The sequence below is a fragment of the Streptomyces sp. NPDC005803 genome (genome assembly GCF_040630435.1).
Lineage (GTDB): Bacteria > Actinomycetota > Actinomycetes > Streptomycetales > Streptomycetaceae > Streptomyces.
The window spans coordinates 112,682-198,230 of the sequence record NZ_JBEXXO010000019.1; the positions used below are offsets into that span (position 1 = coordinate 112,682).

Genomic DNA, 85,549 nt, shown 5'->3' on the forward strand with positions numbered 1-85,549 from the left:
GTCGAGGACGACCAGTTCGTACGTTCCGCCCTCATCCGGCACCTGACCGAGGCGTCCCACACGGTGCGCAGCGTCGGCACCGCGCTCGAAGCGCTGCGCGAGGTCGCCCACTTCCGCTTCGACGTGGTCATCCTCGACCTCGGGCTGCCCGACCTCGACGGGGCGGAGGCGCTGAAGATGCTGCGCGGCATCACCGACGTGCCGGTCATCATCGCGACCGCCCGCGACGACGAGAGCGAGATCGTCCGGCTGCTCAACGACGGCGCCGACGACTACCTGACCAAGCCGTTCTCCGTGGAGCACCTCTCGGCCCGCATGGCCGCCGTGCTGCGCCGCTCGCGGGCCGCCGGCGGCGAGGCCACGCCGCCGCGTGTCATCCAGGTCGGCGGGCTCTCCATCGACCCGCTGCGGCGCCAGGCCGAACTCGACGGCACCGCGCTCGACCTCACCCGGCGCGAGTTCGACCTGCTGACCTTCCTGGCCGGCCGGCCGGGCGTCGTCGTAGCGCGCAGGGAACTCCTCGCCGAGGTCTGGCAGCAGTCCTACGGGGACGACCAGACCATCGACGTCCATCTCTCCTGGCTGCGCCGGAAACTGGGCGAGACCGCGGCCCGGCCCCGCTACCTGCACACCCTGCGCGGCGTCGGCGTGAAGCTCCAGCCGCCCGCCGCGCCCCCGGAGCAGCCCGCATGAGATGGGCCCTGGTCAAGGTCTGCCTGGCCGTCACCGCCATGGTCGTGATCGCCTTCGCCGTTCCCCTCGGCCTCGTCGTCAAGGAGATGGCGCGCGACCGCGCCTTCTCCGACGCCGAGCGGCAGGCCGCGATGATCGGCCCCACGCTCTCCATCACCACCGACCGCGCCGAGTTGGAAACGGCCGTCCTCACCACCGAACCGGGAGCCGCCGGCCGGATGGCCGTCCACGTCCCCGCGTCCGACGAGGCCGACAGCGTGGCGGTGGAGATCGGCAGCCGGCGCGCCACCCGCAAGGACCTGGAGACCGTACGGGAATCGGGGCGCGCCTCCATCACCGAGGTGACGGGCGGCTCCGCCCTGCTCCAGCCGACCGCGCTGGGCTCCGGGGGCATCGCCGTCGTCGAGGTGTTCGTGCCCGAGGACGAGGTCTCCAACGGGGTCGCCACGGCCTGGCTGATGCTGGCCGGCGTCGGCATCGCGCTCATCGTCGGTTCGGTCGCGGTGGCCGACCGGCTGGGCGTACGGATGGTGCAGCCGGCCCGGCGTCTGGCGGGCGCCGCGCAGGACCTGGGGGAGGGGCGGCTGGGGACCCGGGTGCCGGAGGAGGGGCCGAGCGAACTGCGGTCCGCCGCCGCGGCGTTCAACTCCATGGCCGACCAGGTCGTCCAACTCCTCGCCAACGAGCGCGAACTGGCCGCCGACCTCTCGCACCGGCTGCGCACCCCGCTCACCGTGCTCCGGCTCAACGCCGCCTCGCTCGGCGAGGGCCCGGCGGCCGAGCAGACCCGGGCGGCCGTCCAGCAACTGGAGCGCGAGGTCGACACGATCATCAGGACCGCCCGCGAACAGCGCCCGCAGGCCCCGGGGCCGAACGGCGGACCCGGGGCCGGCTGCGACGTCTCCGAGGTGATCCGCGAGCGGATGGCCTTCTGGTCCGCGCTTGCGGAGGACGAAGGCCGCGAGGTCCGCCTCGCTGGAGTGGACCGTACGGTACGCATCCCGGTGGCCCGCCCCGAACTGGCCGCCGCCCTGGACGCGTTGCTCGGCAACGTCTTCCGGCACACCGCGGAGGGCACCGCCTTCGCCGTCGACGTCCACCACAGCGGGGACGCGGTGATCGTGCTCGTCTCGGACGCGGGCGGCGGCATCGCGGACCCGGAGGCCGCACTGGCACGCGGCGGCAGCGGGCGCGGCGGAGCAGGGGGGAGGGTGGGTTCGACCGGGCTGGGCCTCGACATCGCCCGCCGGGTCGCCGAGTCCACCGGCGGCGACGTGCGGATCGGGCGCTCGATGCTCGGCGGCACGGAGGTGCGCGTCTGGATCGGGCTCGACGGACAGCCGCCGCAGCGACGCGGGCGCGGCCACCGGGTGGGGCGGCGGCGACGTGGAGTGATCGGCCGCGGTGGCAAGCTCCGATTCCGCTCCGACGCGGGCCCCAACCTTTAGCGCGGCCGATGGGCTCCTTAAGCCAACCCTAAGAACATCAACTCCGGTCCGGTTCATGCCGTTTGTCGGTTCCGGTGCGGCTAGCGTGCTCCCGCATCCCCACTTCCGTACGACGAGGCAGGAACGCGATGGGCACCAGCACGCACCGGCGCACGGCGAGCACCAGGACCAAGGCGATCGGCGCGGTCGTCGCCGCGGCCGTGATCGGCGGGACGGTCTTCGCCCTCACCGGCACGGCCCAGGCGGCGGCGGTCGGCGCCGCGTACACGAGGACCAGCGGCTGGACCGGTGGATACACCGGGCAGTACGTCGTCACCAACGACACCGGCCAGGTGAAGTCCGGCTGGACGCTCGAATTCGACCTGCCCGCGGGCACGAGGATCAGCTCGCTGTGGAACGGCGAGCACACCGTCAGCGGCAGCCACGTCACCGTCAAGCCGGCGAGCTGGAACAAGGAACTCGCGCCCGGGAAGTCCGTCACCGTCGGCTTCGTCACCAGCTCCGACGGCACGGCCGCCGACCCCACCGGCTGCCTCATCGACGACACCGCGTGCTCCGTCGACACCGGCGCGACACCGGAGCCGAGCGGCCGCCCCACCGAGACCGCGGCCCCCACCCCGACCGCTTCGGCCAGCCCCACCGAACAGCCCACCGAGACCGCGAAGCCGACCCCCACGCCGACGCCCACCGAGACCGACGGCGGCGGAACGGCGAGCGGTGCGGGCTTCGCCCCGTACGTGGACACCTCCCTCTACCCGGCGTTCGACCTGACCGGCACCGCCGCCAAGACCGGCGTGAAGCAGTACAACCTCGCCTTCATCACCTCCGGCGGCGGCTGCGCCCCGCTCTGGGGCGGGGTCACCGGCCTCGGCGACGACCACGTCGCCTCCCAGATCGGCGCCCTGCGCGCGGCGGGCGGCGACGTCCGGGTCTCCTTCGGCGGCGCCTCCGGCTCCGAACTGGCGCTGAACTGCGCCTCGGCCGCCGACCTGGCCACGGCCTACGGCAAGGTCGTCGACACGTACAAGCTGACCAAGGTCGACTTCGACATCGAGGGCGGGGCGCTGCCCGACACCGCGGCCAACTCCCGCCGCTCCCAGGCCATCGCCCAGCTCCAGAAGTCCCACCCCGGCCTGGACGTCTCCTTCACCCTGCCGGTGATGCCCGAGGGCCTGACCCAGCCCGGCGTGGACCTGATCGCCGACGCGAAGAAGAACGGCGTGGACGTCGGGGCCGTCAACGTCATGGCGATGGACTACGGCGCCTCGTACAGCGGCGACATGGGCACGTACGCGATCCAGGCGGCGACGGCCACCCAGGCCCAGATCAAGGGCGTGCTGGGCCTCTCCGACGCGGACGCGTGGAAGACCGTCGCCGTCACCCCGATGATCGGCGTGAACGACGTCGCCACGGAGATCTTCACGGTGGAGGACGCCACCCAGCTGGTCGCCTTCGCCCAGCAGAAGGGCCTCGCCTGGCTCGCGATGTGGTCGGGCACGCGGGACAAGGAGTGCGCGGGCGGCCCCAAGCCGTCGGCGGACGCCTCGTGCAGCTCGATCGCGCAGGCGCCGCTCGCCTTCACGAAGGCGTTCGGCGCCTACAAGTAGCCCCCCCGCGCCACTCCTCCAAGCCACCTCCCCCCGCGCATCCCGGCCGGCCCCCACGACCCCCCACGCCCGGCCGGGGTGCGCCCCCTCTCGTCGGACCGTTCCGAGGCGCTACGCCCGCGCCCGGTTCACCGCCGACAGCACCGCCGCCACCGCTGCCCCGAGGCCGGACGCGTCCTGGCCCGCACCCCAGCACACCGTCCCGCCGACCCGGCACTGCGCGTACGCGGTCACCGTCTCCCCGGCCGCCCCGTGCTCCGCGAAGTCGAGGACGGCCACCTCCACCCCGGCCGCCGCCAGCGCGTGCGTGAACGCCGGCACCGCGCCGCCGCCCGTGCCCTCGTAGTCGCCCTCGCGCCCGTCCACCCGCAGCGTGCAGACGAAACGGTGCTCACCGGCCGGGCCGCGGTCCGTCGACCAGGAGGTCAGGGCGACCGAGCCGTCCCGCCCGGGCGCCAGGTACGTCGCGTCGAACAGGTCCCACAGGTCCTTCGGCGTGGCCTCCAGGCCGCTGTCGTCCGTCGCGTCCTGCACCGTGCGGGAGAAGTCCGCCCGCATCCCCGCCGGCAGGTCCACCCCGTGGCCGCTCCGCAGCAGGTGGGCGATCCCGCCCTTGCCGGACTGGCTGTTGACCCGGATGACCGCCTCGTACGTACGTCCCACGTCCGCCGGGTCGATCGGCAGGTACGGCACCGACCACAGCGGGGAGCCGCTGCTCGCCCGGTGCGCGAACCCCTTGCTGATCGCGTCCTGGTGGGTGCCCGAGAACGCGGTGTACACCAGGTCGCCGCCGTACGGGTGGCGCGGCGGCACCGGCAGCCGGTTGCAGTGCTCGACCGTGCGGCGGATCTCGTCGATGTCCGAGAAGTCGATCATCGGGTCGACGCCCTGGGCGTGCAGATTGAGGGCCAGGGTGACCAGGTCGACGTTGCCCGTGCGCTCCCCGTTGCCGAACAGGCAGCCCTCCACCCGCTGCGCCCCCGCCAGCACGGCGAGCTCCGCGCAGGCCACGCCCGTCCCGCGGTCGTTGTGCGGGTGGACGGACAGAATCACGGCATCACGCCGGCCCAGGTGGCGGTGCATGTACTCGATCTGGTCCGCGTACACGTTGGGTGTCGCGATCTCCACCGTGGCCGGGAGGTTGTGGATGACCGGCCGGTCCGGCGAGGCGTCCCACAGCTCGGTGAGGCTGTCGCAGATCTCCAGCACGTAGTCCGGTTCGGTCAGGACGAAGACCTCGGGCGAGAACTCGAACCGGATGTCCGCCCCGGGCCTGGCCCGCGCCAGCCGGTCCATCTGCCGCGCGGCGTCCAGGACCACGCCGTGCACCTCGGCCCGGCTGCGGCCGAGGACGACGTCCCGCCAGACGGGCGCGGTCGGGATGTAGAGGTGGACGACCACCCGGTCCATCCCCGCGACGGACTCGAAGGTCCGCTCGATCAGTTCGGGCATGGCCGGGGTGAAGACGACCACGGTCACGTCGTCGGGCATGGCCCCGCTCTTGGCCAGATGCCGTACGAAGCCGAAGTCGGTGCGGCTCGCGGACGGGTAGCCGATCTCGATCTCCTTGTAGCCCATCGCGACGAGCAGATCGAACATCCGGCGCTTGCGCGCGCTGTCCATCGGCTCGGCCAGGGCCTGGTTGCCGTCGCGCAGGTCGACGGGGACCCAGAGCGGGGCCCGTTCGACACGGGCCTCGGGCCAGCTCCGCCCGCCGGTCGGCGGGATGTCGACCCGGTCGAACGCCGGACGGTAGCGGTGCGACGGCATCGAGCTGGAGCGTTGGGGATTCCAGCGGGGCGCGGCCTCGGGCACGGGCCCGCGGGGCGTGCAGATCGTGGGGAAGCCGTGCATCGGTGACAGGACGTCGGAGCTGAACTCGGACATGAACGCGGTCTCTTCTCGCATCGCCGGATGCGACCGGCACAGCACGGCACCCCGCGGCGGGGTGCCGATCGCTTCAGGCCCCGCCGCGGCAGCCGAGAAGAAGGAGACCGCGGTACGTCATGATCGGTACAGTAGCCAGAAACCAAGTCCTCAGACAACCTGATAGGTGAAGCCCGTGTCCTCGCTCGGCCCGCTCCGCCCCAGCCCTCTGGTCGAACAGGCCACGAGCCGTCTGCGCACGCAGATCACGGAGGGGCACTGGCCGGTCGGCACGAAGATCCCCGGGGAGACCACGCTCGCCAAGACGCTGGGCGTGGGCCGCTCCACCGTCCGCGAGGCGGTCCGTACGCTCGCCACGCTCGGCCTGCTCCAGTCCCGCCAGGGCGCCGGCGTCTTCGTCATCGCCGACCACCAGGCGGAGGACTGGCCGGTCCGGCTGCGCCGGGCCGCGGTCGCCGACGTCTACGAGGTCCGCATGCTGATCGAGGTCCAGGCCGCCCGCCTCGCCGCCCGGCGCCGCACCGACGAGGACCTGATCGCCCTGGAGGCGGCGTTCGAGGCCCGCCGGGCGGCGGGCGACGGGCCGGACGACGCCCGTTTCGTGGACGCCGACATCGCCCTGCACCGGACGGTCGTGGCGGCCGCCCGCAACCCCGTACTGACCGACCTCTTCGCGGAGTTCGCCCCCGCGCTCCGGCAGGCCCTGATCGACCTGGTGGAACTGCTCGGGCTGCGCCGCGACGACCCCCATCACGGCGAGGCGCGGCACCGGGCGCTGGTCACCGCTGTCGTGGCGGGTGACGAGGAGTCGGCGGGCCGTGCCGCCCAGGCGGAGTTGGAGCACACGCTGGACCGCCTGCGCGCCGCCTGACCGGGGCCGGGGAAGCCGGGCCGGCCCGGGCGCCCGCGCGGTCAGGGCTGTCCATGTGGTCCGCATCGTCCGGCTTTTCGGCCTTTGGCCCGGGCCTCGTTCCGGTCATGTGACGGGCCGCCGTTTCGGCCACCGTCCGGCGCTCGGGTTCGGGGAAAGAACGCGGGGGTGCCCCTGGGCGCCCCCTGGGTGCGACATCCCGTTCACCTTCCGGCGGGCGCGGCCGCCGGAATCGGGGGTGCCGGGGAGTGTTTCGGGGCGTCGGCGGAATCTCGGCCCGATCGGGCGGACTTCCTCGCGCCGCCCACAAGATCGACTGTCAACAGGGCCGTCACCTGCGGGAATTCAGCAACCGTCCGAACCGCTCGGCATACTTCCCCGCTTTGGCAAGCCTTCGGCCGGACACGGTCTCGTGACTTGCAGGACACGCTCGCGCAACGGAAGCGTCTTCAACTCTTGACACCCACCCCCCTCAGGCAGCAACCTTCCGACATCGACGCATGGGAGCGCTCCCACATCGCAAGAGGATTTCTCGCGCGAACGGCACTGCCCGTGTCCTCCCCCCTGAACCATCCGGCACCCGCACTCACCAGCGCGTATGCCACGCAGTGAGCCAGTCCCACCCTGGAACAAGGAGTAGTGGAATGCGTATCACCCGCACCGTCGCCGGTCGCAGCCGCAGAGTCGCGGTTCTGACCACCACGGGCCTGACGGCAGCCGCCCTGCTGCTGACCGGTTGTGGCAGCGACTCGGACGACTCGGACAGTTCCGGCGGCGAAGCGAACGGGAAGATCACGCTGACCGTCGCCGACTTCGGACAGTTCGGCTACAAGGAAGCCGGCCTGTTCGCGAAGTACCACGAGCTGCACCCGAACATCACGGTGAAGGAAGACACCACCGCCGATGAGAAGGTCTACTACCCCAAGCTGCTCCAGCAGCTGAACTCGGGCAGCGGTCTGGCCGACGTCCAGGGCCTCGAGGTCGGGCGCATCAAGGAGCTCGTCGACACCAAGGCGGACCAGTTCGCCGACCTGAGCAAGGTCATCGACGCCAGCCAGTGGGTGTCCTGGAAGGAGAAGCAGGCCACCACGAAGGACGGAAAGGTGATCGGCGCGGGGACCGACATCGGCCCGATGTCGCTCTGCTACAACACCGAGCTCTTCAAGAAGGCCGGCCTGCCGACCGACCGCAAGGAAGTCGCCGCGAAGATCGCCGGGGGCTGGGAGGACTACCTCAAGCTCGGTGAGGAGTACAAGAAGAAGGCGCCCGCGGGCACGTACTTCATGGACTCCGCCAGCGCCATGTACAACGCCGTCGTCAGCTCGAACGCGAAGCAGTACTACGACGAGAGCGGCAAGGCGATCTACAAGGACAGCCCCAGCGTCAAGACGGGCTGGAACCTGGCGGCCGAGGCCGCGGACAAGAAGCTGACCCAGGGTCTCGCCCAGTTCAGCGACCCGTGGAAGGCCGCGCTGCGCAAGAGCACCATGGCGACCGTGGTCTGCCCCGCCTGGATGGCCGGTCAGATCTCCGTCTCCGCCGGTGACGCCAACAAGGGCAAGTGGGACATCACCACCGCCCCGGGTGCGACCGCCGCCAACTGGGGTGGCTCCTTCCTCGGCGTCCCGAAGGCCGGCAAGCACGTCAAGGAGGCCGGCGAGCTCGTCAAGTGGCTGACCGCCCCCGAGCAGCAGGCCGCCGTCTTCAAGGCGATCGGCAGCTTCCCCTCCAACAAGGGCGCGTACGACCTGGCCGACGTGAAGACCGCCAAGCTCCCGTACTTCAACGACGCGCCGATCGGTGAGCTGTACGCCGACGAGGCCAAGTCCATCCCCGAGACGATCCTCGGCCCGAAGGACGCGGCCATCAAGGACACCATCTCCACCCAGATCAACAACATGGAGCAGCGCGGCACCAAGCCTGACAAGGCCTGGGACGCGGCGACCGAGGCGATCGACAAGGTGATCGGCTGACGCTCGCAGCAGCGGGCGGCCCCCGGGCCGCCCGCGCCTGCGTGTCCCCACCCCATGGGGCGCCGGGTCCGGGGAGCGGCCGGCCTCGCGGAGGGCTTGCACGGGGCGACCGGGTACCTCCCGGCCGCCCCGTGGAAGCCCACCGCACGCGCTTGTCGCCACCGCCCCGGCCCATCCGGCCCGGCCCCGTACCCGGGTAACCAAGCAATCCAGGGAAGGACTCCCGCCCGTGGCCACCTCGACTCCCACCCGGGACGCACACACCCCGCCACCCGGCGGCTCCCAGCAGAAACCGGCGAACATCCGCCGGCAGACGTGGCGGAGCCGGCTCTGGCGGTTCGACGACAAGGCGTCGCCGTACGCCTACATAGCCCCGTTCTTCCTCGTCTTCGGCGCCTTCGGGCTGTATCCGCTGATCTACACCGGCTGGATCGCCCTGCACCGGGTCGAGATGACCGGCCTCGACCAGATGGAATGGGTCGGCTGGGAGAACTTCGACAAGATCCTGCACGACTCGGAGTTCTGGACGGCCGTCACCAACACCTTCCTGATCGGTGTCATGTCGACGGTCCCGCAGCTGCTCGTCGCGCTCGGCCTGGCCCACCTGCTGAACTACAAGCTCCGCGCCAGCACCTTCTGGCGGACGGTGATCCTCACCCCGTACGCCACCTCGGTGGCCTCCGCGGCCCTCGTCTTCGCCCTGGTCTTCCGGGCCGACGGCGGTCTGCTGAACTGGGCGCTGGACTTCATCGGCCTCGGTGACACCAACTGGGCCAACGGGCACTGGACGTCCAAGATCGCCATCTCGGTCATCGTGATCTGGCGCTGGACCGGCTACAACACCCTGATCTACCTCGCCGCGATGCAGGCCGTTCCGTCGGACCTGTACGAGGCCGCCTCGCTCGACGGCGCCTCGCGCTGGCAGCAGTTCCTCAAGGTGACCATCCCCTCGCTGCGGCCCACGATCCTGTTCACGATCGTCATCTCGACCATCGGTTCCATGCAGCTGTTCGGCGAGCCCCTGCTGCTGGAGGGCGGCACCCTCGGCGCGACCGGCGGCAACGAGAACCAGTACGAGACCCTCAGCATCTACCTCTACAACTACGGCTGGAACCTGGGGCACCTCGGTCCGGCCGCCGCAGTGGCCTGGGCGATGCTCGCCCTCCTGCTGCTCATCGCCGCGGTCAACTGGCTCATCGGCCGCTTCGTACGCAAATCCGCGGTCTGACCGGGAGCGATATCCATGACCATCACCAGCCCCACCAAAGTCCCGGGGTCCGTCCTCCCGGCGCACACCGCGCACCGCGCGCCGAAGCGCCCGAGCCGCTTCAAGCCCGGCGCCGGCCAGCAGTTGAAGGGCGGTCCGTTCGCCTACATCGCGCTGACCGTCGTCGGCATCGGCTCGCTGCTGCCGCTGTACTGGACCCTGGTGGCCGCGTCCCACACCCAGGACGAAGTACTGGCCTCCACCCCGCCGTTCCTGCCCGGCGGACGGCTGTTCCACAACCTCGAAGCCGCCTGGGACCAGGCCCACCTGGGCAAGGCGATCCTCAACAGCTTCATCGTCTCCAGCTGCATCACGGTCGCGACGCTCTTCTTCTGCACCCTGGCCGGCTACGCCTTCGCCAAGATGCGCTTCCGCGGCCGCGGCGCGCTGATGACCGGCGTGATCGCGACCCTGACCATCCCGCCGCAGCTCAGCGTCGTCCCGCTGTTCATGATGATGGCCGACCTCGGCTGGGGCGGAAACCTGGAGTCGGTGATCTTCCCGACCCTGGTCAGCGCGTTCGGCGTGTTCTTCATGCGGCAGTACCTGATCGAGGCGCTGCCCTACGAGTTGATCGAAGCCGCCAAGATCGACGGTGCGAACAACTTCCGCATCGTGCTGAGCGTCGTGCTCCCGGTGGCGCGCCCCGCGATGATGGTGCTCGGCATGCTCACCTTCGTCCAGGCGTGGAACGACTTCTTCTGGCCCTACCTCGCGCTGAACCAGCAGAACCCCACCCTCCAGGTGGCCCTCGGCCAGCTGAAGGCCTCCTACACCCCCGACGAGAGCATCGTGATGGCCGGCGCGCTGATCAGCACGCTGCCGCTGCTCGCGGTGTTCGTGGTCTTCGGCAAGCAGATCGTCGGCGGGATCATGTCCGGTGCCGTCAAGGGCTGACGACTCGTCGGCCACTTCCCCCCGGAGTTCCCGTACGGCCCGTGCCTGACCACGGGCCGTACGGGCTCCGGAGTTCCCCTTCCCGCCCCTGTCCGTTCACCCTTGGGAGCGCTCCCGCATGACTGCCGTACGACCCGACATCGCCCCGAAGCAGGCCCCCGAGGCAACGAAGTTCCCGACGGGCTTCGTCTGGGGGGCGGCGACCGCCGCCTACCAGGTCGAGGGCGCCGCCGCCGAGGACGGCCGCACCCCCTCCATCTGGGACACCTTCAGCCGTACGCCGGGCAAGGTCCGCAACGGCGACACCGGTGACATCGCCGCCGACCACTACCACCTCTACCGCGACGACGTCGCGCTGATGAAGCAGCTGGGGCTGAAGGCGTACCGCTTCTCCATCTCCTGGTCCCGGGTGCAGCCCACCGGCCGCGGCCCCGCCGTCGAACGCGGCCTGGACTTCTACCGCAAGCTCGTCGACGAGCTGCTCGAAGCCGGCATCGCCCCCGTCGCCACCCTGTACCACTGGGACCTGCCCCAGGAGCTGGAGGACGCCGGCGGCTGGCCCCAGCGGGTCACCACCGACCGGTTCGCCGACTACGCCGCGATCATGGCCGGCGCGCTCGGCGACCGGGTCGCGACCTGGACCACCTTCAACGAGCCGTGGTGCTCGGCCTTCCTCGGATACGGCTCCGGTGTGCACGCGCCCGGCCGCACCGAGCCCGCCTCCGCCCTGCGGGCGGCCCATCACCTCAACCTCGCCCATGGCCGGGCGATCGAGGTCCTGCGCGATCAACTCCCCGCTGGAGCGCAGACCTCGGTCACCCTCAACCTCCACCAGGTCCGCCCGCTGACCGCGAGCGCGGCCGACGCGGACGCCGCCCGCCGGATCGAGGCGGTCGGCAACCGGATCTTCACCGGTCCGATGCTGCGCGGCGAGTACCCCGAGGACCTGCTCGCCGACACCGCGCACCTGGTGGACTGGTCGAAGCTCGTCCAGGACGGCGACCTGGCCGCCATCTCCCGTCCGGTCGACATCCTGGGCATCAACTACTACACGCCGACGCTGGTCTCCACCCCCGAGAAGGGCGTGGCGGGCAGTGGCAACGATGTCCACGGCTCCAGCGCGTTCTCCCCGTGGCCCGGCTCCGAGCACGTCGCGTTCCACCTCGCCGAGGGGAAGGAACGCACCGCCATGGACTGGCCGATCGACCCGAACGGCCTCTACAACCTGCTCATGGACGTCACCCGCGACCACCCCGGACTGCCGCTGATGGTCACGGAGAACGGCGCCGCCTTCGACGACTACGTCTCGCCCGAGGGCCGGGTGGAGGACCCCGAGCGGATCGCCTACCTGCACGGTCATCTCGCCGCCGTGCAGCGGGCGGTGGCCGACGGCGCGGACGTCCGCGGCTACTTCCTGTGGTCGCTGATGGACAACTTCGAGTGGGCGTACGGCTATTCGAAGCGCTTCGGCACGGTGTACGTCGACTACGCCTCCCAGCGCCGCATTCCCAAGGCGAGCGCCCACTGGTACTCGGACGTGATCCGCCGTCACGCCCTGCCGGAGGCAGGCCTTTCCTGACCGTTCCACCTCCCGGCGGACCCCGCCGGTCGTGCGGCCGCACCACCCCTGAGACCCGGCCCCGTGCCGGGTCTCAGTCGTGTGCCCGGCCGTACGGCGGCCCCGGCCCGGGGCCCCACGTGGGCCGCTTGACCACGCGCGTAGAGTGGGAGCGCTCCCACGGCGCGGGCCCGGGAGTGCCCGACCGGTCCCGTTGAGTGTCAAGGGATCCCACACCAGGACTTGGTTTGGTTATCCGACTGTGAGAAATTGACCGCGAACGGGAGGCAGCCATGACGGCAGCGCGAGTACGGAGCGGGGGCCGGCCCACGCTCGAAGAGGTCGCGGCACGGGCGGGGGTGGGGCGCGGCACCGCCTCGCGTGTCATCAACGGCTCCCCGCGGGTCAGCGCGCACACCCGGGAGGCGGTGGAGGCGGCCGTCGCCGAACTCGGGTACGTGCCCAACCGGGCGGCCCGGGCCCTGGCCGGGAACCGGACGGACGCCATCGCGCTCGTCGTCCCGGAGTCGGAGAGCCGCTTCTTCGCGGAGCCCTACTTCTCCGACATCGTCCGCGGGGTGGGCGCCGCCCTCGCCGACACCGAGATGCAGCTGCTGCTCACCCTCGTCGGCAGCGACCGGGAACGCCGAAGACTGGCCCAGTACCTCACCGCGCACCGCGTGGACGGTGTCCTGCTGGTCTCCGTGCACGCCGACGACCCACTGCCCGATCTGCTCGAACAGCTCGGCATGCCCGCCGTGATGAACGGCCGCAGGTCCGCCAGCGAGCCGCTGCCCTCGGTCGACTCGGACAACTTCGAGGGCGCCCGCGGCGCCGTCGAGCACCTGGTCTCGCGGGGCCGCCGCTCCATCGCGACCATCACCGGCCGCCTCGACGTCTACGCCTCGCAGCGACGCCTCGACGGTTACCGCAGGGCCCTCGCCGACGCGGGCCACGAACCCGACGAGCGGCTGATCGCCCCCGCCGACTTCTCAGAGGAGGGCGGCGTCCGGGCCATGCGCGAACTGCTCGCCCGCCGCCCGGACGTGGACGCGGTCTTCGCCGCCTCCGACCTGATGGCCGCGGGCGCCCGCCAGGTGCTGCGCGAGGCCGGCCGGCGCATCCCGGACGACGTGGCCCTCATCGGCTTCGACGACTCGGCCGTGGCCCGTCACATGGACCCCGCGCTGACGAGCGTGCGCCAGCCGATCGAGGAGATGGGCCGCACGATGACCCGGGTGCTCCTCGACCAGATCGCGGGCGAGAACACCGACCGCCCGCAGATCGTGCTGCCGACCGAACTGGTGGTCCGCGACTCGTCGTGAGCCCCGCCGGGCCCGCAGGGGCCGCCCCGGGCCCGGCAGTTCCCGCGCGGTGGCGGGGGTGTCCGCGGGTTGAGTGACCGAGCGACCATCGCTGAGTACGCGTACTCAGTGTCCGGCGACGACCTGAGGCGATAGTTGAGGCAGTAACCAACGACTGGAGCCAGGAGACACTCATGCGCGTCGCCCGCAGGACCAGCCCCTCTGCCACGATCCGCCCCGCCCGCCTCGTCGCGGCCGCTCTCGCGAGCGCGGCCGCGGTCGTGGCACTCACCGGATGTTCCGGGTACGTGGAGGACATCTGCAGCGGCGGTGAGTACCCGGTGTCGGCCGTGGGCAGCACGGGTTCCGCGTGCGTCAAGAACGACGAGGAGCCCCCGAAGGGGTACACGCGATACCCGGAGGGCAAGGTGCCGCAGCACGTCGACGACAAGTGGGACGTGTACTGGCGCACCCACATGCTCGACAAGGACGGCAACATCGTCGACGCCCCCGAGGCCGGCTGAGCGGCCCCTCCACGGTGTGGCATGTCCCACCGAGGCCGCGTTCACCGGCGAGCTCCCGCCGAAAGCAGTGGGTAAGCCCAGCTCAGTGGTCCGCGCGCCCCCTTCCCTTCCGGCCCCCCACGACGTACCCGGGGTTGCTGTCAGGGGGAGGTCGAACGACCCCTTGCGCGTGCGCGTGACGTCCGCGAGCGCGCCGAGCGGGAGGTGGTCGTGGGGCACGTGGGTGTGCGTCCGCCCGGAGCGTTCTCCCGGGCTGTGGCGGACCTCCGGCGGCCGGTGCGGCCGGCCGGTGCGGGCGCGACCCCGGGCGTCGCCGACGGGCCTGTCCACGGCACTGACGGGCTGTCCGCCGCCGAGGTCGTCGAACAGTGCTCCCCGTCCTGGGGACGGGCACCGGAAACAGATCAGCCCCCGACCCGTTGTCCCGGGTCGGGGGCTGAATCACTGAGGGTGAGTAACGGGACTCGAACCCGCGACATCCTGGACCACAACCAGGTGCTCTACCATCTGAGCTATACCCACCATGTCCGGGCGTTTCCGACCGGCCGAGAAAAAGTGTACAGGGTCCGGGAGGGTGCTCGCGCCCCCGTTGTTCAGCCGCCGGTCCCGGCCCCCGGAAGGACCGTGACCAGCGGCTTTCGCAAGGCCCTAGGCCGAGGGCCGCGACAGGCGCGCGGCGATCGACTTGGCGCGCTCGGAGTCCGGCCCCGGCTGCGGGACGAACACCGCCTCGCGGTAGTACCGCAGCTCCGTGATCGAGTCGCGGATGTCGGCGAGCGCCCGGTGGTTGCCGTTCTTGTCCGGGCTGTTGAAGTACGCCCTCGGGAACCAGCGGCGGGCCAGCTCCTTCACCGAGGAGACATCGACGATCCGGTAGTGGAGGTAGCCCTCCAGCGACGGCATGTCCCGGGACAGGAAGCCGCGGTCCGTACCGACCGAGTTTCCGCAGAGCGGGGCCTTGCCGGGCTCCTTCACGTGCTCGCGGACGTAGGCCAGCACCTTCTCCTCGGCGTCGGCCAGCGTGGTGCCCCCGGCCAGCTCGTCGAGGAGGCCCGAGGCGGTGTGCATCTGCCGCACCACCTCGGGCATGGTCTCCAGCGCCGCGTCCGGCGGGCGGATCACGATGTCCACCCCTTCGCCGAGCACGTTCAACTCCGAGTCGGTGACCAGTGCGGCCACCTCGATGAGTGCGTCTTCCGTCAACGAGAGCCCGGTCATCTCGCAGTCGATCCACACCATGCGGTCGTTCATACGCCCCACCCTACGGGGCGCTCCGCTGTCCCGGCAGGGCCGGGCGGCCCGCGGCGTACACCTCGGGTCCCGGCCTCCCGTGCTCCGCTCGGGCCGCCTCCCCGGCGGCCGCGGACGGCCCCGCGGGGCCCGCGGAACCGGCCGGAGCCGGCACCGGGGTGCGACGGCTCGCCGACGCGCCCTGGGCGGGCACCACCGGCTCGCTCGCCGTGACGGCCTGCTCAGGCCCGCCCCCCTGCGGACGGCGGGCCCGGTAGGCGGCCCGGTACGCGGCGGGGGAGGAGCCCAGCTGGCGCCGGAAGTGCCCGCGCAGCGCGACCGGCGAGCGGAAGCCGCAGCGGCCCGCGACCTCGTCGACCGAGTAGTCGGACGTCTCCAGCAGCCGCTGCGCCTGCAGCACCCGCTGGGTGATCAGCCACTGGAGCGGGGCGCTGCCGGTGAGCGAGCGGAACCTGCGGTCGAAGGTCCGCCTGCTCATGTAGGCGCGCGCGGCCAGCGTCTCCACGTCGAACTGCTCGTGCAGATGCTCCAGCGCCCAGGCCACGACCTCGGCGAGCGGGTCCGAGCCGATCTCTTCAGGTAAAGACCTGTCGAGGTAGCGCTCCTGACCGCCACTGCGCCGCGGCGGCACGACGAGCCGGCGGGCGAGTGCCCCGGCGGCCTCCGTGCCGTGGTCCGAGCGGACTATGTGCAGACAGAGGTCGATCCCGGCCGCCGTCCCGGCGGAGGTGAGCACGTCGCCGTCGTCGACGAAGAGCTCGCGCGGATCGACGTGCACCGACGGGTAGCGCTTGGCCAGCGTCGGCGCGTACATCCAGTGGGTGGTGGCCGGGCGGCCGTCCAGCAGCCCGGCGGCGGCGAGCACGAAGGCCCCCGTGCACAGCCCCACGATGCGCGCGCCCTCCTCGTGGGCGCGGCGCAGCGCGTCGAGCGCCTCCACGGGTGGCGGTGAGGTGATCGACCGCCAGGCGGGCACCACGACGGTGCCGGCCCTGCTGATCGCCTCCAGCCCGTAGGGCGCGGTCAGTTCGAGTCCCCCCGTGGTGCGCAGCGGTCCCTCTTCGCCGCTGCACACGAGCAACCGGTAACGCGGAACTCCCGCGTCCTGGCGGTCGATCCCGAACACCGAGAGCGGAATGGAGCTCTCGAAGATGGGGCCACCGCTGAACAGCAGCACGGCGACGACCTCACGGCGTCGGCGGCCGCTCAGCTTCCGTACAGCCTCCGTTGCGGTGGCGGAGTCCTGGCTCATGACGCTAAGCCCCCCTCGGTGTTCGCGTCTTCCTGGTCCTTACGGGCCTGTCGCACCTGCACATGTCCCCTCGGTCGTGCACGAGTCCCCAGCCTTCGACACCCAAGATCGAATCTACTGCGTCCCGTGGTGCCGTCGTGACAAGTTCACCAACCGGCTTTATGTCGACAAGGCAACCTGGCGGGAAGCATTCGATCACGAAGCGTTTCACTCGTGAGTCGTGCAGGGAAGTGCGCCTGGCGTTCATGGCCCGTCCCCATGGGGTGGAAGCGTACCGCGCGGTCTCTTCCTGCCTGCTGGCAAGGGGGTTGATCGGCCAATTCGACAAGGATTCGACTCAGTCTTGAAGTTGGCTGAAAACATACGGTCGCGTGTGCGGTAATCAGCCGTTCTACCGGCGCACGACCCGAGCGGTGCGCGCACTCCTGTGCGCCCCCTGGGTCGAGGGAGCGGCGCCCGGCAGGCCACTGTGACGGCGGCGAGGACGAGCGTGACGGCCCGGTGCCGCCGGGGGAAGGGGCCGTGGGCGGGGGAGCGCGACCGGTGCCGGCGAGCGGTCGGACACCGCCCGGCGGACCGCACCGGCCGCCGGCTGCCCGCGGGTGCCGGACGGGCGGGCGGAGCGGGTGCGGCACAGGGCGCTCCCCCGGCGGCCCGGGCGTCGTCCGGTCGGTACGGAACGGCCGGCCGGACCGGCGGCGGGCGTCGTGGAGGACGCCGCCCGACCCGACGGACCGGGCCCCGGCCGGTCACCGCTCGTGGCCGCGCGGCACCGCGACGTCGGTGTACACCGCACCCGGCATTGCCATACGGGGCGGTCTCGGGCATGCTCCGTGAAACGTCGCACGCGCTTTGCGCGGTCTGGGCAGTCGTGGAGTGACGCCGTACCCTTAGGGGTATGGGGTGGGGAAGATGTTTCCCGGACACCGCAACGCCGCCCGCTGACGCAGTTCCCCCACGTCGCTCTCCTCACGAGGACTCTCTTCGCCGAGACACCGATGGCCGGTCACGAAATCCCCGAACCCGCGGACCGCAAGCAGGTAGCCGACCCTCTGTCGGACCAGCAGGCGGCCGAAGACGCGCGCCACTCCTGCGATCCCGCCTTCCGGCACGGTGTCGTCGTCGGTTTCGACGGCTCGACCTCCAGTGAGCGGGCCCTCGCCTACGCCATCGGCATGGCCCGGCGGACGGGCTCCGGCCTGATCATCGTCCACGTCGCCAACCGGCTGCCGACCACGGTCTGGGCGGGCTGCGAGCCGCCCGTCTTCGTGGACGTCCCCGATCACCGCACCGAGGTCCTCGGCCTGGAGCTCGCGTGCGCGGACTACCTCTCCGAGGTGCCGTGGGTGCTCGTCGAGCGCGGCGGGGACATCTGCCACGAGCTGGAGGAGGTCGGCCGGGAGTACTCGGCCGACGCGATCGTCGTGGGTTCCACGCACGGGATCGTGGGCCGGATCTTCGGCTCGGTGGCGGGCCGGCTGGCCCGCCGGGCGCAGCGCCCGGTCGTCGTCATCCCGTAGCCGGTTCCCGGCTCCCGGTTCCGCCGTTCCCCCGTCGGCCCGGTGGCCGTCCGGTACCGACCAGTCGGTCGTTCCCTCTCCGCCAGGCGCCCGCGCACCCGTAACCGCCCTGCCCCGCGCGCCCGTGCGCCGGTTCCGGGCGTTCGCCGCGTCCGCCGGGGGCGGCCGGTCCGGTCCGGGTCGGCCCTCCGGCCGGTGGCGATCAGCTTCGGTCCTGCGGCCGGTCTCTTTCTGTCGGGATCGAGCGGGCGTGGCGTCAACTCGCCTACGGAAACAGCGGAAATGGCGAAGCTACCGGTCCGTAGATGTGGATTGTGCGTTTGTGAAGGGTACATAAAAGTCACGGGAAACAGCACGATCGCATGCGAAGGGAGCCCGCCGTGGACAACGACGTCTCTGCGGGAAACACCAGCACCTCCACCCTCGGCCATCTCGCCCTGGGACTCACGCTGTTGGCTTTCGGGATCGGTCATACCGGTGCCGTGGACGGGGTGACGGCGGCCGACGCCGTCTCACTGGCGCTGTATGTCGGCGGGATCGCCCTGTTCGTCGCCGGACTCCTGGAGTTCCGCGCGGGCAACGGCTTCACCGGCACCGCCTTCGCCGGACTGGGCGCCTTCTGGTTCACCTGGGGCACCGGCGCCGACGCCCGGGTCTCGGACCATGCGGCGGGGCTGTTCCTGCTGCTGTGGGCCCTGTTCGCGCTCACGCTGACGCTCGGGGCGTCCGGGCGCGGGCTGCTCGCCCAGGGGACGTACGGACTGCTGTTCGTGGGGCTCCTGCTGCTCGGCATCGGGCAGTTCGCGGACAGCGGCTCCCTGGGCAAGGCGGGCGGCTGGTTCGCCGCGGTGGCCGGTCTCGCCGCCTGGTACGGGGCGACCGCGGCGCTGGCCCACTGGCCGACGGAGGTGCCGAGGCGTGCTGCCGGCCGGGGAGTGACGGCCACCGGCTGAGGCAGCGGCCGTGCGGGCCGCGCCGGCCGCGCACGAGGCCGGCCCGCACGCGAGCGGCCCGCCCCCACGGGAAGTGGGGGCGGGCCGCTCTCGGTTCTCGTGGGGCGCGCCTACTCGACGGTGACGGACTTCGCCAGGTTGCGCGGCTTGTCGATGTCCCGGCCCATGGCCAGCGCCGTGTGGTAGGCCAGCAGTTGCAGCGGGATGCCCATCAGGATCGGGTCCAGCTCGTTCTCGTTCTTCGGGACGAGGATCGTGTGGTCGGCCTTCTCCTGCTCGCGGTGGGCCACGGCGAGGATGCGGCCGCTGCGGGCCTTGATCTCCTCCAGGGCCGCGCGGTTCTTCTCCAGCAGGTCGTCGTCCGGGACGATCGCGACCGTGGGCAGCGCCGGCTCGATGAGCGCCAGCGGGCCGTGCTTCAGCTCCGAGGCGGGATAGGCCTCGGCGTGGATGTACGAGATCTCCTTGAGCTTCAGGGAGGCCTCCAGCGCCACGGGGTAGCCCCGCACACGGCCGATGAACATCATCGACTGCGCACCCGCGTACTCCTCGGCCAGCTTCTTGATCTCGTCCTCCGACTCGAGGATCTGACCGATCTGCTCGGGGAGCTTGCGCAGCCCCTCGATGATCCGCTTGCCGTCGGAGACCGACAGGTCGCGGATGCGGCCCAGGTGCAGGGCCAGCAGCGCGAAGGCGACCACGGTGTTGGTGAAGCACTTGGTGGAGACGACGCAGACCTCGGGGCCCGCGTGGACGTACATGCCGCCGTCGGCCTCACGGGCGATGGCCGAGCCGACGACGTTCACGACGCCGAGGACGCGGGCGCCCTTGCGCTTGAGCTCCTGGACGGCGGCCAGCACGTCGTAGGTCTCACCGGACTGCGAGACGGCGACGTACAGGGTGTCGGGGTCCACGACCGGGTTGCGGTAGCGGAACTCGGACGCGGGCTCGGCGTCCGCCGGGATGCGGGCCAGCTCCTCGATGAGGCCGGCGCCGATCATGCCCGCGTGGTACGAGGTGCCGCAGCCCAGGATCTTGATGCGACGGACCCCGCGGGCCTCGCGGGCGTCCAGGTTCAGGCCGCCCAGGTGCACGGTGGAGAAGCGGTCGTCGATGCGGCCGCGCAGCACGCGGTCCACGGCTTCGGCCTGCTCGGAGATCTCCTTGTGCATGTACGTGTCGTGGCCGCCCATGTCGTACGACTCGGCCTCCCACTCCACCGTGGTGGGCGTGGCCGTCGTGGTCGAGCCCTCCGTGGTGTACGTACGGAAGTCGTCGGCCTTGAGGGTGGCCATCTCGCCGTCGTCCAGGGTGACGATCTGGCGGGTGTGCGCGACCAGGGCGGCGACGTCCGAGGCGACGAACATCTCCTTCTCGCCGATGCCGAGCACGACCGGGGAGCCGTTGCGGGCGACGACGATGCGGTCGTTGAAGTCGGCGTGCATGACGGCGACGCCGTACGTGCCCTCGACGGACTTCAGCGCCTCGCGGACCTTCTCCTCCAGGGTGACGGCCTGGGAGCGGGCGATCAGGTGGACCAGCACCTCGGTGTCGGTCTCGGAGAGGAAGACGACGCCGTCGGCGACGAGCTTCGCGCGGAGCTCGGAGGCGTTGTCGATGATGCCGTTGTGGACGACGGCGACCTTGTTGTCGGCGTCCATGTGGGGGTGGGCGTTCTCGTCGCTCGGGGCGCCGTGGGTGGCCCAGCGGGTGTGGGCGATGCCCGTGGTGCCGGTGAAGCGCTTGGGGACGCGGGACTCCAGCTCGCGGACGCGGCCCTTGGCCTTGACCATCTTCAGCGCGGCGGGCTTGCCGGCCGCCGGCTTCCCGGTGATGACGATGCCCGCGGAGTCGTAACCCCGGTACTCCAGCCGCTGCAGACCCTCCAGCAGCAGCGGGGCCACATCACGCTTTCCGATATAACCGACGATTCCGCACATAGAGTCTCTGCCCCTCCATCGACGTACAGGTACAAGCAAGCAAGTGGGTGCCCGGCCGCGGGCCGCTCTCAGCCGTAGACGATGCGGCGCAGCTGGCGGAGCGAGAGCTCCGGCGGCGCGACCGCCCGGTGCGGCAGCTCGGCCGCGATCCGTTCGAAGATCTCCGTGTTGACCAGGCCGCCGGACTGCAGTTCGCGGTGGCGGCGGCGGACGAAGGCGTCGGTCGTCTCGTCGAAGTAGGCCAGCACGTCGAGGATCACCCGGGAGGCCTCACCGCGCGGGAGCGCGGTGCTGCGCACCAGGTGGTCAATGAGGTCGTCATGCGACGAGCGGCGTTCGAGCACCCGTCGATATTGCGGCGGAAGGAGCTTCAGCGCAACAATCCTGCCCGATATCGGGCAGGGATGCGGTCGAGTGGCGCTCATTTTTCCGTTCTGGGTGATTCTGGGACGCCTGCGCCGACGCGTCCGGCCCCCGGACGGCCGCGCGCCGGGAGCGACGGGCGCGACGGAAGGTATTCGGCCAGAGGCCGGGCGGTCGGCCACGTTCAGGCGCGGAGCATACGGGGAAGTGGTCTACACCTTGACCATCCGTGAGGCGCGCGGTACGCATGGTGACGGCCCGAATGGTCAGGCGACCCAGGTGTGAACCAGTAGAAAGGGACCCGGCTTGTGAGACTGCACACGACGCAGCGCAGTGCTCTTCCCCGTGCTCTACCCCGTCTTCTCGGCTCGCTGCTCCTCGTCGCGGCGGCCGGTGTCTCCACCGCCTGCGTGGCCCCCACGGCGACCGCCGCGGGCAGCCGCGCCGCCGCGGCCGCGCCCCGGCCGCTCGGCCAGGTCGTGCCCGCCCCCGCCTCCGTGAGGCCGGGCGGATCCCCGTACGCCATCACCGGCGCCACCAGGATCCGCGTCGACGGTTCGTCCGGCGAGGTCCGCAAGATCGGCGAGTACCTGGCGGGCGTGCTGCGCCCCTCCACCGGGTACGCCCTGCCGGTCACCGCACGGGCCGGCTCCGACGGCATCCGGCTCCGGCTCGGCTCCCACGACAGCACGCTGGGCGCCGAGGGCTACACCCTGACCTCCGGGCGTGGCTCCGTCACCATCACCGCCCGCAAGCCCGCAGGGCTCTTCCACGGCGTCCAGACGCTGCGTCAGCTCCTGCCGGCCCAGGTGGAGCGCGACAGCCGCCAGAAGGGGCCGTGGAGGGTCGCGGGCGGCAGCATCACCGACAAGCCGCGCTACGCCTACCGGGGCGCGATGCTCGACGTCTCGCGGCACTTCTTCTCGGTCGACGAGGTCAAGCGCTACATCGACCAGATCGCGCTGTACAAGCTGAACACCTTCCACCTGCACCTCTCCGACGACCAGGGCTGGCGGATCGCCGTCGACTCCTGGCCGAACCTGGCCACGTACGGCGGCTCCACGGAGGTAGGCGGCGGGCCCGGCGGCTACTACACCAAGAGCCAGTACAAGGAGATCGTGCGGTACGCGGCCTCCCGCCACCTCGAGGTGGTGCCGGAGATCGACATGCCCGGCCACACGAACGCCGCCCTCGCCTCGTACGCGGAGCTGAACTGCGACGGCGTCGCGCCGCCGCTCTACACCGGGACCAAGGTCGGCTTCAGCTCGCTGTGCGCGTCCAAGGACGTCACGTACACGTTCATCGAGGACGTCATCCGTGAGGTGGCCGCGCTGACCCCCGGCAGGTACATCCACATCGGGGGTGACGAGGCGCACTCCACCAGCCACGAGGACTACGCCAAGATCATGGAGCGGGCGCAGGCCGTCGTCGGGAAGTACGGCAAGACCGTGATGGGCTGGCACCAGCTCACCGGGGCCACCCCGGTCGAGGGCGCCGTCGCCCAGTACTGGGGCTACGACAAGACGAGTGCCGCGGACCGGCAGCAGGTGGCGGACGCGGCGAAGAACGGCACGAAGCTCGTGCTGTCGCCGGCGGACCGCGTGTACCTCGACATGAAGTACACCGAGCAGACCGAACTGGGCCTGAAGTGGGCCGGTCTGGTCGAGGTGCAGCGCTCGTACGACTGGGACCCGGCGACCTACCTCGCCGACACCCCGGCGGACGCGGTGCTCGGCGTCGAGGCGCCGATCTGGGCGGAGACGCTGACCGACAGCCACGACATCGACGTGATGGCGTTCCCGCGGCTGCCCGGAGCGGCGGAGCTGGGCTGGTCCCCGGCCGAGACGCACGACTGGGACACGTACAAGCTGCGGCTCGCGGCGCTCGGTCCGCGCTTCACCGCGCTGGGGATCGACTACTACCGCTCGCCCCAGGTGCCGTGGCCGGCGGAGCCGGCTGCGGCCGGATGAGCTGAGCGGGTCCGTCCGGCGGCCGGGGCTCCCGGCCGCCGGACGGGCCCCCGCACTCCCGACGGGCCGATCAGTCGCCTGAACGGGGGGTCGTCTCCGCTTCCTCGCGGAGCTGTTCCTCACTCAGACCGCGCCGCCAGTACCCGACGAACGTCACCCGCCTGCGGTCGAAGCCCCGCTCCCGCACCAGGTGCCGGCGCAGCGCGCGCACCGTCGACGCCTCGCCCGCGATCCAGACGTACGGGGTTCCCCCGGGCAGTTCGGCCGCGCGCACGGCCTCCACGGTGTCCGGGGTGCCCGGCTCGTCCCGCACCAGCCAGCTGATCCGGGCGTCGGCCGCGGTGTCGACCGGCAGGCGGTCCCCGGCGTGCGGGACCTCCAGCCAGACCCGGGCGCGCAGCCGGGCCGGCAGCCACTCCAGGGCGGCCGTCGCGGCGGGCAGTGCCGTCTCGTCGGCCCAGATCAGCACCCAGTCGGTGTCTTTCGGCGGGCGGAAACGGACGGCCGTGTTGTCCTCGACGGCCGGCCCGAGCGCCTTGAGGACGTCACCGGGGGAGGCCGCGGCGGCCCAGCGGCAGGCCGGGCCGCCGTCCTCGTGGAGCGCGAAGTCGATGTCGACCTCGGTGGCCGGACCGCCACCGGTGCGACGCTGCGCACGGACCGTGTACGAACGCAGCACGGCCCGTACGTCCGGCGGAAGGGCCCGCCAGGGGGCGAACCAGTTGCCCTCGTTATCGACCGGAACGACTGGTTCCGGCTGTCCGGGGTGCGGCAGGAACAGCGACAGGCTCTGGTCACGGCCCCCGGAGGCGAATCCGTCGAGCCCCGGGCCGCCGAACGTGATGCGGATCATGGACGGACCCAGCCGCCTGGTGCGCAGGACGGTCAGGCCGAAGAGCCGGAAGGGCTCGACGGACGGCGGGGCGGCGGCCGGTCCCTCCCGGCCGACGTCCGGCGGGGCGGCGGTCGTCATGGTCAGGCGGTCTTCCTGGCGTCCTCGATGGCCTTCGCGAGGTCCTCCAGGATCGGTGCGCACTTGTCGTAGCTGTAGATCGGCTCGGTGGTGCGCGGGACGACCTGGCCGGCCTTGACGGCGGGCAGCTGCGTCCAGGTCGGCTTGGAGGTCAGGGCGTCGGGCTGCAGGGCGGAGGACCGGTTGTCCATCATGATGATGTCGGCCTCGTACTTGTCGACGTTCTCCCAGCTCAACTCCTCGAAGAAGCCCGCCGCGTTCACCTTCGGCTCGACGAACTTCACGCCGAGCTCCTGGAAGTACAGGGTGTCGGCGGACATCTTGGCGAGCGAGACGTAGAAGAGGTCCTGGCTGGCCGAGCCGACCATCACCTTGATGTCCGGCTTGGACTTCGCGGCGGCGCGCAGCCGGGCCGCGGCCTTCTCGAAGCGGGCCTTGGCGGCGGTGACCTTCGCGTCCTTGACGTCGGCGCCGAGGGAGGCGGCGAGGTCCTCGTGGCGCTGGATCGCCTTGGGAATGGTGGTCTCGGCGGCCCAGAGGGCGACGCTCGGGGCGAGCTTGAGGATCTTGTCCTTGGACGCGTCCGGCACGTACCAGAGGGCGTCCTTCTCCCACATGGCGGTGACCAGCAGCTCCGGGCCGAGCGCCGCGTACTTCTCGACGTTGAACTCGCCCCAGACGTTGCCCAGGATCTCGACCTTGCTGATGTCCAGATCGCCGGCCTGCACGTCGGCCTTGCCGTCCTTGGTCTTCGTCGGGCCGAAGACGGCCTTGACCTCGATGCCGTAGTCGTGGAGCGCGGCGGCGACACCGGTGAAGGCGACGATGTTCTTCGGGACGGACGTGGCCTGCGCGGTCTGCCCGCGGTCGTCCTCGAAGCTCCACGGCCCGGCGTCGGCGCTCTTGGAACCGGTGGAACCGGAGTCCTTCGAGTCGCTGTCACCGCAGGCCGCGAGCACGGCGCCGAGACCAACGGCGCCGCCCATGGCCAGCAGGCCGCGGCGGGTGGGACGGGACACTCGGGCAGTGCGCATGACGGAGTCCGCTTTCGTACGAGCCGGAGACCGGCCGGTGACAGGTTCGAGCGAAGGTTAGCCTAACCTCACGAACTGTGGAGCCCGCTGACGCCCCCGGCTCCGCTCACCGGACGATGACGCCGCCGTCCACGTCCCTGGCCCGCACGGCCGCCGCCGTCGGGATCATCGAGGAAGTGGTCCTCGCCGCCGTGGCCGCGTACGCAGGTGCGCACCGGAGGACTCATGCGCCGAACATCGCCCGGCAGCCGTCGAGTCCCTCGACCGTGACGTCCACCGAGCGGTGCTCCTCCCACCGCGCGCGCTCCAGGCGCAGCCGCTGGAGCGTGACGCGGCCGCCCCTCAGCGGGGCGACCGTCAGCCCGTCCGGGAGGTAGCCGAGCCGCCGCGAGACGCCCAGTGAGCGCGAGTTGTCCGTCATCGCGGACGACACGGCCGTTCCCGCGCCGAGGCCGGCGAAGGCCAGATGGAGGGCGGCGGCCCGCATCTCGGTGCCGATGCCCCGCCCCTGGTGCGCGAGCCCCAGCCAGGAACCGGTGCTCACCTCCCCGGTCACCGCGAAGTCCTTCGCCATGAGGTCCTGCCGGCCGACCACCCGGCCTCCGTACAGCACCACGAGGCTCAACGACCAGTTCCGCGACGACCAGTCGGCGACCGTGCTCAGCACATGCTGGAACACCGCCCGGCCGCGCCCGTCAGGCGGGCAGTCGGTCCAGGGGACGGTGAACGGCATGGCGTCCGGGGCGTGCACCCCGTCGGCGGCCACGGAGGCCAGTGCGTCCAGCAACTCCAGGTCCGGAAGGCGCAGTTCGAGTCGGGGTGTGCGGATGCGGAGCCCGTACAGGGGCCAGTGCCGTGGGTGCATGCGGAAACTCTGCCGGTCACGTGCGTCCGCCGTCGAACGAATTGGCGCGCCCTCAGACCTCCGTCGCCCAGACGTGCTCGTACCAGGCGGTGCCGCCGCTCGCCGGGTCGTGGCCCGGGTCCTGGAACCACTCGCTCCGGTCCACCTTGAAGTTCGCGCCCGGCATGAGCAGGACCTCCGCCTCGGAGCCCTGGTACTGGTGGAAGGGGTCGATGTCCCGGCCGTACTTCCCGGTGAGCGTCAGCTCCAGGAAGATCCGGTGCGTCTTCGTGCCGGAGACCCGCTGGCCGCGCATGAAATCCATGCCCACGGACTCCTCCCTGCTGGTGCTGTCGAAGGAACTCGTGAAGACGGAGCCGGGACGGTAGTTCAGCGCCGCCTGCTTGCCGAGCCGGTAGACCGATTCGTCCCCGCCGGCGTTCCAGTCGCCCCGGTAGACGGTGCCGGTGACGGGAGGCAGCCGGTTCAGCGCCTCCATCGTCATGTCGGCGTGCGCCTTCAGCTCCTCGAAGAGCACGGGAGCGAGGACCTCGATCTGCGCGTCGATGACGGCCATCGCCGCTGCCTTGGCCACCGGGTCGGCGCCCCGGGCGGCAGCGAGCTGCGGCCCGATCACCGGGTCCTCGTCGAGGGTGGGCACCGCCTCCTGGTGGTGGGTGTTCTGGGCGGCCCAGCTGAGCTGGCTCTTGATCTGCCGCAAGGAGACGGCCTCGGCGCCGGTCGTGGCGAGGCCGAGGGTGCCGTACGGCGCGTACCCCTCGGGCAACAGCCGGCTGCGCACCACCGAGTTGATCATCTGGTGCGCGCCGCCGGTGTACGCCATCAGCGCCGTCGCGTGGGCGGGCTTGAACTTCTCCGCGACCGCCCGGGTGGAGGCGCCGTTGTTGTCCGCCTTCCACTGAGCGATGCGCCCCGTGTTCGTGCTGTCGCCCGCCACGAAGTCGTTGTACTTGCCCGCCGCGTCGCCGGCCGCGGCCTGCCCGGGTTCCATGAAGCCGCTTTTCGCGGGGTCGGCCGTACGTGCCTTGTTGGCCTCGGCGAGGTACATCAGCTCGTGCGGGAACTGTCCGTCCTCGCAGACGTTCCTCCGCAGCTCCTCCTCCGTGAAGGGCGCGATGTTCTGGTACATCAGCGCCGCGCCCTTGCCCGCCCGGCTCGCGGACTCGCCCGGCCCCTTGACCCCGGCCGCCCAGGAACCGCGCAGGATCTCGTAGAGGGAGTGGTCCCAGGACGGCAGCATCCAGCCCATCACGGCCATCCGGTAGTCGAAGACGTCCACCCCGGGCACGTTGATCCACTGGAAGGTCTTGAGCATCCGCGTCGTCGTCCCGGACATGCCGGCGACGACCGGGATGCCGCGCGCCGCCTTCTCCTTCGGCCAGGACTCGTTCTGCTGGATCTCCCAGTAGGCGGTGCCCTCGTCCCAGGGCAGCTTGTCGTCCGGACCGGGTTTGCCGACGAACGCCAGCTCGCGCGCGCTGAGCGGGGCGCCGCGGTCCGCGTAGTCGCGGGGGGTCTTGCGGTTGGCTTCCTTGTCGGCCTCGCTGCGCGGCTTGCGCGGTCCCTGACTGGCGATCATCTCGTAGGTGTCGTCGGCGAAGGCCTCCGACTCCGACTGCCACAGCAGGTTGCCCAGTGCGTACGGGTCCTTCTCGTAGTTGTAGCCCTTGCCCACGAGGTTGGCCGCGGCCCACAGGGGCGGCCGGGACCAGCCGTTGAGGAACGCGGAGTGCTTCTTCAGCTCCTCCTGGTTCATGCCGAGGGTCGCCGCGAGCTCCGGCTTGGGCCCGATGATGCCGTTGAGGATGTCCTTGAGCGAGAGTTTCGCTCCCTTGTTGTAGTAGGCGGCGTTGTAGACGGCCGTCACCAGCTCACGGAGGTTGCCGTCCCGGGAGAAGAAGTCCTTGATCTGGTCGGTGGTCATCCCCTCGCCCACCTGCCCCGCGCTCGTCGGGTCGTTCTTGAAGAACGACTTGTTGGCGAGGGCCGTGTCCTTGCGCTCCGAGCGGGCGTAGGCGATGAGCAACTGCTTGAGCCGGTCCACGGTCTTGCGCGCCGCGGCGAGCGCCCTCGGATGCGTGAACGAGTACGCGCCCAGCCGCTTCTCGAACCCCTCGGCCGCCTCCTCCCAGCCCGTCTTCGCGTAGTACTGGGAGTGGTCGAAGGGCGCTTTGCCGTCTCCGGCGCGCTGTACGGCGATCTCCCCGCCGGAACGGGCGTGGGCGTCCGCCGTCCGCTGCACGGGCGCCGCCTCGGTGGGCGCGGGTCCGGCCAGGACCCGGCGGGCGTTCTCCTCCGCCGCGCGTTCGAAGCGGTCGGACGGGTCCGAGACGCGGAGCCCCGAGCCGTTGTCGGCGCCGGCGACCGGCCCCTGGCGCTGCTGGATGACGTGCGTCAGCTCATGGGCCAGCGTGTGCCGGTCCGCGCCTCCGTCGCCGATGACGACGTGGCTGCCGGAGGTGTAGGCGCGGGCCCCCACCTCGGCCGCCGAACGCCGGGCGGCCGGACCGGTGTGCAGCCGCACGTCGGAGAAGTCGGCGCCCAGCCGTGCCTCCATGTCCGTGCGGACCGCCCCGTCCAGCGGCCGTCCGGCGGTGCGCAGCACGTCCGGCACGGACGAACGCTGCACCGGCGCGGACCCGCCGTGACCGTGGGAGGGCTCGTGCGCGTGCCGCTGCACGGGAGCGGACTCGTCGGGGCCGTGGGAAAGGGTGTGGGGGTGGCCGCCGGCCTGCCCCCGCTGTTCCAGCGCCTGGACGACGACGGCGTTGCCGACCACGCGCTGCAACGCCAGCAGCGGCGCGGCAGGCGCCGGGCCGCCGGCCCCGACCGCGCCCGCCGGGCCGGCCATGGCGACCAGCCCGGCCGGCCCGCCCAGAGCGACCGGCCCTCCGGAGTCGGAGGACACGGCCGGACCGGCGGCGCCGGTCGCGCGCGCGGCAGGCGCCATCCGGGCGGCACGGGTGGTGGTGTCCTGCTGGTCCTGTGAGCGCATGGTCCGATCATTGGCCATCTCGGCCCGGGGTGCCAGCCCCTCCGGGCCGAAGCCGTCACGAAATGACCAGCACGGGCGGGCGGCGGTGGTGCGGCAGGCGGCCCGGCGCCGAGCGGTGACCGGGCGTCAGCGCCGGGGCGGGGCGGCTCGTCAGGAGCGACGGCGCCCCGCCGCCGGCCGCGTCAGGCCGGCAGTCCCAGCTCCCGTGCGATCAGCATCCGCTGCACCTCGCTCGTGCCCTCGCCGATCTCCAGGATCTTGGAGTCGCGCCACATCCGGGCCACCGGGTACTCGTTCATGAAGCCGTAGCCGCCGTGGATCTGGGTCGCCTCGCGGGCGTTGTCCACCGCCACGGTCGACGAGTACAGCTTGGCGATCGCCGCCTCCTTCTTGAACGGCTCGCCGGCCAGCAGCCGCGACGCCGCGTCCCGCCAGCCGATCCGGGCCATGTGGGCCCGCATCTCCATGTCCGCGATCTTGAACTGGATCGCCTGGTTGGCGCCGATCGGCTTCCCGAACGCGTGCCGCTCGGCGGCGTACTTCACCGACTCGTCCACGCACCCCTGGGCGAGTCCCGTCGAGAGCGCCGAGATGGCGATCCGGCCCTCGTCCAGGATCCGCAGGAACTGCGCGTAGCCGCGGCCCTCCTCGCCCAGCAGGTTGTCCAGCGGGACGCGCACGTCGGCGAAGGACAGCTCCCGGGTGTCCGAGGCGTTCCAGCCGACCTTGGAGTAGGGGGCGGCGACCGTGAAGCCGGGGGTGCCGGACGGGACGATGATCGAGGAGATGAGCGGGGCGCCGTTCTCCTTGCGGCCGGTCACCGCCGTGACCGTCACCAACTCGGTGATGTCCGTACCGGAGTTGGTGATGAAGCACTTGGATCCGTTGATCACCCACTCGCCCGCCGCCTCGTCGCGCACGGCCGTCGTCCGGGTGCCGCCCGCGTCCGAACCGCCGTCCGGCTCCGTCAGACCGAAGGCGCCGAGTGCCTCGCCCGAGCAGAGCTTCGGCAGCCACTGCCGCTTCTGCTCCTCCGTGCCGAAGCGGAACACCGGCATCGCGCCGAGCGAGACCCCCGCCTCCAGGGTGATCGCCACCGAGGAGTCGACCCGCGCCAGCTCCTCCAGGGCGATGCCGAGGGCGAGGTAGTCGCCGCCCATCCCGCCGTACTCCTCCGGGAACGGCAGCCCGAACAGGCCCATCCGCCCCATCTCGCGCACGATCTCGTACGGGAACTCATGGCGCTCGTAGAAGTCACCGATCTTCGGCGCGACCACGTCGTGCGCGAACTCCTCGACCGTGCGGCGCAGTTCCTCGTGCTCGGCGGTCAGCCGGTGGTCCAGTGACATGGGGACGTTCACTCCTTGTGGGGTGGTCACCGCGCCGCGCGGGCGCGGACGGTACGGGACGGGCTGGGTCGGCCCAGGTGTCCGGCGAGCCACACGCTGGTGGCGGTGAGCTCGTCGAGGTCGACCCCGGTTTCGATGCCGAGGCCGTCGAGCATCCACACGAGGTCCTCGGTGGCGAGATTGCCGGTCGCGCTCTTCGCGTACGGGCAGCCGCCGAGGCCGCCCGCGGAGGCGTCCACGGTGGAGACGCCGTGCTGGAGCGCGGCGAGGGTGTTGGACAGGGCCTGACCGTACGTGTCGTGGAAGTGCACCCCGATCGTGCCGGTGCGCACCCCCGCCTCGTTCAGCCCGGACAGCAGCGCCCGTACGTGGCCGGGGGTCGCGACCCCGATGGTGTCGCCGAGCGAGAGCTCGTCACAGCCGAGGTCCATCAGCGCCCTGGCGACCCGGACGACCTGGTGGACCGGGACGGCCCCCTCCCACGGGTCGCCGAAGCACATCGACAGGTAGCCGCGCACATGGACCCCGGCCGCCTTGGCCCGGGCCACGACCGGCTCGAACATGGCGAGCGACTCGTCGACGGTGCGGTTGAGGTTGCGGGCGGCGAACGTCTTCGTGGCGGAGCCGAAGACGGCGATCCGGCGCGCCCCGAGCGCCAGCGCCCGGTCCAGCCCCCGCTCGTTCGGCACGAGGACCGGCAGCGCCACGTCCCCCACGTCCGCGATGTCCCCGAGCATCGGGAACAACTGCTCTGCGTCGGCCAGTTGGGGAACCCACTTGGGGTGGACGAAGCTCGTCGCCTCGATCGTGGAGAGGCCGGCGACCGCGAGCCGGCGGATGAACTCCGCCTTCACCTCGGTCGGCACGACCGTCTTCTCGTTCTGCAGTCCGTCGCGGGCGCCGACCTCGTGGATCCGGACCCGGGTGGGCAGATCCGGTGCGGCCACGGTCATGGGCAGGGGGCGTTCGGTGGTCGTCATGCTTCCTCCCCGGTGGCCGTGGGGGTGATCACGGCCAGGACCTGGTCCATGGCGACCGTGGCCCCGGCGGTGACGTCGAGTTCGGTGACGGTGCCGGCGTGCGGGGCGGAGATGACGTGCTCCATCTTCATGGCCTCCACCACCAGCAGGCTCTGCCCGGCCACGACCTCGTCCCCGACGGCCACCTTCACCACGGTGACGGTGCCCGGCATGGGCGCGGCGAGCGTGTCCGCCCCGGAACGGGCGGCGCCGGTCAGCGACGCCTCCACCGGGTCGTGGTCCCGGACGTGCCAGCTGTCGCCGTCCCGGCCGATCCAGTGGCCCTCGGGTGACGCCGCGTACGCGAACGCGTGCGTGACACCGCCGAGTTCCAGCGTGATGCGGCCGCCGTCGGCCGCCAGCGTCCTGGCCGTCTCCGCGCCCCCGGGCAGCGGGCCCAGCGGACCGCAGGCGCCCGAGGCAGGGGCCGGCGGCTGCGCGCCCTCGCCGACGTGGCCGAAGGCCAGCTCCAGGCCCGCGCCGCACCGCCGCAGGCTCACCTGGACCGGCTCGTGGCCGGGGATGTGGAAGTCCAGGACCGTCCGGGCCGGGGTGCCGCCCAGCCGCCAGCCGTCACCGGCCGAGAACGGGTCGGCCCAGGCGTCGGCGCGGGCGGCGGCGGGGGAGGGCTGCCGCAGCAGCGCGGCAGCCGCGTACACCTCCTCCGGCACCCCGTCCGGAACCAGTGCGTCCACCTCGCGCTCCACCAGGCCGGTGTCCAGGTCGCCCGCCACCACGGCCGGGTGACCGAGCAGCCGGCGCAGGAAGCCCGCGTTGGTCGGTACGCCGAGGACCACCGTGTCCGCGAGCGCCGCCCGCAGCCGGCGCAGCGCTGTCGCCCGGTCGGGGCCGTACGCGATGACCTTCGACAGCATCGGGTCGTACAGGCTGCCGACCTCGCCGCCCTCGGCCAGCCCCGAGTCCGTGCGCACCCCGCCGCCCTGCGGCTCGCGCAGGGCCAGCACGGCGCCGCCCGAGGGCAGGAAGCCCCGGGCCGGGTCCTCGGCGCAGATCCGGGCCTCGACCGCGTGCCCCGTGAGCGTGATGTCTCCCTGGCCGTACGGGAGCCGTTCCCCGGCGGCGACCCGTAGCTGCCACTCGACCAGGTCCAGGCCGGTGATCAGCTCCGTGACCGGGTGCTCGACCTGGAGACGGGTGTTCATCTCCATGAAGTAGTACGAGGCCGGGTCGTTGCCCGGGACGATGAACTCCACCGTGCCCGCGCCGACGTACCCGCAGGAGCGGGCGGCCTGGACGGCCGCCTCGCCCATCGCCGCCCGGGTCTCCTCGTCGAGCAGGACGGACGGCGCCTCCTCGATGATCTTCTGGTGACGGCGCTGGAGCGAGCACTCGCGCTCGCCGAGGTGCACCACGTTGCCGTGGCCGTCCGCCAGCACCTGGATCTCGATGTGGCGCGGGCGGTCGATCCACCGCTCCACGAGCAGGGTGTCGTCGCCGAACGAGGCGCGCGCCTCGCGCCGCGCGGCGGCGATCTCGTCCGCGAGCAGCGCCGCGTCGCGCACCAGCCGCATGCCCTTGCCACCGCCGCCCGCGGAGGGCTTGAGCAGCACCGGAACGCCGATCTCTCGCGCCGCGTCGGCCAGTTGGCCGTCGGTCAGCCCGCTGCCCGTGGAGCCGGGGACCACCGGGACACCGGCCGCGGCGACCGTCTCCTTGGCCCGGATCTTGTCGCCCATGAGCGAGATCGCCGCGGCGGGCGGACCGATGAAGACCAGCCCCGCCTCCGCGCAGGCCCGGGCGAAGCCCGCGTTCTCGGCGAGGAAGCCGTAGCCGGGGTGGACGGCCTGCGCGCCCGTGCGGCGGGCCGCCTCCACCAGCCGCTCCGCGCTCAGATAGCTCTCGGACGCGGGAGCGGGCCCGATCCGTACCGCCGTGTCGGCCTCCCGTACGTGCCGGGCGTCCGCGTCCGCGTCGCTGAAGACGGCGACCGAGCGCACGCCCAGCTCGCGCAGGGTCCGGATGACCCGGACCGCGATCTCGCCGCGGTTGGCGACGAGCACCGTGTCGAACATCGTCATCTGTTCCTCACATCCGGAAGACGCCGAAGCCGGCATCGCCCAAGGGGGCGTTGGCGCACGCGGTCAGGGCGAGCCCCAGCACCTGCCGGGTCTCCATCGGGTCGATCACGCCGTCGTCCCAGAGCCGTGCGGTGGCGTAGTACGCGTTGCCCTGGGTCTCGTACTGTTCGCGGATCGGGGCCTTGAACGACTCCTCGTCCTCGGCGCTCCAGTCGTCACCCAGCTGGTCGCGCTTGACCGTGGCGAGGACGGACGCGGCCTGCTCGCCGCCCATGACGGAGATCTTCGCGTTGGGCCACATCCACAGGAAGCGGGGGCTGTAGGCCCGGCCGCACATGGAGTAGTTGCCCGCGCCGTAGGAACCGCCGACCACCACGGTCAGCTTCGGCACGCGGGTGCAGGCGACGGCGGTGACCATCTTCGCGCCGTGCTTCGCGATGCCGCCGGCCTCGTAGTCCCGGCCGACCATGAAGCCCGAGATGTTCTGCAGGAAGACCAGGGGGATGCCGCGCTGGTCGCACAGCTCGATGAAGTGCGCGCCCTTCTGGGCGGACTCGGAGAACAGGATGCCGTTGTTGGCGACGATGCCGACCGGATGGCCGTGGATGTGCGCGAAGCCCGTGATCAGCGTCGTCCCGTACTCCGCCTTGAACTCGGCGAACCGCGAACCGTCGACCACCCGGGCGATCACCTCCCGCACGTCGTACGGCGTGCGGGAGTCGACGGGCACCGCCCCGTAGAGTCCGGCGGGGTCCACCTTCGGCTCGTCGACCGCGGTCACGGACCACGGCAGCGCGCCCCGGTCCGGCAGCGTGGCGACGATGCCGCGCACGATCCGCAGCGCGTGCGCGTCGTCCTCCGCGAGGTGGTCGGTGACCCCCGACGTACGGGAGTGGACCTCGCCGCCGCCCAGCTCCTCGGCGGTGACGACCTCGCCGGTCGCCGCCTTCACCAGCGGCGGCCCGCCCAGGAAGATCGTCCCCTGGTTCCGGACGATCACGGCCTCGTCGCTCATGGCGGGGACGTAGGCGCCCCCGGCCGTGCAGGAACCCAGCACCGCCGCGATCTGGGGAATCCCGGCCCCGGACATCCGGGCCTGGTTGTAGAAGATCCGCCCGAAGTGCTCGCGGTCCGGGAACACCTCGTCCTGCATCGGCAGGAAGGCGCCGCCGGAGTCCACCAGGTACAGGCACGGCAGCCGGTTCTCCAGCGCCACCTCCTGGGCCCGCAGGTGCTTCTTCACGGTCATCGGGTAGTACGTGCCGCCCTTGACGGTCGCGTCATTGGCGACGATCACGCACTCCCGGCCGCTGACCCGGCCGATCCCGGCGATCACCCCGGCGGCGGGCGCCGCGCCCCCGTACAGCCCCTCGGCGGCCAGCGGGGCCAGCTCCAGGAAGGGCGAGCCCGGATCGAGCAGGGTGTCCACCCGCTCCCGGGGCAGCAGCTTGCCGCGCGCCACATGCCGGGCGCGGGCCTTCTCACCCCCGCCGAGCCTGGCCGTCGCGAGCCGCTTGCGCAGCTCGTCGGTGAGCGCGTGATGCGCCGCCTCGTTGGCCTGCCAGGCCTCCGAGGCGGGATCGGCCGCGCTCGCCAGCACCGGTGCCTGCTGCATCCTGTCGAGCCCCCTTGCCCGTACCGCAGTGTTAATGAGCGTTAACGCATCCACAGGTTAACGACCGCTAACGCGCCTGTCTAGAATGACTTCTCATGAGCACCCATGCCGCCGCCCGCGTCGCGGCTCCCACCCGCCGCGAGCAGATCCTCAAGGAGGCCGCCCGGCTCTTCGCCGAGCGCGGCTTCCACGGCGTCGGCGTCGACGAGATAGGCGCCGCCGTCGGCATCAGCGGCCCCGGCCTCTACCGGCACTTCCCCGGCAAGGACGCGATGCTCGCCGAGCTGCTCGTCGGCATCAGCGAGCGGCTGCTGGCCGGCGGACAGCTGCGGGTCTCCGAGGACGCCTCCCGCGGCACCTCTCCCGACGCGCTCCTGGACGCGCTCATCGAGGGCCACATCGACTTCGCCCTCGACGACCGCCCCCTGATCACCCTGCACGACCGCGAGCTGGACCGCCTGCGGGACAGCGACCGCAAGCGGGTGCGCCGGCTCCAGCGGGAGTACGTGGAGGTGTGGGTGGCCGTCGTCCGCGATCTCTACCCGGCGCTTCCCGAACACGAGGCCCGCGCGACGGTCCACGCCGTGTTCGGCCTGCTGAACTCCACCCCGCACCTCGGCCGCCCCGGCGCGCTGCCCGGCCGCGCGGACACGGCGGCGCTGCTGCACCGGCTGGCGCGGGGCGCCTTCGCGGCGGCGGGATCCTGACGGTCGCCGGGCGCGTCGCGGGGTGCGAGCCTCACGGGCGCAGGTCCCGGAAACCTGTGCGTGCACCCGCCGACTCCACGGCTGATCGGTCGAATTCCGCACGCAGCAGGGGAAAGTCCCAGGGCGCGCCGACGGCAATGCGCCGGTAAGCGGCCGTGGGATGGCCAGATGTTTCGACCCGATGAAGGAGGGTCGATCAAGGTGGCCAGTCATACGACGACACGTCGACGTGGATACCGGGAGGGACTCGGCGGCGAGATGCTCGCCGAGTTCCTGGGTACGTTCGTTCTCATTCTGCTGGGTGTCGGCTCGGTGGCCCTGACCGTCGCCGGTCTGCCCGGGTCCGGCCGCCGGACGGACCCCTTCGGAGCCGCCGACTGGCTCATCATCAGCTGGGGCTGGGGCTTCGGAGTGGTCTTCGGCGTCTATGTCGCCGGAGGGGTGAGCGGCGCGCACCTCAATCCGGCTGTCTCGCTCGCCTTCGCCGTCCGGCGCACGCTGGCCTGGCGGAAGGTCCTTCCGTACTGGCTCGCCCAGGTGGTGGGAGCCTTCGTGGCCGCCGCGCTCGTGTACGCGTCCTACCGATGGGCGATTGACTTCTTCAACCAGAAGGAGGGTCTGGCCAGGGACAAGTCGCTTTCCACGTTCTCGATCTTCGCCACTTTCCCCGCCGAGTACTTCGGGGATTCCTGGTGGGGCCCGCTGCTCGACCAGATCATCGGCACAGGCATCCTGCTCCTTCTGATCTGCGCGGTCACCGACGGCCGGAACCAGGCGCCGCTGGCCAATCTCGCGCCCTTCGTCATCGGACTCATCGTCGTGGTGATCGGAATGACCTTCGGTACGAACGCGGGCTATGCGATCAACCCCGCCCGCGACTTCGGGCCCCGGCTGTTCGCGTACTTCGAGGGCTGGGGCGACATCGCACTGCCGGGGACGTTCGGCTGGTACAGCGGCTACTGGTGGATCCCCCTCGTCGGACCGCTCATCGGCGGGGTCGTCGGCACCCTCGTCTACGACCTGATCATCTCCCCGCTGGTCAAGGCGCGCGGTGGCCCGGCGCAGGAGGGGCACGTCCCCGACGAGCCGACGGCCGAACGCTGACCGTCCGCGGTCGGTCCACGGTGGCGACACGAGGAGCCACCTGACGCAAGGAACCGGTCCGTTCGCGGACATCTGCAGCATGGGAAGGGACGGCAGCGATGCCCGAATTCATCGGCGCGGTGGATCAGGGAACCACCAGCACGCGCTTCATGATCTTCGATCACGCAGGTAACGAGGTGGCCCGGCACCAGCTCGAACACGAGCAGATCCTGCCGCGGTCGGGGTGGGTCGAACACGACCCCGTGGAGGTCTGGGAACGCACCAACACGGCCATGCAGAGCGCCGTCCGGGCCAGTGGTCTGCAGGCCTCGGACCTCAGGGCGATCGGTATCACCAACCAGCGGGAGACGACGGTCGTCTGGGACCGGCGCACCGGGCGGCCCTACTACAACGCCATCGTCTGGCAGGACACGCGCACGGACAGGATCGCGGCAGCCCTGGAACGCGACGGTCACGGGGACACCATCCGGCACCGGACGGGCCTGCCGCCCGCCACGTACTTCGCCGGCGGCAAGATCAAGTGGCTGCTCGAGAACGTGGACGGGCTCCGTGCGGCCGCCGAGGCGGGCCACGCGGTGTTCGGCACCATGGACGCATGGGTGCTGTGGAACCTCACCGGCGGTCCGAACGGCGGCGTACACGCCACCGACGTCACCAACGCCAGCCGTACGATGCTGATGAACCTGGAGACGCTGGACTGGGACGACGAACTCCTGGGCGTGTTCGGCATCCCCCGCGCGATGCTGCCGGACATCCACCCGTCGTCGGACGCGGAATCCTATGGCAGCACCCGCACCTCACGGCCGTTGAACGCCGCCGTCCCGATCACCGGAGTCCTCGGCGATCAGCACGCGGCCACGGTCGGCCAGGTCTGCTTCGCGCCGGGCGAGGCCAAGAACACCTACGGCACCGGCAACTTCCTCGTCCTCAACACGGGGACCGAGCTCGTCCGTTCGCAGAACGGGCTGCTGACCACCGTGGCCTACCAGTTCGGCGACAGCCCGGTCGTCTACGCGCTGGAGGGCTCCATCGCCGTGACCGGTGCGGCCGTGCAGTGGCTGCGCGACCAGCTGAAGATCATCAAGAGTGCACCGGAGAGCGAGCAACTGGCCCGGTCGGTGAGCGACAACGGCGGGATGTACTTCGTCCCCGCCTTCTCCGGGCTGTTCGCACCCTACTGGCGCTCCGACGCGCGGGGCGCGATGGTGGGCCTGGCCCGCTACAACACCGACGCGCACATCGCGCGTGCCACCCTGGAGGCCATCTGCTACCAGAGCCGCGACGTCGTCGACGCGATGGAACAGGACTCCGGTGTGCACCTCGATGTGCTCCGGGTGGACGGCGGTGTGACCGCCAACGACCTGTGCATGCAGATCCAGGCGGATGTGCTGGGCGTGCCCGTCAGCCGCCCCGTGGTCGCCGAGACCACCGCGCTCGGTGCGGCCTACGCGGCAGGCCTCGCCACCGGCTTCTGGCGTGACACCGACGAGCTGCGATCCCACTGGCAGGAGTCGAAACGCTGGGAACCGCAGTGGAGCGAGGACCGGCGCCAGGAGGGTTACGACGGCTGGAAACGGGCCGTGGAGCGCACCCTGGACTGGGTGCGGGTGCAAGCCGACTGAGCGGCGCGGCGGACCGGCGGCGCGGCTGAGGCCACATCCACAGTGCGGTACGACCCGTGCACGGTGCGTCCCGACCGGCACAATGGGTTCATGCCGATACCCAGCCGCGCAGCCCTCGTCGACCACCTCGTCCGCACCCGTATCGCGGGAGACGTCGCGACCCCGCGCGACAACAACCTCTCCCACTACCGCAAGCTCGCCAACGGCGACCGCCACTTCTGGCTGGGGCTCGAACTCGGCGACCGGTGGCGCGACGAGCAGGACGTCCTCGCGGTGATGGCGGAGAGATGCGGGGTCAGCGACGACCCGGAGCACCGGTACGGCCAGGACACCATCGACCCCGAGCTCACCGTCGCCGCCCTGGACCGGGCCGCGGCCCGGCTGCGGAAGGCTGTCGACGGGGCCGAACGGGTGCTCTTCGCGACCGGCCACCCCGGCGGGCTGCTGGACGTCCACCGGCAGACCGCGGCCGCGCTGCGGGTGGCCGGCTGCGAGATCATGACGATCCCGTCCGGGCTCACCGCGGACGAGGGCATGGTCTTCCAGTTCGCGGACGTGGCGGTGCAGGAGCGGGGCGCGACCCTCTGGCACACCCATTCGCCGGCCCCGATGGCGGCGATCCTGGACGGGCTGGAGCGGGAGGGGCGTCCCATGCCCGACCTGGTCGTCGCCGACCACGGCTGGGCGGGATGCGCGGCGCAGCGCGGACTGGACGCCATCGGCTACGCGGACTGCAACGACCCGGCGCTCTTCCTGGGGGAGGCCGAGGGCACCCTCCAGGTGGCCGTCCCGCTGGACGACCACGTGCTGGACCCGCGGTTCTACGACCCGATGACCGAGTACCTGCTGGACGCGGCCGGACTGCTCTGACCGGGCTGCCCGGACGGGAGGACCAGCCGTTGCCGGGACGAGGGGCTCAGCTGTTGCCCGGACGAGGGGCTCAGCCGCTGTACGGGCGATGGGCTCAGCCGTTGTCCAGGCGGTCGGTGAACAGCCCTCCGCCGTCCCCGCCGCCCTCCCCGTCGCCGGGCCCGATCACCGGATCCGCTCCGGCGGCCCGGGCCCGGCGCCGCTGGGCCACACCCGGCGTCGGGTCCAGGTACACCCGCTTGATCGACGGATACCGCTCCCGCAGCTGCTGCTCCGCCTCCTCGCAGGCCCACTCGACCTGCTCGGCACTGGCCACGTCCCGGAAGTCGATCTTCGCGGCGATCAGGATCTCGGTCGGACCCTGGATGAGCGTGGTCAGCTCCAGTACCTCGATGATGTGCGGCACCGAGAGCAATTCCTCCCGCACCCCCGTGCGCATCGACTCCGGTACCGGCCGCCCGATCAGCAGCTGGGCGTTGGAACGGCCGAGCACCCAGGCCACGTACACGAGCAGCACACCGATCAGGATCGACGCGAGGCCGTCCCAGACGCCCGAACCCGACAGCTGGCCGCCGAGCAGACCGCCCGCCGCGAGCAGCAGACCCACCAGCGCGGCGGAGTCCTCCATCACGACGGCCTTGACCGCGGTGTCCGGGGTGCGCCGCAGGTAGTGCTGGGCGGGGGTGCCCAGCCGGAGGGCCTCCCGGCGCACCTGCCGCAGCCCGGTCCGCAGCGAGTAGCCCTCCAGCAGGAACGCGATGGCGAGCACGAGGTACGAGACGAGCGGGTCGCCGAGATCCTCGCCCGCGACCAGGGTGTGGACGCCGTCGTAGATCGAGAAGACCGCGCCGCCGACGAACGTGGCGACGGAGGCGAGCATCGCCCAGATGTACCGTTCGGGGCCGTAGCCCAGCGGGTGTTCCTCGTCGGCGGGCTTCTCGCTGCGCTTGAGCGCGGTGAGCAGCAGCACCTCGGTGACGGTGTCGGCGACCGAGTGGGCGGCTTCGGAGAGCATCGCGCTCGATCCGCTGATCAGCCCGGCGACCGCCTTCGCCACGGCGATGCCGAGGTTGGCGGCCGCCGCGACGATCACCGTGAACGTGGACTCCCCACCAGCAGATTTCTCGTCACTCATGGTGGGGAGTATGTCCGCAGCCGGGCCGGGCATGTCCGACGCGTGGCCGTGCGGTGCGCTCAGTCGCTCCGCGGGACCCGGACGACACCCTCCTGGATGACGGTGATCGCCAGCCGGCCGTCCTGGGTGTAGATACGCGCCTGGCCGAGCCCGCGCCCGCCGGACGCGGACGGCGACTCCTGGTCGTACAGCAGCCATTCGTCGGCCCGGAACGGCCGGTGGAACCACATCGCGTGGTCCAGGCTCGCGCCCACCACGTCGCCGACCGCCCAGCCGCCGCGCCCGTGGGCGAGGAGCACCGAGTCGAGCAGCGTCATGTCGGAGACGTACGTCGCCATGCAGACGTGCAGCAGCGGGTCGTCCGCCAGCTTGCCGTTGGTACGGAACCACACCTGCGAGCGGGGCTCGCGCGGTTCGCCGAGGGTGCCGAACGGCGGGGCGTCCACGTACCGCAGGTCGACCGCGGCCCGCGCCTCGATCAGCCGGTCCACGACCGTGGGGTCGCTGAACCGGTCCGCGTACCGGGGGAGCATCTCGGCGGCCGTGGGCAGGGTGTCCGGGTCCGGCGCGGCCGGCATGTCCGCCTGGTGCTCCAGCCCCTCCTCGTACGTCTGGAAGGACGCCGAGAGGTGGAAGATCGGCTGCCCGTGCTGGACGGCGACGACCCGGCGGGTGGTGAAGGAGCGGCCGTCCCGGATGCGGTCGACGCTGTAGACGATCGGGGCGCCGGGGTCCCCCGCCCGCAGGAAGTACGCGTGCAGGGAGTGGGCGGGCCGGTCCGCGGGGACGGTCCGGCCCGCGGCGACGAGCGCCTGGGCCGCGACCTGTCCGCCGAAGACGCGGGGCACGATCGCCGAACGGCTGGTGCCCCGGAAGATGTCCTGCTCGATCTGCTCCAGGTCGAGCAGGTCGAGCAGATCGAGCAGGGCGTCCGGTGCTGAACTCATGGAAAGAAAGTAGCCGCTCTACAGACCCATGGACTTGGCGATGATCGACTTCATGACCTCGCTGGTGCCGCCGTAGATGCGGTTGACCCGGTTGTCCGCGTACAGGCGGGCGATCGGGTACTCGTTCATGAAGCCGTAGCCGCCGTGCAGCTGGAGGCAGCGGTCGATCACGCGGTGCGCGACCTCGGTGCAGAACAGCTTCGCGGAGGCGGCCTCGGCGGCGGTCAGCTCACCGGCGTCCAGCGCCTCCAGCGCGCGGTCGGCGACGGCCTGGGCCGCGTCCACCTCGGACTGGCAGGCGGCCAGCTCGAACTTGGTGTTCTGGAACGAGGCGACGGTCTTGCCGAAGACCGTGCGGTCCTGCACGTACTCCTTGGCGAACCGGACGGCGGCCGCGGCCTGCGCGTACGCGCCGAAGGCGATGCCCCAGCGCTCGGAGGCCAGATTGGTGCCGAGGTAGCCGAAGCCCTTGTTCTCCTCGCCGAGCAGGTCCTCGACCGGGACCTTCACGTCGACGAACGCCAGCTCGGCGGTGTCGGAGACGCGCAGGCCGAGCTTGTCGAGCTTGCGGCCGATCGAGTAGCCCGCGGACTTGGTGTCGACGGCGAAGAGGGAGATGCCGAAGCGGCGGTCGTCCTCGCGCGGGGCGGAGGTGCGGGCGCAGACGATCACCCGGTCGGCGTGCACGCCACCGGTGATGAACGTCTTGGAGCCGTTGAGGACGTAGTGCGTGCCGTCCTCGGAGAGCTTGGCGGTGGTCTTCATGCCGGCGACGTCGGAGCCGGTGCCCGGCTCGGTCATCGCGAGGGCCCACATCTCCTCGCCGGTGGTGAACTTCGGCAGCCAGCGCTTCTTCTGCTCGTCGGTGGCGAGCATCTTGATGTAGGGCAGGCCGAGCAGCGTGTGCACGCCGGAGCCGCCGAAGGACACGCCCGCGCGGGCGGTCTCCTCGTAGATGACGGCCTCGTACTTGTGCGAGTCGATGCCCGCGCCGTCGTACTCCTCGTCCACGGTGATGCCGAAGACACCCAGCTCGCCGAGCTTCAGGTAGAAGTCACGCGGGGCCTGGCCGGCCGCGAACCACTCGTCGTACACGGGCACGACCTCGGCCGCGATGAAGGCGCGGATGGTCTCCCGGAACGCCTCGTGGTCCTCGTTGAATACCGTACGGCGCACGGGGTGCCTCCCTGGTCGGCTTCGCTCGGCTTGGCTAAGCGCTTGCTCAGCCTTGGGTAAAAGTTACCCGGGGGTCACCGAGGCTGTCCAGGGTGATGCTGAGCACGCCGGAGGCGGAGGGCGCCGGAGTCAGGGGGCCCGGATGCCGCGCCGGGCGCGGGGCCGCCCCCCCGGGCCGGACCCGCGCTCGCACTTCGGGCCCCGGGCGCGGAACGCTGTTCCCGCGGCACGGGCCTGCGCGTGCCGACCGCTGCTCCCGGGGCTCGTCTCAGATGCCGAACCGGGCGGCGATCCCGTCGAGCACGCAGTCGAGGCCCGTCTCGAACGCCCACGTCGCGTCGTCCTTGCGGGTCGCTCGCTGTCCGTAGCGCTGGTACGTGGGGTAGCGGCCGGTGTCCATCAGGTACATCATCTGCGGCGCCAGGCCCAGCCGGGTCTCGTCGCCGGACGACCAGCCCGCCGACTCCGTCCACTCCCGCAGGGCCACCTCCGACTGTCCCGCGCCATGGGCGAAGGCGCTGACGGTACGGAACGCGACCATCATCGAGTCCTCGTCGAGGCCGAGTCCGTCGAGCGCCGCCAGCTGCCGTTCGGCGACGGCCAGCCGGCCGGGCGTGAGGACGAAGAGATGGGTGGGCAGCTGACCCACCCACGGGTGCCGCAGCATCACCTCCCGGGTCAGCAGTCCGAAGGCACGCAGCACCTCGCGCCATTCGGTCACCTCGTCGGGGATCCGCATCTCGGTGGTCACCCGCTCGGCCATCAGCGCCCACAGGTCGTCCTTGCCGGAGACGTGACGGTAGGCGGCCATGGGGGCGACGCCGAGCTCCGTCGCGAGCCTGCGCATGGTGACGGCGGCGAACCCGTCCGTGTCGGCGATCTCCACGGCGACGGCCCCGATCCGCTCCAGGGTCAGCGAGGCGCGGGGGGCGGCCGCCGGCTGTTCGAGGCGCTGCCAGAGGGACGCGTCGGGCCCCGCACCGCGGTTCTTCCCGCTGTCCTTCTTCTGGCCGGCCACGGACGGGCTCCTCTCGTCGGGCAGCCAACGTACAACGTATTCCTCAGTGGACAACGTACACATCCGCGTATACGTTGTACGCAGCGAGATACGCCGTACACATCCACTCCGTCCAGGGGGACTCCATGACCGGCACCCGCCCGCCGCTCCGCGTAGCCGTCCTCGTCGGCAGCACCCGAGAGGGCCGCTTCGCACCCCTCGTCACCCAGTGGCTGAAGGGGCACCTGTCCCAGCGCGACGACATGGCGACGGATGTCGTCGACCTCGCCGAGACCCCGCTGCCCACGGTGCTGCCCGCGTTCGGGCAGCCGCCGGCGCCGGGCACGGAGGAGGCCCTCGCCCTGGTGTCGCCGCGCCTCGCGGCAGCCGACGCGTTCGTCTTCGTCACGCCGGAGTACAACCACAGCTTTCCCGCGTCGCTGAAGAACGCCATCGACTGGCACAACGAGCAGTGGCACGCCAAGCCGGTCGCCTTCGTCTCCTACGGCGGCCTCTCCGGCGGCCTGCGCGCCGTGGAGCAACTCAGGGTCGTCATGGCCGAGTTGAACGCCACGACCATCCGCAACACGGTCAGCTTCCACAATGCCTACGGCCAGTTCGGCGCGGACGGCGCCGTGGATGACCCCCAGGTCGACGCGGCCGCCAAGGCGCTGCTGGATCAGCTCGCCTGGTGGGCGCACGCGCTGCGGGACGCCAAGGCATCGGTCCCGTACGTCGGCTGATCGCGCATCACCACCCGGGGGCGACCATGAACCAGTTCACGAAGGACACGTACGAGCGGCCGGAGCCCGAAGCGGCCGGCCCGCCCGCCGAGGAGGGCGCAGGCCCGTCGAGACTCGTCCTGTTCGGCCTCCTGCTGGGGCTGATGCTCGGCCTGCTCGACGGCACGATCGTCGGCACCGCCCTGCCCACGATCGTCGGCGACCTGGGCGGCCTCGACCACCTGTCCTGGGTGGTGACCGCCTATCTGCTCACCGCCTCCCTCTCCACCCCCGTCTGGGGCAAGCTCGGCGACCTCTACGGGCGCAAGGGCAGCTTCGTCTCGTCGATCACGGTGTTCCTCGCGGGCTCGGTACTCTCCGGGCTCGCCCAGGACATGGGCCAGCTCATCGCCTTCCGCGCCGTCCAGGGACTCGGCGCGGGCGGGCTCATGGTCGGCGCCATCTCCATCATCGGCGTCATGCTGCCGCCCTCCCAGGCAGGCCGCTCGCAGGCGATGATCGGGGCCATGATGCCGGTCGCGCTGGTCGGCGGCCCGCTGCTCGGCGGCTTCCTCACCGACCGGCTGGACTGGCGCTGGGTCTTCTACGTCAACGTCCCCATCGGCGCGCTCGCCCTGCTCGTCGTCGGGCTGCGCCTGCGCCTGCACACCGAGCGGGTCACGGCACGGATCGACTACGCGGGCGCCGGCCTGCTCTGCGCCGCGATCCTGGCCCTCACCCTGGTGGGCAGCTGGGGCGGGACACGGTACGCCTGGTCCTCGCCGCAGATCATCGGCCTCGGAGCGACGGGCGCCCTGGCCCTGGTCTGGTTCGCCCGGGTCGAGCGACGGGCCGCCGAACCGATCATCCCGCCCCGCCTGTTCGCCGACCGCAACTTCACACTCGCCCAGGTCCTCACGTTCCTGGTGGGCGCCGCCATGCTCGGGGCGTCCGCCTATCTGCCGCAGTACATGCAGTTCGTACGCGGCGCGTCCTCGACGGCCAGCGGCATGCTGCTGCTCCCGTTGATGGCGGGGATGTTCGGCGCGCAGCTCCTGGCCGGCAAGCTCCTCGCGGGCGGCGGCCGCTACCGCCCGTACCCCATCATCGGCGGTGCGCTGACGGCCGTGGGCGCGCTCGTCCTGCTGACGGTGGACACCGGCACCCCCACGGCGGTGACCTCCGCGCTGACCCTCGTACCGGGCGTGGGCATGGGCCTGTTGATGCAGAGCACGCTGCTCGTCACCATCAACAGCGCGACGCCCCGCGACATGGGCGCCGCGACGGGAACCGCCACCCTCGTCCGTACGATCGGCAGCTCCCTCGGCATCGCGGTGCTCGGCGCCGTCTTCACGAGCCGCCTGCACTCGGCCGGCATGCCGGACGGCGGCACGGCCTGGACGCCGGAGGCGGTGCGCGGGATGCCGGAGGGGGTCCGGGGCGTGGTGCGGACAGCGGTCACCGAAGGCCTGCACGGGGTGCTGGCGGGCGCGGCCCTGCTCGGAGTGGTGATCTTCCTGGTGGCCTTGCTGATGCGGGAGGTGCCGCTGCGGAAGGAGTGACCGGGGCGGGTCGCTGGACAGCGTTCCCGCCCCCCGGCCCCGTCCTCACGAGGACGAGCCCGCGCCCCCCCGCCTGACTCGCTCGGGTGCCGGGGCGCGCGGCTCGTCGGACAGCCGTCAGCGGGCCGCCGCGAAAGCGTCGACGCCCGTGAGCCCGGCCGACAACGCCCACAGGCGGGCGGCGTGCTCCGGGTCTGTCGCGTGGGCGTGCACGCCGCCTTCCGTGCCCTCGGCGGCCGGCTCGGCGATGTCGCAGTCCTCGCAGTACACGCCCCCCATGCCCGCCAGCTGAGGGGAGGCCGCGGCCCAGACCTGCGTCGCCGCGCCCTGCTCAGGCGTCTTGAACGTGGGATCCGCCGGGGCGCCGTCCTCGTCGATCCAGCCCGCGTCGACCATGTCCGCCTTCGCGAGGTGCCGTTGCAGCGGGGTGAGGATGCTGCCCGGGTGCACGGCGAACGCTCGCACTCCGGCGTCACGGCCGAGGGTGTCGAGGTGCACGGCGAACAGCACGTTCGCCGCCTTGGCCTGCCCGTACGCCTCCCACCGGTCGTAGCCGCGCTCGAAGTGCACGTCGTCCCAGCGGACGCCCATGCCGTGCGCGCCGGACGACACGGCGACCACGCGCGCGCCGCCGCGGGCGATCGCCGGCCAGAGATGGTTGACGAGGGCGAAATGGCCGAGGTGATTGGTGGCGAACTGCGCCTCCCACCCCGGCCCGACCCGCGTCTCGGGGCACGCCATGATCCCGGCGTTGTTGATCATGATGTCGACGTCGCGGCCCGAGGCCAGGAACCGCTCGGCGAAACCGCGGACGCTGTCCAGGTCCGACAGGTCGAGGTCGTCGATCTCGACGCCGTCGATGCCCTCGACGGCCTCCTGGGCGACCGCCCGTCGCCGGGCGGGGACGACGACTCGCGCTCCGGCGGCCGCCAGGGCACGGGTCGCCTCCAGGCCGAGCCCCGAGTAGCCGCCGGTGACGATCGCGGTGCTGCCGGACAGGTCGATCCCGTGCAGGACGTCGTCCGCGGTGCTCCGGGCGCCGAAGCCCGAACCGATCTTGTGCTGAGGTGTCGTCATGAGGGGCACGGTAGGTGTTGAACCGCGCTCTAAGGCAAGGGCAGTTGACGGAGGGAGCCCGTTGCTGGTCGCTGCTTCCACGCCGCATGCGTGGGGAGCGCACCCGGGGCGGCCTCGGCCCCCTGGGGGCCGCGGAGGCGATGGTCGGCCGGACTCATCACGGCGTCGCAGCCGTCCTGGACAGGCCCGTTCACTCGAACCCGTACGCGTACCCGTGCTGCTCGTGCGAACCACTGCGCCCACCAGGAGAGAAACGATTCTCCCGGTGGGCGGCGGACGTTCTGCTCAGCCGATGTTGTCGACCGCGGCCTTGGCGCGCGCCAGCGTCTGCTGCGCGGTGCCGTCGTTCTTCTCCAGCGTCGAACGCAGCAGCTGGATGATGTTCTTGACCTCCTGCGAGGTCGTTTGCCACCGCAGTTCCTTGCCGTGGTACTCGTCCGCCACGCCGTCCGCCGCGAAGTCGCTCATCGCCGCCTTCACCTGCGTGTCCCGGGCCGTGATCACCGCCTCCAGCTGGGCGATCACCACCTGGATGTTGCCCTGCACCTCAGTGGAGGCGCCCGTGTCGTACGCACGCCGGTCGGTGTCGCCCGCGTTTCCTGCCATCACCCATCACTCCCCGTCAGAAATACGAAACCCCGCCGCCCGCCGGTCGGGCGGGCCGGTGTCAGCGGCCCGAGAACCGGGCTGCGTCGAAGTTGGCCGACGCCATCTGCGTCTTCGCGTTCTCGCCCTGCTCCTGGTCACCCGAACCGAACGCCGCGTCCATCCCGGACTGGCCGCCCAGGATCCCGGAGAGCGAGGCGTTGAGCGCCGCGGTGATCTCGTCGGAGCGGTTCTTGAAGTCGTCGAACGCGACCTTGCCCGAACCGTGGAACTTGCCCTCCAGCGGCTCCGCCGCCGTGATCAACTGCCGGATCAGCGTGCCCAGATCCGTACTGGACCCCTGGGACTTCGACATCAGGGTCGAAAGGACCGAGGCCCCCATGTTGAACTTCATCAGCTTCCCCCACCCACTCGAACGACTGTCTGCTTGATCGCATACATGTCTATCAACTCGCGCATCGCTACTGCAATCAGCAAGGGGGCATATCGCCGTTGTTGCCGACCCATGACATCGCCCACGGTCACGGCGTTCCCTTGAGGTGGCTCATCAGCCGCTCGAAGTCCTGCCACCCCGACAGGTCCGACGGGTCGCCCGGCAGCGGGTAGTACAGCGCGGGGCGCGTTTGCGGGCCGAGCGGGAGGGGTGCCTCCGGCAGCGGTGTGCGGCGGGCGCGGTCACCCGGCAGGGTGCGCACCTCCTCCGCGCCGAGCACGAAGGCCAGCGGTACGTCCGGCCCCTCGAAGCGTGCCGGCACCGCCATGTCGCGTCGGGCTTTGCGAAGTTGCACGAGCATGGACTGGAGGCGGTGCCGGGTCGCGAGGGCCTCCGCGAGGGCCGGCAGGGCGTCCACCGGGCACTCCTCGCCGCTCCCGTAGCCGAGCGCCATCGTGACGTGCTCCTCGACACCGGCCTCCGTACGGGTGATGCGTACGGTGGCGAGGGCAGGCCGGTCCGGGCCGCCGACCACGACGAGCCACGTCGGTTCCGGTGCCCTGCGACGGGCCACGTCGGTCAACTGGCGCAGGGACCACGGCAGATTGGCCGGTTCCGACGTGCCCCAGCCGGCCGGCGGCTTCCCCGTCAGCTCCCGCCACACCGTCTCCAGGCCGCCGCCCAGCACCAGCCGGTCGTCCGCCGGGTGGACCATGCGGAAGGTCAGGCCGAGCTGGCGCTCGCCCGTGTCCGTGACCTCCTGGTACGAGGCGGCCACCTGCGTGTGCGGGTCCTCCTGCGAGGCGTCCGGGGAGAGCGGCGGTGCGAACGCGCCGTCCTGCCACCGCAGTACGGCCCCGGTGAGGCCGTCGTAGTACCCGTCCCGCTCGTCCTGGACGATCCAGCGCGACGGCCAGCCGCCGAGACTGTCGCGTACGGCGGGGGAGAGCGTGGTCCCCGCCGGGCTGACGATCTGGAGGCCGAGCCCCGCCCCGGCGGCCGCCCGGAAGGCGTCCGAGAGCCAGGCGGTCATCGCGACGACCGGGCGCTCCTGGATGACGACGGCGACCTTGTCCGTGAGCACGTCGACGGCCGGCTGTGCGGTGGCCGGGGCCGGGGCGACGCTCACCCCGTCCGACGGCACCACGGTGAGGGAGCCGACGGCTTCCGGCGGCCAGGCCGAGCCGCCCACCAGTGCGGTGAGCCGGGTCGCGAACGTGCCCGCGAGCCGCTCCGCCTCCGCGACCCCCGTGGCGGCGCGGGCCTCCGTCCACCAGTACGGCACCGGCGGGGGCGTCGCCCCCAGCAGCCGTTCCGCCTCACCCTCCACGGCCACCAGCAGCGGGGCCTCGACCGAGACGAGCGGACGCCCCTGCGTGTCACAGAGCTGCACCACGGCGCCCTCGCCCCGGGCGCTCACCAGCTTGTCCGGGCCGCCGGAGAGCAGGCCCGCGAGCACGGTCAACGGGTCGGGCATCCGGGCGGTGAGCGCGATGACGTCTTTCGTCATGGAGCCGTGCGGTCCTTGTCGGCTCGGCGGTGGTGGCGTACGTCCTCCGAGGTGCTCATCCCGGTGCGTACACCGTCTGGACCAGCCGGTTCGGCCGGCCCCGCTGGATGAACACGCCCCGCCCCGGCGCCTGGTGCGACGCGTACACACCGGGGAAGAGCTGGCCCTCGCTGCGGTCGCCGGACATCACCAGCGCCGAGGCGCCCGACTCGCGCAGGCCCTGCACCAGCGGCTCGTACATGCCCCGCGAGGCGCCGGCCACGCGGCGCGTCAGCACGAAGTGGAGGCCGATGTCGACCGCCGACGGGATGTACGGAAGGAAGGCGGCCAACGGCGACTGGCCCGCCGTCGTCAGCACGTCGTAGTCGTCGACCAGGACCACGATGCGCGGGCCCTTGCCCCAGCTGCCCGGCTCCAGGTCCTCCAGGCGGGCGTTCTCGTCCGGCAGCCGCTTCTCCAGCTCGGTGGCGATCCCGGCCGAAAGTCCGGCACACAGCTTGGAGTTGTACGCATAGCCCCCGTTGAACTCCTCCGGGACCACCCCGCGCAGAGAACGCCTCGGGTCCATCACCGCGAACACCAGGTCGTCCTCGCCGTAGCGCTCGACGAGGCCGTGCGCGACCGTCCGCAGCAGGTTCGTCTTGCCGCACTCGCTGTCCCCGAGCACCAGCAGGTGCTGGTCGTGCCGGAACAGGTCGAGCAGGACGGGCGCCAGGGCCGACTGGTCCAGTCCGAGGGGGACCCGCTGCGGCTCGGCGACCGGACCCGGCAGCAGCTTCGGCTCCAGGAGGTGCGGCAACACCCGTACCGGTTGGGCGACTTCACCGTGCCACGTGGCACGCACCGTACGGGCGGCGTGTTCCAGCACCGCGCCCAGGTCCGCCGTGTCGGCGGCCCCGTCCGTGCGGGGGAGGGCGACCTGGGCGAAGAGCTTGCCGTCGGTGAGGATCCGGCCCGGCTCGTCGGGCGACAGGGTGGCGGCGAGCTTGCGGTCGATGCTCGACTCGCCGGGATCGTTCAGCCGCAGTTCGACGCGGGTGCCGAAGTTGGACTGGACGGCGATGCGCACGTCGTTCCAGCGCAGCATGCCCGCGACGATGTGGATGCCGTAACCGCCGCCGCGCTTGAGGATGTCGGCGACCGCGTCGTCGAGCTCGTCGAAGTCGTCACGCAGCGCGCCGAACCCGTCGATGACGAGCAGGATCTCGGCGGACGCCAGCTGCGGCAGCCGCCCCGCCGCGTGCAGGGTGCGCAGCTGCTCGACCGAGTCGATGCCGTTCTCGCGGAAGAGGTCCTCGCGCACGGCGAGCATGGCGCGGACCTCCTCGACGGTGCGGGCCGCCCGCTCGCGGTCGGCGCGGCCCGCGATGCCGCCCACGTGCGGCAGCTCCGACAGTGCCTGGAGCCCGCCACCGACGAGGTCGAGTCCGTAGACGCCGACCTCCTGGGGGGTGTGGGTCAGCGCGAGGGAGAGGATGAGCGTGCGCAGGAGCGTCGTCTTCCCGGACTGCGGGCCGCCGATCACGGCCGCGTGGCCGCCGGCCACCGTGAGGTCCAGGAACCACTGCCCCTGCCACTGCTTGGCCGGGTCGTCCAGCAGGCCGAGCGGCACCGTGAGCGGTCCCCGCCGGCGCGCACCGGCGCTGGAGCCGTCCGCGCGCCCGCCGGCCAGCCGCATGCCGCGCGGGCCGACGTCCAGCGGCCCGGCGACCGTGTCCAGGGCGACGGCGGAGGGCAGCGGGGGCAGCCAGATGCTGCGGACGCCGGGAGCGGCGCCGGTCAGCTGGTCGACCATGATGGAGAGTTCGGTCGGCCCGGTCTCGCGGCGGCGCGACGCCGGTTCCTGGGCCTGGCGCGTACTGTCCGCTCCCGACAGGGTGTTGAACGCCTCGTAGGCGAGCGCCAGGGGGCCGGTCTCCGCCTCGTCGGTGCTCCGGACGGGCCCGCGGTATCCGCCGGAGACGTAGCCCGCCTTGAAGCGGGCGTAGTGGCTGGTGTCGACCTTGAGGTAGCCGAAGCCGGGCAGCGGCGGCAGGTGGAACGCGTCCGTGGTGTCCAGGACCGTGCGCGACTCGTCGGCGGAGAAGGTCCGCAGGCCGAGCCGGTAGGAGAGGTAGGTCTCCAGTCCCTTGAGCTTGCCGCCCTCGATCCGCTGGCTGGAGAGCAGCAGATGGACGCCGATGGAACGGCCGATCCGGCCGATGGAGAGGAACAGGTCGATGAAGTCCGGTTTCGCGGTGAGCAGTTCGCCGAACTCGTCGATCACGACGAACAGGTGCGGCAGCGGGTCCAGGTCCGGCCGCCTCGAAGCCCGCAGGGCCGCGTAGTCCCCGATGTCGGCGACGTTGCCCGCGTCCTTCAGGGCCTGCTGACGGCGCTTGACCTCACCGGCGAGCGAGGAGTGCACGCGCTCGACCAGGCCCGCCTGGTTCTCCAGGTTGGTGATGACGCCCGCGACGTGCGGCAGATCGGCGAAGGGCGCGAACGTGGCACCGCCCTTGTAGTCGACCAGGACGAGCGCGAGGTCCTCGGGCGGATGGGTGGCCACCAGACCGAGGACCAGGGTCCGCAGCAGCTCGGACTTCCCGGAACCGGTGGCGCCCACGCACAGTCCGTGCGGGCCCATGCCGAGTTCGGAGGACTCCTTGAGGTCCAGGAGGACCGGCTCGTGGGAGTCGCTGATGCCGATCGGGACGCGCAGGAAGGCGCGCTCCCCGCGCGGCGCCCACAGCCGCTCCAGGTCGAGCCGGGCCACGTCGTCGATGCCGAGCATCGCGGCGAACTCGACCGGACCGGACAGCGGGGCGTCGACCAGGGACTCGGCGGAGAGCCGCAGCGGAGCGAGCATCCGGGCCAGGCCCTCGGCGAACGGGATGCCGGCCTCGTCCACCGTGCCGTGGGCCTGGACCGGCTCCGCCGGCCGCAGGTCCTCGATGGTCACGTCCGAGCCCTCGACGGTGATGCGCACGTTGACGTGTCCCGGTTCCTGCACCCGCTGTTCGACCAGGTGCACCACGGTGACGCCCATCTCGTGCAGTCCGACCGCGTCGTCGGGGCGCGGCAGGTCGACGGCGTCCTCGCCGTGCCCGTCGGCGATCACGAGCAGCCGGGAGTTCATGGCCAGCGCGTCCCGGCCGGCCAGTCCGCGGCGGACCTCGGCGGCGTAGGAGGCCCGGCGGCGCAGCTCGGCGTCGAGCCGACGGGCCAGCTGGGCCGCGGACGGTGCGATCCGGCGGGCGGCGACCGGGCCGTCGGACTGCTCGGGGTCGAGCAGGTGCGGCAGCCACTTGGCCCACTCCCAGTCCGCTATCCGTCCGCCCGGCGCCGCGACGGCGACGGCCACGTCGTCGGGCGCGTGCAGGGCCGCCGTCTGGACGAGCAGGGCGCGGGCGACCCGCAGGCAGTCCTCACGGGGGCCGATCACGCTGACGTTTCCGACGCGGTCGAGGGGGACGGTCATGGGGAGCTCGGTGCCGTTGCGGAAACGGTTCACCAGGGCCGAGGCCTCGTTCAGCATGAACAGGTCGGGCGGCGTGAGCACGGACGAGCCCTGCTCGGCGACCTCCAGGTCCCGTACCGGCATCTCGCCGGTGCCGACCCGCACCCGCAGGAAGTCGTCGTCGACCCTGCGCCGCTCCCAGAGCCGGGCGGGGTCGCGCACGATGTCGTACAGGGAGTACGGCGACGGGTTCAGCACATCGGCCCGTCCGCGCCGCTCACGCTCCTCGGCCGACAACTCCTCGCGCAGGTCCTCCAGATAGGCGAGGTAGGCCTCGCGCTGGGTGCGGCGCGTGCGCTGGGCCTTGCCGCGCTGCGAGAGCAGCAGGGCCACGGAGCCGATGACGGTGACCACGAGGATGATCGCGCCGAGGCCGGCGAACTGGCTGTTGCGCACGACCGTCATCATCACGACGGACGACATGACCCCGGCGACCGGCAGCAGGGACATCGCGATGTTGCCCGACTTGCCCTCGGGCAGGTTGGGCGGCGCCTCGATGGTGCGGGGCGCGGAGGGGGCCGGCGGGCGGGTGGTGCGGGCGGGGCGGTGGATCAGGCGGGTGCTCATCGGCTCCGTCCGGGGTTCACGGGCGGCTCGTGGTCGTGGCCGGGCAGCTGCTTCATCGCGGTCACCGGCGCTTCTGGGAGAGCTGGAACACCTCGGCGGCGAGCCGGGTGGCGGCCAGGCGCGTCGGCCGGGCGAGCAACTCGGTGCGCAGCGCCCCGCCGGCCGCCAGGTGCCGGTCGTAGGGCAGGACGTGGACGCTCGCACCGGTGGACCGGAGCCGTTCGGCGGCCGCCTCCACGTCGATGCCGGGCCGCGCCACCATGCTGGACAGCACGACCACCGTCCCGGCGATCACATGACGGGGCAGTCCCTGCAGCCACTGCAGCACCGCGTACGTGCTCGTGACGCCGTCCAGCGTGGCGGGGGCGGCCAGCACGCGGGCCTGGGAGGCCGAGAGGGCGACCCGGGCGACCTCGGCGGGCAGCGTCTCGCAGTCGACCACGGTGACGCTGAAGTAGCGCCGCAGCGCCACCATGACCCGTTCGTACGTCGAGGTGTCCAGCATCGCCCCGATCCGCCCCTGACTGCCCGGCAGCAGCCAGGCGTTGTCGGGGAGCTGGACGAGGTAGCCGGTGACGTCGAGCAGCGACATCTGCGGCTCCACGATGTCCGCCAGATCGGCCGTGGTCCACCGCAGCGTCTCGGCACCGAGCCGCAACGGCAGGGAACCGAGGGCCGGATCGGCCTCGACGAGGAGGACCGGGTCCTGGCGGTAGTGCGCGTACGCCGTGCCGAGCAGCGCGGCGAGGGTCGTCTTGCCCGCACCGCCCCGGATGGACGTGACCGCGATCTGCCGCCCGGTGGTCACCGGCTGCTGGAGCACCCCGGCGGTACCGGTGACCTCGGCCACCTCGCGCGCCGCCGACGAGGAGACGATGCGGCGCAGGGCGCGCGAGGCCCGTACGGCGAGCGGCTCGCCGTGCCGCGGCCGCCGCGCCGCGGCGGCCAGCGAGCCGTCCACCACGGCCCGCGAGCCGGGGGAGGCGGGGAGCTGGGTGCTCTCGGCGTACGAGGTGGGGGCGGGCTCCGTACGGATGGCGGAGCCGGCGCCCGGGGCGGGTGAGTACCCGCGCGCCGCCGCCTGTTCCTGGGGCGGCGTCTGCGGCTGGGGCCGGGGCTGCGGCTGCATGGGCGGCTGGGGCTGCTGGTACGCCGGTATCTGCTGCCCGTGCCCTTGTGCCTGTGCCGGTCCCTGCCCCTGTGCGGGTCCGTGTCCTTGCCCGTGTGCGCGTGCCGGGGCCGGCGCTGCGGCCGTCTGCCCGCCGGCGCCCGGTGCGGCCGTGGCGCCCTGCGAGGCGCCGGCGCCGCTCAGGTCACGCAGCACATCGTTCTGCCAGTTGTCCGCGTTCGGCATGTCTGCCCTTCATCTCCGCTTCGATGCCCCGCCCGGAGCGCCCGCGCATGTGTGTCGGTCGTCAGAACTTGTTGAGCAGCTGCCCGTACATGCCGAACACGCCGACGGCGAGCGGGAAGAGCCCCACCACGCCGATCGACTCGACGAGATCGGCCGTGCGCCGCAGCCGGACCCGCACGTGCTCGGGGGGCTCCACCGCCAGGGCGAGCAAGGGCAGCAGCGCCGCCGCGCACAGCACGGCGATCGGTCCGGCGCCCGCGGCGTGGTCCATCCAGAGCATCACCAGACGGACGACGAGGACCGCGGCGGCGGTGAAGAGCGCCACCACCTCGGCCACGAGCGGGAACGCCCGGGCCCGCGACAGGAGCACCACCGCCACGAGCGAGGGCAGCAGCACACTCCACACGTTCGGCCGGTCGGCCAGGGTGAGGAGCCAGCCGGCGGCGGCCGCCGACACCGAGGTGGCGAGGGTGGCGAGGGCGAGCCCGCGATGCGTGGCGGCCAGCGCGTTGCTCACGTCGTGACGGCTGACGGACACACCGCCCGAGCGCCGGTCGTCGAGTGCGGTGAGACCCGACGCCATCAGCGCGATCCGGGGCAGCAGGCCGAGCAGGACCACCGAGAAGACGGCCATCACGGCGCCGATCCGGGCCGGATCCGACGTGACGGCGGCGACGCCCTCCCAGACCACGGCCAGAGCGGCCGTGGCGATGGCGCCGATGAGACCGCCACGGCCCAGCGGCGAGAAGAAGCCGAGCAGCGCCAGCGACAGGGTGACCGAGCCCGCCACGGCGGCCAGCCGCAGGGCTCCTGACCAGTCGTACGCGTCGGCGGCCGTCCACGCCGTGAGGATGCCCAGCCCGGCGGAGGCGAGCAGCAGCGCGGTCGCCAGGCCGCGATTGCCCCGCCCGAGCCGGGCGACGAGCGCACCGCCCACCAGGAGGGCGACGGTGAGGATGGCCAGCGCGCCGGCCAGGGCGGCGAGCGGGAACTCGCGGCGGGCGAGCAGCGCGGCGATCACCGCGAAGGCCACCGTCGTCGCCCCCGCGCTCGCCCGGCGCGCGGCCGGACGCCAGCGCCAGGCCTGCATGTCGAGGCTGTCGGCCACCTGGTCCGTGACGTCGTGGACCACCGGTGCGGGCGGTGCGGCGTGGGTCCGCACGAGCCGCAGCACGGCGCCGTCGCCGACCCCCGCCGACGCCAGGGTGCTGTCGTGCGGCAGCGCCGAGCCGTCGGAGGTGAGCAACTGCCGGGTCAACGGCCGCGTCGCGGCCCGGTCGTCCAGCAACTGCAGGATGTCCGGCAGGAGTTGCCCGACAGGAGTATCGGAGGGCAGCACGATGTCGGCACGCCGCCGCTCGCCGACCAGGGTCACCCGGCTCATTTCCGCCCGGGAAGTCATTGCTGTACTCACCACTTACGAAAACCTATCATCGCGATTTCCTGGAATTTCGGGCCAATTGGGCAAAGCGAACCATGCGGTCCTGCGTCCTGCGCATCCCGGGCCGGTGGCATGGGTGCATCCGGTAATTCCGGTGATTTCGGTGAAGCGGTCGGAACAGGTGAATCAGGTGAATCAGGCGGATCCGGAAGATCGCGGCGAATCCCGGCGCATCCCGGAGAGTCGCGGCGCCCCTGGAAGCGATGTCTACGGCCGCGCCGGCTTCGTCGAGCCGGCCGAGGCCGAGGGCGTCGGCGAGGGCTGCCCGTACTGCTGCGCCTGCCGCTGCTGCTTCTGCTGCTCGGCCTTCTGCTTGTCCAGGGTGTGCTGGAGGAACGACCATCCCACGCACCCGGCACACAGCACGGCCGTGATCGCGATCCCCGCGAACACCTTCCCGAGGCGTTCGTCCGCCGTCCGCCGCGCGCGCTGGGCGCCGAACAGGAGCGCGTCCCGCATCCTGCGCCGGCGTACCCCGACCGATTCCAGCAGTTGACTGTCGTAATCCCGTGCCATGCGGCCCCCCTTTGCCTCTGCAACATATGTCATGTCCTGGAGAGCGGGACACATCAGGGGGGTGGAGCGCGGGCCTCCGCACGTCGGGTGCGGCGAGATCACTCCTGGCGCAGGGCGAGCCACAACTCGGTACGTACGTCCATGTCGTCCAGGTCCACCTCCAGCAACACCCCGCACCGGGCGATGCGCTGGCGGACGGTGTTGCGGTGGACGGACAGGGCCACCGCCGTGCGGTCCCAGCTGCCGTGCAGGGAGAGCCAGCAGCGCAGCGTCTCGGCCAGCGGTTCGGTGAGCGGGGCGAGGAGGGCGCGGGCGTGGGCGGCCGCCGGGCCGGGCGGGATCAGTGCGGCGAGGCCGGTGACCGGCGTGTCCACGGCCAGCGGGGTGCGGGTCGCCTCAGCCCGGCCCAGTGCGCGCGCGGCCTGCGCGTCGGCGAGGCCGAGGGCGTCGGCCGGGGCGGCGGCGGAGGCGCCGAGCGTCCAGCCCGGCTGCGGGGTGATCCGCTCGCCGCCCGGGACCAGGACCCGTACCGCGTCGCCGCCCCGGCCCATGTCCACGAGTGCCGAGCCCAGGGCCGCGCCGAGCGCCCCCGCCGTGAGCGGGTCCGCCGCCGTGCCGCCGCCGCGGCGCGCGTGCACCACCGTCCACCGCCCGTCGCCGCCCAGGAGCGGCGCGACACCCGCCGGATCCTCGCCGAGCAGCAGCCGGACCAGGGCGGCCGAGCGCCCCGCCGCGTCGGCGCCCTGGTGCGGGGCGGCCAGCAACGAGAGCAGGACGGCCGCGATCTGGGCGATGGTGTGGTCGCCCGCCTCGCGGTGGTCCGTGGCCAGGCCCAGGGCGAGCCCCTGCCCGCCGCCCAGTGCGTACGCGGACAGGTGGGCGGGGCCCAGGGTGTCGGTGGCCGAGGCGGGGGCGGGGCGGGCGCCCGGGGCGACCACCCGGGCGAGCCGGGCCAGCGCCGCCCGCACCTCGGGCCCCGGGGCCTCGCCCGCCGCGTGCAGTTCCTCGCCGCCGGCCGTCAGCAGGGCCGCCCGCCCCGAGAGCCGGACCGCCAGCTGGTGCAGCACCGCGGGGATCGGGTCCGGCCGGGCCGCCGCCGTCGCCAGGGCCTGCTGGGCCCGGGTCACCCGCCGCAGCTCACGGTGGCGCGCCGCGGCCATCAGCCCCCACACCGCCCGCGCGATCGCCGTGAAGGGGGTCTCGGGCGGCACCTCCACCAGCGGCAGCCCGTGGCGGTCGCACGCCGCGACCAGCTCGGGCGGGACCGTGTCGTGCACCGGGCGCACCCCGAATCCGAGCGCCGCCGCGCCCGCCTCCACCAGCCGGGCCACATAGCCGTCCGGCTCCGTGAGCAGCACCCCGGCGGTCAGCAGCAGCTCACCGCTGAGCAGATACGGGTACGGGTCCGCCATCTCCGAGGTGTGCACCCACAGCAGCTCGGCGTCGGCCGGGCCCGCGATCCCGCGGAGCCCGAGCTCTTCCAGGGCCAGCAGCCCGGCCAGCGGAACGGGCGGGGTGGGGGGTCCTGCGGGAGCTTCGGGCATGGATGTTTCATCCGTTCACGGAGACGAGAATGGATGAAACATACACTTCAGGGTCGCCGCCCCGCCGCCTAGCGTCGTCAGCGCACCCGTACGCGCGCCCCCGTGCCCTCGCGCAGGATCCGGCACACTCGAAGCAGCGCGTCACCGAAGGAACCGAAGGAAAGGCCACCCGCCCCATGAGCAGCAACGAAACGCCGCGCGGCCCCGTCGACTCCTCCCGCGTCCCGCGGTACGCCGGGCCCGCGACGTTCGCCCGGCTGCCCCGCCTCGACGAGGTCGGCACGGCGGACGTCGCCGTCGTCGGTGTGCCCTTCGACTCGGGTGTCTCCTACCGGCCCGGCGCCCGCTTCGGCGGCAACGCGATCCGTGAGGCCTCGCGCCTGCTCCGCCCGTACAACCCGGCACAGGACGCCTCGCCCTTCGCTCTGGCGCAGGTCGCCGACGCCGGGGACATCGCCGCCAACCCCTTCCACATCGAAGAGGCCGTCGACACGATCGAGGCCGCGGCCGACGACCTCCTCGGGACCGGCGCCCGGCTGATGACGCTGGGCGGCGACCACACCATCGCGCTGCCGCTGCTGCGTTCCGTCGCCAAGAAGCACGGTCCCGTCGCGCTGCTCCACTTCGACGCCCACCTCGACACCTGGGACACCTACTTCGGCGCCGCGTACACGCACGGCACGCCGTTCCGCCGGGCCGTCGAGGAAGGCATCCTCGACACGTCCGCGCTCTCCCACGTCGGCACCCGCGGCCCGCTGTACGGCAAGCAGGACCTCACCGACGACGCCAAGATGGGCTTCGGCATCGTCACCTCGGCCGACGTGATGCGGCGCGGCGTCGACGAGATCGCCGACCAGCTCCGCCAGCGCATCGGCGGCCGGCCGCTCTACATCTCCATCGACATCGACGTGCTGGACCCGGCGCACGCCCCCGGCACCGGCACCCCCGAGGCCGGCGGCCTCACCTCCCGCGAGCTGCTGGAGATCGTGCGCGGGCTGTCCTCCTGCAACCTGGTCTCCGCCGACCTGGTCGAGGTCGCTCCCGCGTACGACCACGCCGAGATCACCTCCGTCGCCGCCTCGCACACCGCGTACGAACTGACGACGATCATGACCCGCCAGATCGCGGAGGCCCGGAAGCAGTGAGCGACCAGCCCGACGACGCGGAGGCCCGGGAGCAGTGAGCGACGCCCAGCACGACGACGCGGAGGCCCGGAAGCAGTGAGCGACGCCCAGCACGACGACGCGGAGGCCCGGACGCCATGAGCCACGACCATCACGACGAGCGGCCCGAGCTCACCCCCGCGCAGGTCGCCGCCGCCCTGGACCCCCCGCCCGGACGCAACGGCGGCGACCTCGTCGTCGAGACCCTCCAAGGCCTCGGCGCGGCCACCGTCTTCGGCCTGCCGGGGCAGCACGCCCTGGGGATCTTCGACGCGCTGCGCCGTTCGTCCCTCGGCTACGTCGGGCTGCGCGTCGAGAACAACGCGGGCTTCGCCGCCGACGCCTACGGACGCGTCACCGGCGAGGTCGCCCCGCTGCTCCTGTCCACCGGACCGGGCGCGCTCACCTCGCTCGCCGCGCTCCAGGAGGCGGCGGCCGCCTCCGCACCCGTGCTGGCCATCGCCAGTCAGGTCCCGGCCGCGGGCCTGGGCGGCGGACGCCACGGCTACCTGCACGAACTGCGCGACCAGCAGGCGTCGTTCCGCGACATCGTGAAGTCCGTGCACACCGTCCGCACCGCCTCGCAGATCCCTTCCGCGATCGCCGCCGCCTGGGAGTCCGCGCTCACCGCCCCGCACGGCCCGGTCTGGGTCGAGATCCCGCAGGACGTGCTGACCGCACCGACGACGCTTCCGGTCGTCACGGCGATGGACGCCACGCCGCGCGAGGTGCACGCCCGCCCGGAACTCATCGCGGTCGCCGCCCACCTGCTGTCGAACGCGGAGCGTCCGGCGATCATCGCGGGCGGCGGAGTCGTGCGTTCCGACGCGTCCGGCAAACTGCGGGCGCTCGCGGAGAAGGTCACCGCCCCCGTCGTCACCACCTACGGCGGCAAGGGAGCCTTCCCGTGGGAGCACCGGCTCTCGCTCCAGTCCTGGATGGAGGACCGGCACATGACGGACTTCCTCGAGGACGCCGACGTCCTGCTCGTCGTCGGCTCCGGCCTCGGTGAACTCTCCTCGAACTACCACACGTTCGCCCCGCGCGGCCGGGTCGTGCAGATCGAGGCCGACGCCGGGAAGCTGGAGTCCAACCATCCGGCCCTCGGTATCCACGCCGACGCCCGCGACGCACTGGCCGACCTGCTCGAAGCGGTCACCGCGCGCGAGGACCCCGCCGCCGCCGAGCGCGTCACGGCGGTGCTCGGCCGGGTACGGGACCGGATCGCCGCCCAGGAACGCACCCTGGAACAGCACCTCCTCACCGAGATCCGCACAGCCCTGCCCGACACGTCCCCCAGCTTCTGGGACATGACGATCCTCGCCTACTGGGCCTGGGCCGCCTTCGACGCCCGCCGCCCCAACACCATGCACTCCGCCCAGGGCGCGGGCGGCCTCGGCTACGCCTTCCCGGCGGCCGTCGGCGCGGCCGCCGCCGACGGGACGAAGCCGGTCCTCGCGGTCTCCGGCGACGGCGGCGCGATGTACTCGATCGCGGAACTCGCCACCGCCCGCCAGTACGGCCTCCCGGTGACCTGGCTGATCGTCGACGACGGCGGTTACGGCATCCTGCGCGAGTACATGACCGACGCCTTCGGCGCGTCCACCGCGACGGAACTGTCCCGCCCGGACTTCGTCGCCCTCGCCGAGTCCTTCGGCGTCCCCGCGGTCCGCACCAGCCCCGAAACGCTCGCCGCCGACCTGGCCGAGGCCCTCGCGCAGCCCGGCCCCTCGGTCGTCGTACTCCCGGCGCTGCTCCGGATGTTCGAGCCGACGCACCTCTAGGGCGGGAGACCCCCGCCGGCCGGGAGGCGCTCCTCGCGCGACACGCCCCTGTCCCCCCACCGCGCCCGGGCCACGGTCCTCCCGGGCGCGGGGCCCTTCAGCGGGGGAGGCCTTCAGCGCCTGCACCCGCGCATGCCACCCCTGGCTGAACTCGTCCTGCTGCGCGAAGCCCCGGCTGCCCGGCAACTCCCCGGTAACTCCCCGGTCCGGGGCAGCAGTTCGGGCAGGGACCGGAAGACGGCCGCCGCCTCCGGGCCCTTGCGCCGATGGTGCGCGTGCATGAGGGAGGTCACCGCCCGGTCAGGTGGTCCTTCAGCGTGCCGGTGAACGCCGGGCTCCCGCCGCGTACAACTTTTCGGGCGGTGGGGAGTCAACTCAGTGGGCGCGCCGGGGGGCACGCCCGCTGAACACTCAGGGGACGGAAACCCGCACACATGACTACACCCCGCATATCGCGACGCGTCCGCGGCGCGCTCTCCGCCACGCTCGCCGTCGGCGTGCTCGCACCCGTGGCGGTCGGAGCGGCGCCCGCCGCGGCCGCCACGTCGACGGCGAGCTGCACCTCCGGCAGGGCCGGGCTCGCCGCGAAGCTGTCGAAGGACATCACCGCCGCCCTCAAGGGGCGCGCCTCGACCACCGCCGTGGCACTGTACGACCGGACCACGAAGACCACGTGCACACTCCGGGCCACCTCGCAGTACGACTCCGCGAGCGTCGTGAAGGCCACCGTGCTGGCCACGCTGCTCTGGGACAACGCCAAGCAGGGCCGCCACCTCACCTCGCGCGAGACCGACCTCAGCACCGCGATGATCACCAGGTCCGACAACGACGCGACCACCGCCCTGTGGAAGCAGCTCGGCGCCACCAAGGTCAGCGCGTTCCTCAAGGCGGCCGGGATGACCCACACCGTTCCCGGGGCCGGCGGGTACTGGGGGCTGACGCAGATCACCGCGCAGGACGAGCAGCGGCTGCTGACACTGCTCACCGCGAAGAACTCCGTGCTCACCGACAGTGCCCGCTCCTACGAGCTCGGCCTGATGCGCAAGGTCGTCTCCTCGCAGCGCTGGGGCACACCCGCCGGGGCCCCGGCCTCCGTCACCGTCCAGGTCAAGAACGGCTGGCTGCAGCGCGCCACCCACGGCTGGCGGGTGCACAGCATCGGCGCCTTCACGGGGAAGGGCCACGACTACGTGCTCACGGTGCTCACCCAGGACAACAAGACGATGACGGACGGCGTCAACACCATCCAGGCCGTCGCCAAGGCCGTGCACAAGGACCTGAACCTGGCGCCCCCGCGCACCATGCACGAGTTGGCCGCCCGCACCGCGCACCGGGCGGACGCCCCCGTCCCCGTGCTGCAGGAAGCGCTCCCGCCGGTGCCCGAGGCGCCGGCCGGCCGGATGCTCACCGTGACCCCGCGCTAGACCGACAGGTCCTACGTCCCAGGTCCCGTATTTGTTGCGGCGGGATGAAATCCGCAGCACACCGCGTTGGTGCCTTCCGGTAGGGCAGGTCGATCGGGAGGCACCGCGTGTCGGACGCAGGGGAGCAAGGGAGCGGCGGACAGTCGCGCGGCTGGGCACGGCGGCTGTGCGGCTACGCCTGGCGCTACCGGCGCAACGTGCTGCTGGCGCTCGGCTCGTCGCTCGCGGGAATGGCGGTGATGGCCCTCGTCCCGCTGGTCACCAAGGTGATCATCGACGACGTGGTCGTCGACCACACCCGGTCCCTGGCCGTCTGGACCGGTCTGCTGATCGTCGCGGCCGCGCTCGTGTACGTCTCCACCTACATCCGCCGCTACTACGGCGGCCGGCTCGCGCTGGACGTCCAGCACGACCTGCGGACCGAGATGTACGGGACGATCACCCGCCTCGACGGCAGACGCCAGGACGAGCTCTCCACCGGGCAGGTCGTCGGCCGCGCCACCAGCGACCTCCAGCTGATCCAGGGCCTGCTGTTCATGCTCCCGATGACCATCGGGAACATCCTGCTCTTCCTCATCTCCCTGGTGATCATGGCGTGGCTGTCGCCGCTGCTGACCCTCGTGGCCGTCGCCGTCGCCCCCGCCCTCTGGTTCATCGCCCGCCGCTCCCGCACCCGCCTCTTCCCGGCCACCTGGTACGCCCAGTCGCAGGCCGCGGCCGTCGCCGGAGTCGTCGACGGGGCCGTCTCGGGCGTCCGCGTCGTCAAGGGGTTCGGACAGGAGGACCAGGAGACCGGCAAGCTGCGCGTGGTCGGGCGGAAGCTCTTCGCCGGCCGGCTGCGCACCATCCGGCTGAACTCCCGCTACACCCCCGCCCTCCAGGCCGTCCCCGCCCTCGGCCAGGTCGCGATGCTGGCCCTCGGCGGCTGGCTCGCCACCCGCGGCGAGATCACCCTGGGCACCTTCGTCGCGTTCTCCACCTACCTCGCCCAGCTCGTCGGCCCGGTCCGGATGCTCGCCATGGTCCTCACCGTGGGGCAGCAGGCCCGCGCCGGGGTGGAGCGCGTACTGGAACTGATCGACACCGAACCGTCCCTCCAGGACGGCACCAAGGAACTCCCCGCCGACGCCCCCGCCAGCGTCGAGTTCGACGACGTGCGGTTCGGCTACGACGAGAAGCGCCCCGTCCTCGACGGCTTCTCGCTGACCATCGAACCCGGCGAGACCGTCGCCGTCGTCGGCGCGTCCGGCAGCGGCAAGTCCACCGTCTCCCTGCTGCTGCCGAGGTTCTACGACGTCACGCACGGCGCCGTCCTGGTCGGCGGACACGACGTCCGCGAACTGACCCTCGACTCGCTGCGGGCCGCCATCGGACTCGTACCGGAGGACAGCTTCCTGTTCTCCGACACCATCCGCGCCAACATCGCCTACGGCCATCCCGGCGCCACCGACGACCAGATCGAGCAGGCCGCCCGCTCCGCCCAGGCCGACCGGTTCATCACCGAACTGCCCGACGGCTACGACACCAAGGTCGGCGAGCACGGGCTCACCCTCTCCGGCGGCCAGCGCCAGCGCGTCGCGCTCGCCCGCGCCATCCTCACCGACCCCCGGCTGCTGCTCCTCGACGACGCCACCTCCGCCGTCGACGCCCGCGTCGAGCACGAGATCCACGAGGCGCTGCGCCAGGTCATGGCCGGCCGCACCACCCTGCTGATCGCCCACCGCCGCTCCACCCTCAACCTCGCCGACCGGATCGCCGTCCTTGAGGACGGCCGGCTCGCCGACATCGGCACCCACGAGGAACTGGAGCGCCGCTCCGCGCTCTACCGGCGCCTGCTCACGGACCCGGACGAGCTGGGCGGCACCTCGCCCGGCCATCTCGCGGCCACCGTCCCGGACCCCGCCGACGACCGCGCGCTCCAGGAGGAGATCGACGCCGAGTTCGACGCCGAGCGCGGCATCACCCCCGAGCTGTGGGTCCGCAAGGAGGAGGCGCGCGAGACCGACGCGGCCGGCACGCCCGCCACCCCCGAGCTCCTCGCCCAGGTCGAAGCCCTGCCCCCGGCGACCGACACCCCGGACGTCGACGAGGCCCGCGCCGTGCACGCCGAGGAGTCCTACGGGCTCCGCCGGCTGCTGCGCGGTTTCGGTCTTCCGCTGCTGGTCAGCCTGGTGCTGGTGGCCGTGGACGCCGGGGCGGGCCTGCTGCTGCCCGTGCTGATCAGGAACGGCATCGACGACGGTGTCACCCAGATGGCACTCGGCGCGGTCTGGGCGGCCTCCGCCTTCGGCCTCGTCGTCGTCCTCGTCCAGTGGGCGGCCCAGATCGGCGAGACCCGGATGACCGGCCGCACCGGCGAGCGGGTGCTCTACTCGCTGCGGCTGAAGATCTTCGCGCAGCTCCAGCGCCTCGGCCTGGACTACTACGAGCGGGAACTGACCGGCCGGATCATGACCCGGATGACGACGGACGTGGACGCCCTGTCCACGTTCCTCCAGACCGGTCTGGTCACGGCCTTCGTCTCCGTCGTCACGTTCTTCGGCATCATGGTCGCGCTGCTGGTCCTCGACGTGGAGCTGGCCCTGGTCGTCTTCGCGACGCTGCCGCTGCTCGTCGTCGGCACGATCTTCTTCCGCCGCAGAAGCGTCAAGGCGTACGAGCTCGCCCGTGAGCGCATCAGCGTCGTCAACGCCGACCTCCAGGAGTCCGTCTCCGGCCTGCGGATCGTGCAGGCCTTCCGCCGCGAACGCGACGGCGCCGACCGGTTCGCCGCGCGCAGCGACCACTACCGCGAGGCCCGGGTCCGCGGCCAGTGGCTGATCTCGGTGTACTTCCCGTTCGTGCAGCTCCTGTCGTCGGTGGCCGCGGCGGCCGTACTGATCGTCGGCGCCGGCCGGGTCGACGACGGCACGCTCACCACGGGCGCGCTGGTGGCCTACCTGCTCTACATCGACCTGTTCTTCGCGCCCGTGCAGCAGCTCTCGCAGGTCTTCGACGGCTACCAGCAGGCCACCGTCTCCCTCGGCCGCATCCAGGAACTCCTCCAGGAGCCGACGTCCACCGCCGACCAGGACCAAGCGCTGGACGTGCCGTCGCTGCGCGGCGACATCGCCTTCGAGGACGTGTCCTTCGCGTACGGCGGCGAGGAGGCGGCGCTCACCGGCGTCGACCTGCGCATCCCGGCCGGGCAGACGGTCGCGTTCGTCGGCGAGACCGGGGCGGGCAAGTCCACCCTCGTCAAACTCGTCGCCCGCTTCTACGACCCGACGGGCGGCCGGATCACGGCGGACGGCACCGACCTGCGCAGCCTCGGCCTCACCGCGTACCGGCACCGGCTCGGGGTCGTGCCGCAGGAGGCCTACCTGTTCGCGGGCACGGTGCGCGACGCCATCGCGTACGGGCGGCCGGAGGCCACCGACGCCGAGGTGGAGGCCGCGGCCCGGGCGGTCGGCGCGCACGACATGATCGCCACCCTGGAGGGCGGCTACCTCCACGAGGTCGCCGAACGGGGCCGCAACCTCTCGGCCGGCCAGCGCCAGCTGATCGCGCTCGCCCGCGCCGAACTCGTCGACCCGGACATCCTCCTGCTCGACGAGGCCACCGCGTCCCTGGACCTCGCCAGCGAGGCCCTGGTCAACCAGGCGACCGACCGCCTCGCGGGCCGGCGCACCACCCTCGTCGTCGCCCACCGCCTCACCACCGCCGCCCGCGCCGACCGGGTCGTGGTGATGGACCACGGCCGGGTCGTCGAGGACGGCACCCACGACGAACTCCTCGCCCGCGACGGGCACTACGCGGTGCTGTGGCGCACCTTCATAGGGGAGGACGAGCCCGCCGGGGTCTGAAACGGACCGGGTGCGGGGCCGCCTCCGCGCCTCGCCGGCGCCCGCCGTACGGAACGCGGAGCGCGTCGGGTGCAACCTCTGGATGGCCTCCGGCGTCGTAGGCACGTACACGTGTGTGCGTCCAGACATCCGACAGGGGTACGGACGTTCGATGAGGCGATGGGGCTGCTGGTGACCAGAGGGACCGAAGGACATGGCGGGCGCACAGGTCGCGGGGTCGCGTTCCGCCTGCTCGCCCTCGCGCTGACGACCGCCCTCGGCCTCGTCGTCGGCGGCGTGGAGGCGAGCAGCGCCGACGCCGCCTCGGTGTGTGCCGGGCGGCCCGCGAAGACGGTCAGGTTCGCGACGGGCGAGCTGCGCGTCTACCGGACCCGCGCCTACGCCTGCGCCACCGCCGTCGCGAAGGCGCCCGGCAAGCGCCGCCGGATGTCCGTACAGATCCAGCCCCGCGGCGGCCGCCCCGTCGTGGACACCGGCAGCTTCACCCAGCAGGCCGGACCGGTGACCGTCCACGCGCTGAACCGCTGCGTCCGGGCCTCCGGCACCGTCGCCGGGAGGACCGGCACCACGAGCTGGATCCTGTGCTGACCGGGTGAGGCGCACGAACGCCCGGCCCACAGGGTCTGGTGGTACGGGTACCGCCCCGCTAGGTTCACGACGTCTGTTGTGAATCATGGGGAGGGTGCATGCGTAAGGCGCTCAGAGGGTTCCTGTCGCTCGCGGTGCTCATCGGCACAGTGAGTGCGACGGGTGCTTCGGCCGGAGCGGCCACCGCCGCTGAACCGGCCGCGGTCCGGTCCGCCGTCAGCGACAGCGGTACGAGCACGGACATCAAGGACCGCATCCTGGCCATCCCGGGAATGAGTCTGATACAGGAGAAGCCCTACGCGGGATACCGCTACTTCGTACTCGAATACACCCAGCCGGTCGACCACCGGCACCCGTCCAAGGGCACGTTCCAGCAGCGCATCACCCTGCTGCACAAGGACACCTCGCGCCCGACGGTCTTCTACACCAGCGGCTACAACGTCTCCACCAACCCCAGCCGCTCGGAGCCGACCCGGATCGTCGACGGCAACCAGGTCTCGCTGGAGTACCGGTTCTTCACCCCGTCGCGACCGTCGCCCGCCGACTGGTCCAAGCTCGACATCTGGCAGGCCGCCAGTGACCAGCACCGGGTCTTCACCGCGCTGAAGCGGATCTACTCCAAGAACTGGCTGACCACCGGCGGTTCCAAGGGCGGCATGACCGCCACGTACTTCGAGCGCTTCTACCCGAACGACATGGACGGGGTCGTCGCCTACGTCGCGCCCAACGACGTGGTGAACAAGGAGGACTCGGCGTACGACCGCTTCTTCGCGAACGTCGGCACCGAGGAGTGCCGCGACCGGCTGGAGGGCGTGCAGCGCGAGGCGCTGGTCCGCCGGGAGCCGCTGGAGGAGAAGTACGCGCGGTACGCCGCGGACAACGGCTACACCTTCACCACCGTCGGCACCCTGGACAAGGCCTACGAGGCCGTGGTCATGGACTACGTCTGGGCGTACTGGCAGTACAGCCTGCTCGCCGACTGCGACTCGATCCCGGCCGACGCCAAGAACGCCACCGACCAGGCGATCTGGGACTCGGTCGACTCGATCTCCGGCTTCTCCGCCTACGCGGACCAGGGGCTGGCGAACTACACGCCGTACTACTACCAGGCGGGCACCCAGCTCGGCTCGCCCGACATCGCGCAGCCCTGGCTCGGCGACCTCAGCCGCTACGGCTACCAGCCGCCGCGCAACTTCGTCCCGAGCTCCATCCCGATGAGGTTCCAGCCCTCGGTGATGCGCGACGTCGACACCTGGGTGAAGCACCACGCCCACCACATGCTGTACGTGTACGGGCAGAACGACCCGTGGGGCGCCGAGCGCTTCCGGCTCGGCGCGGGCGCCCGTGACAGCTACGTCTTCACGGTGCCCGGCGGCAACCACGGCTCGAACGTCGCCGGTCTGGCGCCGGCCGAGAACGCCACGGCCACCGCGGCCATCCTGCGCTGGGCGGGCGTCGCCCCCGCCGCCGTCCAGGCGGACCCGGCGAAGGCGAAGCCGCTCGCGCAGTTCGACGCGCGGCTCGACAAGAAGGACCTGACGACCGAGCACCGGCTCGGCACCAGGCGCCCGTAGCGGAACCCCGCACCGGCGGCCGCCGTCAGGCCGGCCGCCGGTGCGGGAACCTCTAGTACGTCAGCCCGTAGCCCACCGGGTACAGCACCTGCGAGGGATCGTCCGCACGCTGCACCGGCACCGGAAGCTTCCCCTCCGGTGCGGCCCGGCCCGCGATCACCCGGGCGGCCGCCCGCAGTTCGACATCGGTCCACGAGTACGAGGCCAGGCTCGCCGCGTATCCGGTCCCGGCCAGCCGGGCGATGTCGTACGGGTTGCGGATCGCGACCGTGATCACCGGGACCCCGGTCGCCGCCAGCTCGCTCACCAGGGTCCGCTGCGAACTGGTCGCCGAGACGTTGTACGTCCCCACGATCACCGCGTCCTTGCCCCGCGCCGCCGCCACCGCCGCGTCGATGGCGGCCCGGGTCGGGGCGGTGCCGGTGGACAGGGCCGTGGCCGCGTACCCCAGCTCGTCGAACGCCTCGGCCAGCGTGGTCGTCGGCGGCCCCGTCGTACCGGACGGGGAGGCCGGGTCGGCCCCCACCACGAGCAGGTTCTTGTGCGAGCGCCGCGACAGCGGCAGCAGGGCGCCGGGGTTGTCCAGCAGCGTCGTGGTGTGCTCGGCGATCCGGTCGGCGGCGGCGAGGTGCGAGCGGGTGCCGACGGTGCGGTCCACCCCGCGGTGGCTGACGAACGGATCGTCGAACAGCCCCAGCTTCGTCTTCAGCCGCAGGATGCGCAGGATCGATTCGTCGAGCCGCGCCTCGCTGACCTCACCGCTCTTGACGGCCGCCAGGAGGGCGTTCCAGGACACCGCCAGGCTCGGCGGGTTGAGCAACTGGTCGACGCCCGCCTGCAGCGCCAGCACCGGCACCCGCTCGTCGCCGTACTTCGTCCGCACGCCCTCCATGCCGAGCGAGTCGGTGACCACGACGCCGTCGTAGCCGAGCTCCTCGCGCAGGATGCCGGTGAGGATGGGCTTGGACAGGGTCGCCGGGTCCTCCGCCGGGTCGAGCGCCGGCACCACGATGTGCGCCGTCATGATCGAGTCGATGCCCGCGGCGATCGCCGCCCGGAACGGCGGCTCGTCCAGCTCGGCCCACTGCGCGCGGGTGTGGTTGATCACCGGGAGCCCGGTGTGGCTGTCGGTGCTGGTGTCCCCGTGACCGGGGAAGTGCTTGGCCGTGGAGGCGATGCCGGAGCTCTGGTACCCCTTCACCTGGGCGGCGACCATCCCGGCCACGGACTGCGGGTCCGAGCCGAAGGAGCGGACGCCGATCACCGGGTTGGCCGGGTTGACGTTGACGTCCGCGTCGGGGGCGTAGTTCTGGCGGATGCCGATCGCGGCCAGTTCGGCGCCCGCGATCTGCCCCGCCCGGCGCGCGTCGGACCGCGAACCGCCCGCGCCCAGCGCCATCGCACCCGGCATCAGGGTGGCCGGCTCGCCCACCCGGCAGACGATGCCGTGCTCCTGGTCGGTGGAGATGAGGAGCGGCAGGCGTGAGGGCCCCGCCAGACCGGCCCGCTGGATGCCGTTGGAGAGATCGGCGATCTGGTGCGGGTCACGGGTGTTGTGCGCCCAGGCGAAGTAGATGATGCCGCCCACGTGGTACTTGGCGATCATCTCGGCGGCGGTGCGCACCCCGATCTCGGCGAGGTTGGCGTCGATGTCCGCCTGGTCGGGGTCGGTCGCGGAGTGCCCGTAGACCCGCATGACGAAGAGCTGGCCGACCTTCTCCTCCAGGCTCATCCGGGAGATGAGCCGCTTCAGCCGCTGCGTGGTGGCGGCGGAGGTGTGGCTGCTGCGTGCGGACGTCTGGGCGGCGACGGCGCCGGGGGCGACTGCCATGCCCGCGGCCGCCGCGACAGCGGTGGCCGCGGTGGCGGTGAGGAGGGTGCGTCTGGAGGTGCGGTCGTGCACGTGAGCTCCTTCGGCCGTACTCGGTGACGAGGGGGTGGTGAAAGAAACTTCCAAGGATCACGGATATCCAGAAAATAACTTCCGGTCAAGGGTGCGGACCGTTTTGAGCGCGCCCCCGACCCGAAACCGGTCCGGGGCGGAGGGGGTGGACGGGGTGCGCTCGGGGCGGGGGAGCCGACCGCTGACCGGCGAGTCGAAGGGTCCCGGGACGGCGATGGAATACTCGTGATTTTCGTGAGGCGAGGCGGCGGAGTGAGGCGAGGCGGCGGAGTCATGAGTGAGCGGTCGGATCTGGAGGCCTTGGCGGCGGCGCTCGACGCGTACGAGCCGCCGCCGGCCGAGTGGACGGACGAGTTGTGGGACCTGTACGAGCGCGCGGAGGCCGAACAGCATGTGCTGCGCGTCAGACCGGACCACTGGACGGACGAGCTGTGGGAGCAGTACCGGAGCACCGAGGTCCCTGAACCGCATGCGCCGCTGACTCAGGCGCAGCAAGAGCTCTTCGCGCAGGAGCGTGACCGGGAACGCCGGGCTTCCGCGCTGCGGCATCTGCTGGAAACCCTGGGGGAGCGACGGGAAAAGACCGGGTTGCGGGAACCCGCGCAGGCCGCCGACCTGGCTGAACGTTGGGTGAGGGCGGGCTTGCCGGCCCTCCCTGGGGCGCGCTTGTTGTACGAACTCGGCGCACCGCACGGTGAGGCGGCGCTGCTACGGCTCGTGGTCGATGACACGCTGGACCGTGGCGACCGGCAGATTGTCCGCGCATGGCTCATGGTGCTGCGCAAGCCGCGCAACCACGCGCTGGGCCGACAGCCCCAGGAGGGCGAGACACCTCTGCTGCCACCGGCGGTACGCAGCCTGGCCGATGCCTGGGGAATGGACGGCCGGTGGCCGCCCCGGACCGAGATGAACCGGGAGAGCGTCGCCGCTGTCCGCGCCGCCCTGGAAGCGCTCCTCCCGGCCCGGCGGCCGGCTGTATCCGAGCCACCGCCCGAGATGGTGGGAGCGGGGGACGAGGAACCGGAGGAGAGGCCCGGCTGGATCGACGTGAGAACCCTGGTGCGGGACATCGTGCCGCACCCGCGGACCGTCACCCGGGAGCGTATGGCCGAAGTGCGCCGTGAGGCTGAACGCATGGGCCTGGAAACCTACGGCGACTTCGCCGGGCGGTGGACGACGCGCATCGGCGCGTGGCTCGCCGGTCAGATGTTCTCCTGGCTCTGCGCAGCGAGGAGGGAGCCGGCCGACTTCGCTCCCTGGGGTGTGGACCTCGCGGAGCAGTACGTGCTCCGCGGATTCGCCGCCGAGGACGCCGGGCGCTTCCTGGACCTCTCCACGGACATCGCCCCGCGCAGCGTGGCCGCGCTTGATCGCCTCAAGGAGTCGGGAGGGAACTGAGGGACGTCACCGCAGCCCCGCGCCCGCCCCGTGGGCCTGAAGGGCCGAGACCGCCGCCGTGATCGCCGGCCGCCGCGCCGCGTCCGTACGCCACAGCGCGTACAGCCGCCGCACCGGCACGGGATCGATCCGCACCGCCACGACCCCGTCCGGCAGCGGCCCGCGTCCCAGTCGCGGGATCATCGCGACCCCGAGACCGGCGGCGAGCAGGGCCAGTTGGGTGTGGTTCTCCTCGGCCTGGTGGCGGATGTCCGGCTCGTACCCCGCCGTGCGCAGCGTGCGTACGAGCCAGTCGTGGCAGACCGTCCCCGGCGGCTGGCAGATCCACCGCTCCCGCGCCAGCTCCTCGCGCCGCACCCCGTCCCGTCCCGCCAGCCGGTGGCCGGCGGGCACCAGCAGATCGCACCGGTCGTCCCCGATCACCGCCTGCGCCACGCCCTCCGGAGCCGGCAGCGGGGCGATGTCCCAGTCGTGCGCGACGGCCAGGTCGATCACGCCCTTGGCCACCAGGTCCACCGAGAGGTGCGGATCGACCTCGGTCAGCCTCACGTCCAGGTCCGGGTGCTCGCGGTCCAGCTCCGCCAGCACCCCGGGCAGCAGCCCGCGCGCCGCCGACGCGAACGCGCCGATCGACAGCCGCCCCGTCGGCAGCCCCCGGCGCTCCTCCAGCGAGGTCTCGGCGCGCTCCACGATCGCCAGCAACTCCTGGGCGGTGGCGGCCAGCCGGACCGCCTCCTCGGTCAGCGCGACACCGCGGCCGCGACGCTCCAGCAGCGTCGTGCGGGTCTCCCGCTCCAGTTTGGTGATCTGCTGCGAGACCGCCGAAGGGGTGTAGCCGAGCGCGGCCGCCGCACGCGCGACGGAACCGTGGACGGAGATGGCGTGCAGGGCGCGCAGCCGGGCGAGATCGAGCACCGGAGCCTCCGAGGTCCCGTCGATTCATTAGCAACGCTCAATTCCACCATGAAGGAATCCGCGCTGGTGCTACATGGTCCGCGCACGCGATCCTCGGTGCATGCGTCCCCTCCACATCGCCCTGGCCGTCCTGGTGGCCGCTCTCTGGGGTGTCAACTTCGTCGTCATCGAGCTCGGGCTCGACCACTTCCCGCCGCTGCTCTTCTCCGCCCTCCGCTTCCTGGTCGCGGCGTTGCCCGCCGTCTTCTTCGTCGGGCCGCCCAAGGTCGCCTGGAAGTGGATCGCAGGGGTCGGGCTGGCCCTGGGAGTGGCCAAGTTCGGGCTGCTCTTCATCGGCATGGACCGGGGGATGGGCGCCGGACTCTCCTCCCTGGTCCTCCAGGTGCAGGCGGTCTTCACCGCGCTCCTCGCCGCGCTCGTGCTCGGTGAACGGCCGGGCAGGGTACGGCTGCTGGGGATGGCGGTGGCGCTCGCCGGAATCGGCGTGGCCGCCGTCGACGAGGGGGCGAGCGGGCCCGTGCTCGCCTTCGTCCTGGTGATCGCGGCGGCGGCCTGCTGGGGCGTGTCGAACGTCCTGACCCGCAGGGCTGCCCCGCCCGACTCCCTGAACTTCATGGTGTGGGTCTCGACCGTGCCCGTCCTGCCGCTCCTCGGCCTCTCCCTGCTCTTCGAGGGCTGGGACCGCGACCGGGAGGCGCTCGCCGCGCTCGACTGGAGCGGCGCCGGAATCATCGTGTACGTCGCCTGGGTCGTCACGATCTTCGGCTTCGGGGCCTGGGGCTTCCTGCTGAGCCGCTACCAGGCCTCGTCCGTCGCCCCGTTCACGCTGCTCGTGCCGGTCTTCGGGATGTCCTCGGCCGCGCTGCTGCTCGACGAGTCGGTGAGTCCGCTGCGGTGGTGCGCGGCGGCGCTGCTGGTGGGCGGGGTGGCGCTGACCTCGTTCGCGGGGGCGCGGCGGGCCCGCGTGCCCGCCCCCGAGCCGGCCCCGGTCTGAGGGGCCGGCTCCCGGGCCGCCCTACTGCTTCGGCGCGCCCAGCCGCAGCAGGTGCTCGCGCCCCGCGCTCAGCATTCCCGGCAGTTCAGCCGCCTGCGGGTACCAGCGCTTCTCGTACTCCCAGCACACCCAGGTGTCCGCGTCCAGCGTGTCCAGGCAGGCCCGCAGGGGCAGCACGCCCGCGCCCAGGGCCACGGGCGTGGTGTCCTCGGCCGAGACGATGTCCTTCACCTGGACGTAGCCCAGGTGCGGGGCCAGCACCGCATGGCTCGCCACCGGCTCCTCGCCCGCCAGCCAGGTGTGCATGACGTCCCACAGCGCGCCGATGCTCCCGTGCCCCACCGTGCCGGCCACCCGGGCCACGTCGACCCCCGCGCGGTGCGAGTCGTGGGTCTCCAGCAGGACGCGCACGCCCATGTCGGCGGCGTACGGGGCAACGGCGGCCAGCCTGCGGGCGGCGGTCGCGTCGGCCGTGGCGGGGTCCTGGTCGCCGCCGCCGGGGAAGACCCGGACGTGGGGCGCGCCCAGGTCGCGGGCCAGCTCGATCAGCCCGGCGAGCTCGTCCAGCACGGGCTGGTCGTCCCCCTCGGCGGCGGTCCGCACGTAACCGGCCGCGGTCAGGATCTCGACGCCGCCCCGCTTGAACTCGTCGGCCACCCCGGCCCGCTCGGACTTCGACAGCCCGGGGTGCACCGGCTCCTCGGGGTGGGCGCGCAGCTCCACCCCCTGATAGCCGTGCTCGGAGGCCAGCCGGACGACCTCGGATACCGACAGCCCCGGCACCCCGAGGGTGGAGAAAGCGAGCTTCACGTGCGTGTCCCTTCCTTCGGTACGTGCCGCAGCTTACGAGGGGCCGGCGCGGCGTCGGCCCGGGGCACGTCCGCCGCCTACCCGGACCTGGGCCGATTCACCCCGGGGCGCTGCCGTCGAGCCGCGCACCATCAGGTCCGCGGCGATCGTCGCGATGCCGCCGGGCGGCGGGGCCTCCTTGCCCGTCGCCAGCCGGCCCGCCCGGGCCCCCGCCTCGACGAGCGGCAGCCGTACGGTCGTCAGGGCCGGGACCGCGTCCACCGAGAACGGCAGGTCGTCGAAACCGGCCACCGAGATGTCCTCGGGGATGCGCAGGCCGCGGTCACGGATCGCCGCGGCGGCGCCCAGGGCGACCGTGTCGTTGGCCGCGACGACGGCCGTGATCTCCGGTTCGCGGCGCAGGAGTTCGAGCGTGGCGTCGTAGCCGGAGCGGCGGTCGTAGGAGCCGTGCACGGTGAGCCGCTCCTCGTCGCCCACGAGCCCCACGGCCTTCATCGCGTCGCGGTGGCCCTCCAGCCGGTGCCGGGTGGTGGTCCGCTCCACCGGGCCCGCGACGTAGCCGATGTCGCGGTGGCCCAGCGAGAGCAGGTGCTCGGTGAGGCGCCGGCCGCCGCCGCGGTTGTCGAAGGCCAGCGCGGCCAGCACGGAGGTGTTGTCGGGCAGCGGGGGGCGCCCGCACAGCACCACCCGGGTCCCGGCGTCCGCGAGTCTCGCCAGCTTCGCGGACATCGCGGCCTGGTGGGCCGGGTCCTCGACCGCGCCCCCGGTGAGGACGACGGCGGCGGCGCGCTGGCGCTGGAGGAGGGTCAGGTAGGTGAGCTCGCGTTCCGGGGAGCCGCCGGTGTTGCAGACGATCGCGAGCTTCTCGCCGCCCGCCCGGCCGGAGCCGTCGCCCGGACCGCCGATCTCCGTCTGGGCCGCGCCCGCCATGATCCCGAAGAACGGGTCGGCGATGTCGTTGACCAGGATCCCGATCAGGTCGGACGTGGCCGCCGCGAGCGAGCTCGCGGGCCCGTTGAGCACGTAGTCCAGGTCGTCCACCGCACGCAGGACCCGCTCCCGAGTGGACGCCGCCACCGGGTAGTTGCCGTTCAGCACGCGGGAGACGGTGGCCGGGGACACCCGGGCGCGAGCCGCCACGTCCGCCAGGGTGACTGTCATCGCATTCCTCCGAGGAGTGATGAGGGGGGAGAAGACCAATCAGCGCGCCCCCTCTTGTCCAGGCCGCTGTCGGCAGGCTAGCGTCATACCGCATAGAAAGCGCTTGCTACGGCTGTATGGAGGAACTTCGTGACACGCAGGACAGTGCGCATCGCCATGAACGGCGTCACGGGTCGCATGGGATACCGGCAGCACCTGGTGCGCTCGGTCCTCGCGATCCGCGAGCAGGGCGGCCTCGACCTCGGCGACGGTGACGTGCTGTGGCCCGAGCCGGTCCTCGTCGGCCGCCGTGCCCACGCGCTGGAGTCACTCGCCGAGCAGCACGGCCTGACCGAGTGGTCGACCGACCTGGACGCGGTCCTCGCCGACGACACCATCGACATCTACTTCGACGCCCAGGTCACCTCGGCCCGCGTCGAGGCGATCAAGAAGGCCATCGCGGCGGGCAAGCACATCTACACCGAGAAGCCCACCGCCACCGACGTCGAGGGCGCCCTCGACCTCGCCCGCCTCGCCCGGGACGCCGGCATCAAGCACGGCGTCGTCCAGGACAAGATCTTCCTGCCGGGGCTCATGAAGCTGAAGCGCCTCATCGACGGCGGCTTCTTCGGCGAGATCCTCTCCGTACGCGGCGAGTTCGGCTACTGGGTCTTCGAGGGGGACTGGCAGGAGGCGCAGCGCCCCTCGTGGAACTACCGCGCGGAGGACGGCGGCGGCATCGTCGTCGACATGTTCCCGCACTGGGAGTACGTGCTCCACGAGCTGTTCGGCCGGGTCACCACCGTCCAGGCGCACGTCCAGACGCACATCCCCGAGCGCTGGGACGAGCAAGGAAAGCCGTACGCCGCGACCGCGGACGACGCCGCGTACGGCATCTTCCAGCTGGAGGGCGGCGCGGTCGCCCAGATCAACTCCTCCTGGACGGTCCGCGTCAACCGCGACGAACTCGTCGAGTTCCAGGTCGACGGCACCCACGGCTCCGCCGTCGCGGGTCTGCGCAACTGCCGCGTCCAGCACCGCTCGGCCACCCCGAAGCCGGTCTGGAACCCCGACCTCCCGGTCACCGAGTCCTTCCGCGACCAGTGGCAGGAGGTCCCGGACAACGCGGTCTTCGACAACGGCTTCAAGGCGCAGTGGGAGCTGTTCCTCCGCCACATCGTGCTCGACGAGCCCTACACCTGGGACCTGATGGCCGGCGCCCGCGGCGTCCAGCTCGCCGAGCTCGGCCTCAAGTCCTCCGCCGAAGGCCGCCGCTTCGACGTCCCGGAGCTGAGCCTGTGATGCCGCGCCCCACCCCCGTCGCACCGGAGCGGACCCCATGACCATCCACCTCCCGCAGGGACCGTACGAGCCCCGCACCACCCCGCTCGACCTCGCGCCCGGCGGAGCGCCCCTGGCCTCCCGCACGGTCTTCTCCGCCGCCCACGTCGTCGCCGACCCGTACGCCGACATCAGCCCCGACTCCCCGGCCGCCGTCGACTGGGACGCCACCCTCGCCTTCCGCCGCCACCTCTGGTCGCACGGCCTGGGCGTCGCCGAGGCCATGGACACCGCCCAGCGCGGCATGGGCCTGGACTGGGCAGGAGCCGCCGAGCTGATCCGCCGCTCGGCCGCCGAGGCCAAGACCGTGGGCGGCCGCATCGCCTGCGGCGTCGGCACCGACCAGCTCCCCGCCGGCCCGGCCACCCTCGCCGAGGTGCGGTCCGCGTACGAGGAACAGCTCGCCCTCGTCGAGGAGAGCGGCGCCCAGGCCATCCTGATGGCCTCCCGCGCCCTCGCCGCCGCGGCGAAGAGCCCGCAGGACTACCTGGAGACGTACGCGCACCTGCTGCGCCAGGCCACCGAACCGGTCGTGCTGCACTGGCTGGGCCCGATGTTCGACCCGGCCCTGGACGGCTACTGGGGCTCCACCGACCTGGACGAGGCCACCGACACCTTCCTCCAGGTCATCGCCGAACACCCCGACAAGGTCGACGGCATCAAGATGTCCCTGCTCGACGCGGAGCGCGAGACCGACGTCCGCCGCCGGCTGCCCTCCGGGGTCCGCTGCTACACGGGGGACGACTTCAACTACCCCGAGCTGATCGCCGGCGACGACCGCGGCTTCAGCCACGCGCTGCTCGGCATCTTCGACCCCCTCGGCCCGCTGGCCGCGCACGCGGTACGGGTCCTCGACACGGGCGACACCAAGGGGTTCCGCGAACTGCTCGACCCGACCGTCGAGTTGTCCCGCCACCTCTTCCAGGCGCCCACCCGCTACTACAAGACGGGCGTGGTGTTCCTCGCCTGGCTGGGGGGCCACCAGGACCACTTCACGATGGTGGGCGGCCTGCAGTCGGCCCGCTCCCTGCCGCACCTGGCGAAGGCGTACGAACTCGCGGACCGCCTCGGCCTGTTCCCCGACCCGGACCTGGCCGAGTCCCGGATGCGCGCGCTGCTCACGGTCAACGGAGGCCCCCGATGAGTGACGGCCGTCTCTCCATCAACCAGGAGACCATCAAGCAGTGGTCGCTGCCCGAACTCGCCGAGGGCTGCGTGAAGGCGGGCATCGACAAGGTCGGCCTGTGGCGGGCCCCCGTCCAGGAGTACGGCGTCGAGGCCACGGCCCGCCTCCTCTCCGACGCGGGCCTGTCCGTCACCAGCCTCTGCCGGGGCGGCTTCCTCACCGCGCTCGATGCGGCCGAGCGGGCCCGCGCCCTGGACGACAACCGCGCGGCCCTCGACGAGGCGGCGGGCCTGTCCACGGACACGCTGGTCCTGGTCTCGGGCGGCCTCCCCAAGGGCAGCAAGGACCTGTACGGCGCCCGCGAGCGCATCGCGGACGCGCTGGCCGAACTGGCCCCGTACGCGGCCGAACGCGGTGTGCGCCTGGCCATCGAACCGCTGCACCCGATGTTCGCCTCGGACCGCTGCGTGGTCTCCACCCTGTCCCAGGCCCTGGACATCGCGGAACGCTTCCCGGCCGACCAGGTCGGCGTGGTCGTCGACACGTACCACCTGTGGTGGGACGACCAGGCGCCCGCCCAGATCGCCCGCGCGGGCGCGGCCGGCCGCATCCACTCCTTCCAGCTCGCCGACTGGATCACCCCCCTCCCGGCGGGCGTCCTGCTGGGCCGGGGTCAACTGGGCGACGGCAGCGTGGACTTCCGCGCCTTCCGGACGGCGGTCGAGGCCACCGGCTTCGACGGCCCCGTCGAGGTGGAGATCTTCAACGAGGACCTGTGGGCGCGTGACGGCGCCGAGGTCCTGGCCGAGGTCGCCGCCCGGTACGCGGAGCACGCCTGCTGAGCCGGTGACCAGGCCCTCACCGGGCTGCCGGCCGCCGAGGCAAAGAGATGGCCAAGACGTGCAACCCCTGGGCACCCTGACGGGTCATCTCTTCGCCGGACGCTTCCGGGGGGTATCCGGGGGGATGGGGAAGCCACGGCCGAGGGGGACAGCGAGGGGGGTCCGGTCGAGAGACCGGGCCCCGTTTCGCCGTACCCGGGAAGCCGCCCGGGCGGAGCATCCGGCGTTCAGGCGGTGGATGCGGAGCGTCCGGGCGAAGGGCGCCGTGCGACGAAGACGAACTCCAGGCCCGGCCTGTCAGGTGCGTCGCGTACGTCCTCCACCACGAAACCCCGCGCGGTCAGGTCCCTCTCGACCTCCTGCCGCTCGCGGAAACGCACCGTCGAATCCGACGTGAGCACCTGCCCGTCCACCGCGAACGCGTAGGTCCAGCGGAACGACACCAGCGGCCCGTCCACCTCCACCACGTCGACCCAGCTCTCGACCGCGCCGGACCCCGGGACCTCCGTCACGCTGTACGACGCCTCTCGCGTCCACTCCTCCCAGGCCCGCCTCGCCGGGACACGGGTCTCGAACACCAGGCGTCCCCCGGGCCGCAGGGCCCCGTACGCCGCCCGGAGAGTCGTCCGCCATTCCCGCGCATCGACGATCGCCTGGGCCACGTTCGCCGTCATGGTCGCGAGATCCGCCTGGAGCGGCAGCACCGCGGCGCAGTCCCCGTCGACCCACCGGACCCGCTCGCCCCCTGGTTTGGCCCGAGCCACCTCGACGGAGGCCCGGGCGGGGTCGACGCCGACGACATCCACCCCACGCCCGGCCAGCAGCAACGCCAATACCCCGGTCCCGCAACCGATGTCCAGCACGCGCCGCGCGCCGAACTCCTCGGCCATCCGGAGGTAGGCGTCGAGATCACCACGGTCCGGCTCCAGCGCGTCGTACAGCGCGGCCAGCCGCGGGTCCTGGAAGCACGCGTCCGTCATGGGGGCGAAGGTATGCGGACGCGGACAGGACCCGCCACCGGATTCGGGGGCACCGCAGCGGCCCACCGGTTGTCAGCCCCGCCCGGTACCGTCACGGGCATGTCCACCATGTCCTCCACGACGTCGTCCACGCCGAACATGGCCGTCCTGGAAGGCGTACTCGAGCGCATCACGTACGCCAACGAGGAGAACGGTTACACCGTCGCGCGCGTGGACACCGGGCGGGGGAGCAACGACCTGCTCACCGTCGTCGGGTCGCTGCTCGGCGCGCAGCCCGGGGAGTCGCTGCGGATGGAGGGGCGCTGGAGCTCCCACGCGCAGTACGGCAAGCAGTTCACCGTCGAGAACTACACGACCATCCTCCCCGCCACGATCCAGGGCATCCGCCGCTACCTCGGCTCCGGGCTGATCAAGGGCATCGGTCCCGTCATGGCCGACCGGATCACCACCCACTTCGGCGTGGACACCCTCGACATCATCGAGCAGCAGCCGAAACGGCTCGTCGAGGTCCCCGGGCTCGGGCCGAAGCGGACGAAGATGATCGCCGCCGCCTGGGAGGAGCAGAAGGCGATCAAGGAGGTCATGGTCTTCCTCCAGAGCGTCGGCGTCTCGACGTCCATCGCCGTCCGCATCTACAAGAAGTACGAGGACGCCTCGATCTCCGTCGTGAAGAACCAGCCCTACCGGCTGGCCGCCGACGTCTGGGGCATCGGCTTCCTCACCGCGGACCGGATCGCCCAGGCCGTCGGCATTCCGCACGACAGCCCGGAGCGGGTCAAGGCGGGGTTGCAGTACGCCCTGTCGCAGTCCAGCGATCAGGGGCACTGCTTCCTGCCCGAGGAGCGGCTCATCGCGGACGCGGTCAAGCTCCTTCAGGTCGACACCGGGCTCGTCATCGAGTGCCTGGCCGGGCTGGCCGCGGAGCCGGAGGGCGTCGTACGGGAGAAGGTGCCCTCGCCCGAGGGCGGTGAGCCGGTCACGGCCGTCTATCTGGTGCCCTTCCACCGGGCCGAGATCGCCCTCGCCGCGCAGGTGCGGCGGCTGCTGCGGACCCCCGAGGAGCGGATGCCGGCCTTCCGCGACGTGGACTGGGACGCGGCGCTGAAGTGGCTCGCCGGGCGTACGGGGGCGAAGCTGGCGCCCGAGCAGGAGGCCGCCGTGCGGCTCGCGCTCAGCCGGAAGGTGGCCGTGCTGACCGGGGGGCCCGGCTGCGGCAAGTCGTTCACCGTGCGGTCGATCGTGGAGCTGGCCCGGGCGAAGAAGGCGAAAGTCGTGCTGGCCGCGCCCACCGGGCGGGCGGCGAAGCGGCTCGCCGAGCTGACCGGAGCCGAGGCCTCCACCGTGCACCGGCTGCTGGAACTCAAGCCGGGCGGCGACGCCGCGTACGACCGGGACCGTCCGCTGGACGCCGATCTCGTCGTCGTGGACGAGGCGTCCATGCTCGACCTGCTGCTCGCCAACAAGCTGGTCAAGGCCGTGGCGCCCGGGGCCCATCTCCTGCTGGTCGGCGATGTGGACCAGCTGCCCTCGGTCGGTGCGGGGGAGGTGCTGCGGGACCTGCTCGCCGACGGCGGGCCCGTCCCCGCGGTCCGGCTGACCACCATCTTCCGCCAGGCCCAGCAGTCCGGCGTCGTCACCAACGCCCACCGGATCAACTCCGGCGTACCGCCCCTCACCCAGGGGCTCAGCGACTTCTTCCTCTTCGTGGAGGACGAGACGGAGGACGCCGGGGTGCTCGCGGTGGACGTGGCGGCCCGTCGCATCCCGGCCAAGTTCGGGCTGAATCCGCGCCGGGACGTGCAGGTGCTCGCCCCGATGCACCGCGGCCCGGCCGGGGCCGGTCATCTCAACGGGCTGCTCCAGCAGGCGATCACCCCGGGACGCCCCGGTCTGCCCGAGAAGCGGTTCGGCGGCCGGGTGTTCCGCGTCGGCGACAAGGTCACCCAGATCCGCAACAACTACGACAAGGGGGAGAACGGTGTCTTCAACGGGACCGTCGGTGTCGTCACCGCTCTCGACCTGGACGAACAGAAGCTGAGCGTGCTGACGGACGAGGACGAGGAGATCTCCTACGACTTCGACGAGCTCGACGAGCTGTCCCACGCGTACGCCATGACGATCCATCGGTCCCAGGGCAGCGAGTACCCGGCCGTCGTCATCCCCGTGACGAAGAGCGCCTGGATGATGCTCCAGCGAAACCTGCTGTACACGGCCGTGACGAGGGCCAAGAAGCTCGTCGTGCTGGTCGGCTCGCGCCAGGCGATCGGCCAGGCGGTCCGCACGGTTTCCGCGGGAAGACGCTGTACGGCGCTCGATTACCGGTTGTCAGGAGGCTCGGGGGGAGGATCCCCCGAAAAAATGATCGATCAAAACGGTGGGAAACATCACGCGGCCCTTCCGGAACCGGAGTCAAGGGGGCAGGATGAGTAAGTTCGCGGCACTCAGTGCCGCGAGTAGGTCCAATGGACGACCCCGAGTGCACTCTCCTGAGCCAAATGGGGGAGGGTGGAGACAGTCAGGGAACCTCGAAGAAGAGGCACTACGTCGGTGAGGGATGACGTGAGCGAGCACACCAACAACGCTGTGGTACTGCGGTACGGCGATGACGAGTACACCTACCCGGTGATCGACAGCACCGTCGGCGACAAGGGCTTCGACATCGGGAAGCTCCGGGCGAACACCGGCCTGGTGACGCTGGACAGCGGATACGGCAACACCGCTGCCTATAAATCGGCCATCACCTACCTGGATGGCGAGCAGGGCATCCTGCGGTACCGCGGCTACCCGATCGAGCAGCTCGCCGAGCAGTCGACGTTCCTTGAGGTCGCGTACACGCTCATCAACGGTGAGCTTCCGAAGGTCGACGAGCTGTCGGCCTTCAAGAACGAGATCACCCAGCACACGCTGCTGCACGAGGACGTCAAGCGGTTCTTCGACGGCTTCCCCCGTGACGCCCACCCGATGGCCATGCTGTCCTCGGTCGTCAGCGCGCTGTCCACGTTCTACCAGGACAGCCACAACCCGTTCGACGAGGAGCAGCGTCACCTCTCGACGATCCGGCTGCTGGCCAAGCTTCCGACCATCGCGGCGTACGCGTACAAGAAGTCGATCGGTCACCCGTTCGTCTACCCGCGCAACGACCTCGGCTACGTCGAGAACTTCCTGCGTATGACCTTCTCGGTCCCCGCCCAGGAGTACGTGCCGGACCCGGTCGTCGTCTCGGCGCTGGAGAAGCTGCTCATCCTGCACGCGGACCACGAGCAGAACTGCTCGACCTCCACCGTGCGTCTGGTCGGTTCCTCGCAGGCGAACATGTTCGCCTCGATCTCCGCCGGCATCTCGGCCCTGTGGGGTCCCCTGCACGGTGGTGCCAACCAGTCGGTGCTGGAGATGCTCGAGGGCATCCAGGCCAACGGCGGCGACGTCGACAGCTTCATCCAGAAGGTGAAGAACAAGGAGGACGGCGTCCGCCTGATGGGCTTCGGCCACCGGGTGTACAAGTCCTTCGACCCGCGCGCCAAGATCATCAAGGCCGCGGCCCACGACGTCCTGTCCTCGCTCGGCAAGTCCGACGAGCTGCTCGACATCGCGCTCAAGCTGGAGGAGCACGCGCTCTCCGACGAGTACTTCGTCTCGCGCAACCTCTACCCCAACGTGGACTTCTACACCGGTCTGATCTACCGGGCCATGGGCTTCCCGAGCGAGATGTTCACCGTGCTCTTCGCCATCGGCCGGCTGCCGGGCTGGATCGCCCAGTGGCACGAGATGATCAAGGAGCCGGGTTCCCGCATCGGCCGCCCGCGCCAGATCTACACCGGCGAGGTCCTGCGCGACTTCGTCCCGGTCGAGGGCCGCTGACCCCGGATCACCCCCGCACCACCCCCGGCCCACGGGCCGGTCGCCTTCGCCCCGACTGCCGCGCTTTCGCACAGAGCGCGGTGTCCGGGGCGATTTGCTTGCCCGGAGCGTGCACGACCCCACCCGCGCGGGAGCGCTCCCGTACGAAAGCGAGAAGCGCCCCGCCGTCGATCCCCCCACGGGCCGACAGCGAGGCGCTTCCCATATCCCGGAGCGGATTCCCCCCACGGGATCCGGCCGGGCGTTCGGTGGGAGCCGAAGCTCCTGGGTTCCTCGGTACTGCTTGGGTCCTGCGCCTCTCCTCGTACCGCCTGCGCGTGCCGCCTGCGGTCCGCCGGGGTACGTACGTAACGGGAGGGCCGCTCAAAGCTCCCCGGTGCACGTGCCCCGGCCAACGCTTGCCCGGAGCGTCCCCCAAGACCCTCCGTCGGACGTCCCCCAAGACATCCTTTGGCATCGCACTCTAAGACTCGCGAACCCACCGAATGGTTACCCCTGAACCGGTGTGATCTAAGTCTCTTTGTGTAAATTACGTGAAGGACCGCAGGCGCAGGCTGTTCGTCACGACGAAGACCGAGGAGAAGGCCATTGCCGCTCCCGCAATCATAGGGTTGAGCAGGCCAAATGCCGCAAGGGGTAGAGCAGCAACGTTGTAACCGAATGCCCAGAAGAGGTTGCCCCTGATGGTGGCCAGGGTGCGCCGGGACAGCCGGATGGCATCGGCTGCCACCTTGAGATCTCCACGAACGAGGGTCAGATCGCTCGCCTCGATCGCGGCGTCCGTGCCCGTCCCCATGGCCAGACCGAGGTCCGCGGTGGCCAGTGCCGCCGCGTCGTTGACCCCGTCCCCGACCATGGCGACCGACCGCCCCTCGCTCTGCAACCGCTCGATGACGTGCGCCTTCTCCTCGGGCAGCACCTCGGCGCGGACCTCGTCGATCCCGACCGCGCGGGCCACCGACTCCGCCACCGCCCGGTTGTCGCCGGTGAGCAGGATCGGTCTCAGGCCGAGCGCGCGGAGGTCGGAGACCGCCGCCGCACTGGTCTCCTTGACCGCGTCGGCGACTTCGATGGCACCGCGTGCCGCGCCGTCCCAGGCGACCGCGATCGCGGTACGGCCCTGGGCGGCCGCCTCCGCCAGCGCGGCGGCCAGCGCGCCGGGGATGTCGATTCCGGCGTCCGTGAGCAGCCGGGGACGTCCCACGAGGACGGTGTGGCCCTCGACGACGCCCTGGACGCCGAGGCCGGGGAGGTTGGTGAAGTCGTCGGGGGTGGGGAGGGGGGCTGTGGTGCGGTCGGTGGCTCCGG

63 protein-coding genes, 1 tRNA gene and 1 pseudogene (1 of these 65 only partly in view) are annotated in these 85,549 nt (G+C 71.9%); 32 read left to right on the forward strand and 33 right to left on the reverse strand.

The window, feature by feature from the left end; translation table 11 throughout:
* The 3 genes from ABZ454_RS25785 to ABZ454_RS25795 form a co-directional block, all read left to right on the forward strand.
* On the forward strand, nucleotides 1–693 hold the 3' portion of the coding sequence (locus ABZ454_RS25785) for a response regulator transcription factor (protein WP_356321285.1). 18 nt of this gene lie to the left of the window's left edge; only the last 693 of its 711 coding nucleotides appear in the window; the start codon falls outside the window, past its left edge; it ends in the stop codon at nucleotides 691–693.
* Nucleotides 690–2,141 (forward strand): HAMP domain-containing sensor histidine kinase, encoded by a 1,452-nt coding sequence (locus tag ABZ454_RS25790; RefSeq protein WP_359541257.1) that lies wholly within the window; start codon nucleotides 690–692, stop codon nucleotides 2,139–2,141. Before ABZ454_RS25785 ends, ABZ454_RS25790 begins: the two co-directional genes overlap by 4 nt.
* 128 nt (nucleotides 2,142–2,269) lie before the next feature.
* Complete coding sequence (locus tag ABZ454_RS25795; RefSeq protein ID WP_359541259.1) at nucleotides 2,270–3,748, forward strand: cellulose binding domain-containing protein; 1,479 nt, start codon at nucleotides 2,270–2,272, stop codon at nucleotides 3,746–3,748.
* A 111-nt stretch (nucleotides 3,749–3,859) separates the two neighbouring features.
* On the opposite strand, the gene ABZ454_RS25800 is transcribed toward ABZ454_RS25795, so the two are convergent.
* Entirely contained in the window at nucleotides 3,860–5,635 is a 1,776-nt protein-coding gene (locus tag ABZ454_RS25800; protein WP_359541261.1) for a 2-isopropylmalate synthase, read from the reverse strand.
* 175 nt (nucleotides 5,636–5,810) lie between these two features.
* Here ABZ454_RS25800 and ABZ454_RS25805 point away from each other — a divergent pair, with 175 nt between their 5' ends.
* The 7 genes from ABZ454_RS25805 (at nucleotide 5,811) to ABZ454_RS25835 (ending at nucleotide 14,029) form a co-directional block, all read left to right on the forward strand.
* Entirely contained in the window at nucleotides 5,811–6,506 is a 696-nt protein-coding gene (locus ABZ454_RS25805) for an FCD domain-containing protein (RefSeq protein ID WP_359541369.1), read from the forward strand.
* 644 nt (nucleotides 6,507–7,150) lie between these two features.
* Nucleotides 7,151–8,479: an extracellular solute-binding protein gene (locus ABZ454_RS25810; protein WP_359541262.1), complete on the forward strand. Its 1,329-nt coding sequence runs from the start codon at nucleotides 7,151–7,153 to the stop codon at nucleotides 8,477–8,479.
* Nucleotides 8,480–8,708: 229 nt separating this feature from the next.
* Nucleotides 8,709–9,707, forward strand: a complete 999-nt coding sequence (locus ABZ454_RS25815) for a sugar ABC transporter permease (RefSeq protein WP_359541264.1) — start codon at nucleotides 8,709–8,711, stop codon at nucleotides 9,705–9,707.
* 15 nt (nucleotides 9,708–9,722) lie between these two features.
* Entirely contained in the window at nucleotides 9,723–10,643 is a 921-nt protein-coding gene (locus ABZ454_RS25820) for a carbohydrate ABC transporter permease (protein ID WP_359541265.1), read from the forward strand.
* A 118-nt stretch (nucleotides 10,644–10,761) separates the two neighbouring features.
* Entirely contained in the window at nucleotides 10,762–12,222 is a 1,461-nt protein-coding gene (locus ABZ454_RS25825) for a GH1 family beta-glucosidase (RefSeq protein WP_359541267.1), read from the forward strand.
* A 272-nt stretch (nucleotides 12,223–12,494) separates the two neighbouring features.
* Nucleotides 12,495–13,526 carry a LacI family DNA-binding transcriptional regulator gene (locus tag ABZ454_RS25830; protein ID WP_356321270.1) on the forward strand — a complete coding sequence of 344 codons (1,032 nt, stop codon included), beginning with the start codon at nucleotides 12,495–12,497 and terminating at the stop codon, nucleotides 13,524–13,526.
* A gap of 173 nt (nucleotides 13,527–13,699) precedes the next feature.
* Entirely contained in the window at nucleotides 13,700–14,029 is a 330-nt protein-coding gene (locus tag ABZ454_RS25835) for a hypothetical protein (RefSeq protein WP_359541271.1), read from the forward strand.
* A 449-nt stretch (nucleotides 14,030–14,478) separates the two neighbouring features.
* Here the strand turns inward: ABZ454_RS25835 and ABZ454_RS25840 are convergent.
* The 3 genes from ABZ454_RS25840 to ABZ454_RS25850 form a co-directional block, all read right to left on the reverse strand.
* Nucleotides 14,479–14,551: transfer RNA gene (locus ABZ454_RS25840), tRNA-His, on the reverse strand.
* Between the two features lie 126 nt (nucleotides 14,552–14,677).
* A complete protein-coding gene (gene orn / locus ABZ454_RS25845; protein WP_356321266.1) occupies nucleotides 14,678–15,280 on the reverse strand; it encodes an oligoribonuclease in 603 nt (200 codons plus the stop codon).
* Between the two features lie 10 nt (nucleotides 15,281–15,290).
* Entirely contained in the window at nucleotides 15,291–16,532 is a 1,242-nt protein-coding gene (locus ABZ454_RS25850; RefSeq protein ID WP_359541274.1) for a helix-turn-helix domain-containing protein, read from the reverse strand.
* 998 nt (nucleotides 16,533–17,530) lie between these two features.
* Between ABZ454_RS25850 and ABZ454_RS25855 the strand changes: the two genes are divergently transcribed.
* Together ABZ454_RS25855 and ABZ454_RS25860 are read left to right on the forward strand one after the other, a co-directional pair.
* Complete coding sequence (locus ABZ454_RS25855; RefSeq protein ID WP_356321262.1) at nucleotides 17,531–18,052, forward strand: universal stress protein; 522 nt, start codon at nucleotides 17,531–17,533, stop codon at nucleotides 18,050–18,052.
* A 380-nt stretch (nucleotides 18,053–18,432) separates the two neighbouring features.
* Complete coding sequence (locus ABZ454_RS25860; protein ID WP_356321260.1) at nucleotides 18,433–19,005, forward strand: acetate uptake transporter; 573 nt, start codon at nucleotides 18,433–18,435, stop codon at nucleotides 19,003–19,005.
* Between the two features lie 110 nt (nucleotides 19,006–19,115).
* Here ABZ454_RS25860 and glmS read toward each other — a convergent pair whose 3' ends face one another.
* Both glmS and ABZ454_RS25870 read right to left on the reverse strand, forming a co-directional pair.
* Entirely contained in the window at nucleotides 19,116–20,945 is a 1,830-nt protein-coding gene (gene glmS, locus ABZ454_RS25865; protein ID WP_356321258.1) for a glutamine--fructose-6-phosphate transaminase (isomerizing), read from the reverse strand.
* Nucleotides 20,946–21,013: 68 nt separating this feature from the next.
* The gene (locus ABZ454_RS25870; RefSeq protein WP_356321255.1) at nucleotides 21,014–21,289 is read right to left on the reverse strand and encodes a hypothetical protein; all 276 of its coding nucleotides are present in this window, start codon (nucleotides 21,287–21,289) and stop codon (nucleotides 21,014–21,016) included.
* A 327-nt stretch (nucleotides 21,290–21,616) separates the two neighbouring features.
* Here ABZ454_RS25870 and ABZ454_RS25875 point away from each other — a divergent pair, with 327 nt between their 5' ends.
* Nucleotides 21,617–23,278, forward strand: coding sequence for a beta-N-acetylhexosaminidase (locus ABZ454_RS25875; RefSeq protein WP_359541278.1), 1,662 nt, complete (start codon nucleotides 21,617–21,619; stop codon nucleotides 23,276–23,278).
* A 70-nt stretch (nucleotides 23,279–23,348) separates the two neighbouring features.
* On the opposite strand, the gene ABZ454_RS25880 is transcribed toward ABZ454_RS25875, so the two are convergent.
* From ABZ454_RS25880 to ABZ454_RS25915, 8 genes are all read right to left on the reverse strand, one after another.
* The gene (locus ABZ454_RS25880) at nucleotides 23,349–24,251 is read right to left on the reverse strand and encodes a siderophore-interacting protein (protein WP_359541280.1); all 903 of its coding nucleotides are present in this window, start codon (nucleotides 24,249–24,251) and stop codon (nucleotides 23,349–23,351) included.
* 2 nt (nucleotides 24,252–24,253) lie between these two features.
* Nucleotides 24,254–25,237, reverse strand: coding sequence for an ABC transporter substrate-binding protein (locus ABZ454_RS25885; RefSeq protein WP_359541370.1), 984 nt, complete (start codon nucleotides 25,235–25,237; stop codon nucleotides 24,254–24,256).
* 271 nt (nucleotides 25,238–25,508) lie between these two features.
* A complete protein-coding gene (locus tag ABZ454_RS25890; RefSeq protein ID WP_359541281.1) occupies nucleotides 25,509–26,150 on the reverse strand; it encodes a GNAT family N-acetyltransferase in 642 nt (213 codons plus the stop codon).
* Nucleotides 26,151–26,202: 52 nt separating this feature from the next.
* Nucleotides 26,203–29,001 carry a DUF4157 domain-containing protein gene (locus ABZ454_RS25895; protein WP_359541374.1) on the reverse strand — a complete coding sequence of 933 codons (2,799 nt, stop codon included), beginning with the start codon at nucleotides 28,999–29,001 and terminating at the stop codon, nucleotides 26,203–26,205.
* Nucleotides 29,002–29,327: 326 nt separating this feature from the next.
* A complete protein-coding gene (locus ABZ454_RS25900) occupies nucleotides 29,328–30,494 on the reverse strand; it encodes an acyl-CoA dehydrogenase family protein (RefSeq protein ID WP_356322620.1) in 1,167 nt (388 codons plus the stop codon).
* 26 nt (nucleotides 30,495–30,520) lie between these two features.
* Entirely contained in the window at nucleotides 30,521–31,474 is a 954-nt protein-coding gene (locus ABZ454_RS25905; protein WP_359541285.1) for a hydroxymethylglutaryl-CoA lyase, read from the reverse strand.
* Nucleotides 31,471–33,552, reverse strand: a complete 2,082-nt coding sequence (locus ABZ454_RS25910; RefSeq protein WP_359541287.1) for a biotin carboxylase N-terminal domain-containing protein — start codon at nucleotides 33,550–33,552, stop codon at nucleotides 31,471–31,473. The genes ABZ454_RS25905 and ABZ454_RS25910 overlap by 4 nt, the downstream gene beginning before the upstream one ends.
* A 7-nt stretch (nucleotides 33,553–33,559) precedes the next feature.
* Complete coding sequence (locus ABZ454_RS25915) at nucleotides 33,560–35,167, reverse strand: carboxyl transferase domain-containing protein (RefSeq protein WP_359541290.1); 1,608 nt, start codon at nucleotides 35,165–35,167, stop codon at nucleotides 33,560–33,562.
* A gap of 95 nt (nucleotides 35,168–35,262) precedes the next feature.
* On the opposite strand from ABZ454_RS25915, the gene ABZ454_RS25920 reads away from it, so the two are divergent.
* From ABZ454_RS25920 to ABZ454_RS25935, 4 genes are all read left to right on the forward strand, one after another.
* Nucleotides 35,263–35,874 carry a TetR/AcrR family transcriptional regulator gene (locus ABZ454_RS25920; RefSeq protein WP_356322624.1) on the forward strand — a complete coding sequence of 204 codons (612 nt, stop codon included), beginning with the start codon at nucleotides 35,263–35,265 and terminating at the stop codon, nucleotides 35,872–35,874.
* Between the two features lie 258 nt (nucleotides 35,875–36,132).
* The gene (locus tag ABZ454_RS25925) at nucleotides 36,133–36,978 is read left to right on the forward strand and encodes an MIP/aquaporin family protein (RefSeq protein ID WP_359541376.1); all 846 of its coding nucleotides are present in this window, start codon (nucleotides 36,133–36,135) and stop codon (nucleotides 36,976–36,978) included.
* 98 nt (nucleotides 36,979–37,076) lie between these two features.
* Nucleotides 37,077–38,600: a glycerol kinase GlpK gene (glpK, locus tag ABZ454_RS25930; protein WP_359541293.1), complete on the forward strand. Its 1,524-nt coding sequence runs from the start codon at nucleotides 37,077–37,079 to the stop codon at nucleotides 38,598–38,600.
* 90 nt (nucleotides 38,601–38,690) lie between these two features.
* Nucleotides 38,691–39,470 (forward strand): phosphatase, encoded by a 780-nt coding sequence (locus tag ABZ454_RS25935; RefSeq protein WP_359541295.1) that lies wholly within the window; start codon nucleotides 38,691–38,693, stop codon nucleotides 39,468–39,470.
* A 94-nt stretch (nucleotides 39,471–39,564) separates the two neighbouring features.
* On the opposite strand, the gene ABZ454_RS25940 is transcribed toward ABZ454_RS25935, so the two are convergent.
* The 4 genes from ABZ454_RS25940 to ABZ454_RS25955 form a co-directional block, all read right to left on the reverse strand.
* Complete coding sequence (locus ABZ454_RS25940) at nucleotides 39,565–40,605, reverse strand: cation diffusion facilitator family transporter (RefSeq protein WP_359541298.1); 1,041 nt, start codon at nucleotides 40,603–40,605, stop codon at nucleotides 39,565–39,567.
* A gap of 59 nt (nucleotides 40,606–40,664) precedes the next feature.
* Nucleotides 40,665–41,552: an acyl-CoA thioesterase II gene (gene tesB, locus ABZ454_RS25945; RefSeq protein ID WP_359541300.1), complete on the reverse strand. Its 888-nt coding sequence runs from the start codon at nucleotides 41,550–41,552 to the stop codon at nucleotides 40,665–40,667.
* A gap of 18 nt (nucleotides 41,553–41,570) precedes the next feature.
* Nucleotides 41,571–42,728, reverse strand: a complete 1,158-nt coding sequence (locus tag ABZ454_RS25950) for an acyl-CoA dehydrogenase family protein (RefSeq protein WP_359541301.1) — start codon at nucleotides 42,726–42,728, stop codon at nucleotides 41,571–41,573.
* A 268-nt stretch (nucleotides 42,729–42,996) separates the two neighbouring features.
* Entirely contained in the window at nucleotides 42,997–43,746 is a 750-nt protein-coding gene (locus tag ABZ454_RS25955; protein ID WP_356322630.1) for a TetR/AcrR family transcriptional regulator, read from the reverse strand.
* Nucleotides 43,747–43,871: 125 nt separating this feature from the next.
* Here ABZ454_RS25955 and ABZ454_RS25960 point away from each other — a divergent pair, with 125 nt between their 5' ends.
* Together ABZ454_RS25960 and ABZ454_RS25965 are read left to right on the forward strand one after the other, a co-directional pair.
* The gene (locus ABZ454_RS25960) at nucleotides 43,872–44,468 is read left to right on the forward strand and encodes an NAD(P)H-dependent oxidoreductase (RefSeq protein ID WP_359541305.1); all 597 of its coding nucleotides are present in this window, start codon (nucleotides 43,872–43,874) and stop codon (nucleotides 44,466–44,468) included.
* A gap of 26 nt (nucleotides 44,469–44,494) precedes the next feature.
* Nucleotides 44,495–46,009 carry an MDR family MFS transporter gene (locus ABZ454_RS25965; protein WP_359541308.1) on the forward strand — a complete coding sequence of 505 codons (1,515 nt, stop codon included), beginning with the start codon at nucleotides 44,495–44,497 and terminating at the stop codon, nucleotides 46,007–46,009.
* 117 nt (nucleotides 46,010–46,126) lie between these two features.
* Here ABZ454_RS25965 and ABZ454_RS25970 read toward each other — a convergent pair whose 3' ends face one another.
* From ABZ454_RS25970 to ABZ454_RS26010, 9 genes are all read right to left on the reverse strand, one after another.
* Nucleotides 46,127–47,086: an SDR family NAD(P)-dependent oxidoreductase gene (locus ABZ454_RS25970; RefSeq protein WP_359541311.1), complete on the reverse strand. Its 960-nt coding sequence runs from the start codon at nucleotides 47,084–47,086 to the stop codon at nucleotides 46,127–46,129.
* 285 nt (nucleotides 47,087–47,371) lie between these two features.
* Nucleotides 47,372–47,692, reverse strand: a complete 321-nt coding sequence (locus tag ABZ454_RS25975) for a pore-forming ESAT-6 family protein (protein WP_356322639.1) — start codon at nucleotides 47,690–47,692, stop codon at nucleotides 47,372–47,374.
* A gap of 61 nt (nucleotides 47,693–47,753) precedes the next feature.
* Nucleotides 47,754–48,086: a hypothetical protein gene (locus tag ABZ454_RS25980; protein ID WP_356322640.1), complete on the reverse strand. Its 333-nt coding sequence runs from the start codon at nucleotides 48,084–48,086 to the stop codon at nucleotides 47,754–47,756.
* 127 nt (nucleotides 48,087–48,213) lie between these two features.
* Nucleotides 48,214–49,635: a DUF6177 family protein gene (locus tag ABZ454_RS25985; RefSeq protein WP_359541315.1), complete on the reverse strand. Its 1,422-nt coding sequence runs from the start codon at nucleotides 49,633–49,635 to the stop codon at nucleotides 48,214–48,216.
* A gap of 55 nt (nucleotides 49,636–49,690) precedes the next feature.
* Nucleotides 49,691–53,701 (reverse strand): type VII secretion protein EccCa, encoded by a 4,011-nt coding sequence (eccCa, locus tag ABZ454_RS25990; RefSeq protein WP_359541318.1) that lies wholly within the window; start codon nucleotides 53,699–53,701, stop codon nucleotides 49,691–49,693.
* Between the two features lie 61 nt (nucleotides 53,702–53,762).
* Nucleotides 53,763–55,055: a MinD/ParA family protein gene (locus tag ABZ454_RS25995; RefSeq protein WP_359541319.1), complete on the reverse strand. Its 1,293-nt coding sequence runs from the start codon at nucleotides 55,053–55,055 to the stop codon at nucleotides 53,763–53,765.
* A 61-nt stretch (nucleotides 55,056–55,116) separates the two neighbouring features.
* The gene (gene eccD, locus ABZ454_RS26000) at nucleotides 55,117–56,457 is read right to left on the reverse strand and encodes a type VII secretion integral membrane protein EccD (RefSeq protein WP_359541321.1); all 1,341 of its coding nucleotides are present in this window, start codon (nucleotides 56,455–56,457) and stop codon (nucleotides 55,117–55,119) included.
* Nucleotides 56,458–56,703: 246 nt separating this feature from the next.
* Entirely contained in the window at nucleotides 56,704–57,012 is a 309-nt protein-coding gene (locus tag ABZ454_RS26005; RefSeq protein ID WP_356322645.1) for a hypothetical protein, read from the reverse strand.
* Nucleotides 57,013–57,110: 98 nt separating this feature from the next.
* Complete coding sequence (locus tag ABZ454_RS26010; protein ID WP_359541323.1) at nucleotides 57,111–58,556, reverse strand: PucR family transcriptional regulator; 1,446 nt, start codon at nucleotides 58,554–58,556, stop codon at nucleotides 57,111–57,113.
* Between the two features lie 176 nt (nucleotides 58,557–58,732).
* Between ABZ454_RS26010 and speB the strand changes: the two genes are divergently transcribed.
* The 6 genes from speB (at nucleotide 58,733) to ABZ454_RS26040 (ending at nucleotide 68,934) form a co-directional block, all read left to right on the forward strand.
* Nucleotides 58,733–59,701, forward strand: a complete 969-nt coding sequence (gene speB / locus ABZ454_RS26015) for an agmatinase (protein ID WP_356322647.1) — start codon at nucleotides 58,733–58,735, stop codon at nucleotides 59,699–59,701.
* Nucleotides 59,702–59,817: 116 nt separating this feature from the next.
* Nucleotides 59,818–61,503, forward strand: coding sequence for a thiamine pyrophosphate-binding protein (locus ABZ454_RS26020; protein ID WP_359541326.1), 1,686 nt, complete (start codon nucleotides 59,818–59,820; stop codon nucleotides 61,501–61,503).
* 434 nt (nucleotides 61,504–61,937) lie between these two features.
* Nucleotides 61,938–62,927 (forward strand): serine hydrolase, encoded by a 990-nt coding sequence (locus tag ABZ454_RS26025; RefSeq protein ID WP_359541328.1) that lies wholly within the window; start codon nucleotides 61,938–61,940, stop codon nucleotides 62,925–62,927.
* 107 nt (nucleotides 62,928–63,034) lie between these two features.
* The gene (locus tag ABZ454_RS26030; RefSeq protein ID WP_359541330.1) at nucleotides 63,035–66,772 is read left to right on the forward strand and encodes an ABC transporter ATP-binding protein; all 3,738 of its coding nucleotides are present in this window, start codon (nucleotides 63,035–63,037) and stop codon (nucleotides 66,770–66,772) included.
* A gap of 159 nt (nucleotides 66,773–66,931) precedes the next feature.
* Nucleotides 66,932–67,360 carry a hypothetical protein gene (locus ABZ454_RS26035; RefSeq protein WP_359541333.1) on the forward strand — a complete coding sequence of 143 codons (429 nt, stop codon included), beginning with the start codon at nucleotides 66,932–66,934 and terminating at the stop codon, nucleotides 67,358–67,360.
* 98 nt (nucleotides 67,361–67,458) lie between these two features.
* The gene (locus tag ABZ454_RS26040) at nucleotides 67,459–68,934 is read left to right on the forward strand and encodes a S28 family serine protease (protein ID WP_356324940.1); all 1,476 of its coding nucleotides are present in this window, start codon (nucleotides 67,459–67,461) and stop codon (nucleotides 68,932–68,934) included.
* A 52-nt stretch (nucleotides 68,935–68,986) separates the two neighbouring features.
* On the opposite strand, the gene ABZ454_RS26045 is transcribed toward ABZ454_RS26040, so the two are convergent.
* On the reverse strand, nucleotides 68,987–70,837 hold the full coding sequence (locus tag ABZ454_RS26045; protein WP_359541337.1) for a glycoside hydrolase family 3 protein: 1,851 nt from the start codon (nucleotides 70,835–70,837) through the stop codon (nucleotides 68,987–68,989).
* 273 nt (nucleotides 70,838–71,110) lie between these two features.
* Between ABZ454_RS26045 and ABZ454_RS26050 the strand changes: the two genes are divergently transcribed.
* Nucleotides 71,111–72,235 carry a hypothetical protein gene (locus ABZ454_RS26050; protein WP_359541339.1) on the forward strand — a complete coding sequence of 375 codons (1,125 nt, stop codon included), beginning with the start codon at nucleotides 71,111–71,113 and terminating at the stop codon, nucleotides 72,233–72,235.
* Nucleotides 72,236–72,241: 6 nt separating this feature from the next.
* Here the strand turns inward: ABZ454_RS26050 and ABZ454_RS26055 are convergent, their stop codons facing one another.
* A complete protein-coding gene (locus ABZ454_RS26055; protein WP_359541341.1) occupies nucleotides 72,242–73,150 on the reverse strand; it encodes a LysR substrate-binding domain-containing protein in 909 nt (302 codons plus the stop codon).
* Between the two features lie 100 nt (nucleotides 73,151–73,250).
* On the opposite strand from ABZ454_RS26055, the gene ABZ454_RS26060 reads away from it, so the two are divergent.
* Nucleotides 73,251–74,144, forward strand: coding sequence for an EamA family transporter (locus ABZ454_RS26060; protein ID WP_359541343.1), 894 nt, complete (start codon nucleotides 73,251–73,253; stop codon nucleotides 74,142–74,144).
* A gap of 21 nt (nucleotides 74,145–74,165) precedes the next feature.
* Here ABZ454_RS26060 and ABZ454_RS26065 read toward each other — a convergent pair whose 3' ends face one another.
* Together ABZ454_RS26065 and ABZ454_RS26070 are read right to left on the reverse strand one after the other, a co-directional pair.
* Nucleotides 74,166–74,954 carry a sugar phosphate isomerase/epimerase family protein gene (locus ABZ454_RS26065; protein ID WP_359541345.1) on the reverse strand — a complete coding sequence of 263 codons (789 nt, stop codon included), beginning with the start codon at nucleotides 74,952–74,954 and terminating at the stop codon, nucleotides 74,166–74,168.
* 99 nt (nucleotides 74,955–75,053) lie between these two features.
* A pseudogene (locus ABZ454_RS26070) lies at nucleotides 75,054–76,115 on the reverse strand (LacI family DNA-binding transcriptional regulator); the annotation flags it as partial.
* 129 nt (nucleotides 76,116–76,244) lie between these two features.
* On the opposite strand from ABZ454_RS26070, the gene ABZ454_RS26075 reads away from it, so the two are divergent.
* From ABZ454_RS26075 to ABZ454_RS26085, 3 genes are read left to right on the forward strand one after another with little or no spacing between them, the layout of a single operon-like run.
* A complete protein-coding gene (locus ABZ454_RS26075; RefSeq protein WP_359541348.1) occupies nucleotides 76,245–77,396 on the forward strand; it encodes a Gfo/Idh/MocA family oxidoreductase in 1,152 nt (383 codons plus the stop codon).
* A gap of 37 nt (nucleotides 77,397–77,433) precedes the next feature.
* Nucleotides 77,434–78,579: a dihydrodipicolinate synthase family protein gene (locus ABZ454_RS26080; RefSeq protein ID WP_359541350.1), complete on the forward strand. Its 1,146-nt coding sequence runs from the start codon at nucleotides 77,434–77,436 to the stop codon at nucleotides 78,577–78,579.
* Nucleotides 78,576–79,403, forward strand: a complete 828-nt coding sequence (locus ABZ454_RS26085) for a sugar phosphate isomerase/epimerase family protein (RefSeq protein ID WP_359541353.1) — start codon at nucleotides 78,576–78,578, stop codon at nucleotides 79,401–79,403. Before ABZ454_RS26080 ends, ABZ454_RS26085 begins: the two co-directional genes overlap by 4 nt.
* A 227-nt stretch (nucleotides 79,404–79,630) precedes the next feature.
* On the opposite strand, the gene ABZ454_RS26090 is transcribed toward ABZ454_RS26085, so the two are convergent.
* On the reverse strand, nucleotides 79,631–80,383 hold the full coding sequence (locus tag ABZ454_RS26090) for a class I SAM-dependent methyltransferase (protein ID WP_359541355.1): 753 nt from the start codon (nucleotides 80,381–80,383) through the stop codon (nucleotides 79,631–79,633).
* A 108-nt stretch (nucleotides 80,384–80,491) separates the two neighbouring features.
* Between ABZ454_RS26090 and ABZ454_RS26095 the strand changes: the two genes are divergently transcribed.
* Nucleotides 80,492–82,813 (forward strand): ATP-dependent RecD-like DNA helicase, encoded by a 2,322-nt coding sequence (locus tag ABZ454_RS26095; protein ID WP_359541379.1) that lies wholly within the window; start codon nucleotides 80,492–80,494, stop codon nucleotides 82,811–82,813.
* 129 nt (nucleotides 82,814–82,942) lie between these two features.
* Nucleotides 82,943–84,241, forward strand: a complete 1,299-nt coding sequence (locus ABZ454_RS26100) for a citrate synthase (RefSeq protein ID WP_356324972.1) — start codon at nucleotides 82,943–82,945, stop codon at nucleotides 84,239–84,241.
* A 529-nt stretch (nucleotides 84,242–84,770) separates the two neighbouring features.
* Here ABZ454_RS26100 and ABZ454_RS26105 read toward each other — a convergent pair.
* Nucleotides 84,771–85,549: HAD-IC family P-type ATPase (locus ABZ454_RS26105; protein WP_359541358.1), on the reverse strand; the 779-nt coding region annotated here is incomplete at its 5' end.

Excerpts from the sequence above, each read along its gene's own strand:
- ABZ454_RS25905 (WP_359541285.1), bottom strand. The coding sequence starts at position 31,474 with ATGACGACCACCGAACGCCCCCTGCCCATGACCGTGGCCGCACCGGAT.
- ABZ454_RS26020 (WP_359541326.1), top strand. The coding sequence starts at position 59,818 with ATGAGCCACGACCATCACGACGAGCGGCCCGAGCTCACCCCCGCGCAG.
- ABZ454_RS26025 (WP_359541328.1), top strand. The coding sequence starts at position 61,938 with ATGACTACACCCCGCATATCGCGACGCGTCCGCGGCGCGCTCTCCGCC.
- ABZ454_RS26050 (WP_359541339.1), top strand. The coding sequence starts at position 71,111 with ATGAGTGAGCGGTCGGATCTGGAGGCCTTGGCGGCGGCGCTCGACGCG.
- ABZ454_RS26060 (WP_359541343.1), top strand. The coding sequence starts at position 73,251 with ATGCGTCCCCTCCACATCGCCCTGGCCGTCCTGGTGGCCGCTCTCTGG.
- glpK (WP_359541293.1), top strand. The coding sequence starts at position 37,077 with ATGCCCGAATTCATCGGCGCGGTGGATCAGGGAACCACCAGCACGCGC.
- ABZ454_RS25850 (WP_359541274.1), bottom strand. The coding sequence starts at position 16,532 with ATGAGCCAGGACTCCGCCACCGCAACGGAGGCTGTACGGAAGCTGAGC.
- ABZ454_RS26090 (WP_359541355.1), bottom strand. The coding sequence starts at position 80,383 with ATGACGGACGCGTGCTTCCAGGACCCGCGGCTGGCCGCGCTGTACGAC.
- ABZ454_RS26035 (WP_359541333.1), top strand. The coding sequence starts at position 66,932 with ATGGGGCTGCTGGTGACCAGAGGGACCGAAGGACATGGCGGGCGCACA.
- ABZ454_RS26010 (WP_359541323.1), bottom strand. The coding sequence starts at position 58,556 with ATGCCCGAAGCTCCCGCAGGACCCCCCACCCCGCCCGTTCCGCTGGCC.
- ABZ454_RS25965 (WP_359541308.1), top strand. The coding sequence starts at position 44,495 with ATGAACCAGTTCACGAAGGACACGTACGAGCGGCCGGAGCCCGAAGCG.
- ABZ454_RS26095 (WP_359541379.1), top strand. The coding sequence starts at position 80,492 with ATGTCCTCCACGACGTCGTCCACGCCGAACATGGCCGTCCTGGAAGGC.
- ABZ454_RS25910 (WP_359541287.1), bottom strand. The coding sequence starts at position 33,552 with ATGACGATGTTCGACACGGTGCTCGTCGCCAACCGCGGCGAGATCGCG.
- ABZ454_RS25980 (WP_356322640.1), bottom strand. The coding sequence starts at position 48,086 with ATGAAGTTCAACATGGGGGCCTCGGTCCTTTCGACCCTGATGTCGAAG.
- ABZ454_RS25830 (WP_356321270.1), top strand. The coding sequence starts at position 12,495 with ATGACGGCAGCGCGAGTACGGAGCGGGGGCCGGCCCACGCTCGAAGAG.
- speB (WP_356322647.1), top strand. The coding sequence starts at position 58,733 with ATGAGCAGCAACGAAACGCCGCGCGGCCCCGTCGACTCCTCCCGCGTC.
- ABZ454_RS25935 (WP_359541295.1), top strand. The coding sequence starts at position 38,691 with ATGCCGATACCCAGCCGCGCAGCCCTCGTCGACCACCTCGTCCGCACC.
- ABZ454_RS25895 (WP_359541374.1), bottom strand. The coding sequence starts at position 29,001 with ATGGCCGGCCCGGCGGGCGCGGTCGGGGCCGGCGGCCCGGCGCCTGCC.
- ABZ454_RS25900 (WP_356322620.1), bottom strand. The coding sequence starts at position 30,494 with ATGTCACTGGACCACCGGCTGACCGCCGAGCACGAGGAACTGCGCCGC.
- ABZ454_RS25975 (WP_356322639.1), bottom strand. The coding sequence starts at position 47,692 with ATGGCAGGAAACGCGGGCGACACCGACCGGCGTGCGTACGACACGGGC.
- ABZ454_RS25890 (WP_359541281.1), bottom strand. The coding sequence starts at position 26,150 with ATGCACCCACGGCACTGGCCCCTGTACGGGCTCCGCATCCGCACACCC.
- ABZ454_RS25885 (WP_359541370.1), bottom strand. The coding sequence starts at position 25,237 with ATGGGCGGCGCCGTTGGTCTCGGCGCCGTGCTCGCGGCCTGCGGTGAC.
- eccCa (WP_359541318.1), bottom strand. The coding sequence starts at position 53,701 with ATGAGCACCCGCCTGATCCACCGCCCCGCCCGCACCACCCGCCCGCCG.
- ABZ454_RS25995 (WP_359541319.1), bottom strand. The coding sequence starts at position 55,055 with ATGCCGAACGCGGACAACTGGCAGAACGATGTGCTGCGTGACCTGAGC.
- ABZ454_RS25795 (WP_359541259.1), top strand. The coding sequence starts at position 2,270 with ATGGGCACCAGCACGCACCGGCGCACGGCGAGCACCAGGACCAAGGCG.
- ABZ454_RS25940 (WP_359541298.1), bottom strand. The coding sequence starts at position 40,605 with ATGAGTGACGAGAAATCTGCTGGTGGGGAGTCCACGTTCACGGTGATC.
- ABZ454_RS25920 (WP_356322624.1), top strand. The coding sequence starts at position 35,263 with ATGAGCACCCATGCCGCCGCCCGCGTCGCGGCTCCCACCCGCCGCGAG.
- ABZ454_RS25855 (WP_356321262.1), top strand. The coding sequence starts at position 17,531 with ATGGCCGGTCACGAAATCCCCGAACCCGCGGACCGCAAGCAGGTAGCC.
- ABZ454_RS25835 (WP_359541271.1), top strand. The coding sequence starts at position 13,700 with ATGCGCGTCGCCCGCAGGACCAGCCCCTCTGCCACGATCCGCCCCGCC.
- ABZ454_RS25825 (WP_359541267.1), top strand. The coding sequence starts at position 10,762 with ATGACTGCCGTACGACCCGACATCGCCCCGAAGCAGGCCCCCGAGGCA.
- ABZ454_RS25925 (WP_359541376.1), top strand. The coding sequence starts at position 36,133 with ATGCTCGCCGAGTTCCTGGGTACGTTCGTTCTCATTCTGCTGGGTGTC.
- ABZ454_RS25800 (WP_359541261.1), bottom strand. The coding sequence starts at position 5,635 with ATGTCCGAGTTCAGCTCCGACGTCCTGTCACCGATGCACGGCTTCCCC.
- ABZ454_RS26005 (WP_356322645.1), bottom strand. The coding sequence starts at position 57,012 with ATGGCACGGGATTACGACAGTCAACTGCTGGAATCGGTCGGGGTACGC.
- ABZ454_RS25915 (WP_359541290.1), bottom strand. The coding sequence starts at position 35,167 with ATGCAGCAGGCACCGGTGCTGGCGAGCGCGGCCGATCCCGCCTCGGAG.
- ABZ454_RS25985 (WP_359541315.1), bottom strand. The coding sequence starts at position 49,635 with ATGACGAAAGACGTCATCGCGCTCACCGCCCGGATGCCCGACCCGTTG.
- ABZ454_RS25810 (WP_359541262.1), top strand. The coding sequence starts at position 7,151 with ATGCGTATCACCCGCACCGTCGCCGGTCGCAGCCGCAGAGTCGCGGTT.
- orn (WP_356321266.1), bottom strand. The coding sequence starts at position 15,280 with ATGAACGACCGCATGGTGTGGATCGACTGCGAGATGACCGGGCTCTCG.
- ABZ454_RS25970 (WP_359541311.1), bottom strand. The coding sequence starts at position 47,086 with ATGACGACACCTCAGCACAAGATCGGTTCGGGCTTCGGCGCCCGGAGC.
- ABZ454_RS26085 (WP_359541353.1), top strand. The coding sequence starts at position 78,576 with ATGAGTGACGGCCGTCTCTCCATCAACCAGGAGACCATCAAGCAGTGG.
- ABZ454_RS25880 (WP_359541280.1), bottom strand. The coding sequence starts at position 24,251 with ATGACGACCGCCGCCCCGCCGGACGTCGGCCGGGAGGGACCGGCCGCC.
- ABZ454_RS25790 (WP_359541257.1), top strand. The coding sequence starts at position 690 with ATGAGATGGGCCCTGGTCAAGGTCTGCCTGGCCGTCACCGCCATGGTC.
- tesB (WP_359541300.1), bottom strand. The coding sequence starts at position 41,552 with ATGAGTTCAGCACCGGACGCCCTGCTCGATCTGCTCGACCTGCTCGAC.
- glmS (WP_356321258.1), bottom strand. The coding sequence starts at position 20,945 with ATGTGCGGAATCGTCGGTTATATCGGAAAGCGTGATGTGGCCCCGCTG.
- ABZ454_RS25960 (WP_359541305.1), top strand. The coding sequence starts at position 43,872 with ATGACCGGCACCCGCCCGCCGCTCCGCGTAGCCGTCCTCGTCGGCAGC.
- ABZ454_RS25820 (WP_359541265.1), top strand. The coding sequence starts at position 9,723 with ATGACCATCACCAGCCCCACCAAAGTCCCGGGGTCCGTCCTCCCGGCG.
- eccD (WP_359541321.1), bottom strand. The coding sequence starts at position 56,457 with ATGACTTCCCGGGCGGAAATGAGCCGGGTGACCCTGGTCGGCGAGCGG.
- ABZ454_RS26080 (WP_359541350.1), top strand. The coding sequence starts at position 77,434 with ATGACCATCCACCTCCCGCAGGGACCGTACGAGCCCCGCACCACCCCG.
- ABZ454_RS26040 (WP_356324940.1), top strand. The coding sequence starts at position 67,459 with ATGCGTAAGGCGCTCAGAGGGTTCCTGTCGCTCGCGGTGCTCATCGGC.